This is a genomic window from Acinetobacter sp. Leaf130 (genome assembly GCF_001423205.1).
In the GTDB taxonomy this organism is placed as follows: Bacteria; Pseudomonadota; Gammaproteobacteria; order Pseudomonadales; family Moraxellaceae; genus Acinetobacter; species Acinetobacter calcoaceticus.
Window position 1 is genome coordinate 57,672 of sequence record NZ_LMOE01000008.1, and the last position, 115,343, is coordinate 173,014.

106 protein-coding genes and 2 pseudogenes (2 of these 108 cut by a window edge) are annotated in these 115,343 nt (G+C 38.5%); 75 read left to right on the top strand and 33 right to left on the bottom strand.

Annotated elements, in window-relative coordinates; translation table 11 throughout:
• On the bottom strand, positions 1-324 hold the 5' portion of the coding sequence (locus tag ASF86_RS16285) for a LysE family translocator (RefSeq protein ID WP_056483718.1). It extends 285 nt beyond the left edge of the window; only the first 324 of its 609 coding nucleotides appear in the window; the start codon lies at positions 322-324; its stop codon lies beyond the left edge, outside the window.
• A gap of 255 nt (positions 325-579) precedes the next feature.
• On the opposite strand from ASF86_RS16285, the gene ASF86_RS16290 reads away from it, so the two are divergent.
• The 7 genes from ASF86_RS16290 (at position 580) to ASF86_RS16325 (ending at position 7,335) form a co-directional block, all read left to right on the top strand.
• On the top strand, positions 580-1,452 hold the full coding sequence (locus ASF86_RS16290; protein ID WP_056483721.1) for a LysR family transcriptional regulator: 873 nt from the start codon (positions 580-582) through the stop codon (positions 1,450-1,452).
• A gap of 366 nt (positions 1,453-1,818) precedes the next feature.
• Positions 1,819-2,805, top strand: coding sequence for a DUF1852 domain-containing protein (locus ASF86_RS16295; RefSeq protein WP_005042907.1), 987 nt, complete (start codon positions 1,819-1,821; stop codon positions 2,803-2,805).
• A gap of 21 nt (positions 2,806-2,826) precedes the next feature.
• The gene (locus ASF86_RS16300; protein ID WP_005048816.1) at positions 2,827-3,870 is read left to right on the top strand and encodes a methionine synthase; all 1,044 of its coding nucleotides are present in this window, start codon (positions 2,827-2,829) and stop codon (positions 3,868-3,870) included.
• Positions 3,871-4,057: 187 nt separating this feature from the next.
• Positions 4,058-4,549 (top strand): flavin reductase, encoded by a 492-nt coding sequence (locus ASF86_RS16305; RefSeq protein WP_056483724.1) that lies wholly within the window; start codon positions 4,058-4,060, stop codon positions 4,547-4,549.
• Positions 4,550-5,485: 936 nt separating this feature from the next.
• Positions 5,486-6,040, top strand: a complete 555-nt coding sequence (locus tag ASF86_RS16315) for a TetR/AcrR family transcriptional regulator (protein ID WP_056483727.1) — start codon at positions 5,486-5,488, stop codon at positions 6,038-6,040.
• A gap of 150 nt (positions 6,041-6,190) precedes the next feature.
• Positions 6,191-6,718 carry a hypothetical protein gene (locus ASF86_RS16320; protein ID WP_003655952.1) on the top strand — a complete coding sequence of 176 codons (528 nt, stop codon included), beginning with the start codon at positions 6,191-6,193 and terminating at the stop codon, positions 6,716-6,718.
• A gap of 77 nt (positions 6,719-6,795) precedes the next feature.
• Positions 6,796-7,335 (top strand): hypothetical protein, encoded by a 540-nt coding sequence (locus ASF86_RS16325; protein ID WP_056483729.1) that lies wholly within the window; start codon positions 6,796-6,798, stop codon positions 7,333-7,335.
• A gap of 196 nt (positions 7,336-7,531) precedes the next feature.
• Here the strand turns inward: ASF86_RS16325 and ASF86_RS16330 are convergent, their stop codons facing one another.
• From ASF86_RS16330 to ASF86_RS16340, 3 genes are read right to left on the bottom strand one after another with little or no spacing between them, the layout of a single operon-like run.
• A complete protein-coding gene (locus ASF86_RS16330; protein WP_056483732.1) occupies positions 7,532-8,311 on the bottom strand; it encodes a tetratricopeptide repeat protein in 780 nt (259 codons plus the stop codon).
• A gap of 17 nt (positions 8,312-8,328) precedes the next feature.
• The gene (locus ASF86_RS16335; protein WP_013198862.1) at positions 8,329-9,108 is read right to left on the bottom strand and encodes a hypothetical protein; all 780 of its coding nucleotides are present in this window, start codon (positions 9,106-9,108) and stop codon (positions 8,329-8,331) included.
• Positions 9,109-9,141: 33 nt separating this feature from the next.
• Complete coding sequence (locus tag ASF86_RS16340; RefSeq protein WP_003655959.1) at positions 9,142-9,828, bottom strand: hypothetical protein; 687 nt, start codon at positions 9,826-9,828, stop codon at positions 9,142-9,144.
• A gap of 96 nt (positions 9,829-9,924) precedes the next feature.
• Here ASF86_RS16340 and ASF86_RS16345 point away from each other — a divergent pair, with 96 nt between their 5' ends.
• A complete protein-coding gene (locus ASF86_RS16345) occupies positions 9,925-10,626 on the top strand; it encodes a hypothetical protein (protein WP_056483735.1) in 702 nt (233 codons plus the stop codon).
• A gap of 110 nt (positions 10,627-10,736) precedes the next feature.
• On the opposite strand, the pseudogene ASF86_RS19885 reads toward ASF86_RS16345, so the two are convergent.
• The 3 genes and pseudogenes from ASF86_RS19885 to ASF86_RS16355 all read right to left on the bottom strand — a co-directional run.
• A pseudogene (locus tag ASF86_RS19885) lies at positions 10,737-10,814 on the bottom strand (Darcynin 1); the annotation flags it as partial.
• Positions 10,815-10,869: 55 nt separating this feature from the next.
• Positions 10,870-11,055: a type II toxin-antitoxin system Phd/YefM family antitoxin gene (locus ASF86_RS16350; protein ID WP_056483737.1), complete on the bottom strand. Its 186-nt coding sequence runs from the start codon at positions 11,053-11,055 to the stop codon at positions 10,870-10,872.
• Positions 11,056-11,065: 10 nt separating this feature from the next.
• Positions 11,066-12,238 (bottom strand): hypothetical protein, encoded by a 1,173-nt coding sequence (locus ASF86_RS16355; RefSeq protein ID WP_056483740.1) that lies wholly within the window; start codon positions 12,236-12,238, stop codon positions 11,066-11,068.
• Positions 12,239-12,897: 659 nt separating this feature from the next.
• Here ASF86_RS16355 and ASF86_RS16360 point away from each other — a divergent pair.
• Complete coding sequence (locus ASF86_RS16360) at positions 12,898-14,229, top strand: MFS transporter (protein ID WP_081407741.1); 1,332 nt, start codon at positions 12,898-12,900, stop codon at positions 14,227-14,229.
• A gap of 249 nt (positions 14,230-14,478) precedes the next feature.
• Complete coding sequence (locus ASF86_RS16365; RefSeq protein WP_056483746.1) at positions 14,479-15,288, top strand: IclR family transcriptional regulator; 810 nt, start codon at positions 14,479-14,481, stop codon at positions 15,286-15,288.
• 19 nt (positions 15,289-15,307) lie between these two features.
• On the opposite strand, the gene ASF86_RS16370 is transcribed toward ASF86_RS16365, so the two are convergent.
• Together ASF86_RS16370 and ASF86_RS16375 are read right to left on the bottom strand one after the other, a co-directional pair.
• Complete coding sequence (locus tag ASF86_RS16370) at positions 15,308-15,886, bottom strand: NUDIX hydrolase (protein WP_056483749.1); 579 nt, start codon at positions 15,884-15,886, stop codon at positions 15,308-15,310.
• An 84-nt stretch (positions 15,887-15,970) separates the two neighbouring features.
• Positions 15,971-17,431: an aldehyde dehydrogenase (NADP(+)) gene (locus tag ASF86_RS16375; protein WP_056483752.1), complete on the bottom strand. Its 1,461-nt coding sequence runs from the start codon at positions 17,429-17,431 to the stop codon at positions 15,971-15,973.
• A 214-nt stretch (positions 17,432-17,645) separates the two neighbouring features.
• Here ASF86_RS16375 and ASF86_RS16380 point away from each other — a divergent pair, with 214 nt between their 5' ends.
• The 3 genes from ASF86_RS16380 (at position 17,646) to ASF86_RS16390 (ending at position 20,871) form a co-directional block, all read left to right on the top strand.
• On the top strand, positions 17,646-19,019 hold the full coding sequence (locus tag ASF86_RS16380) for an LLM class flavin-dependent oxidoreductase (protein ID WP_056483754.1): 1,374 nt from the start codon (positions 17,646-17,648) through the stop codon (positions 19,017-19,019).
• Between the two features lie 36 nt (positions 19,020-19,055).
• Complete coding sequence (locus tag ASF86_RS16385) at positions 19,056-20,006, top strand: flavin reductase (protein WP_056483755.1); 951 nt, start codon at positions 19,056-19,058, stop codon at positions 20,004-20,006.
• A 76-nt stretch (positions 20,007-20,082) separates the two neighbouring features.
• Positions 20,083-20,871: a 2-keto-4-pentenoate hydratase gene (locus tag ASF86_RS16390; RefSeq protein ID WP_056483758.1), complete on the top strand. Its 789-nt coding sequence runs from the start codon at positions 20,083-20,085 to the stop codon at positions 20,869-20,871.
• Positions 20,872-20,929: 58 nt separating this feature from the next.
• Here ASF86_RS16390 and ASF86_RS16395 read toward each other — a convergent pair whose 3' ends face one another.
• Both ASF86_RS16395 and ASF86_RS16400 read right to left on the bottom strand, forming a co-directional pair.
• Positions 20,930-21,838 (bottom strand): DMT family transporter, encoded by a 909-nt coding sequence (locus ASF86_RS16395; protein WP_056483761.1) that lies wholly within the window; start codon positions 21,836-21,838, stop codon positions 20,930-20,932.
• A 262-nt stretch (positions 21,839-22,100) separates the two neighbouring features.
• A complete protein-coding gene (locus tag ASF86_RS16400; protein WP_016803340.1) occupies positions 22,101-22,430 on the bottom strand; it encodes a darcynin family protein in 330 nt (109 codons plus the stop codon).
• Between the two features lie 121 nt (positions 22,431-22,551).
• Here ASF86_RS16400 and ASF86_RS16405 point away from each other — a divergent pair, with 121 nt between their 5' ends.
• Positions 22,552-23,151, top strand: a complete 600-nt coding sequence (locus ASF86_RS16405) for a TetR/AcrR family transcriptional regulator (protein WP_056483764.1) — start codon at positions 22,552-22,554, stop codon at positions 23,149-23,151.
• A gap of 25 nt (positions 23,152-23,176) precedes the next feature.
• Here ASF86_RS16405 and ASF86_RS16410 read toward each other — a convergent pair whose 3' ends face one another.
• On the bottom strand, positions 23,177-24,040 hold the full coding sequence (locus tag ASF86_RS16410; RefSeq protein WP_056483767.1) for a LysR family transcriptional regulator: 864 nt from the start codon (positions 24,038-24,040) through the stop codon (positions 23,177-23,179).
• Positions 24,041-24,264: 224 nt separating this feature from the next.
• Here ASF86_RS16410 and ASF86_RS16415 point away from each other — a divergent pair, with 224 nt between their 5' ends.
• The 13 genes and pseudogenes from ASF86_RS16415 (at position 24,265) to fdhD (ending at position 36,994) form a co-directional block, all read left to right on the top strand.
• Entirely contained in the window at positions 24,265-25,158 is an 894-nt protein-coding gene (locus ASF86_RS16415; protein ID WP_056483770.1) for a PhzF family isomerase, read from the top strand.
• 61 nt (positions 25,159-25,219) lie between these two features.
• Positions 25,220-25,363 (top strand): annotated as a pseudogene (locus ASF86_RS19820) (TetR/AcrR family transcriptional regulator); the annotation flags it as partial.
• A gap of 708 nt (positions 25,364-26,071) precedes the next feature.
• Positions 26,072-27,508: a cytochrome ubiquinol oxidase subunit I gene (locus ASF86_RS16420; protein ID WP_017392333.1), complete on the top strand. Its 1,437-nt coding sequence runs from the start codon at positions 26,072-26,074 to the stop codon at positions 27,506-27,508.
• Entirely contained in the window at positions 27,501-28,505 is a 1,005-nt protein-coding gene (cydB, locus tag ASF86_RS16425) for a cytochrome d ubiquinol oxidase subunit II (RefSeq protein ID WP_004773072.1), read from the top strand. Before ASF86_RS16420 ends, cydB begins: the two co-directional genes overlap by 8 nt.
• A gap of 8 nt (positions 28,506-28,513) precedes the next feature.
• Positions 28,514-28,624, top strand: coding sequence for a DUF2474 family protein (locus ASF86_RS19440; RefSeq protein WP_017392332.1), 111 nt, complete (start codon positions 28,514-28,516; stop codon positions 28,622-28,624).
• A gap of 112 nt (positions 28,625-28,736) precedes the next feature.
• Positions 28,737-29,795 carry a GTP 3',8-cyclase MoaA gene (gene moaA, locus ASF86_RS16430; protein WP_056483772.1) on the top strand — a complete coding sequence of 353 codons (1,059 nt, stop codon included), beginning with the start codon at positions 28,737-28,739 and terminating at the stop codon, positions 29,793-29,795.
• Positions 29,796-29,896: 101 nt separating this feature from the next.
• Positions 29,897-30,820, top strand: a complete 924-nt coding sequence (gene moaCB / locus ASF86_RS16435) for a bifunctional molybdenum cofactor biosynthesis protein MoaC/MoaB (protein ID WP_017392330.1) — start codon at positions 29,897-29,899, stop codon at positions 30,818-30,820.
• Positions 30,817-32,034, top strand: a complete 1,218-nt coding sequence (locus ASF86_RS16440; protein ID WP_056483775.1) for a molybdopterin molybdotransferase MoeA — start codon at positions 30,817-30,819, stop codon at positions 32,032-32,034. Before moaCB ends, ASF86_RS16440 begins: the two co-directional genes overlap by 4 nt.
• A gap of 35 nt (positions 32,035-32,069) precedes the next feature.
• On the top strand, positions 32,070-32,693 hold the full coding sequence (locus ASF86_RS16445; protein WP_056483778.1) for an NTP transferase domain-containing protein: 624 nt from the start codon (positions 32,070-32,072) through the stop codon (positions 32,691-32,693).
• A 49-nt stretch (positions 32,694-32,742) separates the two neighbouring features.
• On the top strand, positions 32,743-32,994 hold the full coding sequence (locus ASF86_RS16450; RefSeq protein WP_017392327.1) for a MoaD/ThiS family protein: 252 nt from the start codon (positions 32,743-32,745) through the stop codon (positions 32,992-32,994).
• A gap of 1 nt (position 32,995) precedes the next feature.
• Positions 32,996-33,484, top strand: a complete 489-nt coding sequence (locus tag ASF86_RS16455; RefSeq protein ID WP_056483780.1) for a molybdenum cofactor biosynthesis protein MoaE — start codon at positions 32,996-32,998, stop codon at positions 33,482-33,484.
• A gap of 210 nt (positions 33,485-33,694) precedes the next feature.
• Complete coding sequence (locus tag ASF86_RS16460; RefSeq protein ID WP_017392325.1) at positions 33,695-36,124, top strand: FdhF/YdeP family oxidoreductase; 2,430 nt, start codon at positions 33,695-33,697, stop codon at positions 36,122-36,124.
• An 81-nt stretch (positions 36,125-36,205) separates the two neighbouring features.
• Entirely contained in the window at positions 36,206-36,994 is a 789-nt protein-coding gene (gene fdhD / locus ASF86_RS16465) for a formate dehydrogenase accessory sulfurtransferase FdhD (protein WP_056483781.1), read from the top strand.
• Between the two features lie 345 nt (positions 36,995-37,339).
• Here fdhD and ASF86_RS16470 read toward each other — a convergent pair whose 3' ends face one another.
• From ASF86_RS16470 to ASF86_RS16480, 4 genes are all read right to left on the bottom strand, one after another.
• Complete coding sequence (locus tag ASF86_RS16470) at positions 37,340-38,209, bottom strand: bestrophin family protein (protein WP_056483784.1); 870 nt, start codon at positions 38,207-38,209, stop codon at positions 37,340-37,342.
• A gap of 359 nt (positions 38,210-38,568) precedes the next feature.
• Positions 38,569-39,852, bottom strand: coding sequence for a ribonucleotide-diphosphate reductase subunit beta (locus ASF86_RS16475; protein WP_005042873.1), 1,284 nt, complete (start codon positions 39,850-39,852; stop codon positions 38,569-38,571).
• A 141-nt stretch (positions 39,853-39,993) separates the two neighbouring features.
• A complete protein-coding gene (locus tag ASF86_RS19445) occupies positions 39,994-40,125 on the bottom strand; it encodes a preprotein translocase subunit YajC (RefSeq protein WP_080593108.1) in 132 nt (43 codons plus the stop codon).
• A gap of 56 nt (positions 40,126-40,181) precedes the next feature.
• On the bottom strand, positions 40,182-43,013 hold the full coding sequence (locus tag ASF86_RS16480) for a ribonucleoside-diphosphate reductase subunit alpha (RefSeq protein WP_005042869.1): 2,832 nt from the start codon (positions 43,011-43,013) through the stop codon (positions 40,182-40,184).
• A gap of 353 nt (positions 43,014-43,366) precedes the next feature.
• Here ASF86_RS16480 and ASF86_RS16485 point away from each other — a divergent pair, with 353 nt between their 5' ends.
• The 3 genes from ASF86_RS16485 to bfmS are packed head-to-tail and all read left to right on the top strand — an operon-like array spanning position 43,367 to position 45,944.
• Entirely contained in the window at positions 43,367-43,549 is a 183-nt protein-coding gene (locus ASF86_RS16485; protein WP_016801725.1) for a hypothetical protein, read from the top strand.
• Entirely contained in the window at positions 43,546-44,262 is a 717-nt protein-coding gene (gene bfmR / locus ASF86_RS16490) for a response regulator transcription factor BfmR (protein ID WP_003653488.1), read from the top strand. Before ASF86_RS16485 ends, bfmR begins: the two co-directional genes overlap by 4 nt.
• A 32-nt stretch (positions 44,263-44,294) precedes the next feature.
• Positions 44,295-45,944: a sensor histidine kinase BfmS gene (gene bfmS, locus ASF86_RS16495; RefSeq protein ID WP_017392321.1), complete on the top strand. Its 1,650-nt coding sequence runs from the start codon at positions 44,295-44,297 to the stop codon at positions 45,942-45,944.
• Between the two features lie 22 nt (positions 45,945-45,966).
• Here the strand turns inward: bfmS and ASF86_RS16500 are convergent, their stop codons facing one another.
• Positions 45,967-46,320: a hypothetical protein gene (locus ASF86_RS16500; RefSeq protein ID WP_003653485.1), complete on the bottom strand. Its 354-nt coding sequence runs from the start codon at positions 46,318-46,320 to the stop codon at positions 45,967-45,969.
• Between the two features lie 91 nt (positions 46,321-46,411).
• Positions 46,412-47,830, bottom strand: coding sequence for a GGDEF domain-containing protein (locus tag ASF86_RS16505; RefSeq protein ID WP_056483787.1), 1,419 nt, complete (start codon positions 47,828-47,830; stop codon positions 46,412-46,414).
• 424 nt (positions 47,831-48,254) lie between these two features.
• Between ASF86_RS16505 and ndhC the strand changes: the two genes are divergently transcribed.
• From ndhC to ASF86_RS16580, 15 genes are all read left to right on the top strand, one after another.
• Entirely contained in the window at positions 48,255-48,806 is a 552-nt protein-coding gene (gene ndhC, locus ASF86_RS16510) for an NADH-quinone oxidoreductase subunit A (RefSeq protein ID WP_056483790.1), read from the top strand.
• A 6-nt stretch (positions 48,807-48,812) separates the two neighbouring features.
• Positions 48,813-49,490, top strand: a complete 678-nt coding sequence (locus tag ASF86_RS16515; protein WP_002050353.1) for a NuoB/complex I 20 kDa subunit family protein — start codon at positions 48,813-48,815, stop codon at positions 49,488-49,490.
• Between the two features lie 84 nt (positions 49,491-49,574).
• Positions 49,575-51,362: an NADH-quinone oxidoreductase subunit C/D gene (gene nuoC / locus ASF86_RS16520; RefSeq protein WP_016139137.1), complete on the top strand. Its 1,788-nt coding sequence runs from the start codon at positions 49,575-49,577 to the stop codon at positions 51,360-51,362.
• A 13-nt stretch (positions 51,363-51,375) separates the two neighbouring features.
• On the top strand, positions 51,376-51,885 hold the full coding sequence (nuoE, locus tag ASF86_RS16525) for an NADH-quinone oxidoreductase subunit NuoE (protein WP_056483793.1): 510 nt from the start codon (positions 51,376-51,378) through the stop codon (positions 51,883-51,885).
• Positions 51,882-53,213 carry an NADH-quinone oxidoreductase subunit NuoF gene (gene nuoF, locus ASF86_RS16530; protein ID WP_003653475.1) on the top strand — a complete coding sequence of 444 codons (1,332 nt, stop codon included), beginning with the start codon at positions 51,882-51,884 and terminating at the stop codon, positions 53,211-53,213. Before nuoE ends, nuoF begins: the two co-directional genes overlap by 4 nt.
• Positions 53,214-53,225: 12 nt before the next feature.
• Positions 53,226-55,910: an NADH-quinone oxidoreductase subunit NuoG gene (nuoG, locus tag ASF86_RS16535; protein ID WP_056483796.1), complete on the top strand. Its 2,685-nt coding sequence runs from the start codon at positions 53,226-53,228 to the stop codon at positions 55,908-55,910.
• Positions 55,911-55,913: 3 nt separating this feature from the next.
• Complete coding sequence (gene nuoH / locus ASF86_RS16540; RefSeq protein ID WP_003653472.1) at positions 55,914-56,930, top strand: NADH-quinone oxidoreductase subunit NuoH; 1,017 nt, start codon at positions 55,914-55,916, stop codon at positions 56,928-56,930.
• Between the two features lie 18 nt (positions 56,931-56,948).
• Entirely contained in the window at positions 56,949-57,491 is a 543-nt protein-coding gene (nuoI, locus tag ASF86_RS16545; protein ID WP_003653469.1) for an NADH-quinone oxidoreductase subunit NuoI, read from the top strand.
• Positions 57,491-58,009 (top strand): NADH-quinone oxidoreductase subunit J, encoded by a 519-nt coding sequence (nuoJ, locus tag ASF86_RS16550; protein ID WP_014205902.1) that lies wholly within the window; start codon positions 57,491-57,493, stop codon positions 58,007-58,009. Before nuoI ends, nuoJ begins: the two co-directional genes overlap by 1 nt.
• Positions 58,009-58,317: an NADH-quinone oxidoreductase subunit NuoK gene (gene nuoK / locus ASF86_RS16555; protein ID WP_003653467.1), complete on the top strand. Its 309-nt coding sequence runs from the start codon at positions 58,009-58,011 to the stop codon at positions 58,315-58,317. Before nuoJ ends, nuoK begins: the two co-directional genes overlap by 1 nt.
• Complete coding sequence (nuoL, locus tag ASF86_RS16560; RefSeq protein ID WP_003653465.1) at positions 58,314-60,203, top strand: NADH-quinone oxidoreductase subunit L; 1,890 nt, start codon at positions 58,314-58,316, stop codon at positions 60,201-60,203. The genes nuoK and nuoL overlap by 4 nt, the downstream gene beginning before the upstream one ends.
• Before the next feature lies 1 nt (position 60,204).
• Complete coding sequence (nuoM, locus tag ASF86_RS16565; RefSeq protein WP_003653463.1) at positions 60,205-61,803, top strand: NADH-quinone oxidoreductase subunit M; 1,599 nt, start codon at positions 60,205-60,207, stop codon at positions 61,801-61,803.
• Between the two features lie 2 nt (positions 61,804-61,805).
• On the top strand, positions 61,806-63,302 hold the full coding sequence (gene nuoN, locus ASF86_RS16570; protein WP_003653461.1) for an NADH-quinone oxidoreductase subunit NuoN: 1,497 nt from the start codon (positions 61,806-61,808) through the stop codon (positions 63,300-63,302).
• A gap of 100 nt (positions 63,303-63,402) precedes the next feature.
• The gene (gene upp / locus ASF86_RS16575; RefSeq protein ID WP_003653460.1) at positions 63,403-64,038 is read left to right on the top strand and encodes a uracil phosphoribosyltransferase; all 636 of its coding nucleotides are present in this window, start codon (positions 63,403-63,405) and stop codon (positions 64,036-64,038) included.
• 117 nt (positions 64,039-64,155) lie between these two features.
• The gene (locus tag ASF86_RS16580; RefSeq protein WP_005042841.1) at positions 64,156-64,449 is read left to right on the top strand and encodes a cold shock domain-containing protein; all 294 of its coding nucleotides are present in this window, start codon (positions 64,156-64,158) and stop codon (positions 64,447-64,449) included.
• A 206-nt stretch (positions 64,450-64,655) separates the two neighbouring features.
• Here the strand turns inward: ASF86_RS16580 and gigC are convergent, their stop codons facing one another.
• A complete protein-coding gene (gene gigC, locus ASF86_RS16585; RefSeq protein ID WP_005042839.1) occupies positions 64,656-65,540 on the bottom strand; it encodes a LysR family transcriptional regulator GigC in 885 nt (294 codons plus the stop codon).
• An 86-nt stretch (positions 65,541-65,626) separates the two neighbouring features.
• Here gigC and ASF86_RS16590 point away from each other — a divergent pair, with 86 nt between their 5' ends.
• A complete protein-coding gene (locus ASF86_RS16590) occupies positions 65,627-66,388 on the top strand; it encodes a ferredoxin--NADP reductase (RefSeq protein ID WP_056483799.1) in 762 nt (253 codons plus the stop codon).
• A 48-nt stretch (positions 66,389-66,436) separates the two neighbouring features.
• Here ASF86_RS16590 and ASF86_RS16595 read toward each other — a convergent pair whose 3' ends face one another.
• A complete protein-coding gene (locus tag ASF86_RS16595; RefSeq protein WP_171056780.1) occupies positions 66,437-66,856 on the bottom strand; it encodes a hypothetical protein in 420 nt (139 codons plus the stop codon).
• Positions 66,857-67,146: 290 nt separating this feature from the next.
• Between ASF86_RS16595 and ASF86_RS16600 the strand changes: the two genes are divergently transcribed.
• From ASF86_RS16600 to ASF86_RS19450, 3 genes are all read left to right on the top strand, one after another.
• A complete protein-coding gene (locus ASF86_RS16600; protein ID WP_056483802.1) occupies positions 67,147-67,374 on the top strand; it encodes a hypothetical protein in 228 nt (75 codons plus the stop codon).
• 230 nt (positions 67,375-67,604) lie between these two features.
• The gene (locus ASF86_RS16605; RefSeq protein WP_056483805.1) at positions 67,605-69,269 is read left to right on the top strand and encodes a mechanosensitive ion channel; all 1,665 of its coding nucleotides are present in this window, start codon (positions 67,605-67,607) and stop codon (positions 69,267-69,269) included.
• A gap of 128 nt (positions 69,270-69,397) precedes the next feature.
• The gene (locus tag ASF86_RS19450) at positions 69,398-69,568 is read left to right on the top strand and encodes a hypothetical protein (RefSeq protein WP_081407742.1); all 171 of its coding nucleotides are present in this window, start codon (positions 69,398-69,400) and stop codon (positions 69,566-69,568) included.
• Between the two features lies 1 nt (position 69,569).
• Here ASF86_RS19450 and ASF86_RS16610 read toward each other — a convergent pair whose 3' ends face one another.
• From ASF86_RS16610 to ASF86_RS16630, 5 genes are all read right to left on the bottom strand, one after another.
• On the bottom strand, positions 69,570-70,769 hold the full coding sequence (locus ASF86_RS16610) for an NAD(P)/FAD-dependent oxidoreductase (RefSeq protein ID WP_017392315.1): 1,200 nt from the start codon (positions 70,767-70,769) through the stop codon (positions 69,570-69,572).
• A gap of 117 nt (positions 70,770-70,886) precedes the next feature.
• Entirely contained in the window at positions 70,887-71,768 is an 882-nt protein-coding gene (locus tag ASF86_RS16615) for a 1-aminocyclopropane-1-carboxylate deaminase/D-cysteine desulfhydrase (protein ID WP_005042823.1), read from the bottom strand.
• A gap of 64 nt (positions 71,769-71,832) precedes the next feature.
• A complete protein-coding gene (locus tag ASF86_RS16620) occupies positions 71,833-72,948 on the bottom strand; it encodes an HlyD family secretion protein (RefSeq protein ID WP_005042821.1) in 1,116 nt (371 codons plus the stop codon).
• Between the two features lie 40 nt (positions 72,949-72,988).
• Positions 72,989-74,632, bottom strand: coding sequence for an MFS transporter (locus tag ASF86_RS16625; protein ID WP_005042818.1), 1,644 nt, complete (start codon positions 74,630-74,632; stop codon positions 72,989-72,991).
• Entirely contained in the window at positions 74,629-75,198 is a 570-nt protein-coding gene (locus ASF86_RS16630) for a TetR/AcrR family transcriptional regulator (protein WP_004641494.1), read from the bottom strand. The genes ASF86_RS16625 and ASF86_RS16630 overlap by 4 nt, the downstream gene beginning before the upstream one ends.
• A 178-nt stretch (positions 75,199-75,376) precedes the next feature.
• Between ASF86_RS16630 and ASF86_RS16635 the strand changes: the two genes are divergently transcribed.
• The 3 genes from ASF86_RS16635 (at position 75,377) to ASF86_RS16645 (ending at position 76,652) form a co-directional block, all read left to right on the top strand.
• Entirely contained in the window at positions 75,377-76,000 is a 624-nt protein-coding gene (locus ASF86_RS16635; protein WP_056483808.1) for a LysE family translocator, read from the top strand.
• Positions 76,001-76,162: 162 nt separating this feature from the next.
• Positions 76,163-76,351 carry an NF038215 family lipoprotein gene (locus tag ASF86_RS19890; protein WP_003653431.1) on the top strand — a complete coding sequence of 63 codons (189 nt, stop codon included), beginning with the start codon at positions 76,163-76,165 and terminating at the stop codon, positions 76,349-76,351.
• A complete protein-coding gene (locus ASF86_RS16645; protein ID WP_056483811.1) occupies positions 76,332-76,652 on the top strand; it encodes a hypothetical protein in 321 nt (106 codons plus the stop codon). The genes ASF86_RS19890 and ASF86_RS16645 overlap by 20 nt, the downstream gene beginning before the upstream one ends.
• A gap of 89 nt (positions 76,653-76,741) precedes the next feature.
• Here ASF86_RS16645 and metG read toward each other — a convergent pair whose 3' ends face one another.
• On the bottom strand, positions 76,742-78,808 hold the full coding sequence (gene metG, locus ASF86_RS16650; RefSeq protein ID WP_056483922.1) for a methionine--tRNA ligase: 2,067 nt from the start codon (positions 78,806-78,808) through the stop codon (positions 76,742-76,744).
• A gap of 284 nt (positions 78,809-79,092) precedes the next feature.
• Here metG and ASF86_RS16655 point away from each other — a divergent pair, with 284 nt between their 5' ends.
• From ASF86_RS16655 to ASF86_RS16665, 3 genes are all read left to right on the top strand, one after another.
• Entirely contained in the window at positions 79,093-79,593 is a 501-nt protein-coding gene (locus ASF86_RS16655; RefSeq protein ID WP_056483814.1) for a hypothetical protein, read from the top strand.
• Between the two features lie 147 nt (positions 79,594-79,740).
• The gene (gene apbC, locus ASF86_RS16660; protein ID WP_056483816.1) at positions 79,741-80,931 is read left to right on the top strand and encodes an iron-sulfur cluster carrier protein ApbC; all 1,191 of its coding nucleotides are present in this window, start codon (positions 79,741-79,743) and stop codon (positions 80,929-80,931) included.
• Between the two features lie 143 nt (positions 80,932-81,074).
• On the top strand, positions 81,075-81,947 hold the full coding sequence (locus ASF86_RS16665) for a 5'-methylthioadenosine/S-adenosylhomocysteine nucleosidase (RefSeq protein WP_056483818.1): 873 nt from the start codon (positions 81,075-81,077) through the stop codon (positions 81,945-81,947).
• A gap of 32 nt (positions 81,948-81,979) precedes the next feature.
• On the opposite strand, the gene ASF86_RS16670 is transcribed toward ASF86_RS16665, so the two are convergent.
• The gene (locus ASF86_RS16670; protein WP_003653419.1) at positions 81,980-82,549 is read right to left on the bottom strand and encodes a DUF2062 domain-containing protein; all 570 of its coding nucleotides are present in this window, start codon (positions 82,547-82,549) and stop codon (positions 81,980-81,982) included.
• 362 nt (positions 82,550-82,911) lie between these two features.
• On the opposite strand from ASF86_RS16670, the gene ASF86_RS16675 reads away from it, so the two are divergent.
• From ASF86_RS16675 to ASF86_RS16705, 7 genes are all read left to right on the top strand, one after another.
• Entirely contained in the window at positions 82,912-83,505 is a 594-nt protein-coding gene (locus ASF86_RS16675; protein WP_056483821.1) for a LysE family translocator, read from the top strand.
• 114 nt (positions 83,506-83,619) lie between these two features.
• Entirely contained in the window at positions 83,620-84,189 is a 570-nt protein-coding gene (gene dcd, locus ASF86_RS16680; RefSeq protein WP_003653416.1) for a dCTP deaminase, read from the top strand.
• Positions 84,190-84,494: 305 nt separating this feature from the next.
• Positions 84,495-85,796 carry a hypothetical protein gene (locus tag ASF86_RS16685; RefSeq protein ID WP_056483824.1) on the top strand — a complete coding sequence of 434 codons (1,302 nt, stop codon included), beginning with the start codon at positions 84,495-84,497 and terminating at the stop codon, positions 85,794-85,796.
• Positions 85,797-86,021: 225 nt separating this feature from the next.
• Positions 86,022-88,154: a hypothetical protein gene (locus ASF86_RS16690; RefSeq protein ID WP_056483831.1), complete on the top strand. Its 2,133-nt coding sequence runs from the start codon at positions 86,022-86,024 to the stop codon at positions 88,152-88,154.
• A gap of 15 nt (positions 88,155-88,169) precedes the next feature.
• A complete protein-coding gene (locus ASF86_RS16695) occupies positions 88,170-88,895 on the top strand; it encodes a DUF6160 family protein (protein ID WP_056483834.1) in 726 nt (241 codons plus the stop codon).
• A 31-nt stretch (positions 88,896-88,926) separates the two neighbouring features.
• Positions 88,927-91,338, top strand: a complete 2,412-nt coding sequence (locus tag ASF86_RS16700; RefSeq protein ID WP_056483925.1) for a DUF6160 family protein — start codon at positions 88,927-88,929, stop codon at positions 91,336-91,338.
• A 160-nt stretch (positions 91,339-91,498) separates the two neighbouring features.
• Complete coding sequence (locus tag ASF86_RS16705; RefSeq protein ID WP_056483837.1) at positions 91,499-92,452, top strand: DUF6160 family protein; 954 nt, start codon at positions 91,499-91,501, stop codon at positions 92,450-92,452.
• Between the two features lie 78 nt (positions 92,453-92,530).
• On the opposite strand, the gene ASF86_RS16710 is transcribed toward ASF86_RS16705, so the two are convergent.
• Both ASF86_RS16710 and ASF86_RS16715 read right to left on the bottom strand, forming a co-directional pair.
• Positions 92,531-93,475, bottom strand: coding sequence for a tRNA dihydrouridine synthase (locus ASF86_RS16710; protein WP_056483840.1), 945 nt, complete (start codon positions 93,473-93,475; stop codon positions 92,531-92,533).
• An 84-nt stretch (positions 93,476-93,559) separates the two neighbouring features.
• Positions 93,560-94,369 carry an inner membrane protein YpjD gene (locus ASF86_RS16715; protein WP_004641527.1) on the bottom strand — a complete coding sequence of 270 codons (810 nt, stop codon included), beginning with the start codon at positions 94,367-94,369 and terminating at the stop codon, positions 93,560-93,562.
• A gap of 140 nt (positions 94,370-94,509) precedes the next feature.
• Between ASF86_RS16715 and ffh the strand changes: the two genes are divergently transcribed.
• Positions 94,510-95,925: a signal recognition particle protein gene (gene ffh / locus ASF86_RS16720; RefSeq protein ID WP_017392298.1), complete on the top strand. Its 1,416-nt coding sequence runs from the start codon at positions 94,510-94,512 to the stop codon at positions 95,923-95,925.
• A gap of 49 nt (positions 95,926-95,974) precedes the next feature.
• Here the strand turns inward: ffh and ASF86_RS16725 are convergent, their stop codons facing one another.
• Positions 95,975-96,709 (bottom strand): pantothenate kinase, encoded by a 735-nt coding sequence (locus tag ASF86_RS16725; RefSeq protein ID WP_056483843.1) that lies wholly within the window; start codon positions 96,707-96,709, stop codon positions 95,975-95,977.
• Positions 96,710-96,723: 14 nt separating this feature from the next.
• Positions 96,724-97,476 carry a biotin--[acetyl-CoA-carboxylase] ligase gene (locus ASF86_RS16730; RefSeq protein WP_005042785.1) on the bottom strand — a complete coding sequence of 251 codons (753 nt, stop codon included), beginning with the start codon at positions 97,474-97,476 and terminating at the stop codon, positions 96,724-96,726.
• Between the two features lie 30 nt (positions 97,477-97,506).
• Here ASF86_RS16730 and ASF86_RS16735 point away from each other — a divergent pair, with 30 nt between their 5' ends.
• From ASF86_RS16735 to ASF86_RS16765, 7 genes are all read left to right on the top strand, one after another.
• Positions 97,507-98,310, top strand: coding sequence for a sulfite exporter TauE/SafE family protein (locus tag ASF86_RS16735; protein WP_056483846.1), 804 nt, complete (start codon positions 97,507-97,509; stop codon positions 98,308-98,310).
• Positions 98,311-98,566: 256 nt separating this feature from the next.
• Positions 98,567-99,262, top strand: a complete 696-nt coding sequence (locus tag ASF86_RS16740) for a GntR family transcriptional regulator (protein WP_003653383.1) — start codon at positions 98,567-98,569, stop codon at positions 99,260-99,262.
• 10 nt (positions 99,263-99,272) lie between these two features.
• On the top strand, positions 99,273-102,722 hold the full coding sequence (smc, locus tag ASF86_RS16745; protein ID WP_056483851.1) for a chromosome segregation protein SMC: 3,450 nt from the start codon (positions 99,273-99,275) through the stop codon (positions 102,720-102,722).
• Between the two features lies 1 nt (position 102,723).
• Positions 102,724-103,743, top strand: coding sequence for a cell division protein ZipA C-terminal FtsZ-binding domain-containing protein (locus ASF86_RS16750; protein ID WP_056483854.1), 1,020 nt, complete (start codon positions 102,724-102,726; stop codon positions 103,741-103,743).
• A 94-nt stretch (positions 103,744-103,837) separates the two neighbouring features.
• A complete protein-coding gene (ligA, locus tag ASF86_RS16755) occupies positions 103,838-105,877 on the top strand; it encodes an NAD-dependent DNA ligase LigA (protein WP_005042769.1) in 2,040 nt (679 codons plus the stop codon).
• 252 nt (positions 105,878-106,129) lie between these two features.
• Positions 106,130-106,594 (top strand): heteropolymeric bacterioferritin subunit Ftn, encoded by a 465-nt coding sequence (gene ftn / locus ASF86_RS16760; RefSeq protein WP_001214863.1) that lies wholly within the window; start codon positions 106,130-106,132, stop codon positions 106,592-106,594.
• 288 nt (positions 106,595-106,882) lie between these two features.
• Positions 106,883-108,073 (top strand): MFS transporter, encoded by a 1,191-nt coding sequence (locus tag ASF86_RS16765; protein WP_081407752.1) that lies wholly within the window; start codon positions 106,883-106,885, stop codon positions 108,071-108,073.
• A 68-nt stretch (positions 108,074-108,141) separates the two neighbouring features.
• On the opposite strand, the gene ASF86_RS16770 is transcribed toward ASF86_RS16765, so the two are convergent.
• The gene (locus ASF86_RS16770) at positions 108,142-109,575 is read right to left on the bottom strand and encodes an alpha,alpha-trehalose-phosphate synthase (UDP-forming) (protein ID WP_056483860.1); all 1,434 of its coding nucleotides are present in this window, start codon (positions 109,573-109,575) and stop codon (positions 108,142-108,144) included.
• Positions 109,563-110,414 (bottom strand): trehalose-phosphatase, encoded by an 852-nt coding sequence (gene otsB / locus ASF86_RS16775; RefSeq protein WP_056483863.1) that lies wholly within the window; start codon positions 110,412-110,414, stop codon positions 109,563-109,565. The genes ASF86_RS16770 and otsB overlap by 13 nt, the downstream gene beginning before the upstream one ends.
• Positions 110,415-110,769: 355 nt before the next feature.
• Between otsB and ASF86_RS16780 the strand changes: the two genes are divergently transcribed.
• From ASF86_RS16780 to bioD, 5 genes are all read left to right on the top strand, one after another.
• Positions 110,770-111,501 carry a hypothetical protein gene (locus tag ASF86_RS16780; RefSeq protein WP_056483866.1) on the top strand — a complete coding sequence of 244 codons (732 nt, stop codon included), beginning with the start codon at positions 110,770-110,772 and terminating at the stop codon, positions 111,499-111,501.
• A gap of 93 nt (positions 111,502-111,594) precedes the next feature.
• The gene (gene bioA / locus ASF86_RS16785; RefSeq protein ID WP_056483870.1) at positions 111,595-112,875 is read left to right on the top strand and encodes an adenosylmethionine--8-amino-7-oxononanoate transaminase; all 1,281 of its coding nucleotides are present in this window, start codon (positions 111,595-111,597) and stop codon (positions 112,873-112,875) included.
• A gap of 1 nt (position 112,876) precedes the next feature.
• Complete coding sequence (locus tag ASF86_RS16790; RefSeq protein ID WP_056483873.1) at positions 112,877-114,034, top strand: 8-amino-7-oxononanoate synthase; 1,158 nt, start codon at positions 112,877-112,879, stop codon at positions 114,032-114,034.
• Positions 114,031-114,780, top strand: a complete 750-nt coding sequence (gene bioC / locus ASF86_RS16795; protein WP_056483876.1) for a malonyl-ACP O-methyltransferase BioC — start codon at positions 114,031-114,033, stop codon at positions 114,778-114,780. The genes ASF86_RS16790 and bioC overlap by 4 nt, the downstream gene beginning before the upstream one ends.
• On the top strand, positions 114,781-115,343 hold the 5' portion of the coding sequence (bioD, locus tag ASF86_RS16800; RefSeq protein WP_056483879.1) for a dethiobiotin synthase. The gene runs 82 nt beyond the window's last position; the window shows 563 of its 645 coding nt (coding positions 1-563); the start codon lies at positions 114,781-114,783; its stop codon lies beyond the right edge, outside the window.

The window sequence follows — 115,343 nt, forward strand, 5'->3', positions numbered from 1 at the left end:
GGCTTGGAAAGCACCTATAGAAGTTAAGGCAGCAGTGTCTAAAACTGGTTTTTGAGTAAAAGTTTTATAGCCGATATAGATCAAATAAATCGCGCCAATATACTTAACAATATTCAAAATTTGCGGCGTATAAGTCATCACAAACGCAACAGCAATTAATGTATAGGTCACATGCACCAATACCCCAAGCGATATACCGAGTGAAGTGAAAACCCCTATTTTTCTACCGTACAAATAACTATTTTTCGTGACAATTGCGAAGTCAGCGCCGGGGCTAATAACAGCCAAAATCGTAATCAAAATAACTGCAATGAACTCTGCCATTATCTTGTACCCTCACTGAAAACGAGAGGTTTTATCTGTACTTTTTGGAATATATTTGAGAGGAGAACTGTTTTACTTAAAGCTGTTATTCTTTTCGTGAGAAAGATTGGGGTTTTACATTTGTGAAGATAGATATAGATATTCAATATGTTTTTCATCATCTAAAATAGGATTTAATAAAGATGATTTTTATTTTGAACAGAAACCTAAAAATAAAAATCGATAAAAACGACTACACATCTATGAGTTTTTGGAATGATCGAAAGAATATCGCTGAATTCGTTAAAATTTTTCTATTTTGTGGCGAAGTATGGCAGCGTCACTTTAGCTGCAAAGAAATTATTTGTGACGCAAAGTGCGGTCAGTAAACAGATTTATAACTTAGAAGAAGCTTTAAATACGACTTTGTTCGATCGAAAAAACAAAACACTTGTGATGACGGAGCAGGGCGAAATTTTATTAAGTTGTTGCCATCAGGTTTTTGGTCAACTCGATGAATGTTTAATACAGTTAAGCCAGCCTAAAACTCACAACAAACAACTGGTCTTGTCGTGTGAACCGACTATTTCCATGAAATGGCTCATTCCACGGTTATCAAAATTTAAAAAGCTCGGTCATGATTTTGAGGTGGTGTTACTCACAGCAGGTGGGGCGGTCGACTTTGAAAAAGATAATATTGATATCGCGATTCGCAGAAATGATTTTGATTGGGGCGAGCATATCTTTAGCGAGAAAATTGCCAATGAATATATCGCTCTAGTTCAAGCAACCAAGCCATCGGAAACAACCGACTTACTCATTTCGACCTCTAGACCAAATTTTTTCAAAAGCATTAGCCGCATTGTTGAATTAAAGCAGAGTTTAAAAGGGTACACCAAAGTTGAACTTGAACATTTTTATCTATGTTTAGAAGGCTGCTTAGCTGGACTCGGCGCAACAGTCATCTCAATTTATATGATTGAAAAAGAGCTAGAGTGGGACTTACTGCAAAAAAAATCACCAGTCGTACAAGACGGTTCAGCCTATTTTTTACTTTCTCATAGCGCTTTTGAGGAAGACCCGCGGAAGATTATATTTTTAGAATGGCTAAAAACAGAGATGAGCGAGAGTCAGCATAAATTACTTTAAGTCTAGGCATTTTATCTAAAGTTATATTGTTTAAATTATTGAAAGTAATAATAAATATTTGAGTTTGTAAAGGTGGTTTGCGAGCGCCGTATATTGAATTTTTGCTGTCTAAAATTCCCAAAGATGAAAAATATTTAACTTCATACTTCTTTATTAAACCCTAAACATGAATTTCACTCAGTTTTGAATGAGACTAAATCATTTTTATTCATGTTGTGATTGCGGTATAAATCTATTCACGCTCTGAAGCGTTCCAGTAATTCAGTTTTGATAAGACCATAAGGCACAAATCTGACAAGGCTGGAAAGTTTAAAAAGAGCTCGAAATATTTTTAGGTTTATCTCAGAAATTAGGGTACTGATCAAAATGAGTAAAGAATTTACATTTACGATTAAGAGTATTTGTTTCGATGAAAACTATCGTCCAGCAGACAATACGCGTATTACAACCAACTTTGCTAACTTGGCGAGAGGGATGAGCCGTCAAGAGAATCTGCGCAACACATTACAGATGATCGACAATCGTTTTAATACTTTAGCTCATTGGGACAACCCTAAAGGCGATCGCTATGCGGTTGAACTTGAAATCATTTCAGTTGAAATGAATGTTGATGCTGCAAGCCATAACAGTGCGCTTCCTTTAATCGAAATATTGAAAACCAATATTGTTGATAAAAAAACTAATGAACGCATTGAAGGCATTGTTGGCAATAACTTCTCGTCTTATGTACGTGACTATGACTTTAGTGTGCTTTTGTTAGACCACAATAAAAATCAGTCTACTTTTAGTACACCAGAGAAATTTGGCGAATTGCACGGTAACTTGTTTAAGAGCTTTATTAACTCTGAGACTTACAGAGCAAACTTTAAAAAAGCGCCAGTGATTTGCTTAAGTGTTTCAACAACTAAAGTGTATCACCGCACTGAAAATGAACATCCTGTTTTGGGTGTGGAATACAAGCAAGAAGACTATTCATTAACTGATGAATATTTCCAAAAAATGGGCTTAAAAGTTCGCTATTTCATGCCGAAAAACAGTGCTGCACCTTTGGCGTTCTATTTTACTGGTGATTTGCTGAGTGATTACACCAACCTTGAGTTGATCAGCACCATCAGCACCATGGAATCGTTCCAAAAGATTTACCGCCCTGAAATTTACAATGCAAATTCAGTTGCTGGAAAATCTTATCAGCCAAGTTTGAAGAACGAAGATTACTCACTTACTCGAATTGTGTATGACCGAGAAGAACGTAGCCGTTTGGCTATTGAGCAGGGGAAGTTTGTTGAAGAGCAATTTATCAAACCATACCAAGCGATTCTTGAGCAGTGGTCTGCTAATTACGCTCCTAATTAATCAACATACGGGTCATTGATCATGAAAAAATTATTACCGACTTCAACTGCTGGCAGCTTACCTAAACCGTCTTGGCTTGCAGAACCTGAAAAGCTTTGGTCGCCTTGGAAACTCGAAAATGAAGGCCTGATTGAAGGTAAAAAAGACGCTTTACGTTTGGCGTTGCACGAACAACAACTTGCTGGCATCGACATTGTGAGCGATGGCGAACAAACCCGCCAACACTTTGTGACCACGTTTATTGAACACTTAAATGGCGTAGATTTTGAGAAACGCGAAACCGTTCGTATTCGTGACCGTTACGATGCAAGCGTACCGTCTGTCGTGGGTGCTGTGTCTCGTCAAAAGCCTGTGTTTGTTGAAGATGCTAAGTTTTTACGTCAGCAAACCAATCAACCAATTAAGTGGGCATTACCTGGCCCAATGACGATGATTGATACGCTTTACGATGGTCACTACAAGAGCCGTGAAAAACTTGCTTGGGAATTTGCTAAAATTTTGAACCAAGAAGCGCGTGAGTTAGAAGCTGCTGGTGTAGACATCATTCAGTTTGACGAACCTGCATTTAACGTATTCTTTGACGAAGTAAATGACTGGGGTGTTGCGACTTTAGAGCGTGCAATTGAAGGTCTAAAATGTGAAACTGCGGTCCACATTTGCTACGGTTACGGCATTAAAGCCAACACTGACTGGAAAAAGACATTAGGTTCGGAATGGCGCCAGTACGAAGAAGCTTTCCCGAAACTGCAAAAATCTAACATCGATATTATCTCGTTAGAATGTCACAACTCACATGTGCCTATCGATTTGCTCGAACTCATTCGCGGTAAAAAAGTAATGGTTGGCGCGATTGATGTCGCATCTAACCAGATTGAAACTCCAGAAGAAGTAGCTAACACACTTCGTAAAGCGCTTCAGTTTGTAGATGCCGACAAACTTTACCCTTGCACAAACTGTGGCATGGCGCCTCTTTCACGTGAAGTGGCACGTGGCAAGTTAAATGCTTTAAGTGCAGGTGCAGAAATCGTTCGTAGAGAACTTACTGGTTTTGAACTCTCTGCTTAATATTTACCAATAAGTGGTATAAAGGGTTACTTTTTTGATGGCAGTTGATAATCAAACAAGTAACCCTCATTTTACTTACTACATGTCGTTCTACTCAGAACGCATGTCGATAAAGTACCTTCCTGATGGAGTTGGGCGGTATAGCAAACACTCAGGACAAGGTACGATTCAATTTAGGAATAATGTCATGGTTCAAGCAACAGACTTTAGAAATGCAATGTCTTTACTCACAAGTGCAGTTAGTGTTGTGACGACGGCAGGCATGTCTGGCCGTTTTGGATTTACTGCCTCTGCTGTTTGTAGTGTGACTGACACACCTCCGACATTATTGGTGTGTATGAACCAATCTGCGAGTTCACATGCACATTTCCTAGATAACAAAATCTTAACTGTGAATGTTTTAGGCGCGCACCACGAACATATTTCAAAAGCATTTTCATCTAAGCTCACGCCAGAAGAACGCTTTAAACATGGCGCATGGATTGAGTTAGAAACAGGTTCACCTGTGTTAGATGATGCTTTGGTAAGTTTCGATTGCGAGATTGAGCAAGTTCAACAAGTCGGCACACACACCATTCTTATTTGTCCGATTGTTGCGATCAAACAAAGCGAGCATGACCAAAGCTTGGTTTATTTTAATCGTGCTTATCACCAAGTGGGGCAGACGGAGATTGTCTAATCCCACTTTTTATAAAATTTAAAATAATAATTTAATAAATCTAAAAATTATAATAAATTTAATAACTTATGAAGTTTTTAATATTGACACAACTAGTCTCCCGAATTATTCTCGCTTGCTTACCGTTATGGTAGAACGAGAGGGAGACACCTTGTGTGTACTGGTTTCGTCTTGTCCAGTCTGTCAACTCTCTTTCGTCCTACTACCATTATTTGAGAGTGATTAGATAGAACTCCTTTATTATGGTGGAATGGAAGAATGACGCTTCGTGCGTGCTGGGGTACTTGAGGCCAGTCTGTCAACTTTCTTTCATCCCACCACCATTATTTGAAATTTATAAAATTCAATTAAATATAATATCTAAAATAATAATTAAGTTAATCTAATGAAAAATAATAATAAATTTAAATACTTGTCATAAAAGCTACATTGACACCTATCAACTCTCAGATTATCCTTTGCCTGCTGGCCTACATTGCCAGCCGGCTATGACAGGCCGGAACCTAAGCACATTGAAAAAACTCGTTTTTTTTAATGTAGACTCGTTCGTCCCCCTTTTGTTGCGGTAGGACGGAAGGGGGACACCCTCGGGTGTGCTGATTCTTAGGTTCAGTCTGTCAACCCTCTTTCGTTCTGCCACCATAATTCCAAATGAATGCTTTGGCAGAACTCCCAAAATCAGGAGTTGGCTATGCACATCCATTATTTCTTGGCACTCATTGCCAAAAGCTATAACGACACAGCTTAAAAATTTAAAGCAGCTTGAACGCCATAAGGTTTTCAGGCTTTAAGTCATTTTTACTTAAAACTTAGCAAAACAAAACTTGAGATGTGCCAAGCACCGTCTTACGGCTTTGCTGTGCCTTTTTTTCTCCCAGAAAGGGCACAGGCTTTTTATCTCATTTAGAAACAACAAGAATTTAAAACGGTAAAACTATGCCAACTTTAGAAACGACTTCAAAAAAATTAAAAGCAATACATACCGCAATAGATCTATTTAACATCTATGGCTTTCACAACACGGGCGTAGACCTGATTGCCAAAGAAACTAAAATTCCGAAAGCCACGCTTTATAACTACTTTCACTCGAAAGAATGCCTCATAGAAACGTGTATAAGCTTTCAAAAAAGCCGACTGAAAGAAGAAGTTCTGGCAATTGTCTACTCACACCGCTATTCAAAACCAAGTGATAAACTTAAAGAAATTGTCCGTTTACATGTCGATGTAAACAGCCTTTACCATCTTTTGTTTAAAGCCATTTTTGAAATAAAACTGCTTTATCCAACGGCTTACAGCATGGCGGTTGAATATCGAAGATGGTTGCTTCGAGAGCTTTTTGATCTGGTTTTTAGTCTGGAAGCTAATGTATTCAATCCCGATGCCAACATGGTTTTAAACTTAATTGATGGCTTGATGTTACAGGTTTTAAGCTCTAACAGTTTGGATGAACGGGATGTGGTGTTGGAGCGGTTTTGGGGGAGGGGGAAATAATAAAATAGTATACGGTGGCTATACTTAAGGTTATTCAATAAAATTTTATTTTCATGCTAATATTTACCAGCTAAGGGCATATGAAATATGTTTATATATTATTTTATATGTTAATTTTAGAGCCATTATTTAGGTTGGGATATATTAATAATGAAATTATTTATAAAAATTATTTTATCCTTAGTGGCTGTTTTTCTTATTCTATTAGTTTTAACCTCATCTTTTAACCTACAATTAAAAGTTTTTAAACTACTTCATCCTGATTGGGTTGAATTAAAAGATTATAAAATTTTAGATTATAACGTTTATTGTAAAAGAAAATATTGGCGACGAGGAATGGAGAGAAGTGCTCGTGGAGATATAAGGTATCAATATACATATCAAAAAAAAGTTTATAAATCAGAAGAAAAAGATTTTTTGGTTGTATATAGATTGATGATTTCGGAGAATTGTGATGAGATGAAAGAGCAAAACTTATCTATATTTAATGAGATAAAGAAAAATAATGAAATAAAAGTTTTTATTTCACCAGATACAAAAAAATCAAAAATATTAATAGAAAAAAAAGGTTTATCGTTTAGAAATTCTTGGATGATAAACCTTGTGTTAGAAATCCAATTAATAATTTTGGTCTTAAGTGGATTAATTATATATCTAGTTGTCACTTCTAAAAAATAATAGAGGACTAATTTGTATTTTAATAATATATGATTATCTGTCATTTGCTAAAAATTAATCTATTATAGTTTTGAGTTATGAATAAATTTTTCTATAGCGGTCTTTATCTTGTGTTGTTTTTATTTGTTGTAATATTTTTTTGCACGAGCATTCCTGCTGCTAAGTTAAAAGTTTTTAATGTAACTCATCCAAATTGGATACAGGTAGAAAAATTTCAGATCTTAAATTATGAAATTAAGTGCTCAAGTCCTTGGGGACGAGGCGGGGACAAAATGGCAAATCTAGCAGTTTCATATCAATATAATTATGGAAATAAAAGCTATCTTCAACAAGACCAAGTTTTTTATAGAATATATAAAACATATATTTTTGAACATTGTGATTCTTTTAAAGAAAAAAATAAACAGCTTTTTAATAGGGCTGTAAAAGATCAGACAATAAAATTATTCATAAATGAGAACTCTCCTAATAAAGCTAAGTTATTTCTTACGAATACAGAATTTAACTATAGATTATCTTGGTTAAGTATTTTTATCTCAGAAATACAAGGAATTCTATTGACTTTATTTGCAATTTTTACTCTTTATAGTATTTGTATTTTATTTTCAAGAAGATGATTTTGTAAGTGATTTGGATTTAAATAAGTTAAAAGAATTTCAAAATAAATTTTATTTTCTGAGTTTTAGAAGTGTTGTTAATAAAAATAGGTTTAATATTCAGAATATACTGACTAGTAAACCTATTTTTATATAATAGTTTAATTTTATATTAAGAATAAATTATAAAATTAAAGGAGTTAAATTTCATTGTAATTTAATGAAATTGTTCTAAGGCTTCTTTTGCTGGCTCATATCCATTGTCGGCAGCTTTTTGGAACCAAAATTTAGCTTTTTCATAATCTGAGTAAACATTAGCATACATATAGGCGAGGTTGTTTTGAGCCTCAGGTACGCCTTTTTCTGCTACTTTTGTATATAACTCTAAAGCTTTTTCATTATCTTGTTTAACCAGACTGCCATCAGAATAAATATTTGCTAAATTATATTGAGCTTCAGAAAGATTTTGCTCTGCAGCTTTCTTATATAATTCTAGTGCTAAATTAATATCTTTTTTTATTCCATTCCCTGAAATATAAGCATTTGCTAAATTATATTGAGCTTTAGCATATCCTTGATCAGAAGATAATTTATAAAATTCTAAAGCTTTTGATCTATCTTTATTTACATAATAGCCATTATCGTACATCAAACCCAAATTATATTGAGCCTCTGGAAATTTGTTTTTAGCAGCTTTCTCATACCAATAGTAAGCTTTTTCGTCATTCTTTGGGGTGCCTATTCCTTTTGAATACATTCCTGCTAAATCATTTTGCGCAATAGGTAGGCCTTTTTCAGCTGCCATTTGGAAATAAGAAAAAGCTTTTTGATAGTCTTTAGGTACATCTTTACCTAAGAAATATCTACCACCTTGTTCATATAATTGACTTGCTTCATTTTGAGTTTTATTTTGTTGTGGAATCGGTTCTGAGCAGCCTGCACTACCTAATAAAAATATACTTATGAGGCTAGAAATCATTAAATACTTTAAATTCATAATATATCTCTGTGAAATTAATCTGCTCCAACTATATGCCATTCTACCATTGGATCTTTTTTTATAGCCTCTTGTCTCTCTCTCTCAGCCGCTTTTGTCTCAACTTGATCCAATATGTCTACTGCATCGAGAACGCCTTGAGCTGCCTCTATAGCAGTCTTTGTTTTTCCAACCGTATTTCCTAACTCATCTCCTTTGTCTTTTAACCAGTATTTCACACCTATGGCTGCACCAGCACAGGTGAGACCAACAACGGTAGCTTTTCTAGGATCTAACCGTTTTATTGCTACTTTTGCACATTTTCCAGCAGCAGCAAGTCCAGCTACTTCACCCGTTTTTTCTCCAGCTTTAGATAGCACTAATGTAGAAGATTTTGTTGCAAGGGCTTCAGGGTTTCTATCGACAATAGCTAATGCTAACTCTACTCCATCTCCAAAATTACCTGCTTTTGACCCTAATTTATCAATCTTGGTTCCGAATTTTTTAGTATCGAATACTTTTGTATGCTGATTACCTTTAAAAATTCGTCCTGTCTGAGGATTTTCTTTATAAAATCGGAATTCCCTAGCTTTTTCTAACCTTTCTTTACTAAACAAAGGCGTATTTTTTGAGTGGATAAGACCCCATCTAAAATTGTAATTATCTACAACAGAAGTTCCATCTTTTAAATAACCTAATATATCTGAAGATTCTGAGGCTACATTAGCAGCTGTTTCGAGATGTTCTCTAGTAAACACTGAAACAGGCCTACCATTTTGGTTTACTTTCTGTTGTAAATCTTTCTGTTCATTTGCCATCTTTATCACTCACAATACTTTTTGAATATTCAATTATTTATGATAGTTACTTCTTAAATAATCGCCTTTCTCATCTGTTTCTTGTAATAAATCGATTTCTTTCAAAATTTTAGGGCTTACTAAAATTATCTCTCTTACTAAGTTATTTTCTATTCTTAGTATTGGTTTAAATTCATTAGTAATTAAACTTTTAACGGATAGGATTGGAAAGTCATCTTTAGGACATACAAATACGGCTTCACCATCATTATTTGTTCTACATTCCATAAGAGTTTTATTATTATCATCGCTTAAGTTAAATTCTAAATTTGGTATAGGATCTCCTATAAAATCTAGGAATTTAATATAAGTATTATCCTCAATAGTTCCACCAAAACGGCTAATATAGTAGTGCCATTCATCGCCACCAATCAGAACTTTAACTTTTTCCTGTTCCTGTGATCTGATACGTCCAGTCCTACCATACTGGTCAAGGAAGCCAGTTTTTACTTGTCCATTTGAATGTAAAACAGAATATTTAATATTTGATGTATCTGGAAATAGATTATAAACATCTAATTTATTACTAAAAGGAGATTGAACATTAGGGATTTCGGGTAAAGAATAATTAGCTTTTTCACCGCCTTTAAAAATGTGTTGTCCAGCTTTCGGCTCAAATTTTCCTGGTGTAATCAGAGTAATACCATCTTTATTAATAATAATTTGAGAACCACCAGCCATCAATAACCTCAATTTTTATAAAAAAATATTCAGAACTTTGTATAGATATAGCCTAAAATAAATGCATATCAAATGTCTCGTTATTTTACGTAAAATATGACTTTCATCTTAGCTATTCAATTAAACGATAGCATTGTCGTTGCAGCTGATAATAAAAGAGTAACTGTAAATGAAACCTTAGATATTGAACTTTCTACTACACATTGCTCGAAGTTATATGCTTGGGAGCAAGGTATTATTACGGGTACGGGCGAATCAAGAGTGGTTCAGCAATCAGTTGATATATTTAAAAATATAGCAAAATCTAAACTAATAGCTTTACCTGAATGTCTAGATATTTCTAAGAAAATACGTACCTTAGAATTAGGTCAAAATCTTGATCAGGTTCATAATGGAAAATTACTTTGCTCTAGTTATAGTCAATCTGGCGCGCAATTATATAAAATTGAAAGATTTGATAAAACATCTCAGCATACGCTGAAAAAAGTTTCTCCCATGGAGATTATTATTTGGCTATTCCATCCAAATGTAGACTTGATTGCAGATAATTTGAAGAGGCTCTATTCTGATCTCAGAGATTATTCTCTATTTTCAACACAAGTTGATTGGATAAATTATTATATCAATAGGCTGAAACCAATTTATCAAAAACAAAGTGAAGTCGATCCATTTATGAGTCAAAGCTTTGATATCTTTTTTCAAACAAAAGATGAGCATTTCTTTGGGCATATTCCTAATACACAAAATATTCCTTTAAGTTTTCAACAAGTTTTTAAAAAAAATAGCTATATTAAATAGATATAAAAAAATCGAAATAAAGCTAGATTTTACGATGGCTATTACTTTAGGCATAGCCATAAAATTACTGGCTTGAGGCATCACGGGTTTGATAAAAAGTTATACGCGTTTTACGAGAAACTTTCTTCATACTCCACATATCCATCTTCAATTGCAGGAATGATCTCTACAAACTCAACGTAGGGCACTATGTGGAATCAATAACTTCTTAAAGCTACTGATCCCAACTTTCTTATCAATTTACTATTTATGATCTGCTGGAAACTTACTATAAAAGTCAGCTTTTTTATAAGCTTCATATGCAGCTTTACTAATAATAATGACAGGTTCACGGTTCTTTCTGGTTATTTCAACTGGCTGCCCATATAAAGCCTGATCCATTAACCTAGATAGCTGTGCTTTGGCATTCGCATAATTCATACTTTCCATAACTACTCCTTTAAAAGTTATAAACCAGCATCAAATTTAAGAGCTTGTTCCACTTTCCATCATCACCTGCTGCAAGTGAGTTACCTGTACCACCAACAAATGGGTCATTTTTACTCATTAAATATTCGGTATATAAAGAGATGTTTTTATAGTCCCATGCCACGCCAACAATATTTCGTTGTGAATCATCAAAATCCTGTTCTTTTTTATTGAAGCCACTAAACACAACGTAAGGGGTTACGTTGAGGGAGTCCCGTACATTCTTAAAGGTGTAACTTGTATCAACCGTGTAGAAATAACCTTCATTGGCAATATCATATTCGCCATCGAACGAACCAAAAGTAGAGCTATTAGGATTTAAAGCATCTTTGTTGGTAATAGACTGTTTACCACCTGTTAGTACAACATTTAGATTTTTATAATTAATGCGGTTAAACAATGCCCACGTGTTTCGCTCACCATCAGCAGAAGTCTTTTTATTTTCGATGTCGGAATACCAATAGCTTCCGCCAACAGAGACTTTGAGATTATCTGTACTTAAAAATTTAAGGTCTTGATCAACACGTGCCATCCACATGTTTTTTTCATTTAAATCTGTTTTTAGTGGATCGGATGAACTTACCAGGTTAGCAGTATAGCGAGCAGAATCTTTGCTTGTACCATGGTAGTTACCACCATCGGTTGCGAAATAAGCGAGATCAATTTTAGTCGCTGATGGTGTTTCGAAATGATAGTTCACCCCCAAGTTCAGCGCATCTTGAAGCCCCATAGTATTGTTAATACCTGCATAAAAACTTGTATCCCAATAACGTCCCGGACCAAATGGAATTGGTTGTAGACCTAGAGTGATGTTATCCGTTGAGTTTAAACGGTAACCAGCGTAGGCCTGTACCAAGGTAGAGAAATCACAAAGGGTGTCGTACTGATAGCAACGATATTGAAATTTTCCAAACCAGTCGGGCGACTCATATGCCACATTTAAAATGGCTGCATCAAATTTTAGTTTTTGGTCAGATGTAGTTTCACCATAATCTTTGTCTTGATAATTGGCACGTAAAGTTCCAGAAACCGTAACTGCTCCACGTTCACTTTTAGGGTCACCGAAAGTCACACCAGCAAAAGTGGGTAATGACATTCCTACAACAACGAAACCCAATCCAACTTTAAAAAAAGCCTTGTTCATTTACATATCCTTGTTTAAATGAAAGTTTAAGAAACTTATTCCTGTTTCTTGTTTTTAATTAAGATATTGATAATTAAGGTATTAAATCTAATTTATACCTTTCGTCTCAAAATCTTACTTTAAAGATAACATATTTGTGTTCAAATATAGAGTATTGCGTTCACAATGTGGATGTTTTGTTTTTAAATGTCACTATAATTTTGGAATAATAAGCATGCAGAAAAAGAATATTTTTTAATTAATTATTTGTTTTATATATTTATTTTTAAATTTAAAGATTTTTTTATAAATGGTTTCTCCATTTTCTTCATAAGTTAAACATTTACTAAAAACATATAAAATGAACTATTAATTTAAAATGTGAACACTTTTTTTGTAACTTATATTTTAAATCTATAAGTTTTTAAGAGCTAGTATTCAAGCTTTAAAAACTTTTATAAATTTAATTTAACTATAAATTTTATAAACTTAAGTAATTTTTTCTAGATGGCGAGAATTGTAATTTAAAAATATTAAATTAAACTGATTAGAAGGAAAATCTTATTTGTAGTTTTAAAAAATGAACGTTGTATTTGAAATTTGAACGTTTTGTATTATGATCGATTTTGATCACGGTTAGATGGATTTGGGAATTAACCGAAATTACAAAGGAGATGGACATGGAACAGGCTATAAGTTCTACAGGGAAAAAGGATATTGGCGTGGCAAATCGACGGAAATTTATTACCAAACTAACTTGGCTTATTGCTGGCGGGATGTTTGTAGACGGCTTTGTTCTTGGTTATGTTGGAATGGTGATGCCAGCAATAACACAAGAGTTAAGCCTCTCTTTAACTTGGCAAGGATTAATCGGTGCAGCAGCACTTATAGGAATTTTCTTTGGTAGCCCTTTGGGTGGGTGGCTCGCTGATAGAATTGGACGTCGTCCAATGTTCACTTTAGACCTTATGCTGTTTTTGGTCTGTTCCATTGCACAATTCTTTGTTTCAGATGTGTGGTCACTCTTTATTGTTCGATTCTTAATGGGCGTCGCCATTGGGATGGAATATTCGGTAGGTTGGCCAATGTTATCTGAATTTGCACCTGCACGTAGCCGTGGGAAACTTTTAGCCTTGCAAGAAGTAGGTTGGTATGTAGGATTCTTAGCTTCTTATTCTATCGGATATGTTTTAACAGTAATCTGGCCTGTCCATTGGAATATTATTTTAGGTTTAAGCACCATCCCAACTGTTATTGTGCTTTTACTTAGAATAGGGACTCCCGAATCACCGCGTTGGTTAATGAGTAAAGGTCGCAAAGAAGAAGCTATTAAAATTGCTGCTGAATATATGGATGAAGAAGAGCAGCGTGACATTTTAAATCAAAAACCTGTTGCGGCGGATAAGCATCATGGCTTAATGGAATTATTCACACCTAAAAATATTAAAATTACCGTATTCGTTTCTGTCTTCTATTTCTGTTCAGTAACTCCATATTTTGCAATTGGCTCTTTTGTACCTATGGTATTGGAAAAGTTAGGCTTAAGTGATGGTTTTACAGGTGGCTTATTTTTAAATATTTTTGCTGTAGCAGGTGTTATTTTTACAGCGATGTTAGTTGAAAAAATGGGGCGTCGTAAACTTGGTATTCCACCATTCTTTATCTGTGCTATAGCTTTTGTTGTTATTGGTTTATACGCCGAAGGTTCACCAACGCTAGTATTAATTTGCTTCTTAGTATTTTATTTTGCAAATACAATTCCTACAGCACTTACAGGTGTATATCCGGGCGAAGTCTTCCCAACCGAGGTCCGTGGAATTGGTATTGGGTTTGTGACTGCGATATCTCGTATTGGAGCAGCAGCAGGTACATTCTTATTGCCGCTTGGAATTGCAGCTTATGGTGCCGAAATGATGGTATATATTGCTGCAATTGTATGTGTAGTCGGCGGCGTTGTGTCTTACTATCTTGCTCCAGAAACAAAGGGTAAAGCCCTGAGCGAAACCGCTTAATAAAAAAATATTTAACTTAACCTGAAACAAAAAAAGCTGCTGTGATAAGCAGCTTTTTTTATAAGAGATAAACTAAGTCGATATGGTTTTAATTTAAAATAAATACATGATATATATTGATAAAAATTTAAATCATAAAGAATGCAAGTCTTCATTAAATAAATGGACATTTATTGGTTTTGTTATATGTTATATTACGCCAACTTGTAGACTTGATGTAAATGTGTAGAAATGAAATGGTGATTCCTAATGTCTGAGCAAGCTGAGCTAAATGAAGAATTAAATGAGAATACGGTAGAAACACCAGAACTCATTAATAAATCAGTGATTAAGGCAACCGTTTTATTAAATAAGCTTGGTCAACATCCTCGAGGTATTACTGTGACTGAACTGGCACAGGAAGTACGTATGTCTAGACCAACGACTTTCCGTTTACTTTATAGTCTTGAGCAGACTGGTTTTGTCGAAAGATACGATAATAAATATATGCTTGGTTGGAAGATCGCTCGTTTAGGCCGTTTAGCCGACCCTCATAGCGGCATACTTGCTTTGATTCAACCTATATTGCAGGGCTTGGCAGATCAGTTAAATGAGTTAATTGGTTATGCAGTAGTAAATGGCGAAGCTGATTTTGACCTAATTGCTGAAGCATCAGGTGGAGGCCGCTGGTTCTCTTTACAAGGTTATATTGGTCGAGATTTCCCAATTCATGCAAGTGCAACAGGTAAGATTGTTCTTGCTGAACTCAGTGATGAGAAATTGAAGAACTTATTGCCAGCAACTTTACCTCAAATGGCAAGTCGCACTATTACTGACCGAGCTGAGCTTATTCGTAATTTACAACAAATTCGCGTACAAGAATTTGCAATTATTGATGATGAGCTAGAAGAAAGTTTATTTGCTGTTGCTGTCGGGGTTCGCGATAGTGCAGGTAAACTTGTAGGGGTACTTGCTGCTACAGGCCCTAAACAAAGAATGCTATCTCAGTCTTTAGTAAATATAGTGAGTGAACTTCAGAAAACTGCAAAAGTAATATCTGAAAAAATAGCTCAAATATAATATGAGGCTATTCCTGAAATTATGCGGGAATAGCTTTAGCTAAGTAAGCTTGAGACATTTGAGGATTTAGATTTTCTAAATGGAATTCAAGTTTTCCTTTTTTCCGATCATGAAAATAATGCTTTAAGGTTTGGCTAACACTAGAAAAAGCGAGTTCAGACCAAGGAATTTCACTTTCTGAAAATAGGCGTGATTCGATGGTTTCTGGGCCGTTACCAAAAAATCCGTTGATTAATTGAGCTTTAAATAAGACATATACGTGACCAATTTGCGGAAAGTTATACATACAAAACAGGTTCCCAATTTCGATTTCTGCTTCCGCTTCTTCCCATGTTTCTCTTATAGCACCTTGTTCCATAGTCTCACCTAGTTCCATATATCCAGCAGGTAAGGTCCAGTAACCGTAACGTGGTTCAATCGCTCGTCGGCATAAAAGAACTTTATCATCCCATGTCACTAAGGCACCGCATACAATTTTGGGATTTGTATAATGGATTTGATCGCAAGCTGAGCAAACTTGTCTCAAATTATGATCACCAGCGGGAATGATCCAAGAGGTTTTCTGTCCACAACTTCCACAAAAATTAAAATAAGACATAATTTTGCATCCTTGCAACTGACTAGAAGTACAAAAGTCTATTGACACAAAGTTGTATCAATAGACTAAAAGGAACATTAAAAATTATTGAGCTTCAATCCAGCGGCCATCAATGCGACGAATGATTTTCCATGGATTACTTTCTTGAAGTGCAGGAGGCAGCATTGCATCAGGGAAAGTTTGATAAGCTACAGCTCGCATAAAGCGACCAATTGCACCTGTTCCAACTGAGGTTTTAGCAGATGAAGTTGTAGATGGGTAAGGGCCACCATGGTGTTGAGCATAGGAAACAGTTACACCCGTTGGCCAACCATTCCATAAAACACGACCGCATTTCTCATGAATTGCTTCGATAAAATCACCCAAAGCTTCATCATTCTCAGCTTGTAATGTGCAAGTGAGCTGACCTTTAAATAGGGATACCATTTCAGTCAAATCTTTTTCAGACTGGTATTGGACGATAACACTCGCAGGTCCAAACATTTCAAGTTCAAGAATTTCAGGATTTGCTTTAATTGCTTCAGCAGTAGTCATCAAGATGGTTGGTGATGGCGCTTCAGCATCATTTCCTTCCACTAAAACTTCAACGTTGCTCAAACCGCGAACTTGAGCCAATGATGCTTCAAAGCCTTTTCTTAAGTTAGGGGTAAGTAATGGGGCAAACTTTTTCGTTGAAAATTCTTTTTGCAGAACAGGAATAATCTCAGCAACTTCGAACTGAGGTACAAACAATAAACCTGGCTTCGTACAGAACTGTCCCATACCCATTGTTGTGGCATTTGCGTAGCCAGTCAAAATGTCGTTACGACGTGTTGCCCATGCTTTTTCAGTTACGAAAACTGGATTAATACTGCCTAATTCACCAAAGAATGGTATTGGCTTTTCACGACGAGATGCACGGTCAAATAAAGCTCGGCCACCTGCGAGTGAACCTGTAAAACCAATCGCTTGTACTAAAGGATGATCAACCAAAGCTTCTGCACCTGCTCGACCATGAATGACAGAGAATAAACCCTCTGGTGCTCCAACTTTTTTCAAAGCTTCAACAACCACTTCACCTGTGCGTAACCCGAGTGATAGATGCCCATCATGTATTTTGTGTACCACAGCACAACCTGCGGCAAGAGCAGATGCACTATCGCCACCCATTACACTAAATGCAAATGGGAAGTTAGATGCACCAAATACTCCGACTACACCTAAAGGTACATTCACGCGACGTATATCTGGACGTGGACCCATTCCCCAGTTTTGATCAGCATGGTCAATCGTTGCTTCAAAATGTGGCCCGTACTGAATTTCTTTAGCAAATAATTGTAATTGAAAAATTGTTCTCTTCATTTCGCCTTGTAAGCGAGCGACATCTAAATTGGTTTCTTTTTTAGCTATTTCAATGAGTTCATCTGCATGATGGCCCAATCCTCTTGCAATAGCATCTAACCATTCTGCTCGCTTTTTTGGTGAAACTTGTCGAGTTGCTTCATATGCAGATTGTGCTGCACTGACTTTGTCAAAAACTTCTTGAGTTGTAGTAACAGGTGCCATGGTAATGAGTCCTTTTTTAGTTTCCTTTGCTGCTTTCTCTATATCTGTCTTAGAAAACAATCACATGGTGATTCCAATTTTCTCTACTTGACAGGATATTTTGGATATCATACATTACGTTCATAAGTTAAACAAGCAGTTCACAATGTGAACGTTGAGCTGTCTTGTAATGAATGAGTAATTGAGTCAAGAAACAAGGGAAGGGAGATCTCCAATGACCAAACAAATTAAATTTTTTGCTTTCGACTTTGCTGGTCCAGCACATTTATCAGCAGGAATTTGGAAACACCCACTAGATCGTGGACATGAATACAAGTCAGTTAAGTACTGGGTTGAATATGCAAAATTATTAGAGAAGGGCTGTTTTGACGGTATCTTTTTTGCAGATAACGTGGGCTATCACGATGTATACAACGGCTCTTATGAAGAAGCTTTAAAAGATGCAGCTCAGTTTCCTGCAAATGATCCTGCTTACATTATTCCGGCAATGGCAGCAGCGACTGAGCACCTTGGATTCGGTGTAACTTCATCTACAGCTTACGACCATCCATATAGTGTGGCTCGTAAATTTGCCACTTTAGATCATTTAACAGATGGTCGTGTTGGCTGGAATGTGGTGACTTCTTATTCTGATAGTGCCGCAAAAAATCTTGGCTCAGGTACGCAGCGTAGTCATGATGATCGTTATGGTCACGCAGAAGAATTTGTAGATGTTGTATTAAAACTTCTCGAAGGTTCATGGGAAGACAATGCCGCAGTCGTTGACCGTGAAAAAGGTATTTATATTGATCCAACACGTGTTCACGAAATTCATCATGAAGGTGAGCATTTCAAAGTTCCCGGTATTTTCATGTGTGAACCTTCAAAACAGCGTACCCCTGTAATTTTCCAAGCGGGTGGTTCGTCTCGCGGTGTTGCTTTGGCTGCTGCTACAGCCGAAGCTGTATTTACAAATGCCACTTCTAAAGCTGGTTTGAAAAAGCAGGTTGATAATTTACGTCAACAAGCTGCCGCTGCGGGTCGTGATCCGAATCATGTTGCTGTTGTCCAAATGATGACGGTCGTGACTGGACGAACTGATGAAGAGGCACAACAACGTTATGAAGAGTATAAAAAACTCGTAAGTTATGATGGCGCGATGGCACGTTACAGTGGTTGGGCTGGCTTAGATATGTCAACTTTCGATCCAGATGTTCCATTAAAACATGTGAAGACCAATGCTGGTCAAACAATGGTTGACCTATTCTCAAAAATGGATCCAACAAAAGAATGGACGCCTCGAGATATTGCTGAATATATCGGTATTGGTGGAACTTCACCTGTAATTGTAGGTGGTCCTGAAACTGTTGCTAAAGAATTGCAGTCTTGGGTCGATGAAACTGGAATTGATGGTTTCAATTTAGGTAATGCTATTAAGTTTCAAGATATTAAAGACTTTATTGACAATATAGTACCAGAATTGCAAAGCCGTGGCTTGATGCGTACTAGCTATGACGGCTCAACTCTACGTGAAAATATTTTTGGACAAGGTAATGCTCGTTTAGCTGATGATCATCCGGGTGCTAAATATCATAGAACTTCTGCCTAAGGACAGGCATAAAGCATAACTTTAAGGAGAAAGAAAATGACAGTAACTAGCCCAGTAATTGCCCCAGCAGACCAAAGAAAATTATTTGGTTTACTACCAACAGGTGTAGTCGCTATTACAGGTATGACTGAAGATGATAAGCCTACAGGTCTTGTAGTAGGAACTTTTCAGTCTTTATCTCTAGAGCCGGCATTAGTGACCTTCTGTGTAGATAAATCTTCAAGCACATGGCCTGTATTAAGAAATAAAGGCAAATTTACAGCGAATATTTTGTCTACTACGCAACTTGATGTATGCAAAGCATTAGGACGTAAAGGGGATGAAAAGTTCAAAGGCTTATCTTATCAAGATAGTCCGATTGGTACTCCACGTTTAGATCAATCGGTGGCTTGGATTGATTGCCAAGTATTATCTGAAGTGATTGCTGGTGACCATTTTATGATTGTTGGTGCAATCAAGGCATTCCAGTTTGGAGCAGAAAATGCCCTGATTTTTAGTGGTGGTAAGTTCGGAGAATGTCAGCCATTACCTACGCCAAACCCAGAAACTGATAACAACATAGCAGCCGCTGATTTGGTGTCCCGTATTTCAAATGCTTGGACTAAGGCATGGGGGGAAGGTGAGACTGCTGCATTTGAAAATATTGTTAGTCCTGACTATGTGCGTTATTCAAAAGGCAGCCAGAAACTAAATCTTGCAGATATGATTCAGCAAATTCAAGAATCTCATACCGCATTTAGTGATTTTAAAGTAGAAGTTCTTCATACCGTTCAAGAAGATGGCTTTATTGCTTTACATTGGAAAACGGTTGCTAAACACACAGGATTATTTATGGGTGTTCCAGCGACATACCGTAATGTAACAGTGCATGGTTCTTCTTTTATGAAACATAAGAATGGTTTGATTACTCAGGAATGGGTGGTGTGGGATCCGAGAGAGTTGTTAGCTTCAATTGATATCTGGCACTTAGGTGATAAAGCAGTTTGATGAAATAAAAAGGTGATTCAATTAAAGAGTCACCTTTTAAAAAGGATAGACGAAGAAATTTTAAAGGAAATAAATCATGTCACTAAATATTGAAGCAATTGCAGATCGATTAATCGAAGCTCGAAAAACGAATACACCAGTTGATAAAGTATTTCCAACCGAAGATGGGTTAAGTGTGGCTCTTGCTATTCAGGTCCAACAAGAAATTATTCGTAAGGAAGTTGAAGAGGGTGGTCGTATTGCTGGTTTTAAACTTGGTAATATTGCAGCCGCTATGCAAAATAAATTTGGTGTAGATCAACCTGATTTTGGTTATTTGATGGAAAGACTTTTCCATTTTGAACGTGTGCCTGTATCGCCTGATAACTTTATTTCACCTTATGTTGAGTTGGAACCTGCTTTTGTATTGAAGCATGATTTACAAGGTTCACAAGTGACTGTTGCTGATGTTATTTCTGCAACAGACTATGTACTTCCAGCTCTAGAAATTATTGATTCGCGAGTTAAAGATTGGAAAATCGGTATCTACGATACTTTGGCCGATTGTGGTTCTGTGGGTGGTGTTATTTTAGGTGCTCAGCCACGCCAAATTAGTGAGTTAGATTTAACCAATATAGCGGGTGAAATCTTGATTAATGGCAAAGTTGTTGCACAAGGCAATACAGGTGATATTTATGGTAACCCTGTGTCTGCAATTGCTTGGGTATGCCGTCGTGTTGCTGAGTTTGGAATTGGTTTTAAGAAAGGCGATATTATTCTTGCTGGTAGTTGTTTAGCAGCAGTTGAAATGACACCAGATACAGCAATTACTGGACGCTTTGCTAATTGGGGTGAAGTCTCTTTTGAATATCGCAATGGTAAATAAATTAGAGAGTTAATAAAAAAGAGTGGATTATCCACTCTTTTTTATTGAGTCAGATAAACTACTTTTTTGTTAAGACGATAATACATAAAAAGATAGAAAGTAAGCCTAGATAATTACTAAACGTTAAGCTCTCACCAACTAATACAACTGCTAGCAAAGTAGCTACAGGAAGCTCGAATAAGGCTAAAGTCATTGCCTGACTTGCTGGAATGCGTTTTAGGCCAAAACTGAAAAACAAATAACCTAAAAACATAGGTACAAAAGCAATGTAAATTCCTACGAAAATATTTTCATGAAAACGGAACAAATTGGTTGCCGTAAAAAACAGAATAGGAATAACAATAAGTGAGCAAATCCCAAAAATTGTTCCCATTGCTGCTCTGGAGTTAATATCCTTATTTATAAGACTTTTTATTGTCCAAGAGTAAGTTGCGTAACTTAAGCCAGAAATTAATCCATATATGACCCCAATCATACGGTCAGCATGAATAACTTGGTTGTCGTGATGTAAGTTTCCACTAAATGAAAGAAGAACTACGCCCATAAAGCCTAAAATAAAACTGATAAACCATGATAATGACAGAGGCCTTTTATCAAATAACCATTCAAGCATAACTGTAAATAACGGGGCAAAACCAATAGACACTACTGTACCGATCGATACACCTACGGTTGCTACTGAAGAGTAAAAAGCGACAGGACATGCTATTGATACAACAACACCTATTAAAATCTTAGACTTATATTGAAATAGGTTTTTATAGTCTTTTTTTATTGCATTTAGACTTAGTAACGTATGAATAAGCCCACCTACACCAATAGAAACTAACCCAATAATGATTGGATTTAACTCTCTAGAGAATGAAGCTGCTGTCCCAGCCGTTCCCCATAAAAAAGCAGCAAACAGTACGGATAAAAAACCTACATAATAATTGATGGATGAGGCTTGAGTAGTCTGAATGCTCATATTGAGTTAGCTCTAAATTAGATAATTAAAATGATTGATGAATCATTTTTGAGTTTTATGATTATAAAGGCTGGTGTTCACTATTTGAAGATTGTGTTCAAAAATAAATTAAATTTAAAAATAATTAAAGAAATACATGCTAAGACTCAGTTATATTTTTATGATGATTAGTTAGTCAATTTAGTAAGCTAATCTTATATCATTTTTCATCACGACCAGATTTTGACTGATCGTGCAAAACTAAAAATCTTCTTCACAACTTTTATAAAGAACTTTCATACTCCACATATCCATCTTCAATTGCAGGAATAATCTCTACAAACTCAAAGTAGGGCACTGTACAAAATTCAGAGTCTCGAATCGCATCAATCACAAAATAATAATCTTGCAAAGATGTCGTCTCAAACACAGCAATATCACTGGCTTTAGTGCTAAATGCCTCAACGTCATACCAGCGAACTTTTACAGTTGGGTATTTCTCAAAAATAGGTTCAAGCTTTTGTGTACTAAACTCAGCACGCTTTTCCCGAGCTAAAGCCAACCAAGCAGGCAAAGCTCTTAAATGAATAAAAAAAGTATAGGTTCTAGACATAACCACTCCATGACTGAGCCGAGTTGTAGTTCAACTGAAAAAACATCATTTGCTTGTCATATCAATATGACTCAGTCAGTATATGAGTGATTACTCACATTAAATACTCGCATTTCGGCTCATGTCAGAAACTCTTCCAGACCCACGTAAACGCCCGCGTCAAGCACGCTCAGTGGCTACCTTTGAAGCAATTCTAGAGGCGGCTGCTCGCATTTTAGAGTCTTTAGGCTTTGCGGGATTTAACACAAATGCCGTGGCTGAACTTGCTGGTGTAAGCATTGGTAGCCTATATCAATACTTTCCATCTAAAGATGCCTTAATCGTTGAGTTAATTCGACGTGAGCGAGCTGAGCTTTCAAATCATATTGTTGAAGCCATACAGCAAAATGCTACCGCAGACTTAAAAGAAAAACTAAAACTCATCATTCAGGCTGCTGTACAACATCAATTGAGCCGTCCACAGTTAGCACGAACACTAGAGTTTGCTTCTGAAATGATTGGAAAAGACAGTGAGGAAAGTGAGCTTCAACATGAGCTTGAGATCATAATTTCTGATCTGTTCATGCGTTCTAGCGTTTCACATGCTCAGACAGCCGCACAAGATGTGATTGCTTTAAGTAAAGGAATGATTAACGCGGCAGGCATAACAGGGGAAAGTGATTTAAACCATTTACAGCAGCGAGTTGAAAAGGCTGTATTTGGTTATTTGGATTTGACTTAAAGATCAGAGTAAAAGCCAATGTTTATCACAACAGATATTCTTGTAGTTCTTTTTCAATCGTCTCACTAATCAACGTTGAATAGTCACTTTTCTTAGTATCTAAATGACGCATTAGCCACACATCTTGTTTTAAAGTTTGCTCAGGCAGTATCGGCACTAAACCCGAAGCCTTTGCAACAAAACAAGGCAGAGCTGTAACTCCTTGTCCTTCAATGACTGCTCGTAGTTGCGAGTGCATGTTATCAAAAGACAAAGCAGGGGCTGCATCTTGGGTGAGTTCACGCATCCATTGTGCTAAGAAAGTATATTGAAGGCTTCGGTCCCAACCGATTATACGATGATTCAGTAAATCATCATCCCTTTCAGCATGCTCTGTGAAACTGGCGAGATAATCTTGACTACAATAAAGACCATACTCTAGTTGGCCAAGGCGTCGAATAATGTAACGCCCGCTTTCAGGTCGAACAAGTCGAAGAATAATGTCAGCTTCCCGTCGGGAAAAATCAACAGGAACGACACTCGTTGAGATTTCTAATTGTAAATCTGGGTGCTTCAGTTGCAATGCTGTTAGCTTTGATTGGAGCAACTGCTGCCCGATTAACTCAGGTAAAGCAATACGGAACAATGATTGTTGTCCTTGATCGTTGTAACGTTCCATCGCTATTAAATGCTCTTCTGCTTTTTCAGCCAAAGAAAAAAAATGTTTTCCAACGTGGGTAAGTGTATAGCCATCACTGTCTCGGGAAAAAAGAATCGCATTGAGACTTTTCTCTAGTTCAACAGCTCTGCGATGTACGGTAGAAACACTAATACCAAGCAATTTTGCACTGCGGCTCAACCCGCCAGTTCGTCCAATAGCTAACAAAATTTTAGTATCGTCCCAGTTCATACCTTTCCATATTTAGAAAATGCGTTTGCAATAAAAACTATAGTATCCCCGATGTTTAGATTTATACAATTCAAACTACTACTAGAGGGACTCAAAACTCATTATATGAAGCGACTATAAACCTTTTAGACCTGCGACATGTATTACTGCAATTAAATAAGATTTTCTGGTTATGGCGGGAGCTATTTCTGAGATCACAATGTTAACAACAGAGGAGTTCTGCCATGACGACCATTTATGTAGTTGATGCATTTACCACCAAACCAAATACAGGAAATCGAGCTGGAGTTGTTCTAGATGCTGACCATCTTACAACTCAAGAGATGCAAGAGATTGCTGCATTCGCAGGGTATTCAGAAACTGCCTTTGTTTTGTCACCAAAAGATCAAAGCCATGACATACATGTTCGATATTTTACGCCAACAAATGAAGTCCCGATCTGTGGACATGCGACGATCGCCACTCATTTTTTACGTGCAACTACAGGTCACCAATCAGACTATCCATTAATCGCAAAAACGGGGGCAGGTCATTTACCCGTTTCAATATTTGGTAGTCCAGAAGAGTTATTGGTGAAAATGACTCAAGGTCGCGTAGAGTTTTTACCACCTTTTAGTGTGAGTCAACGGAGTGAACTTGCAAGCGCACTGGGTGTGAGTGAAGGTGATTTTGCTGACTTACCAATACAAGTTGTCACGACTGGGCATTCCAAGGTGATGGTGCCAATGCTGAGTAGAAGTAAGCTTGATGGATTAATTCCGAACAATGAAAAACTGAAAGCTATGAGTGCTGAAATAGGTTGCAATGGTTTTTTCCCATTTGTCTTGGAAGGTAGTGAGCAAGAACCTATTACTTATGGTCGAATGTTCGCACCTGCAATCGGTATTAATGAAGATCCTGTAACTGGTAATGCAAATGGTCCAGCGGGAGCGTATCTTGTTCACTATGATTTAATCGAATGTGCCCAGAAAGTAAGTTATTGGGGATATCAAGGCCTCGCAATACAAAGACCGGGGCGAGTTCTAGTAACAGTTGAGAAAATAGATTCAATATTACATGTCAGCATTGCAGGACAAGCGGTTTTAGTTGGTTCAGTTTTGTACTCGAGAAAAGATTGATTATATTTAAAAAATTATGACATCTTGCGAGTTTTAAAGAAGTTCTTTTCTTTACCTAAGTTCATCATCTAAAACAGCCGCACAAGATGTAATTGCTTTAAGTAAAGGGATGATTAACGCGGTAGGCATGGCAAGGGAAAGTGATTTAAACGATTTGCAACATCGAGTTGAAAAGGTTGTATTTGGCTATTTAAATCTGACCTAAAGATCGTACATTTTTATGAATATGTAGATATGAAAGAGGGCAACTAATAGACCAGTTTTTTTGAAAAATAAGCATGATATAAAAGTGAGTTGTTAATTATTAATTATACATATAATGTGTATTTGTAATTTGTTTTGAGAATATTAAGACATTCTAAATAACATAGGGTGTGAGTTTAAAAAAAATAAATCTATTATATATAATGAACCTTAAAAGAATCTTAAAATAGTAAAATTTAAAAATTATAATTTTCATTGTGATTTAAAATTATTAATTTAAGGATTTACTTTAGGTTGAAAAATTAAATTTTATATAAAAATGAGTAATTGTTAATTTATATATTAAATGTTAAATTTTTAGTTTAAATAATAAACATATGGAATAAAGTCGATATAAAACTTTTTTTTATCAATTGGTAAAAAAATATTTATAAGTCAATGTCTTTGCTTTACTGAACTAAGTATAAAATTAATCATACATCAGAAATTGTACTAAAAATGAACAATTTGTATTGAAATGTGAATTCTATTGTTTTACTGTTTTATTGAAGTAAAAGTATGTTGATTTTATTTTCACTGCCAATAAAGCCAATATAATTCAATGTCTTAAGTGATTTTTTGATGTTGTTTCATATAGCCTATTAATTATTGTCAATGCAGAATGAAAACAAGATGTATCACTTAAATCATTACCCAAGAAGGTGGTAGTATGACTTTAGGACTTACTGCTCTTGAACTCGCCAGAATGCAATTTGCATTTACTGTTTCGTTTCATATAGTTTTCCCCGCAATCTCAATTGGCCTAGCAAGTTTTTTAGCTGTTTTAGAATGGCGTTGGCTAAGAACCAAAAATCCTATTTATCAAGATTTATTTAAATTTTGGATCAAAATTTTCGCTGTTGCCTTTGGCATGGGGGTTGTCTCTGGGGTAGTCATGAGCTACCAATTCGGTACAAACTGGAGTGAATTTTCGAGAATAGCAGGAGGCGTCACAGGCCCCTTGTTAGCATATGAAGTTTTAAGCGCCTTTTTCTTAGAAGCTGGCTTTTTGGGTATTATGCTTTTTGGTTGGGGACGAGTTGGTCCTCGAGCCCATTTCTTTGCAACCTTAATGGTAGCGATCGGAACATGTATTTCGATGTTCTGGATTTTAGCATCCAATAGTTGGATGCATACCCCACAAGGTTTTAGTATCGAAAATGGAATAATTGTTCCCCAAAACTGGTTTGAAATCGTATTTAACCCATCATTTCCTTATCGTTTTACACATATGGCTATTGCTGCATTTTTGGTTGCGGCGTTGTTGGTGTGTGCAACAGCAGCATGGCATTTGCTTAAAGGTCGTCGAGATGCTTTAGTCAAAACATCATTTTCAATGGCTCTTTGGCTGATTATGGTTCTTGCGCCTTTGCAAATTTTAGTGGGTGATAATCATGGTTTAAATACTTTGCATCATCAACCTGCCAAATTGGCTGCAATTGAAGGCCATTGGGAAACAAATAAAAATGAAGCTATGCCTTTATATTTATTTGGTATTCCTGATATGGAAGAAGAACGTACTAAATACGGAGTATCAATTCCTTATTTAGGCAGTTTAATCATGACGCATTCATTAAATGGTGAAGTCAAAGGTTTAAAAGAATTTGCTCCTGAAGACCGTCCGAATTCTTTGATCATCTTTTGGAGTTTCCGTGTCATGGTTGGTATGGGAATGTTAATGCTGCTATTAGCCGTATTGGGCTTATGGTTGCGTCGTTCTGACCGTTTATATGAAAGTAAATGGTTCCAACGTTTTGCATTATGTATGGGTCCATCTGGGTTTATCGCTCTTTTAGCAGGTTGGTTTACAACAGAAGTCGGTCGTCAACCTTGGGTTGTTTACAATGTACTTCGTACTAAAGATGCGTTGTCACCCGTATCCGCATCGCAAGTTGGAATTACTCTAATCATTTTTGTTCTGGTTTATTTTGTAGTCTTCGGTATTGGCATTTATTACATGTTAAAGCTCATGCATAAAGGCCCGCAATTCTTAAGTGCACATTCAGGCGAACATGCTGATATTGATCAAACACCAATGCGACCAATGAGTGCAGTTGAAGAAAGCCTAGATAAACTAGAGTCAATACGGGAGAACCGCCATGATTGATTTATCTCTTATTTGGATTGTCATTATCGGGATTGGCGTATTGATTTATGTCATTCTGGATGGGTTTGACTTAGGTATCGGAATTTTATTTCCTTTCATTAAAGGTTCCCATGAGCGGGATGTGCTAATGAACACAGTTGCTCCGGTCTGGGATGGTAATGAAACTTGGATGGTACTTGGTGGTGCGGGCCTTTTTGCAGCCTTTCCGCTAGTTTATTCAACAGTTCTCTCTGCACTCTATATGCCGATTATTTTAATGGTAATCGCATTAATATTCCGTGGTGTAGCTTTTGAATTCCGATTTAAAGCAAACCGTACTAAACACCTGTGGGATAAAGCTTTTATTGGTGGTTCAGTATTTGCAAGTTTCCTTCAAGGTGTAGTTTTAGGCGCATATATTCAGGGTATCAAAACCTTAAATGGTGTTTATGCTGGTGGACAACTGGACTGGTTGACTCCTTTCTCTGTGTTTACAGGTATTGGGGTAGTCGTTCTATATGCAACTTTAGGGTGTGGATGGTTAATTTATAAAACTGATGCTGACATTCAAGAAAAAATGTTTTCAATGATGCCTAAACTGATCATTGCAGTATTTATTATTTTCGGATTAGTCAGTATTTATACACCACTTTCACAACCACAAATTGCCGAGCGTTGGTTTAGCCAGCCCCAGTTAATGTACTTTAGTCCAGTTCCGGTATTAGTACTTATTTTTACTGGTATGGCTTTACGTGCATGTAAGCAAAAGAAAGAACTTAGCCCTTTTATTTACACACTAGGCTTAGTCTTCCTTGCTTATACAGGCTTTTTAATTAGTTTGTGGCCTTATATTATTCCACCTTCAGTAACGATCTGGCAGGCAGCAGCTCCAGCGAATAGTCAATTATTTGCTTTAATTGGTGCGTTGTTACTCATTCCTATTATTCTGACTTACACCATTTTTTCATATTGGATTTTTAAAGGTAAAGTGCGTGTTGGTGACGCAGGTTACCACTAGGAGTTTATATGAGACTTTCACAGACTGGATGGTTCATTTTGCTTTGGGTGGCTGGTGTGCTCACATTAGGAATTGTTGCAGGGTTTTTTAGATTCTTAATCCAACTTGCCTATCAATAATTTGGATAAAAAGAAGAACTGAATCTACCAGTTCTTCTTTTTAAGGGTTAATTAAGGTTTCACTTGATTTGGTTGATAAACTTAAGTTAAGTCAAAGGTGCTGAGGAATGAAATGGTTAAGTTATCAAAAGAAGATTCTGTAAGCATAACTCCTGAAATTGAACAACAGTTCGAAATTGTTTCATCAGCGCTCTTACCTGAATCAAGATTGGTGGATCAGTTCCAAAGACATAAAAGGAAATTACGAATTTCCTTGACTGATCGTTGTAATTTTAAATGTAGTTACTGCATGCCTGATCATCCAACTTGGTTGGCTAAACACGATATTTTAAGTTTTGAGGAACTTTATAAATTTTGTGAAGTCATGGTTAAGCTTGGAATAACTCAAATTCGCTTAACGGGTGGTGAACCTTTAATGCGAAAAGGTGTAGTCAATTTTATTAATACGCTAAACCAGTTAAGGGTATTAGGTTTACAGCGTATATCAATGACAACCAATGCTTATTATTTAGAGAAATATGCAGTTGAGTTAAAAAAAGCAGGGCTTGACGACCTTAATATTAGTTTAGACAGTATTAATCCTGATACTTTTTTAAAAATGACTCAAAAACCATTAGAGCCAGTTTTAAAAGGTATTAAGGCAGCAAAAGATGCCAATATTCCGATTAAATTAAACTGTGTTTTGGTTAATGGTCAAAATAATGAAGACATATTGCCTTTAACTCAGTGGGCTTATAAAAACGATTATGAGCTACGTTTTATTGAATATATGCCATTAGATCAGCCTGAGCATTGGAAAAGAGAGAAAGTGATTATTGAGGATGAAGTTATCAATGTCCTGTCATCACATTTTCAAATTCATAAACTAGCACGTAATAATGACCCAGCCACGATCTATATCCTAAATCAGCATTTTAGGATTGGCATCATTTCTACAATTAGCAAACCTTTTTGCCAAACCTGTGATCGTTTACGTTTGACAGCGACAGGTGAGTTATTCACGTGTCTATTTGCCAATACAGGCACATCAGTTCGACCTTTGTTGGAAAAGGCTAAGGAAAAAGAACTGATAGAAACGATTCTGGAAACGGTTTGGCAAAAAAAAGCAGGATATATTGCATACCAAGCTGCACCTGTTCGTAAGATTAGTATGCATTCTATTGGAGGTTGATTTTTAATCCATATAATTTAATGGAAATGTATATAAATTTTTATTTGAAATGAATGGCTTAATATAAAAGCTGTGCATTATCTAGGTTTACAGGATTTTTTATGAAAAATGTAGGTATGAAGCCTGAAAGTTATCGTATTGCAACTGCAAGTTCGGAGTTATTTGCTCCATCTGATTGTTTGCAGTTATTAGCTGATGGTAATACTGAAAAAGGTGATGCATTAAAAACAGCGCGTATCGCTGGGATTCTTGCTGCTAAGCGTACCGATGAGTTAATTCCTCTTTGTCATCCTTTACCTATTTATCGCGCAGATGTTGACTTCGATATATTGGAAGATCGGGTAAAGATTCAGGCAACAGTGGAAACCATCGGGCCAACTGGTGTTGAAATGGAAGCTTTAACTGCTGCCAGCCTTGCTGCATTAACGATCTATGATATGTTGAAACCGCATTGTGAACCCCATGAACTGATTATTGGTCAATGTAAGTTGGACTTGAAGAAGGGCGGAAAATCACACTATAAGCGTCATCTTCGACAGGCTGTATCGGCTGCCGTTATTGTTTTGTCAGACACAGTGGCTTCAGGTAAAAAACCAGATACTGCCGGGCGTTCAGTTGTTGAAACTTTAACTGAGGCTGGATTTGATCCAATTCATTACCAAATCATTCCTGATGAACCGTTACAGCTAAAACAATTGATTTCAGAATTGGTTAAATCCTATGGATGCATCATTACCGTAGGTGGCACAGGTATAGGTAAGCGAGATATTACTGTTGATACGATAGAGCCATTACTCGAACGAGAACTTAATGGCCTGATGGAAGCAGCACGCGCTTTTGGTCAAAGACGTACGCCTTATGCTGCCATGTCTCGAGGGGTTGCTGGTTTTATTGATCGATCGCTTATCATCACTTTACCTGGTAGTCGTGGTGGAGCTTCTGAATCAATGGCGGCTATTTTACCTGCACTGGTTCATATTTTTGATGTATGCCGTGATTTACCGCATCCAGGAGGTTATGAATGAGCTGTTCTGGTCAAGGACTAATAAGTTTAGATGAAGCATTTGTAGCTTACTCTACGGTTGAGCCGAGAGTGGTTCAAACTTTACCGCTAATACAGGCCCATCAACATTATCTAGCACAAGATGTTTTATCTGATATTGCGCTACCGTTATTTACTCAAAGCGCAGTAGATGGGTATGCATTAAAAAGTGAAGACATTAATGCAGGCATCACTGAATTTGAGCTGGTTGGAGAAATACGCGCAGGTATTGAAGAACATATCCAGATAGAGTCTGGACAATGTGTTCGGATTTTTACAGGCGGTAAATTACCAGATTCGGCTGATACCGTTGCCCGACAAGAAATCGTAAGTAAAACAAATAGTCGAATTAGCCTAAATCAAGCCATTAAAAAAGGCGTGGATATTCGTTATCAGGGTGAAGAATTATCAGTTGGTGCAATACTCGCAAATGAAGGCCAATATCTAAAAAGTGGTTTAGTGGCAGCCCTTGGTATGGCAGGGGTGAAAGAGGTTAAAGTCTTTAATCACCCGAGTATTGCTGTGCTTATTACAGGGGATGAAGTTAGCCAAAGTCTTGATAATGATGCAAAGGTTTTTGATGCAAATTCTCCGATGATTTTAACATGGTTGCATGAGAGAGGTTTTCATACAGTCCATATAGAACATGTAATTGATGATGAAGTTATATTGAAAAAGGCATTGGCAAATGCACTTGATCATTACGATTTGGTTGTCACTACTGGAGGAGTTTCAGTCGGTGACTATGATTTGATTCGCCCTGTTTCTCAAGCATTAGGAGCAAAAGAAATCTTTTGGCAGGTTGCTCAGAAACCTGGAAAACCGATTTATTTCGCTGAATATAAAAAACAAAAACACGCCTCGTATTTATTAGGACTTCCTGGTAATCCCGCAGCGGTTTTTGTGTGTTTAGAAATCCATTTGTCAACTTTGCTTAAAGCAATGCAAGGTCTAAAAGACTCAAAACCAGAGTGGCAGAAAGCACTCTTAAGTGATTCTGTAAAAGGTGATAGTCGAGAACAGCTGTTACGTATGAAATTAAAAGTTGATGAACAAGGGCAACTCAGTGTTTCCAAGCTCAAAAAACAACAATCTCATATGTTAAGTAACTTAAGCGAAGCTAATGTAATTGGTCGGATTCCTGTGTTTAACAACCCTGAAAATTCTCCCCAATTCATTGAGTTCATTAGTCTTTAGGACTTTGAGTTATATAAGGTGGGGTAAGAGTAAATATGTCCATATATCCCGATACTGACTTAGTCATTTTAGCCGGTGGTCAAGCAAGACGTATGCAAGGTAAAAACAAGCTTTTGCAACAGTTTGACCAAGAAATTCAACTACTTAAAATTTATCGTAAATTTTGTGATGAGGTTTCTAAGATTTGGGTTAACAGTTATCGGGATTGTACGGTCTATCAGAAAATCATACCTGAAATACAGTGTTTTTCTGATGATCAGGAGGGTTTTTTCGGGCCATTGATGGGAATGAAAAGTGCGTGGTCGCATGTACAGGCAGATTTTATACTTTTCATTCCTTGCGATATTACTTTTATCCCAGCAGGGTTGTTATCAAAAATGCACCAAACCTTATCTGAGGCAGAAAATTCTCAAGCTGTATTTATATCTATAAATGAACAAAACCTTTACCCGTTTTGTTTATTGAAAAGAGAGAGTTTGGCTACGATTGAAAAGCATTTAGCGGACAATCAACTCAGTATCCGAAAATGCTTGGATGACTTGAAGCCTCAGATCGTTAAATATGAAAATCCTATAAGTTTTCATAGCATTAATTCAGAACGGGAGTTGAAACAATACCGTGAAGAATTGCAAATACTTAGCGGGTCTAAATCAAATTAATTAAACCCGAATATTCATTGTTTCGCTAGGCTTAAGTAAAGGTATTTAAATGGCAGAGATTAAAGTTAAGATTGAAACCTATGGTGCAGTCGAAAGACATTTACCCGCAGATTTAATCCTTTCTTGTGCGGAAAATAGTTTAGTTTCAGAAATTTTGAAGCAAATTTCTGATCAATATCCTGATTCTTTGAAACCTTTGGATCGATGTGCATGTGCGATTGGTGATGAAATTATTCCACGCCGTCATGCATTAACAAACAGCTGTACATTGGTTTTATTATCCCCTGTAGCAGGAGGTTAAAATGACAGATATGTCTCGCATTAAAGAAACAGACCTGAGTTTAGATGATTTTGAAACAATTGATCATTATCCCGAATGTGGCGGTATTGGAATTTTTATTGGGACAGTACGAAACCACCATGAAGGTCGAAGTGTCAAGGCATTAAAATATACTGCATATAAACCTATTGCTGAAAAAATGATCCGTGAAATTGAGCAAGAGATTAAAAGCAAATACGGGGTTTCATATATTCAGGTTATTCACAGAATTGGTTCGTTAGATATTGGAGGAAAAGCAATTATTGCTGTGGCATATGCACCCCATCGTAAAGAGGCTTTTCTGGCATGTGAAGAAGCTGTTGAGCGTGTAAAACATGAAGTTCCAGTTTGGAAAGAAGAGTTTTACTCAGATGGGACTAGTGAGTATGTCGCTGGCTGTTGTATCCGGACAGATGAGGATGGTGTATCTCATAATCATCACCATTCTAGTTCCAAATCTCACTCTCATTAAAATGAAATAAATTTGTATAAGATTAGATGAAGATGTCTTCTCTTCTTAAATTTATTTCATTATACATAGAGTGAATAATTGCAAGTTAAATACGTTAAGTTATAACAATGAAGAATGATTGTTATGAAAAGTTGTAATGTAAGTTAATGAAATTTTTTTCATGAGCTGATTTTGGATTAAATCAGGTAACCCAATCAAGAGGGCACTCAAATGAACAATTCAGAACAAATAAAACCTGAAGCTGAAGGCGAAGAGCGTCATATTCAGGAAAATACAAATTTCGCGCGTATCGAACCTTATACGCATCCAGCTGGTGGCTGGGGAGCCTTATTGAGTGTTGCCCGAAATTTAAAAAGGCAAGAAGTCTTTGCTAAAGGCTCAATCACATTAATGAATATTAACCAGCCAACAGGTTTTGACTGTCCTGGTTGTGCTTGGCCTGAAAAAAAGAATGCTCATGCATTTAACTTTTGTGAAAATGGAGCAAAAGCTGTTGCATTTGAAGCAACAAGTAAACGAGTTACTCCAGAGTTTTTTGCGCATCATACTGTGAGTTGGCTATCTGAGCAAAATGACTTCTATCTAGAGGATTTGGGACGCTTAACAGATCCAATGCGTTATGATGCAGCTACGGACAAATATGTTCCAATTTCTTGGGATGATGCATTTCAAATCATTGCTAAGCATCTTCAGGCTTTAGATAACCCAGATCAAGCTGCATTTTATACATCAGGTCGAGCAAGTAACGAAGCAGCTTTCTTGTATCAGTTATTTGTGCGTAGTTTCGGAACGAATAACTTCCCTGATTGTTCAAATATGTGTCATGAGACAACTAGTGTTGGTTTGTTAGACTCAATAGGACTTGGAAAGGGAACCGTTACTTTAGAAGATTTTGATGAAGCTGATGCTGTATTTAGCTTTGGCCATAACCCTGGTACGAACCATCCTCGAATGCTCGGTACTTTGCGTGAAGTTTCACGTAGAGGCGGTAATATTATTGCGATTAATCCTATTAAAGAACGTGGATTAGAGCGCTTCCAAGATCCACAAGCACCACTTGAAATGATGACTAATGGCAGTACTCCGATTAGTCGTTTTTATTTCCAACCTAAAATTGGGGGGGATTATGCTCTTCTATTAGGGATGATGAAGCATCTTCGCGAGTGGGATAAACAAGCAACCCAAGCTGGTAAAAAAAGTGTATTTGATCGTCAATATATTGCCGAGAATACAGTCGGTTTTGACGAAATGATGCAAGAAGTTGATCGAACAGAATGGAGTGATATCTATAAGTATTCTGGTCTTTCTCCTGAACATCTGGAATCACTTGCTAAAATGTATATGGATGCCGAACGTTCAATTTTTTGTTGGGGAATGGGCATCACACAACACAGACATGGTACCGCCAATGTCCATATGTTAGCTAATTTAATGTTGGCAAAAGGGCAGATTGGTCGTCCAGGCGCAGGCTTATGTCCGGTTCGTGGGCATAGTAATGTGCAGGGTGACAGAACCATGGGGATTAATGAAATACCAAGTAAAAAAATGCTGGATGACATTGACCGTGTTTTTGGAATTAAATCACCTCGAAACCATGGTTTTGGTGTTGTTGATACCATTAAGGCGATGTATGAAGGCGATGTGAAAGTCTTTATTGGCTTAGGTGGAAACTTCGCGGTTGCAACTCCAGATACTCCTTATACACAAGAGGCTTTAAGACGTTGTTCATTGGTTGTCAATGTTGCAACTAAGTTAAACCGCAGTCATTTAGTTTGTGGTAAAGAAGCATTAGTTTTACCGTGTTTAGGTCGAACAGAAGTAGATAAACAACTGAAGGGTAATCAGGCTATCTCGGTTGAAGATTCAATGAGTAATGTCCATTTGTCAGCTGGGCGTAATGAGCCTGCCTCACAAAACTTACTTTCAGAACCTGATATTGTTGCACGAATGGCTGAAGCGACTTTAACTGACTCTAAAATTAAATGGCGTTGGTATATTGAGGATTATGATCGTATCCGTGATTCTATTGAAGACGTTTTTGAAGAGTTCAAAGATTTCAATGGTCGCGTATATCAACCAGGTGGTTTCCATCTTATCCATCCTGCGAATGAGAAAGTTTGGAACACCCCAGCTGGTAAAGCTCAGTTCCTCATCACACCATTAACAGAAGTCTATAAAGATCAAGAAAGTCAATATGCTGATGAGTATACAGAGAGCAAAGTCTATACGTTAATGACGACTCGTTCACACGATCAATACAACACGACTTTATACGGTCTTGATGACCGATATAGAGGTGTTTTTGGTCAACGTCGCGTATTGTTTATGAATCAAAAAGACATTGATGAAGCAGGATTTGTTGACAATCAATGGGTTGATATTGAAAGCGTATTCTCTGATGGCGTGAAACGAGTGGTCAAAAGTTTCCGAATAGTACCTTATAACATTCCACAAGGAAGTTTAGCGGCATACTATCCTGAGACGAATCCTCTTGTTGCGCTTTCAAGCCATGATAAATACGCCAAAATTCCAGCTTCGAAGAGCATTCCGGTTATTCTACATCCAGGTGATGCGCCTGAGCACTTCAATTTATTTACTGAAGTTGATCCTGAAGATGCAGATAAAAAAGTTGTAATTTAAATATTTACTACTTTAGTCCACTATGAGTGAAATTGGATGGCAATCTTTGATTGCCATCCTTAATTGTAAGGAAAGCTAAAGTTGGAATCACAATTTTTAGGTTATGAGTCAGTTCAAATCACACGATTTGAGAAAGGCCAAACAGAGACTCAGTTTGATAAGGTTGTTCAAGAGTATCCTATTGCCTTAGTTTATAATGGTATATCGCATGCTGTTATGATGGCTACACCAACTGATGTAGTAGAATTTGCAAAAGGTTTTAGTCTTTCTGAAGGGATAGTTGGAAGTTTAAAAGAAATTTATTCAATTGATATAATTCAGAATAATTTTGGCATACAGGTTGAGATGCAGATTTCATCAAAAGCTTTTATGGCATTAAAAGAACATCGCAGAATGCTCATTGGTAGAACGGGATGTGGCTTATGCGGTATAGAGAGCCTACAACAATTACATTTTTCTTTACCAAAAATTAGTCATCCAGTTAAACCAGATTGGTTAAGTGAAATCCCTAGCGCAGTGAAACAATTAAAAAGTCAGCAAAAAATTACGGCTGTTACAGGGGGGGCGCATGCTGCAGCTTGGGTTGAGAATGGAATAATTCTAGCTTTATTTGAAGATGTTGGACGTCATAATGCATTAGACAAATTGCTGGGGCATATTTCTGCACAGAACTTTGACTTATCGAAAGGCTTTGTTGTGATGACTAGTCGAGCAAGTTATGAGCTGATTCGAAAGTGTGCTGTTTTAAATATAGCTTTACTTGCAACGATTTCGGCCCCAACGAGTATGGCAATACAAATGGCACAAACAGCCGGCTTAACTTTGGCAAGCTTTTGTCGAGGCGACGGTTTTGTAGTCTATACTCAATAAATTCTGATGCTTCAGTAATTGGTCTGGCTGGACATTCAGGTGCAAAAAAATAGTATCTTGCATGTGATTGCTAGACCAATAGCTCCAATACAAGGTTGGATTTAAATCAATATTCAAGTTTGCTTTTGATAAAAAAGAGAAAATAAATTTATCTATTCAACAACGTCGTATGGGTGTTTAGTATCTCAAGATGCTCAATTATTTCCGCACAAATATGCCCGCAAAGCTTTCGGTTGGAGAAAAGTAGCGAGCAGCATTCGCACTGTTATATGTGACTAATAATAGAGAGGAAATAGAACTATTAACAGATACCATTTGGTATCTATAAGGGGCAGAATTATATTATCAATCTAATAAATCTTTATTCATTTCATATTCAATATTTGAAACCATCTTGTCTAAAGGTAAACCATTTATATTTAAGCTAAAAGGTTCTTCAAGCTGAGTACTGAGAGCATCTAATCCTAAGAATAAATAAGCAATCAGGCCGACTAAGAAAGGAGTGCCGATTCCTAAAGTTGTTTCTAAGCTAAATGGCAATATAAAACAGAAGCAATATACAGCGCGATGTAATAATACAGAATATGAGTATGGAAGAGGTGAGTCTTTTATTCTATCGCATCCTGCTTGGACATTACCTAAATCAGTAATATGCGTGTTTATTTGATTGTAAATAATGTCTGTCACAGCTTGTTCTTTCAGGGCTGTAATTAAAACATGCTGTATTTTTTCTAAAATAAATTGAGGTGGATTTTTTTGTTCTAGTAATATTTTGATATCAGAATCGCTGAGAAAACTATAATTTGAGAGTAGGTCTGCATTTAATGGGGTATTACGTAATCTATAGCGCAATATACTACTGAATAATATTAAATAATTCAGTATCAATACTCGATAAGATTTTGTGAGTAAAAGAGTTTCACGGAGAATGTGTCTTGATGAAGCGATTAATGTTCCCCAAAGTTTTCTCGCCTCCCACCACCGATCATAACAAGCAGTATTTTTGAAACCTAAAAAAATGGATAAAATAACACCAAATATTGAGAAGCTAATGGTGGGGAAAGTTGCAATTTTAATTACATTGAAGTATATCAAACTGCTAAATGCAGTTGACATTACCAACACTAGAATGAGTGCAGGAAGTATTTGAGGCAAAACCGTTTCATTCCATGCAAAAAGTAAGGATATGATGCTTTTTTTGTCTCTTTCAAACATGGTGTTTTCCTTTATATCTGATTTTATTATAATTTAGATATATTAGAATTAATAGAAGCTTAAATTTTTGCTTGGATAAATTTTTTATGTCGAATTTGTTGTTAAAATAAGTAAAATCAATATGTTATAATCAAATTGTGTGAAATTTTATAATCAAAGTGAATATGTTTTCATGTTGTATTATAAAGAGAAAAAATTAGCGAAATAGTTCAAATATCTATATTTTATTTATCCTATAAATTAAAAAGAGCCTAAGATTTAGGCTCTTTTTAACTCGATTTTTGATTAATGTAATTTTCGAAATATACATCAAAAATTTTACATTAACTGTCTGTCTTTTAATTCAGATCGAATCAAACTTACCAGCTTAACGCGCCACCAGTTTGGTAGTCAGTTACACGCGTTTCAAAGAAGTTCTTCTCTTTACGTAAGTCCATCATCTCAGACATCCATGCAAATGGGTTCGTTACACCAGCAAATTGCTCTGGTAAACCTAACTGAGATAAACGGCGGTTACAGATGAATTTCAAATATTCTTCCATCATGCTTGCGTTCATACCCAATACACCACGTGGCATCGTGTCACGTGCATATTCGATTTCAAGCATTGTACCTTCAACAATCATTTGAACCACTTCTTGTTGGAACTCTGCGCTCCAAAGGTGAGGGTTCTCAATCTTGATTTGGTTAATCATGTCGATACCAAAGTTCAAGTGCATAGATTCATCACGCAAGATGTATTGGAATTGCTCAGCAACACCGTTCATCTTGTTACGACGACCCATACTCAAAATTTGAGTAAAGCCACAGTAGAAGAAGATCCCTTCAAGAACACAGTAGAACGCGATCAAGTTACGAAGTAAACGTTGGTCGTTTTCAGGTGTGCCTGTGTGGAAATTAGGATCTGTTAAAGATTGAGTATATTTCAATCCCCACGCTGCTTTACGCGCAACAGATGGAACTTCACGGTACATGTTGAAGACTTCGCCTTCGTCCATACCTAAAGATTCGATACAGTATTGGTAAGCATGAGTGTGAATTGCTTCTTCAAATGCTTGACGCAAAATGTACTGACGACATTCAGGGTTGGTAATGTGGCGGTAAATTGCCAATACCAAGTTGTTTGCAACCAAAGAGTCAGCAGTCGAGAAGAAACCTAAAGAACGCATAACAATCGTACGCTCATCTTCAGTTAAGCCATTTTCAGACTTCCAAAGCGCGATGTCTAGGTTCATGTTTACTTCTTGCGGCATCCAGTGGTTTGCACACCCGTCAAGATACTTCTGCCAAGCCCACTCATATTTAAATGGAACAAGCTGGTTCAAGTCAGCACGACAGTTAATCATGGCTTTGTCGTCAACTTGAACACGTTGTGCGCCCATTTCTAGCTCTTCAAGGCCAGGAGCAACATCTAAATGTTCTAAGGCTGCAGAGGCTCTAGCCACCGTATCGGAGGCAACTGTTGGTCGCACGGAATGGGTTCCAGCGGATTGTGAAGTTGCCAAGCTCTGCGATGATGACTCCGCAGAAGATACATTCTGCGAATTAGTCGTTTTTTCCGATTTGACGGGCGCAGACTTGAGTTCAGGTGCAGCCGGTTTTTGCGAATCATCTTCAAAATCGTCCCAACTAAGGATAGACATTTTTGTTCTCTCTTCGTTGTGTATATCTATATTTGACATCTCTTAAACGAAGATGTCCCTACTATACGCTTTTAATGTGTAAACAAAATTAAGTTTTATTGAGGTATGACCAAATTTTGGGCCTTTGGTCTCTACTCCCTACTACTTATTTTGCTTACGCTGTTGCTTACGTATTGTGAAAAATGCGTAAATCAGCGGTATATAAAAGAAAAGAAAGGCAAAGATTAAAACTCCAACACCAAGCATATAGTTATGGCTGAGATGAGAAAGCATAATCTTTACCTCTTGTAAAATTGCTCTTTAGCGAAAAAGAGCAATTTTATTGAATGTTATTGGCAAGCTTCGCAATCAGGATTGTCGATTGAACAAGCCATTGGAACTGGAGCTGCTTGGGTAAAACCATCTTCTTCAACTGCTTCAGGCTTTTTCGCTTCTACAACAGGGGCAGCAACCGGAGCCGCTTCAACAGTCGCAGGTTTAACTGCGTTTAAAGCACCTGTGTTAATTGTAGATTTTTCAGCAGAAGTTGCACCTAAAGCTCGGAGGTAATAAGTCGTTTTAAGACCACGTAACCATGCCATCTTATAAGTGATGTCAAGTTTCTTACCATTTGCACCAGCAATGTAAAGGTTAAGCGACTGTGCTTGATCGATCCATTTTTGACGGCGTGATGCAGCATCAACGATCCAGCGTGTATCCACTTCAAACGCAGTAGCAAAGATTGCTTTTAATTCTTCAGGAATACGAGCAATTTTTTGTACTGAACCTTCGAAGTGTTTCAAGTCATTAACCATCACTGTATCCCAAAGACCACGTTCTTTTAATGCGCGAACGAGGTATGGGTTAATGACAGTGAATTCACCAGACAAGTTAGATTTCACATATAAGTTCTGGAATGTTGGCTCAATTGATTGAGAAACACCACAGATGTTAGAGATGGTTGCAGTAGGAGCAATTGCCATCACATTTGAGTTACGCATACCGTCTTTTTGAACTTTGGCACGTAAAGTGTCCCAGTCTAAACGTTGAGTACGGTCAACTTCGAACATGCGCTCTGGACGAGATTTCGCAACAATTTCTAAAGAGTCGATTGGGAGGATACCTTGATCCCACAATGAACCTTTGAATGTTGAGTAAGCACCACGTTCAACAGCCAAGTTGCTTGAAGTTTCAATTGCGTAGTAGCTAATCACTTCCATTGATTCATCAGCAAAATCAATAGCAGCGTCTGAACCGTAAGCGATGTTCATTTCATATAGAGCATCTTGGAAGCCCATGATACCCATACCCACAGGGCGGTGTTTCAAGTTCGAGTTTTTCGCTTGTGGTACAGCGTAGTAGTTAATGTCGATAACGTTATCGAGCATGCGTACTGCTGTTTTAATTGTGCGAGCTAACTTCTCACGGTCTAACACACCACCTTGAACGTGTTGTACAAGGTTGATCGAGCCCAAGTTACATACTGCAATTTCGTCTTGATTTGTGTTCAAGGTAATTTCAGTACATAAGTTAGATGAGTGAACTACACCAACATGTTGTTGTGGTGAACGTAAGTTACATACATCTTTGAATGTAATCCACGGGTGACCAGTTTCAAACAACATAGAAAGCATTTTGCGCCATAAGTCTTTAGCACGTACTTTCTTGTGTAGCATGTTTGTTTCTTTCGCTACAGACTCATAGTAAGCATAACGCTCAGCAAATTCAGCACCAGTTAAGTCGTGCAAGTCTGGAGTTTCAGAAGGCGTAAATAATGTCCATTCACCATCTTCAAATACACGTTGCATAAACAAGTCTGGAACCCAGTTCGCAGTGTTCATGTCATGTGTACGGCGACGGTCATCACCAGTGTTTTTACGAAGTTCTAAAAACTCTTCGATGTCTAAGTGCCAAGTTTCTAAGTATGCACATACTGCACCTTTACGCTTACCACCTTGGTTTACCGCAACGGCTGTATCGTTCGCAACTTTCAAGAATGGAACTACACCCTGAGACTTACCGTTTGTACCCTTAATGTAAGAGTTCAAGGCACGTACAGGTGTCCAGTCATTACCTAAACCGCCAGCCCATTTAGAAAGCATTGCGTTGTCACGCATTGCGCCATAAATGTCATAGAGGTCATCGCCAATCGTTGTTAAGTAACAACTAGAAAGCTGTGGACGTAACGTACCTGAGTTAAACAGGGTAGGCGTAGAAGCCATGTAGTCGAAGCTAGACAATAAGTTATAGAACTCGATTGCACGTTCTTCTTTATTTTGCTCATTTAACGTAAGACCCATCGACACACGCATAAAGAATAATTGCGGTAATTCGAAGCGAACGCCGTTTGAGTGAATGAAGTAACGGTCAAATAAAGTCTGTAAACCTAAATAGGTAAACTGATTAGAGCGTTCTGGTTGAATTGCTGCTGCAAGTTTCTCTAAATCGAAATCAAGCAAGTCTGGTGAAAGCAGATCAAGCTCTACACCTTTTTTCAAAAAGGCTTCGAGTGCAGTGTTTTCAGGAGTATCTGTAGGTAAGCCTAAGAACGCTAAACCGGTGCTCACTAATTCACTAGAAAGCAAACGTGCAGTCACGTAAGTATAGTTTGGTTCTTGTTCAATACGAGTACGTGTTGCCATCATCATCGTAGTGGCAATATCAGTCTCTTTTACGCCGTTATATAAGTTTTTAACGGTTTCATCGACAATAGCCTGAACGTCAATACCTTCCAAACCTTCGGCTGCTTTAGCTACAGTTGCTTGCAATGCACTTAAATCAAGTGGCTGAAGCTGACCGTTTGCATCGGTCACTTGTAACGTAGGATGGTGGTTTGAGTTCGTTTGCTGACGAGCTGTCGTACGTTGTTCGCGGTAAATTACGTAAGCGCGGGCAACTTTCTGTTCTCCGGTACGCATTAAAGCAAGCTCAACCTGATCTTGAATTTCTTCAATATGGATCGTACCGCCTGATGGTAAACGGCGAGTGAAAGTATTTAATACCATTTCCGTCAGTTGGGTAATACGGTCGTGAATACGGCTTGAATCCGAACTCTGTTGACCTTCCACAGCAAGAAAAGCTTTACCAATCGCAACAGAAATTTTCTCTGCATCAAATGCAGCAACATCTCCAGTGCGTTTGATCACCTGAATTTGACCGGGAGTCGAAGTAATTACGCTCATGCCAGCATAGCTCCATTGTCACTTTTGTTATGTTTATAGACCGTTTGAACCGAGCAAAAAGTATGCCACGATGTTTGAGGGATAAACACAAGACTTAGTAGTTAAAGTTTATTTTGAACACAAGATACGGGATTTTTCATAGCAGATCAATCTTGACTTTTTAGTAATTTTTTATCTGTATGATTTGATGAGAGATAGCATAGCAAAGCTATCAAAAAACACTTATAGATAACTTTGTGGATAACTCAAAAAACAAGCACTTAAATACAATTAAAGTAGTTAAAGAAATAATTTGTTTAATATTCATACATTGGAAATATGAATAGAATATGAAATTTAATAACAATAACTAAATGTTAAAAACACGAGAAAATTCAAAGGTTAATAAAATGCAACAAAACATGGTTGTCATGTATCAGTTTGGTGAACGCCTACTTGTTTACAATGTAAACGTGTGTATATTGCAAATGATAAACGAATGTATCTGCAAGATTTTTAAGATGCATGTAATGAGATTTATAGGGGCAATGATATGAGCCAAGAAGAAAAGTTACCAAAGATTCTGATCGTTGAAGACGACGAGCGTTTAGCACGATTAACTCAAGAGTATTTAATCCGCAACGGCTTGGAAGTTGGTGTAGAAACTGATGGTAACCGTGCAATTCGTCGTATTATTAGTGAACAACCAGATCTAGTGGTCTTGGATGTCATGTTGCCGGGTGCCGATGGCTTAACCGTTTGCCGTGAAGTTCGTCCACATTATCATCAACCGATTCTTATGTTGACTGCACGTACAGAAGATATGGATCAGGTACTTGGCCTTGAAATGGGAGCGGATGACTATGTCGCTAAACCAGTTCAGCCACGTGTACTTTTAGCCCGTATCCGTGCGTTATTACGTCGTACAGATAAAACTGTAGAAGACGAAGTTGCACAACGTATCGAGTTTGATGACCTTGTGATTGATAATGGCGGCCGTTCAGTAACGTTGCATGGTGAGCTTGTTGATTTCACTAGCGCAGAATATGACCTATTATGGTTGCTTGCATCAAATGCTGGCCGTATCTTATCGCGTGAAGATATCTTCGAACGTTTACGCGGTATTGAATACGATGGTCAGGACCGTTCAATCGATGTCCGTATCTCACGTATTCGTCCAAAAATTGGCGATGATCCTGAAAATCCAAAGCGTATTAAAACAGTACGTAGTAAAGGTTACTTGTTCGTTAAAGAAACCAATGGGTTATAAGATCTGCATAAACTTCCTATAAGGTTGGTCGAGTGTTTAAACACAGCATATTCCTGCGAATATATGCGGGACTGGTAATTCTTGTTGTTTTGGTTGCCGTTTTTGGTTATTTGCTTGTACAAATCATCAATTATCAACGGGCACAAGAATACCGAGAGTCTTTAACTGATGGTATTTCTTATGTCATTAGTGAAGGAGTCGCTCGACAACCGGGGAAGCAACAAAAAATAGACTGGGTTTCAGATGCATCGGATTTATTGGAACTTCCAATTTACTACACTGATGCGAGCAAGGTTGAGTTATCTCGTACCGAGAAAAAACGGATCGAAGCTCAAAAATCTGTTGTCCGTTACGATGCCAGTAATAGTATTGCGTATATTATTATTGGCTTGCGTGATGATCCTCAGCACTATTTATCCATAAAAGTTGACAAAATTAGTGAGCGCCAAATGAAGGCTCTCCCTATTTTTGTACTTGATTATCTAATGTTTTATCCGGGGCAAGAACAAGAATATCTTGCCAAGATTCAGAAACATTTTTCATATCCAATTAATATCTACAATATTCAAGACGTTAATCTGGATTCTGAGCAAATTGGCCGTTTACGCCAAGACCAAAGTGTCATGTTGTACAAAGATAGTGCAACAATGCGTGGTACGACCATTTCGATCGTATCTCCAATACCAAATCATCCTGCACAAGTTCTGGTTCTTGGACCGGTTCCGATGTTTAACTGGATGCCTTTACAGCTTTCAGCAGGAATTACCTTATTTAGCCTATTCCTACTAAGTTTAGGTGTTTACGGTCTTATCTTGCCGTTAGAACGTAAAATTCGCCAAGTCCGTTATGCGTTAAACCGTATGAAGTCTGGTGATTTGTCATTGCGTGTTCCTATTGAAGGAAGTGACGAAATGGCAAACTTGGCATCAAGTTATAACAACATGTCTGATCATATTCAGCGTTTAATCGAGGCTCAGCGCGAGTTGATGAGAGCAGTATCTCATGAATTGAGAACACCAGTTGCCCGTATACGCTTTGGTACAGAAATGTTGGCAGAAGAAGACGATTACAACCATCGTATGCATCAGGTTGATATGATTGATAAAGATATTGAGGCGCTCAATACCTTAATTGATGAAATCATGACTTATGCAAAACTAGAGCAGGGTACACCTTCATTAGATTTTGCTGAAATTGCTCTATTCGATGTATTGGATCAGGTTGCGGTAGAAACCGAAGCTTTAAAAACGCAAAAAGAAATTGAACTTGTTGCTCCCCCTGTTTATTTGAAAGTAGATGCAGAGCGTCGTTATTTACATCGGGTTGTTCAAAACTTGGTAGGTAACGCTGTTCGTTATTGTGATAACAAAGTTCGCATTACAGGTGGTGTTCACAGCGATGGCATGGCCTTTGTTTGTGTTGAAGATGATGGCGCCGGAATTCCGGAACAAGATCGTCAAAGAGTATTTGAAGCCTTTGCTCGCTTGGATGATAGTCGTACTCGTGCGTCGGGTGGCTATGGTTTAGGGTTGTCTATTGTAAGCCGTATTGCTTACTGGTTTGGTGGTGAAATTAAAGTAGATGAAAGTCCTACATTAGGTGGAGCTCGCTTTATCATGACATGGCCTGCAAAGCGCTTTAAACAACCTCCTTTGAAAGCCAATAAAAAAGCACCTTCATAAAGGTGCTTTTTTATTGCATTATTTATAATCGAGTTGCATCTGGTTCCAAAATAGGTTTTCCGCTTCTTAAGCTGCTCAACGCATCGGAATTAAAGTCGATCAGTAATGAATTATTTTTTGCATCAATCTGGTATTTTTGAATAAGAGGTTGATCTCCATTAAGCGTTTCTATTTTATATTCATCCGCAATATGCAAAATACCTTCTAGGTTTGTTGTAGTTGACGCAAAATCCTGCCTAAATATTTCATAGACATCTCGCAAGTCAAAAATTGCATTGTTAGCATCTGGATGTTTGTGAATATAGCTTTCTATATGTCGCACAAGTAATTGCGCAAACAAGTAGTAGTTTGGTTTATGCGTATATTCTAGAGTCATGCATTTTTCTCCTTATTATCTGTTATTAGCATACATGGCAAAATATAGGATATTGTATAAAATTCATTACACTAGATGATTAAATGAAAACCTATAAAGATATAAAGACCCGATTACGCCCTTGGCGTTTTGCTTGATATAAAGCGTCATCGGCTTCTTTAAATAAATTTTCAATCGCTCTATGAGAAGATGGTGAATATAAACTTATGCCAATACTCACTTGAATGAAAATTGGTAATTTCCCATAAATATAAATCGGTTGCTGACTAATTTTAATTCGTATTTGCTCTGCAAGGTCAAAAGCACTCTCCTTGGTTGTATCTGCAATAAAAATTGCAAATTCTTCACCGCCAAAGCGGCCCAATAAGTCATGAGGATGCAAAATATTTTGAATGGTGGTGACACAGGTCTGTAGGGCGCGGTCACCTATTTGATGGCCGTAGTTGTCATTAACTTGTTTGAAATGGTCTACATCAAGCATGAAAAATGCTGAGGTTTTATTTTCCTTGTATACCTTTTCTTGAAGTAATCTGACCGACTGCAAAAACTGGCGTCGGGTGAGGCTAGAGGTTAGCTCGTCATGTGCAATAGCATGTTGAAGCTTTTGAATTAACTCTGAATGTAAAACACTAATGCTAGAGACGGTAAGAGGTGCAATCGTCATCATGATTAATCCAATACGAATTGAAATGGTATTGCTTAAATATTCGTTCGGATAAAGCAGAAGGTAATGTCCAGAGACATGATAGATAATATAGGCACTGGTAAAGGTTGTAATGAGTGCAACGATAATAGGTTTGTAGCGAATAGCGCACCAGATGAGTGCAGCAATCGGGTAGAGGAGCGAACCAGGACCGGAATCATAATAGCTGGCGGCAATAGAAATAATGACAGCCAAAAAAGGTAATAGGTCAATCGCTTGTAAGCCACGATTTCTAGAAAAGTAGTGTTTTACCTGACTATATTGAGGCAGGTTCAAGATGATAGGTAAAAGAAGTAGGGCATTTTGTAGTTCTGAAGTGAACCAGTAACCGAATTCATCCCACAAATTACCAAGCATAAATTTAGTATTAAACATAGGCACAAAAGTTGCTGCAAATAATGCGCCTGCTATGCTACCTATCCCACATAGACCAAATAAAAAGAGGTAGGAATAGCCTCGATAGGCCGCTTTAATATGCTGATTAAAAAACATATAGAGGGCGAGGGTACTAACAACATAAATAAAATTTGACGTTGTTAAAACGAGTGTGAGAGCAAATGGAGTACCCTGAAATAGGTCAGCAATAACATAACCTATGTAGGCACCTAAAAACGTGCTGGGTCGACGTGTGCTCGAAAAGCGAATGAGTAGACCGAGCAAAACAGAATTGGCTGGCCAAAAGAACGCCAGAAAACTTAAAGGACGAGATGCGATGCCAATAAAACAACATACCGTAATAATGAAGCCAAACAGGAGAAAAAATTTTAAAGAAGAGGGAAATGAAAATTCACGAAGTGAGTCTGGCATCAGCTGCCCTTAATGATAAACACTCTTATCCAAGAGTAATAAAATATTATGTATGACTAAACATTCATCATAATTCAGAGGGGAAGTTGAATACAATAAAAAACAAACTAATATTATAAAAAAGTAAGTTATAAAAACTTAATGGTCGATGAACTATGTAATTATTCTAAAATTAAAAAATGAAAAAAATCATCATAAACAAAAAAACTATTAAATAAACCGATTATGCGTGGTGAAACCCCCCTTACAACCCATAGAAGAATAGTTTTGTTTAGAAAATCATCCGAAAGACTAAGACGCTTCAACTAGCATGCGAAATTAGAAATCAGGTACAATTGGCGGGATTAATTTTGTGTTTGGTGTATTTGAAGGCCAATACATACATTCTTTGTTAAATAATAGGCCTGCCAGGAGTTATCCCCGCATGAGTGCCATTACTCCATACGACTGGGCGATTATCGCCTTCGTGATCGGCGTTACATTTCTTTGCGTCTTTATGCTCACAGTTCCCTTACTCCTCGGGGGGAAATCGTGGGGGCGTGCTAAGCAAGAGCAGTTTGAATCGGGTGTCGTGAGTGCTGGTGGCGCTCGCATTCGCCTGTCTGCAAAGTTCTATTTAGTTGCAATTTTCTTTGTTGTCTTCGACTTAGAGGCACTTTACCTCTATGCATGGTCTACTTCTGTGCGTGAAGTAGGGTGGTTGGGATATACCACTGTCGTGATCTTTGTCGTTGATTTATTGATTGCGCTTGTTTATGCCTTCTCTGTAGGTGCTTTAAGTTGGTCACCAGCAGATCGCCGTAAATCAGCAGGTGAGGCGATTAAAATCGGTTCGCCAACAATGAACATTGCTGAAATTACATGCTTTAACTCTATTGAAGAGCTCGTAACTGACCCTACAGGCCAGATTCCAGCTCAATCATCAGGTCGTGTTAAGTCAAAAACTACACCTGCATTGTCATCTGAAAAGGAGTAAGTCGGGATGAAATATACTCTGACCCGCGCGAATCCGGATGCTGATCAATACCCATTGCAAGAACGTCAAATCGTGACAGATCCATTAGAAGAGGAAGTGAATAAAAACGTATTCATGACTCGTTTAGAGGATGTCTTGCATACAGCAGTAAACTGGGGGCGTAAAAACTCCTTGTGGCCATTTAACTTTGGTACCTCATGTTGTTACGTTGAATATGCAACGACCTTAACAGGTGTGCATGACTTGTCACGTTTCGGCGCAGAGGTTATCCGTGCTTCACCTCGTCAAGCTGACTTGATGATTGTTGCCGGAACCTGTTTCGTAAAAATGGCACCAGTTATTCAGCGTCTATATGAACAGATGTTAGAGCCTAAATGGGTCATCTCGATGGGTGCTTGTGCAAACTCTGGAGGTATGTACGACATCTATTCAGTAGTACAAGGTGTAGACAAAATTATTCCTGTTGACGTGTACGTCCCAGGTTGTCCACCTCGTCCTGAAGCGTTAATTCAAGCTTTAATGCTTTTACAAGACCAGATTCAATTAGAGCGACGCCCGCTTTCTGCCGTGATCGGTGATGATCTTCAGCCAGTGTATAAGCCAAAGATGATGCCAGAACGTGACCGTAAGAATGCGCAGCGTATTGCCGTTAAAAACTTACGCTCTATGGATGAGATTAAATAATTTTTTGACGGTGCTTTGACATATCTAACCGATATGTTCATCGAGAAAATTGACAGAATTTGTATTAAATAGGAAGCCAAGCCAATGGCTGAAACTGACATTGCTATGCCAGAGTCAACACCAGTTGATTCACGCCCAGCATTTGCAATCGTAGAAGAACTCAAAACCAAATTTGGTGAGAACTTTTACGTGCAGGCGACTTTTGAAGAGTTTCCAACAGTCTGGGTTGAGCGCGCACGCGTGCAAGAAGTCCTTATGTTCCTACGTAAAGTGGAACGTCCATATGTAATGCTGTTTGACTTATCTGCGATGGATGAGCGTTTACGTGTTCATCGTGATGGTTTGCCAGCATCTGACTTCACTGTGTTCTATCATTTATTATCGCTTGAGCGTAATAGTGACATTCGTATCAAGGTTGCCTTGAACGAAAATGATCTTAACCTTCCGACAGCGACTAATATCTGGCCAAATGCCAACTGGTATGAACGTGAAGCTTACGATATGTTCGGTATCAATTTCGAAGGGCATCCAATGCTCCGTCGTATCTTGTTGCCAACGTACTGGGAAGGTCATCCTTTACGTAAAGAATATTCAGCACGTGCGACAGAATATACGCCGTACATGCAAGACAAAGCGAAACAAGACTTTGAACAAGAGCACTTACGTTTTGTGCCAGAAGACTGGGGTCTTAAACGCGGTAACGCTGACGAAGACTTCATGTTCCTGAACTTGGGTCCTAACCATCCATCTGCACATGGTGCGTTCCGTGTTGTATTGCAGTTAGATGGCGAAGAAGTGAAGGACTGTGTTCCTGATATTGGTTATCACCACCGTGGTGTGGAAAAGATGGCTGAACGTCAAACATGGCACTCTTTCATTCCTTATACTGACCGTGTTGACTACTTAGGTGGTTGTGCTCAGAACATGCCGTATGTGATGGCTGTAGAACAAATGGCAGGAATTAAAGTTCCTGAACGTGCTCAAGTCATTCGTGTCATGTTGAACGAATTATTCCGTATTAATAACCACTTGTTGTTCTGTGGTACGGCAATTCAGGATGCCGGTGGTATGACACCAGTATTTTATATGTTCGCAGACCGTCAAAAAGTTTACGACATTGTTGAAGCAATTACGGGTTATCGTATGCATCCAGCATGGTTCCGTATTGGTGGTACAGCGCACGATCTTCCAAATAACTGGCAAAAACTTGTTAAAGAATTGCTAGAGTGGATGCCTAAGCGCTTAAACGAGTACTACACAGCAGCATTGAAAAACTCTGTGTTTATTGGCCGTACGCGTAACGTTGCACAATACGATGCCAAGTCTGCACTCGCATGGGGTGTGACAGGTACTGGTTTACGTGCGACAGGTATCGATTTTGACGTTCGTAAATATCGTCCATACAGTGGCTATGAAAACTTCGATTTTGATGTGCCAGTTGAGTATGAAGGCGATGCATATGCACGTGTACTCGTTCACTTCCGTGAAATTACTGAGTCGTTAAAAATTATTCAACAGTGTTTGGATAACATGCCTTCTGGTCCATATAAAGCGGATCATCCATTGGCTGTTCCACCACCGAAAGATAAGACATTACAAGATATTGAAACCTTGATTACGCACTTCTTGAGCGTTTCATGGGGTCCTGTCATGCCAGCGGGCGAGTCATCATTTATGACTGAAGTGGTTAAAGGTGCAAGTACGTATTACTTGACTTCAGATAAATCGACGATGAGTTATCGTACTCGTATTCGTACACCGACGTTTACTCACTTACAGCAAATGCCTGCAGTGATTAACGGCAGTTTGGTATCTGACTTAATCATTTATCTGGCGACCATTGACGTGGTTATGGCTGACGTGGATCGCTAAGAGGTAACACATAATGATGATTTTGACTGATAAAAAGCCACGTGTGAATGTTGAAGGGATTTTGACTGCGGAAGAAATTCACGACATCGAACATCACATTGGTCACTATCCATACCCTCGTGCAGCCTCTTTGGATGCATTGAAGTGTGTACAACGCCGTAATGGTTGGGTAGATGACGCTCAAATGAATGCCATCGCACAGTTATTGTCGATGAGTGTTGCTGATTTGGAAGGTGTTGCAACATTTTACAACCGTATCTATCGCTACCCGGTAGGTCGTCACGTGATTTTGCTTTGTGACTCAATTGCTTGCTTCTTAATGGGTGCAGAAACACTTGCTGAAGCATTCCAGCGCGAATTAGGAATTCAGTACGGTCAAACGACACCAGATGGTCGTTTTACACTGCTTCCAATTTGCTGCCTAGGCAACTGCGACAAAGGCCCAACTTTAATGATTGATGAAGATACTCACGGTTTAGTCGAAGTGACATCAATTAAACAGTTATTGGAGAAGTATGTATGAATACTGAACCAAAACCAATTTATGGCGACGGTAATCCAGAAACTCATCCGCTCACTTGGCGTTTAAGTAAACGTGAAGAAGTTCGTGGTGCTGATGATTACGAAGCACTTGAAGGTTATGCTGGCTTTAAAAAAGCATTAGGCATGAAACCTGCTGAAGTGTTAGACGTCATTAAAGCTGCAACTGTAAAAGGTCGTGGTGGTGCGGGTTTCCCAGCGGGTATTAAATGGTCATTAATGGCACCAAATGATGGTGGTCCACGTTATTTGATCTGTAATGCCGACGAAATGGAGCCGGGTACTTTTAAAGACCGTTTGTTGATGGAAAAACTTCCACATCAATTGATCGAAGGTATGTTGATTGCGGGTTATACATTAGAGGCAACTCAAGGTTACATCTTTATCCGTGGTGAATATATTGAGGCAGCTCAATATTTAAATGAAGCATTAGAACAGATTCGTGCTAAAGGTTATTTAGGCGAAAACATTTTAGGTTCTGGCTGGAATTTTGATCTGCATGTACATACGGGTGCAGGGCGTTATATCTGTGGTGAAGAAACTGCATTGATTAACTCGCTCGAAGGCCGTCGTGCAAACCCACGTACTAAGCCACCATTCCCGCAAGTTGCAGGTGCATGGGGCCGTCCAACAATTGTGAACAACGTTGAAACTTATAACAACTTGCCAGCAATTATGCTTCGTGGTCCAGAGTGGTATATCGGTTTATCAGCAGGTAAATCAAAAGACCCAGGCACTAAAATTTATGGTGCATCAGGTAAAGTAAAATTCCCAGGTCTTTGGGAGTTGCCATTTGGTACAACTGCACGTGAAGTGATTGAAGATCATGCTGGCGGTATGCGTGAGGGCTTAAAGCTTAAAGCATGGTTACCGGGTGGTGCTTCAACTGACTTTTTACCGGCTGATACCATTGATTTACCAATGGATGCAGACACGATTATGAAAGCAGGTTCTCGTTTGGGAACATGTTTATTGATGGTGGTTGACGAAACTCAATGTATGGTATCGCTCACTCGTAACTTAGAAGAGTTCTTTGCGCGCGAATCATGTGGTTTCTGTACACCATGTCGTGATGGTTTGCCATGGGCTGTTAAAGCGCTTAAAGCACTTGAAGTAGGCGAAGGTAAGAAAGAAGATATCGATCATTTACAAGAATTGACTCGTAAATTATGGATTGGTAAAACTTTCTGTGCCCACGCACCAGGTGCGATGGAGCCGCTTATGGGCGCACTCAAACATTTCCGTGGTGAGTTTGAAGCGAAAGTGACGACTCGTCCTGTCGTGCAAACCAGCAACGTAGAACAAGCTTAAGGAATTCGACTTATGGCTACAATTCATGTCGATGGAAAATCGTATGAAGTCAACGGCTCGGAAAACTTGCTACAAGCATGTTTGAGTCTGGGCATCGACATCCCATATTTTTGTTGGCATCCATCCTTAGGTTCGGTTGGTTCTTGCCGTCAATGTGCTGTTACGCAATATGCGAATCCAGAAGATACGCGTGGTCGTTTGGTCATGTCATGCATGACACCAGCATCTGACAATACCTATATCTCGATTGAAGACAAAGAAGCAACAGATTTCCGTGCATCTATTGTTGAATTTTTGATGACGAATCACCCACACGACTGTCCAGTCTGTGAAGAGGGTGGTCACTGTCATTTACAAGATATGACTGTGATGACTGGTCATGACCGTCGTCGCTACCGTTTTACAAAGCGTACGCATTACAACCAAGAACTCGGCTCATTCATTGCACATGAAATGAACCGCTGTATTGCTTGTTACCGTTGTGTTCGTTACTACAACGACTATGCGGGCGGTACGGACTTTGGTGTGTATGCCAATGCATCTCGTGTGTATTTCGGTCGTCCTGAATCAGGTACTTTAGAGTCTGAATTCTCGGGTAACTTGACTGAAGTATGTCCAACAGGTGTATTCACTGATAAGACACATTCAGAGCGTTATAACCGTAAATGGGACATGCAGTATGCACCAAGCGTGTGTCAAGGCTGTTCTTCTGGTTGTAACATTTCTCCGGGTGAACGTTATGGTGAAATCCGTCGTGTAGAAAACCGTTTCAATGGTTCGGTTAACCAATACTTCCTTTGTGACAAAGGTCGTTTTGGCACAGGTTATGTAAACCGTGCAGACCGTCCACGTCAGCCTCAGTTCCGTAACGGTGAAACTGTTGCAACTGTTTCTGTCGATCAAGCTTTAGATCAAACGATTGCGAAGCTTCAAGGCAAAAAAGTCTTGGGTATTGGTTCTCCGCGCGCAAGCTTGGAATCGAACTATGCATTACGTGAGCTTGTAGGTCAGGCAAATTACTCAACTGGTGTTGCACAAAAAGAGCAAAAACTTGTTGAACTTGCTGCATCTATCATGCAAACCGAGGGTATTTACAACCCGAACATGCGTGAAATCGAAAGCTATGATGCTGTCTTGATTTTAGGTGAAGACCTGACTCAAACTGCACCACGTATGGCCTTGTCAGTTCGTCAAGCTGCGAAAAACAAAGCTCGTGAAATGGCTGCAAAAACACGTACGCCAGACTGGTTAGCTGAGCCTGTACAACGTATTGGTCAAGAAGCAAAATCTCCGATCTATATCTTGGCTGCAACTCAAACTCGCCTTGCCGATGTTGCAACTGGTGAAGTTGTTGCTTCTCCAAATGACATTGCTCGTTTAGGTTTTGCAGTAGCTGCGGCAGTGAAAGGCGAAACAGTGAATGGTTTAGATGACGATGCAAAAGCATTTGCTCAAACCATTGCTGATACGTTAAAAGCAGCAAACAAGCCATTAATCATTGCGGGTACTAGCTTGCAAGATGCTTCTATTATGGAAGCTGCGGCTGAGTTGACTCAGAACTTGGGTTCTAAAGCTGGTTTAAGTCTTGTGGTTCCTGAAGTGAACTCGATGGGCTTGGGATTGTTTGGTGGCTTAAGCCTCGAACAAGCATTTGCTCAAGACTACGACACACTTGTGATTGTTGAAAATGACTTGTTCCGTCGCTTACCTGCTGTACAAGTGCAGGCTGCACTTGATAAAGCTGAAACAGTAATTGTGCTTGATCACAGTGAAACTGAAACTGTGAAACAGGCTGATATTGTACTTTCAGCAGCAAGCTTTGCCGAAGGTGACGGTACTGTTGTAAGCCAAGAAGGTCGTGCACAGCGTTTCTATCAAGTTTATGATCCAAGTTACTACAAACCTGATTATGCAATTAAAGAATCATGGCGTTGGTTACATGCCATTGAAACTGGCATTAAAGGTAAAGCTGTAGACTGGACATTGCTTGATGATGTGATTGAAAGCATCGTAAAAAATGTACCAGTACTTGAAGCTATTCAAGATGTGGCGCCTGATGCAGGTTACCGTGTACATGGTTTGAAAATTGCACGTGAACCACGTCGTTATTCAGGTCGTACAGCAATGCGTGCGCCGTTATCGGTTCATGAACCTAAACAGCCTACAGATCTAGATTCAGCATTAACATTCTCAATGGAAGGTTATGTTGGTCCTCAAAAAGCATCATCATTAGTACCATTTGCATGGGCTCCGGGCTGGAACTCTCCACAATCTTGGAACAAATACCAAGATGAAGTGGGTGGTCACTTAAAAGGTGGTGATTCAGGTATTCGTTTATTCGATCGCTTGGCAAAACGTCCTGCACGTAGCTATGTAGCTCCAGTAGCGGTAGTTGCAAACCCTGAAAGTTTCCGCTTAGTACCAATGCATCATATTTTTGGTTCTGGTGAATTCACTACTAAAACACCTGCAATGGAAACTCGTATTCCAGAAGCTATGTTTGCAGTGGGCGAACAAGATGCAAGTCGTTTGAATCTTCAAGAAGGTCAACGCATTACAGTAAAAGCAGGCGAAACCAGTGTGAGCTTGCCTGTACAAGTAATTGAATATTTACCTACAGGTTATATTGGTTACCCAGTTGGTTTAGCACCAATGGTGTCACTAGCTGAGCCTGTTTCAGTGGCTTTAGGAGTGTAATTCATGAATCAAGAAATTATACGTCAAACGCCACTTTGGGCTGAGAACTGGCCAATTGCTTATGCTGTAGTTCAAGCAGTTGTGATTTTGCTTGTGGTTGTTTTAGTTGCCGCGTTGATGTCTTTTATTGAACGTCGTTTGCTTGCCTTGTGGCAAGACCGTTATGGTCCAAACCGTGTTGGTCCTGGTGGTATGTTCCAGATCGTTGCCGACATGCTCAAGATCATGTTCAAAGAAGACTGGACACCAAAATTTGCTGACAAGCTTACATTCCGTTTAGCACCAGCTGTTGCAATGGCAACAGCGGTTCTTTCATTCATGGTTATCCCAGTGAGTCCTTCGCTGGGTGTTGCCGACATGAGTATCGGTTTGTTGTTCTTCATGGCAATGGCTGGTATTGCAGTCTATGCAGTATTGTTTGGTGGCTGGGCTTCAAATAACAAATACTCATTGCTTGGTGGTTTACGTTCAGCTGCTCAAACCATTTCTTATGAAGTGTTCTTGGGTATCTCATTGATGGGTGTGGTTGCAATTGCAGGCTCATTTAACCTTCGTGAAATTGTTGAAGCACAACGCGATGTTTGGTTCGTCATTCCACAATTCTTAGGTTTCTTGATTTTTGTGGTTGCTGGTGTTGCGGTAACTCACCGTCATCCATTTGACCAACCGGAAGCAGAACAAGAATTGGCTGAAGGTTACCATGTTGAATATGGTGGTATGAAATGGGGGATGTTCTTCGTTGCTGAATATGTCAACGTGGTACTTATTTCTGCATTGATCGTAACTTTATTCTTCGGTGGCTGGTTAGCGCCATTCAATTTAGAAATTCCATTTGTTCCGCCAGTATTCTGGTTTGTGATTAAAACAGCATTCTTTGTAATGATGTTTGTTTTGGCTCGTGGTTCTTTAATGCGTCCACGTTATGACCAAGTCATGAACTTTGGTTGGAAAATTTGTTTGCCATTGGCGTTGGTCAACTTGTTAGTGACTGGTGCTGTGATTCTGATGAATCAGGCCTAGGACAGCAGGGAGTACAAAATGTATAAATTTCTAGCTGGATTCGGATCGATTGTACGTTCGTTATTTATGGTATTTAGCCATGTAACGCGTAAACGTGACACGATTTTATATCCAGAAGTACCGGCTGAACAGATTGTGCCGCCACGCTTTCGTGGTCGTATTGTGTTGACGCGCGACCCAGATGGGGAAGAGCGTTGTGTGGCATGTAACCTATGTGCGGTTGCGTGTCCAGTTGGCTGTATCTCATTACAAAAAGCAGAAACAGAAGATGGACGTTGGTATCCGGAATTTTTCCGTATCAACTTTTCGCGCTGTATTTTCTGCGGTATGTGTGAAGAAGCTTGTCCAACAACTGCGATTCAGATGACACCAGATTTCGAACTTGGTGAATATGTACGTCAAGACTTGGTTTATGAGAAAGAAAACTTACTCATTTCAGGTCCGGGTAAATACCCAGACTACAACTTCTACCGTGTAGCTGGTATGGCGATTAACGGTAAAGAGAAAGGTCAGGCGCAAAAAGAAAGTGCACCAATCGATGTACGGAGTCTATTACCATGATGTGGCCGTTTTATTTGATGGCACTCGTGGCCATCGTTTCTACGGTTCGTGTAGTGACTAACACGAACCCTGTACACGCTTTACTTAGTCTAATTGTTTCATTGCTTGCTGTTGCTGGTATTTTCATGATCGTGGGGGCGCCTTTTGCAGGTGCTCTTGAAATCATTGTTTATGCCGGAGCAATTATGGTTCTGTTTGTCTTCGTGGTGATGATGTTGAATTTAGGTCAACACACTGTAGAACAAGAACGTAAATGGCTTTCTTCAGATGCTTGGGCATATCCAGCACTCATGAGTTTCTTACTCGGCTTGCTTTTGGTTTGGATGCTTGGTGGTGAATACACCACAATTTCAGCACCACTTGGGGCACAAGTGATTGGACCAAAAGTAGTTGGTCAAGCACTCTTTACTCACTATTTACTATTGGTTGAAGTTGCCGCGATGTTATTGCTAGCAGCCCTTGTTGCAGCATACCACTTAGGTAAACGTGAACCAGGTGCAGAAGAGGAAAAAGAATAATGGGCCAGATTCCTTTAGAACATGGTTTGATTGTTGCAACCATCCTTTTTGCACTCGGTTTTTACGGTGTAATGGTGCGACGCAACCTATTATTTATGTTAATGAGCCTTGAGGTCATGATGAATGCTGCTGCATTGGCATTTGTTCTTGCGGGTAGCGTATGGGCACAACCAGATGGACAAGTTATGTTCATTCTGATTTTGACCCTTGCAGCAGCAGAGGCATGTATCGGTCTTGCGATTGTCCTTCAGTTCTATCATCGCTTCCATCACTTGGATGTGGATGCTGCTAGTGAGATGCGCGGATGAGTTATTTATATCTAACAGTATTATTTCCGCTAATCGGTTTTATTTTATTGGCGGCAGGACGAGACAAACTCTCTGAAAATGTTGCAGCAATTATTGGTGTGGGTTCTGTAGGTTTATCTGCATTATTTGCATTGATTGCTGGAATGGCATTTACCACAAGTGGTCAGCAAGTTTTTGTTCAAAATCTGTGGACATGGTTCAATGTTGGCGGTTTTGCGCCGGGCATTAGCTTACATTTAGATGGCTTATCTTTACTCATGATGGGCATGGTTACGGGTGTTGGTTTCTTAATCCACATCTTTGCATCATGGTACATGCGTGGTGAAGAAGGTTATGCGCGCTTCTTCTCTTATTTCAACCTGTTTGTTGCCAGCATGCTTGTGCTTGTATTAGGCGACAACTTGGCGTTGTTATTCTTAGGATGGGAAGGCGTAGGTCTTTGCTCTTATTTGCTTATCGGTTTCTATTATGCAAACCCTGCAAATGGTTGGGCTGCGATCAAAGCATTTACAGTTACCCGCGTAGGTGACGTATTCTTGCTTATTGCTTTATTCTTGCTTTACCAACAATTTGGTACGTTGAATACTCAGTACATCGTTGAACACGCAGCAGAAGTAATGACGAAGAGTTCGTCACTTACGATCTGGACTGCATTAATGTTGTTCTTGGGTGCGGCTGGTAAATCTGCTCAAATTCCATTACAAACATGGTTGGCAGATGCAATGGCAGGTCCAACACCTGTTTCTGCATTAATCCACGCTGCAACAATGGTAACGGCTGGTGTGTATTTATGCTGCCGTTTATTTAGCGTATTTGAACTTGCGCCTGAAGTGATGCAATTCATTTCGGTAACAGGTGCCGTGACTTTGCTAGTTGCAGGTTTTGCTGCACTGGTTCAAACAGACATCAAACGTATCTTGGCTTACTCAACAATGAGTCAGCTTGGCTATATGTTTATGGCTGTAGGTGCGGAAGCTTATCAAGCTGGTTTGTTCCACATGTTGGCCCACGCATTCTTTAAGGCATTATTATTCTTGTCTTCTGGTGCGGTGATTCTGGCTTACCATCACGAGCAAAACATTTTCAAAATGGGTGGCTTGTTCAAACGTAACAAATTCCTGTTTGCTTGTTTCGCAATTGGTGGCGGTGCATTAGCAGCTATTCCATTCTTGACGATTGGCTTCTTCTCTAAAGATGCGATTCTTGGTGAAGTTTGGGTACAAGGCCAATCAGTTGCTTTATATCACACCTTATATTGGGTGGGTGTAGCAGGTGCATTCCTGACTTCGATTTATACATTCCGTTTAATCTGGGTTGTATTCTTTGGTCAAGAAAACACGCCTTACCATGAAATTAAAGGTGCAACGTACTGGGCTCCATTGGGCATTTTAGCTGTACTGTCTACTTTTGTTGGTGCCGTATTAAAAGCACCTGTAGCTGGTATTCTTAATACTGCAAAAATTCCTGAATTCCATGTGGCTGAACAATTTGTAGAAGGCATGCATGGGGCAGAGCATTTAGCAGTAGGCATTGCGCTAGTTGGTCTAGTTGTTGGTATAGCATTATTTACATTTGCTTATGGTGCAGTGAAATCATTCGCTCAAACAAGTTTGGGTGCAGGTCTGGCACATATTTGCCGCACTGCTTTTGGTTTTGATGCATTGTATGACATCGTTTTTGTTAAACCTTATTTATTCTTCGCCAAAATTTTTGGCCGTGACCCGATTGACAGTTTGTGGTTAGTTCTTCCTGCACTTGTGAAAGGCGGAAATAGTTTTACAAGCTCACGTCAAACCGGTTCATTGCGTGAATACGCATCAAGTATGTCACTCGGTGTAGTGGTGTTATTGATGATCTTGATCGTTATTCAGGTAGTGGGGAAATAAAATGGAAAACAATTTAATTTTACCCGCGCTGATTCTTGTTCCGTTCATTGCTGGTTTTATTTGTTGGTTAGTCGATAAGCTCGACAAAACTTTGCCACGCTGGATTGCCTTAATTGGTATGCTCATTACTTTGGGCTTAGGTCTTGCACTTTGGCAAAGTGGAACTTATAGCTATGAGTTGGGTTCAAAAATCCCAACTTGGACTGCTGAGTTCTATTTACCGTGGATTCAATCACTCGGTATCGGCATTCACCTTGCTGTGGATGGCTTATCTTTGCTCATGGTGTTATTAACAGCATTACTTGGTGTACTGGCTGTTGGTTGTTCATGGGGCGAAATTCAAAAGAACGTTGGTTTCTTCCACTTAAACCTCTTATGGAGTTTAGGTGGCGTTATCGGTGTATTCTTAGCGATTGACTTGTTCTTGTTCTTCTTCTTCTGGGAGATGATGCTTGTACCAATCTACTTCTTGATTGCGTTATGGGGTCATAAAGGTTCAAACGGTCGTTCACGTGTTTACGCAGCTACCAAGTTCTTCCTTTACACACAAATCGCTGGTTTAGTGATGTTAATCGGTATCCTTGGTCTTGTAGTTTATGGCTACATGATGACAGGCATGATCGGTTTCGATTACAACTATTTATTAGCTGTAGCCAACCACTTACCTGCGAACCTAGCTTATGGTTTCATGATCTGTTTCTTCATCGGTTTTGCCGTGAAGTTACCAGTATTCCCATTACATGGTTGGTTGCCAGATGCGCATGCTCAAGCTCCTACAGCAGGTTCTGTGGACTTAGCGGGTATCTTGATTAAAACAGCTGCGTATGGCTTGCTTCGTTTTGTAATTCCATTCTTCCCGACAGCTTCTGCTCAGTTTGCAGATATTGCGATTATTTTCGGTTTGATTGGTATTTTCTACGGCGCATGGTGTGCTTACCAGCAAACTGACATGAAACGTTTACTTGCGTATACGTCGATTTCACACATGGGCTTTATTTTACTTGCAATCTACGCAGGTAACATTTTGACCTTCCAAGGTCTAATGATCATGATGTTGGCACATGGTTTGTCATCAGCTGCATTGTTCATTATGTCTGGTCAGATCTACGAGCGTTTACATACACGTGATTTACGTTTAATGGGTGGTCTTCGTGGCCAGCTTCAGTACTTGCCATTTTTCTTGATGTTCTTCGTAGCTGCTCTTGTAGGCGTGCCAGGTTTGGGTAACTTTATTGGTGAATTCCTGATTTTGATGGGTTCATTTAATAAATATCCTGTCTTCACGATTCTTGCTTCTATCAGCCTTGTATTTGCAGGCTTATATGGCTTGATCTTGATTCACCGTGCTTTATTTGGTGAACCAAACCCTGAACAAAAGCAACACTACACTAGTCCACTAAAAGACTTATCTGCTCGTGAAGTTGGTATTTTGATGATTTGTGCGATTGGTCTCGTTTGGCTTGGTATCTACCCACAAACATTCTTGGATATGTCTCATTCAAGCATGCAGTGGTTGGTCAATAGTTATATGCCAGTTCAAGAAGTCGTTGAAACTGTTCAGCAAACAGCTACTCAACTTGACCATGTGGAGATCCAATAATCATGAACTTCACAGTATCACTCTCTACGCTTATGCCTTTAGCTCCGGTGATGATTGTTGCTTTGACAACAATCGTCGTCATGCTGTTAATTTCTATTAAGCGTAATCATAATTTAATCGCAACAACTTCTGTTGTTGGTCTAAACCTCGCTGCACTTTATATTTTATTTGCAGTATTTGGCGGTAAGTTTGTACCGGCAAATGTGATGGGCATGTTTATGGTTGATCCATTTACCATGTTCTATCAATTTATGATTTTGATTGCGGCATTGGCTTGTTGTACTTTGTCTCATGCTTACATCGAAACTTATAAAGATAACCGCGAAGAACTATATCTTTTGTTACTTGCTTCAGTAGCAGGTGCAATGTTGATGGTTGCAAGTTCTCACTATGCATCGTTCTTCATTAGCCTTGAGTTAATGTCGATTCCTGTATATGGCTTACTTGCTTATACTTATCAACGTAGTAGTTCACTTGAAGCGGGTATTAAATATCTTGTACTTTCAGCGACAGCTTCTGCAATGTTGTTAATGGGTATGGCATATATCTATGCATATACTGGTTCACTTTCATTCTATGATTCTGTACAGGCTTTATTTGGTGCAATCAAACAGCCAATGGTGTTATTAGGTTTAGCACTCATTATCTTTGCTGTTGCATTTAAATTATCGCTTGCGCCATTCCATAAATGGACACCAGATGTATATGCAGGTGCACCAGCGCCAATGGCAACTTTCTTGGCGACTGCTGCTAAAGTTGCAACCATTGGTTTGTTCGTGCGCTATATGCTTGCTTCAGGCGCAATTATGGTGGATTCGTTAGTCACTATTTTGACAATCATTGCAGTATTGTCGATTTTAGTGGGTAACTTACTCGCTGTTCGTCAAGTTAACTTAAAACGTATTCTTGGTTATTCATCTATTGCTCATTTTGGTTATTTGTTAATTGCTTTAATTAGCATGACTTATGCGAGCTTGGGTAGCGTAACTGTATATGTGGTGTCTTATGTATTAACAACTATCGGTGCTTTTGGTGCGGTAGCGTTAATGTCTAGCCCATATAACAACGTAGATGAAGCACAAAGCCTTGCAGACTACCGTGGTTTGTTCTGGCGTCGTCCAGTACTTACAGCAACTTTAACAGTCATGATGCTATCTTTGGCTGGTATTCCATTAACAGCGGGCTTCATTGGTAAGTTCTTAGTGGTAATGGCTGCTGTAACAACTCAACACTGGTTCTTGGCTGCAATGATTATTGTGGGTAGTGGTATTGGTTTGTACTATTACTTACGTGTGATGGTTGTAATGTATATGACACCACCAGAAACTCCTCGTATTGATGCAGATGCTCATTGGGGTCAAAAAGTAGGTGGTTTAATGGTATTGGCTGCTGCTGCATTAGTTATTATTTTGGGTGTTTACCCAGATCCAATGATTAATTTGGCATTAAAAGCAGAAATTTTATCTCCATTACATTTCATGCTTTCACAACAACAATAATCCTAGTGTACAAAAAAGCCTCCAAATCTGGAGGCTTTTTTTTATTGGGCATTAAAAAAAGATTATAATAAATACGTTTTTATATTTTTAGGTAACATCTGTGGCCATTCAAGAAATTCGTCACCCACTTATTCGTCATAAATTAGGTTTGTTACGTCGTTCTGACATCAGTACTAAGAATTTCCGTGAGCTTGCTCAGGAAGTGACTATGTTATTGACGTATGAAGCAACAAAAGATTTACCAGTTGTGGATTGTGAAATTAATGGATGGGCAGGAACTGTTACTACTCAGCGTATTGCTGGTAAAAAAATAACGATTGTACCGATTTTACGTGCAGGAATTGGTATGCTAGATGGTGTACTTAATCTGATTCCAAGTGCAAAAGTTAGTGTTTTAGGTCTGGAGCGTAATGAAGAAACACTAGAAGTTCGTACTTATTATAAAAAATTAGTTCCAGATGTTGCTAATCGTCTTGCAATGATTATCGATCCAATGTTGGCAACAGGTAATTCATTAGTTGCTGCTATTGATGTGTTAAAGGCGAGTGGCTGTAAAGATATACGTGTTATGGTATTAGTTGCTGCCCCAGAAGGTGTTGCTAAAGTTGAAGCAGCTCATCCAGATGTGCAGATTTATACAGCATCTATTGATAATGGCTTAAATGAACAGGGCTATATTGTTCCTGGTTTAGGCGATGCGGGCGATAAAATTTTTGGTAGTGTCCAAAAAGACTAATTTTTGAAATAATGATAAAAAGAGACTTAATCAAACCGTAAAGTTTTGAGGGCGGATTGAAAGTCTCTTTTTAATTTTCTGCTGTAATAACAGTATTGAAAAAGTAGGGTAAAGATCATGAAGCAAGAGTTTTATACCGGAAAAGTTAAACAATATGATCCTGACAAAGGATTCGGTTTTATTGGAACGGCTGAAGGAGATATTTTCTTTCATATTTCGGATTTTCCTGCATCAGAAGGGGAGCCGAAAAGAAATGAAAAAGTGAAATTTCTCGCTGTAGATAATCAGGGGAAATTTAAGGCTATAAAGATTGAACGTATCGATCCTAATCCGTCTAAAACCAAAAAAACTCAAATCACCGATCATAATAAAGCGATTACAACAGAGTTGTTATCACATTTTCGACGCTAATAGTGTTCTCAATGCTCAAAGCTATTTGGGTGCCGAGTTTAGCTAAGACCAGCAAAGAAGATTTTTGATCGTTTGTGGAACGAGTAAGTAATAAAAAATTAAGGGAGGTGTTAACTTCCCTTAATTGTTTTAAGTAATAAATAATAAAATGAAAAGAATGGTGAGTTATCTGAGAACAACTCAAGATGGCACTAGAAGATCAGGTCTTAAACCTGCTCTTCACAGAATTGTAAGAATGCTTTGAGGCCAGGGCCTTGGTATTTTTGACGGTGTACCAACATGTAAAGTGGGCGAGTAAGTTGCCAGAATGGCGTTTCTAAAATAACTAATTGTTCTTTTTCAATTAAAGGTTCAATAGCGAGTTTAGAAATACAAGACATTCCTAAACCACCAGCAACGATTTTCAAGATTGCTTCATTGTGACCTAGGGTTAGGCGAATATTAGCGTCTGGTAGATCTTGCAAAATAGCATTATCAAACACTTCACGAGTTCCCGAACCTTCTTCACGTAAAATCCATTCAACTTGATAAAAATCATGTGCTGTTAAAGGACGATTTAAACGTGCTAGAGGGTGATTAGGGGAGCAACATACTGCAAGCTCGTCATCACGCCAGTGAATGCATTGAAGTTGAGGTAGGTGACACGAGCCTTCAATTAATGCTAAATCAAGCTGAAACTGATTGACAGCTTCAATCATTTGGCGTGTATTGCCCACCTGTAATTGCAAGTGTGCTTTGGGGTGATACTGTAAAAAGTTCGCCATTAAATCTGGCATGAGGTAATCACTGATCGTTAGAGTTGCCCCAATACGTAAGTCAATACTTTGTAACTCACCCTTTGCAGCTTGCTCAAAAGCTTCACAGCGACCTAATATCTCTAGTGCTTGTGGCAATAGAAAGCGACCAAGATCATTGAGTTGTAGTCGTTTACCTAAACGATCAAATAGAGGGGCACCAAGACCATCCTCTAAATCGGCTAAAGCCATACTTGCTGCACTTTGCGTCAGTCTGACCGCATCACTGGCTTTGGTGACAGTTCCTTCTTGAGCGACTGCTACAAAAACAGCCAACTGGCGTAATGTCATGCGCATGTTTAAAAAGCCTTAACGTTTAAAAGTATTCATTATTTCGACTGTCATGCTAACATGAGCGCACTATTTCATGCCACGTTGAAATCATGTCAATTGAAAAATTTAGCGTAGAAAAAGTTTTATCTGTACACCGCTGGACTCCAACTCTTTTTAGTTTCACCATGACTCGCCCTGCACATTTTAAATTTACTGCTGGGCAATTTGCACGTATTGGACTGAAAGTTGGAGAAGAACTTGTTGTTCGTGCCTATTCGGTGGTGTCTTCTCCATTTGATGAAACGCTAGAATTTTTCTCGATTGTGGTACCTGATGGCGCATTTACTTCAAATCTTCAACATTTGAAGGTAGAAGATGAGCTTTATTTAGAAAAAATACCTTATGGTTACCTTACTTTAGCTCGCTATCAACAGCCTTTACCGCATGATTTATGGTTATTGGCAACAGGTACTGGCTTAGCTCCATTTTTATCGATGCTACAAGACTTTGATACATGGTCGAAATATCAAAAGATCAATTTGGTTTACAGTGTACGTACAGCTGCTGAATTAGCTTATGTCGATCGTATTCAAGAGATTGCTGAAACTTTTGGGGAAGGGCACGTCGGTTTTAAATTTATTTCAATTATTACTCGTGATCCATCAGCACAGTTACACGATCGTTTACCAGTTTTGATCGAAAATGGTGAATTAGAAAAAGTTGCTGGTATAGAATTGAGCCCTGAAACAAGCCATGTCATGCTTTGTGGAAACCCACAAATGGTGGATGACACTAAAGAAGCTTTAAAGCGCCGTGGTTTGACGATGAATCGTCGAGGTGAGGGAAATATTGCAGTAGAAAATTACTGGTAACAAACGACAATTAAAAGAACTTTAAAATTATTTTTATGGATATGTTTATTAATGGACAAACATATCCATAAATTCACGAATTTCGGAAATCGCACTGTCTACATCGCTTGAAAGCCAAGTAGGTTCAAAAAGGCCTGCATAATGTTCTAAACGGTCTTGGGGAACAACTAAGCGAACAGGACAGTCTTCTTCAAGTAAACGCCAAGGTAAAATCGGAACTTCATTGTCCAGAAAAATATTGATATTACGAATATCAACAATCATGGCGTTAATGCAGTCAGGAAATGGCATAACTGAAAATTCTTCAGTACGACGACGAAAATATTCCAGATCACCCCATTTGAGTTCATAACTTGGTTTATTAAATTCAATAATACCAATGAGATGTTCGTCTCTTGTCTGGTGGATATAACATTGATGTGTGACGTCAGTGTCGAGATCAAGAGTTACATTTTGCTGACGATACATCATAAAATAGGGAAGCTTTAAAACATGGGGGCTTATTATAGCCTATTTTCTAAAAAGTAAGCGCTAAAACATATTGTATTACAAATGGGACATAGATGAAGTTCGTAAATAATTAGAAATTATTTTTAATTGCTTAAATTAATGTGTGCAAATTTTATACTATTTTAATTGTTTTAAAAGTAGAGTTTTGCAATCACAGACACCTTCGCATAATGCTTTTTCACACAATGCAACAAAGCAAATTGCTATGATGAATATAAAGTTAATGATAATAGAAGAGGGGAAAGAAGATGCATGATTTTTCAAAACCACCTCATGTGACGAGTCCTGAAGAAACTGCGAAAAAAAGAAGATTACCAGTTTATATTTTAATTATTGTTGGGCTTTTTCTTCTTGCCCTTGTAGTTTATATGATAGCTGATCATAGCAAAGTGCCTAAAGAAGAAAGAGCTATGCAACATGAGCCTGTGCCACAAGTCATTTCGAATGCTTCTAATTTAAAGACCTATATAGGTTAAAAAGAGGTAATAATTTAACCAGTATATCTTGATATCAAGCCTTTAGGTGAAGACCTAAAGGCTTTTTTGCAACCTTTTGCATCAATTTGTTGTATTTATGCAGAAGTGTGTTGATTACAAAATATTCAAAACATAAGGTGAGATAGACCGCATTCATAGTCATTTTTACAACGAATGGTGTTTCCTAGAGATAACACTGAAAAGAACAGAACAATTGAGGACATAACAATATGAATGAATTTTTTGATGGGCCTCGCGGCGCTCAATTTGATGCGATGTATTACTGGGATCAGTTCCATCCTATTCTGGCTGCAATAGTGATCTTATTAGTGGGTTGGATAATTGCTTTATTGGTAGCGGCAGGTGTGAAAAAGCTACTACAAAAAGTAAATACCAATGCCAAACTATCTTCAGCCACTGGCCGAGCCCCAAATATTGAAGGCTTAATTTCCAAGGTCGTATTCTGGTTTATTTTAATCTTAGCGGTTGTCGCAGCTCTCAATGTACTTAATATTAGTGGAGTAAGTGGCCCGTTCAGCAATATGGTGAATCAGGTACTCGTCTATATTCCAAATATTATTGCTGCTGTGGTGGTGGGTTTTATTGGTTGGATCGTGGCTCGGTTGGTACGAGCAGGAGTGACCAATGTTTTATCTAGAACTCAGCTTGACGATAAGCTCAGTACAGAAGTTGGCGTAGGTGGTATTAGCCAAAATATTGGTGAGATTCTTTACTGGCTTGTATTGTTACTTTTCCTTCCGATTGTTCTTTCAATATTAGGATTAACAGGCTTACTGATTCCAGTTCAGAATATGGTAAATGAAGCGGTAGCCTTCTTACCAAATATCTTTATTGCGGGCGTTATCGTTTTTGTTGGGTATATCTTGGCAAAAATTGTACGTGGTATTGTTGAAGGTCTTGTTAATAGTTTAGGTATTCAAGCTCAAGCGGAAAAAATTGGTCTTTTCAAAAGCTCTAATGTAGGCAAATTTTTAGGTTCGTTTGTTTTTGCTATCATTATTATTACGACATTGATTGTAGCGTTCGAAGCTTTAGGTATTGAGACAATTTCTCAGCCAGCGACAGCAATGCTGAATGAAATCTTGCAAGCAATTCCAAACATTATTGCGGCTGGTTTAATTTTACTGGTTGCTTATATTGTTTCTCGTTTTGTTGGGCGTTTGGTTGCCGAATTAATTGCAGGCACAGGTGTCGATGAAATTCCTGCCAAATTAGATGTACAACGCTTTTTAGGTCAAACTAAAGTTTCTAGTGCTGTCGGTTGCCTAATCGTATTCTTCACCATGCTTTTTGCAGTATCTGAAGCGGCAGATCGTCTTGGTTTCGATCAAATTAGTGGTCTAATCGCAATGTTTATCCATTTTGGTGCAAACATTCTGTTAGGTGCTGTTATTTTGGTTATTGGCTTCTGGCTCGCAAATGTTGTGGCGAACGTGGTGCAACGTGGTGAATATAATAGCTCGCGTTGGTTAGCTAGCTTAGTTCGTGTCTTAATTATTGGTCTAGTACTTGCGCTTGGTTTAAGAGCCATGGGTATTGCAGACTCAATTGTTAATCTTGCATTCGGTTTGACTCTAGGCGCAGTTGCAGTTGCTTTCGCTCTTGCATTCGGTTTAGGTGGTCGCCAACCAGCAGAACGACTTTTAACTGATTTACTTGATAAAGCTAAAAAAGAAGCGAATCAACCAAATCCTCTTTATCAGCCACCGTCTAGCACGAGTAGTGCGGCTCCAGCCACAACTACATCTGCGCCAACGACTCCACCATCTACAGTTTCATCTGATGCAAAACCAGCTGATTCTGTACAGGTGAATCCAGCACAACCACCGGTGAATAAACCATTTGGCTCTACAGGTGAAAATGATGAAATTTAAGGGAATTAAACTGAATTTCAGATAAACAGTACAAAAAATCTTTGATTTTTGTGATAAGTTCGACCACTCTATATTGAGTGGTCGTTTTTTTTTGGCCGTTATAAAAACAAATAAGTGAGGAAAATACGATGAAGAAACCAGGTCGTTTTTTAGCACCAATTGTCATTGCCGGAATTACGGTAGGTTTTTTAGCGAGTGCTTATAAATTTGTATTTAGTAAGTCGGAAAGCTCAAAACAGACTACTGCTCAGCCACAAGATTCACAGACCACATCAAATAGTTCGAAAAACTCAAATTAGTTTATACGTATTGGGCAGCAGCATAGGCAGAAGACCATGCCCACTGGAAGTTGTAGCCACCTAAATGTCCGGTCACATCGAGTACTTCACCAACAAAAAACAATCCTTTCTGCTTTTTACTTTCCATAGTCTTGGAAGATACTTCTGTTGTATCTATTCCGCCTAAAGTAACTTCAGCGGTACGATATCCTTCTGTTCCAGACGGTTTAACTGCGAAGCCATGTAACTGCTCAGCAATATGATCTAGCTGTGCATCACTGATATTACCAATCGCTGTTTCGCTCTGCTCTGACCATATGAGTTGTTGTAACTCTTGGATGATACTTTTGGCAGTGAATTCATTAAGAAGAGTACGTAATAAAACTTTAGGCTGTGTTTTCTTTTTATCTTTTAAATAAGTCGCTAAATCTTGGCTTGGGAAAAAGTCAATTTTAAAACTTTCTCCTGAATTCCAATAGTTCGAAAGCTGTAAAGAACTTGGTCCACTCAAACCACGATGGGTAAATAATAATGCTTCAGTAAAGCTATTCTTTGAGTTGCTTAACGTCACATCCAAAGCATTACCACTTAAGCGTGTAGTGACTTCTTTAATATGATCTGAAAAAGTAAATGGAACTAAACCTGCACGAGTTGGGAAAACCTGATGTCCAAATTTTTGTGCCAGTTCATAGCCAAAACCAGAACCGCCTAATGTTGGAATCGATAAGCCCCCAGTCGCAATCACTAAAGAATCACAAGTGTAATGTCCTTGATTGGTGTTTAGTGAAAACCCACCTTTTTCCAAGGGTGTAATTTGTCCAACTTCGCAATGGGTTTGAATATCTACATTTTTAGTTTTATTACACTCACTCACAAGCATTTCTAAAATTTCTTTAGCGCCGTTTAGCGTAAATAATTGCCCGTGTTTACGTTCTTCATAGGCAATTTTATAATCACACACTAAACCGATAAAGTCCCAGTTGCTATAACGTGACAGGGCAGAAATAACGAAGTGCGGATTATGAGAAATATAGTTATCAGGTTCTACATATAGGTTAGTAAAGTTACACTTACCACCACCCGACATTAAAATCTTTTTACCAATTTTATTGGCTTTTTCTAAAATTAAAACCGAGCGCCCGCGTTTAGCAGCATGTGCAGCCAACATGAGTCCAGAAGCACCTGCACCTAAGACAATGACATCGACATGACTGTTAGACATAAGAGATTCTCGATTAATCTTGAAAATTAAAAAGGGGCATATACTATCATGCCGACACTTACTCATGCTAAAGACATTTATTGGTATGAGGAGCAATATCTCCTAAAAATTAATGAATCAGTAGCTTAGCTTGTTTCTTATATCAGCCTGTAAACCACCAGAATGAATTGCCAGAATACGAGTTCCTTCAGGGAAGTAATTATTTTTGATAAGGTCAAACAGACCGAACATCATTTTTCCCGTATAGATCGGTTCAAGAGGTACAGCGTATTGTTCTTCGAAATTTTCTATAAATGCCAATAACTCAGGTGAAGTTTTAGCATAACCACCACAACAGTAGGCATCTGTCAGTGACCAATTCTGTTTTTTAGTCCACTGCGGAATCTCTTGTAGTAGAAAGTCGCCTTTTAAAGCTGAAAATCCTAGAACCTTTTGATGTGGTGCACTTCGTTGAATCAGCCCAGAAATAGTCCCACCAGTTCCGACTGCACAGCAAATCACATCATAGTTTTGCAAATCACTTTGGCTGAGAATTTCTTGACAACCTTGTACGGCTAGCTCATTAGAACCGCCTTCAGGAATAATGAAAGTTTCAGGAAATTGATTGTGTAATTGTTGAAGATAGTTTGCATCATCTCTCAAACGATATTCAGTGCGCGAGACAAAATGTAAATGCATTCCTAAACTTTGAGCTGTTGCTAAAGTAGGGTTAAGAGGTTTGCCAGCTAACTCTTCCCCACGAATAATTCCAATACTTTTAAAGCCAAAAAGATGAGCTGCATACGCAGTTGCAGCAATGTGATTTGAATAAGCCCCACCAAAAGTCAAAACGCGTGATAATTCTTGTTGCTGTGCCTCAAGTAGATTGTATTTTAGTTTGAAAAACTTATTCCCCGAGATTTGAGGATGAATTAAGTCTAACCGCTTAATATCGAGATGCAGGGGATAGGGAAGTTGAATATGTTGATAAGGAACCGATTGAGTAATGTGATCAAACATTAGAAATTGAGAAAATAATGATTGATCACATTGTAACTTTTTAAATAGAACTTTAAAAAGCTGTTTACGAATTTGTATCGACAGAAGTAACTACTGACATACCAGGGCGTAAATGTTCCATTCCTTCCTGATTTGGATCGATGGTTATACGTACAGCAATCCGTTGAACAACTTTAGTAAAGTTTCCTGTCGCATTGTCTGGCTTTAATACACTGAACTCGGAACCCGCAGCAGGCGAGATTTGCTCAACATGTCCTGTAAATTTTTTGTGTTTCATCGCATCGACTGTGAACCATGCCTTTTGACCAATCCGCATATTGGCAATTTGGGTTTCTTTAAAGTTAGCAATCACCCAAGTTTGCTGTGGAATAAGGTAGAGTAACTGTGAGCCTGCGGCTACATATTGCCCAACACGAGGGTTAACTTCACCAAGTTGGCCATCCATCGGAGCAACAATAACGCTATAGTCTTTGGTGGTTTGTGCTTGATCTAACTGTGCTTTAGCACTTGAAACTTGTGCTTCTAAACCAGCTTCTGCGACTTGCGCTGTTTTAAGTGCTTCATTTGCAACTAATACATTGGCTTCTGCCTGTTTCAGTGCTGCAAGGTTATTTTCAGCATCTGCTGCGGCTTTATCTTGTTCAGATTTAGAGGCTGCGCCACTATTTCCTAACTGTTGATAGCGTCTAAGCTGCGCTAAAGAGAGTTCGTATTGAGCTTTTGCTTGATCCACTTTGGCTTGTGCCGCCACAATATCAGCTTGTTTCTGAGCAATGGATTGAGTTTGATTAGCTAAAGTATTTTTAGCTTGTTCAACACCCGAAGCTGCTTGTGTTACTTTTTGATCGTAAGTGGTTGCATCAATATGCATGAGCACTTGACCTTTTTTAACATGGTCAAAGTCTTTAACTAATACGTCTTTAACGTAGCCATTAATTTGTGAAGATAAAATTGTGGTTTTACCTTTGACATAACTATTGTCAGTTTGCTGAACACTGGTTGCAAACGGCCCGATTCTCCATGCCCATAAAATCACTAAAATACCGACAATAAGAACACCTAACATCCATAACAGTGTTGAGCGTTTTGTCGGAATCAGTTTACTTGCAGGTGCAGGTGTTGGCTCGTTGGCAGGTGCCTGAGCAGGCGTTTGTTCCGGTTTATTTTGATCATCTGACATATATCAATCTCAATTTCTATTTCATCAAATACGAAAGCCGTTAAGGACGGCTAATTCCTCTGCGTTGTAGATATTTACTACGTGCAATATTAAATCCACCCCATAAGAGTAGGGCGACGGCAAAAATACCGTTTAAAGCAATAACATCATTGTAGGCACGTACTTGGGCTTCACGAGTGACCACTTGATTAAGTGAGCGCATGGATTGAGCTGTTTGTAATGCTGGGTCAGTAGTCGTGATTGATGCACTGCGTTGATAGGTAGAGAGCCTTTGAGCGACTAGAGGGTCTGCTTGTTCTAAATCTTTAATGATCTCTGCCTGATAGTTCTGCGTACGATGTTGTTGATAGGTCGAGAAGAAAGAAGACCCTACAAGACCACCGAAGGTTTGGGTTGCAGAGAACAACACAATAAAAGTCACCACATACGAAGGGCCTTTAGCCAAGGTTTGTGCGAAGCCAATGAGAAGTAATGGCCCAATGAATAAACCACCAGCAAAACCCACTAAGAATTGACTTGCAAAGAAGTTCACAGGTCGGACATCACTGGTTAAGTGATAATCTAGTCCACAGGCGACCAGAATCAAAAACTCTGCAAAAAGTAAGTGGAAGATAATTCGTTCGCGTGAAAAGGTAAGTGCACTAAAAAGTGTTCCGCTTAAAATCCCTATGAATATCACAACATAGAGGGGCACAAATTGGTCAGGACCCATTCCCATTGTTTTTAAGAAATTAACAGCAGCATAGCTTTGCTCTGACATTAAAAGACGTATTGCAAAAGCACCAAAAATGAAACGTAGGGTTGAAGAGGCGCCTAGCCAACGCGTCATAATTAATGGATTGGCTCGATAGTGCTCATAGAGCAAACCTAAAACAACTAAGCTAAAACCTGCGATTAATATATAGGCAAGCCATTCGCTATTAAACCACCATAAAATTGGACCTTGCGTCAGCACGATACATAAACATGCAAAACCTGGAGCCAATAAGGCAAAGGTGAAGAAATCTTGCTTCTCAAAAACATAAATTCTTAAGCTACGTGGTAATTTCAATGAAACGACCATGGCTAAACAACACAGTGCTAAACCGAGCTCAAAGGTGTAAAGAACAGACCAACTGTCTGTACTTACAAGGAAAGGAGAGATAATCCAAGCCAAGGGTACGCCAAGTTGCTGAAAGCCGAAGGCGATATATATTCCTTTTGCCATGTCTGCTTTTTTAAAGGCCTGCATGGTGTAATACATACCTAAAGAGCTTAGTGGTGCACCCGCTAAACCAGCCACAATCCGAGCGAATAGTGCCATTTCATAGGTGTGCACAAAAATATGCAAAACAAGAACCGCAATAAAAATAACCAGCCCTATTTCTGAAAATACTCTCAGGCCATATTGTTGTCTGGCTTTAAACAAAATCAGGTTTGAGCTTACATTTGCCATGACATAGGCCGCAGGCAGCCAAGCAGCTTCGGAAGGTGTAAGACCGTATTCACCTTGGATTAAAGGTAAGTTTGCCGTAATAAAACCATTACTTAAGCTTGCCGAAAGAGCGATAAATAAACCGATAAAAAAGTAAATAAACCGCTTAGGTACAGAGTGTGCAATAGCTGCTGGTGAACCAGGTAGAGTCGGTTGCTCTTCTGGTGTCCAGTCGGGTGGTGTTTCTAAATAACGAGGCGTTTTACTCATTCTATCCCTCGAATTTTTTGTATTTGAATACCATGAAATAGTAATTCAATTGCTCGTTTTGCTAAGCGAGTCTGTTCTTCTGGCTCATGTCCTTGAAATGAAGAACCTAACATTGCAGTAACCATTGCATAGTCATCAGCAGTTAGATCAGCTCGGCACAGTTTTTGTTCTATTGCTTTTTCAATCAGTGGATTAAGTGCATTATTTCGCCGTTCATAGATTTTTAACATAATTGGGTCTTGTCGATCAATTACTCTCCAAAAATCTTGCAAAATTGCGAGCTTGGGAAGTTGCCCAATGTGTCCTTCAATTAAACGAAATAAACCGTCTCCGAATTGTTGAAAATGAGCTGCTTTTTGCTCTAGCTGTGTAATCGCGCGTTCTAAAAGTGCGCTAATTAAAGCTTTGCGATCGCAAAAGTTACGATAGAACGTTGCTCGTCCTACACCAGCGTGGTCAATCACAACTTGTAAGGGGACATTAATGCCATGAATACGAAAACATTCTTCGGCTGCATTGAGTAATTCATCCCGATTATGGGCAGCAATTTTTTGACGTTTACTCATGTCATCGATTGGGGAGTTTTAAAGGTTATATATTTAACGGACATTTTTGTCCGTTGTGAAGATATAAATTGTAAAAACATGAAAATTCAATTTTCATCATTTATATCTTCTCCATTTTTATCTGCGTCATAAAAAGCTGGTAGAATACCGCGCAATTGCGTAATGCTAGGTCAATACAATGTTTGAGTCCCTTATTCCTCTTTTTTCAATTGCGATGGCATTGATGCTTGGAGCAATAAGCCCTGGGCCAAGCTTTATTTATGTGGCACAAAATTCAATTTCTAAATCACGTAAACATGGTTTGTTCACGGCTTTAGGAACGGGTACAGGTGCGGCTCTGTTTGGCCTATTAGCTGTTATGGGATTACAAGCGGTCTTATTGGCTGTACCTTCTGCATATTTAATTTTAAAAATTGGTGGTGGGCTGTATTTGCTTTGGCTAGCTTTTAAAATTATTAAACATGCCAAAGAACCCATTGCCATGGAGAATGATGGCAAATCAAAAATGACCTATAAACAGGCATATCGATATGGTTTGATTACTCAGTTAAGTAACCCGAAAATTGCAGTCGTACTAGCAAGTGTGTTTACTGCTTTACTGCCGAAAGAAATCCCAAATTATTACTACGTCGCATTGCCAGTGATTTGTTTTATGATCGATGCGGGATGGTATTCATGTGTGGCAATGCTTCTATCTTCAGAGAAGCCTAGAAAAATGTATTTAAAGGCAAAAACTGGTGTTGACCGAGTTGCTGGAAGCATTGTTAGCCTATTGGGTTTAAAGCTAATTTTCTTCAAATGATAAATCTTTAATTAAAATATCTAAAAAATCCAAAGCCAGCGATTTATAGTCTGGCTTTATTTTTGCGTAAAATATATACAAATTGAAATATCTTTTTTAGCACTTAAACATTTAAAAAGTGGTAACTTAATAAATAAAACAAAAAGAAATGAGGATCACGTTATGAAAAAACTAATGGTGAGCATTTCTGTAGTTTTTCTCATCTTAACTACAGGATGTGAGATGAGAACGATGAGTAAGCAACCACCAGCAAATGAACGGACCATGAGTATTGTTGGCACTCCAGTTCATGAAAAGGATTATAAAATTTCCGATATCCAAGCGAATAATCATGAGCAATCCAACTATTAAGTTACTTGCGGGGTGTGCGACTTACTGTATTTTGAATATGGTCAATGCATGTGAACCTGCATCTTTAGATTGGGAGCTTTTTCAGGGAAAATATGATTTAAATCATGATGGAATGTACAGCCTAAAAGAATTTGAACGTGTTGAAGATTTCTATCCTTATAACTGGCCCAGCGATAAACGTTTTCAAGGTGAAAACAAGCATATAGGGTTATTTCATTATTTAGATGAAAATAAGAATGGCTATTTAACAAATATATATGTTTTATTTAATAACCCTTGTGAAGGGTGGCCGTGGTCGTAATTTAAATTCACTTATTTATGTTTCTTTAGAACTCGAATTTTAAAAATAAAAAAGCTTCCAATTTAGGAAGCTTTTTTTATGAAGGCAGATTAAGAAACTTTATCACCTGGTTTTGCACCGCTATCTGGAGAAATAATGAAAATACCTTCACCATTTCCAGCAGCAAGTACCATTCCGTTTGAAATACCAAAACGCATTTTACGTGGTGCAAGGTTAGCAACCATAACGACCAGTTTACCTTTTAAATCTTCTGGTGCGTATTGGCTACGAATACCACTGAATACGTTACGTGTTTCAGCTTCACCAACGTCTAAAGTAAGTTGAAGTAATTTATCTGAACCTTCAACAGTGCCTGCTTCAACGACCTGAGCAACACGTAAGTCAACCTTTAAGAAATCTTCAATACCAATGATTTCTGCTTCACCAACTGCTGGAACAGGAGCCGCTTTTTTCTCGGCAGCTTTGTCCTTTTTCGCCGCTGCTTTAGTTGCTTCTGGAGCAGGAGTACCTAAAGACTCTTTAGATGCATCCACCATTGCTGCAACAGCTTTTGGATCAACACGTTGCATAAGCGGTTGGAACTGTGCAATCTCATGGCTTACAAGAATTTGTTTACGTGATTCGAAATTGAAGCTCTCAAGTTTTAAGAAACCTTGAACTTGCTCAGCCAAAGTTGGAAGAACTGGAGCTAAGTACACAGCTAATTGACGGAACAAGTTGATACCAACTGAGCACACATCAAGAACTTGTTGTTCTTGACCTTCTTGTTTAGCAAGTGCCCATGGCTTTTTCTCGTCAATATATTGGTTTGCACGATCAGCAAGCGCCATAATTTCACGAATAGCCATTGAGAATTCACGTGCTTCATATGCGCTAGCGATTGAATCACCTGCATCAATAAAACTTTGTACCAATTCAGATTCTGCACATGCAGCAGATAAAGTATTTTTAAAGTTACTGTTGATAAATTTAGCGCAACGGCTAGCAATATTGACGACTTTACCGACTAAGTCAGAATTTACTTTTTGAATAAAATCATCAAGATTTAAATCAGAGTCTTCAACTTTATCTGAAAGTTTAGATGCAAAGTAGTAACGTAAATATTCTGGGTTTAGATGCTGTAAATAAGTCTCTGCTTTAATGAAAGTACCACGAGACTTAGACATTTTTTGTCCGTTCACAGTCAAGAAACCATTTACAAAAAGACCCGTTGGAGTGCGATAGTTTGCACCATCCAACATTGCAGGCCAGAACAATGCATGGAAATAAACAATGTCTTTACCAATGAAATGGTAAACATCGTTTTGACTGTCTTTTTTCCAGAAATCATCAAAACTTAAATCTGGGCGCTTAGTTTTGATGTAATTTTCAAAACTCGACATATAACCGATTGGTGCATCTACCCAAACATAGAAGTATTTATTTGGCGCATCAGGAATTTCAAAACCGAAATAAGGTGCATCACGGGAAATATCCCAATCGGTTAAACCCGACTCAAACCATTCATCTAGCTTGTTTGCAATCGAAACAGGTAATCGACCTTCATCACGGGTCCATTTCTGTAAATACCCAGCAAAGTTCGGTAGTTTAAAGAAATAGTGATCTGAAGATTTTTCAACTGGTGTTGCACCACTTAAAGTTGAACGTGGGTTAAGTAGTTCAGTTGCATTATAGGTTGTACCACAAACTTCACATGAGTCGCCGTATTGGTCTTCTGACTTACATTTCGGGCATGTGCCTTTAATGAAACGATCAGACAAGAACATGCCTTTTTCTGGGTCAAATAATTGAGTTACAGGGCGAACTGCAATATTTCCAGCTTCACGGTTTTTAATATAGATATCTGTTGAGCGGGCTTTGTTCGCCTCGCTATGAGTTGAATCGTAATGATCGAAATGTACACCAAAACCGTCAAAATCACGGATGTGTTCTTTTTGAACATTCGCAATTTGCTCTTCTGGGCTAATACCATTTGCTTCGGCACGTAGCATAATTGCTGTACCGTGAGCATCATCCGCACATACATAAGTCACATCATGACCCATTGCTCGCATGGCACGAACCCAGATATCTGCCTGGATGTAACCGAGTAAATGACCCATATGAATTGGACCATTAGCATAAGGGAGGGCATTAGTGACTAAAATTTTACGCACGGATTTCATTCTCTCATTCGTATTTATAAGGTGGAAGATTTTAACTGATGCAGGGAGATAAGCAAAGATTAATAATCTTTGGCTTGGTGCAAGAGGTTTCTATAAAAATGGGTTTTGGTCAGAGAGCGTTTCTCTTTAGAACAGATAAACAAATCAAAAAATATTTGAATCTTCCTGTATTGTCTTTGTTTCAAATTGCAGTTACGGTCAGAAAATAAGCCATAACGATGTATAACTAATAACTTATTCAGGTAATTTTTTAATTAACTACGAGGATAACAACGATGACTACTGAAAATAAATTAGATGAGTTAAAGGCAAAAGCGGCAGATGCAAAAGTACAAGGTGAAAAAGCTTTGGAAGATTTAAAGGAAAACGTAAAAGCTAAAGAAGCTGCTGGTAAAGAAGCTGTTGAAGATAAAGTAGATGAATTAAAGGCCAAAGTGGCAGATGCAAAAGTTCAAGGCGAAAAAGCTTTGGAAGATTTAAAGGAAAATGTAAAAGATAAACAAGCTGCTGGTAAAGAGGCAGTTGAAGATAAAGCAAATGATTTGAAAGGCAAACTTGAGGATGCTCAGCATACCTTGCAAGATAAGTTCGATCATTTACGTACGGAAGCAGGTCATAAACTTGATGACGCCAAAGCCAAAGCAGTAGAGTTAAAAGATGAGGCTGCAACAAAATTTGATGAGTTAAAAACGCAAGCAACGGCGAAATTTGATGAGTTGAAGAAAACAGCAACAGATAAGTTAAATAAATTGAAGCACCATGATTCTGATGAGTAAGTTTATTTAAACTAAAATCTGCACTCCTTACCTAAAAGATGGAAGCTTGAAAATTAGCAATTCTTCATCCTAAGGTGAGCGAGTGCGGATCAATACTGTTACACTATCTCCATTAAGCTGTAATGATCTGTTTTTGGAGTAAACAATATGTCTTGGCTTTCTTCATTAAAGTCTGTTTTTTCACCCGCACAAGAAGTGAAAGAAGATGAAATCCAAACGGTACTCCAAAATTATTTACTACCGCATTCAAAAGATGCTTTAAAAGAGCGCATTAGTCAGCTTCAAGTTCAAGGTCGAGTATTACAACTCACCATTAATACATTTCCTGATGAAAAAGAGCACTTGCAGCAAATTCATGATGATTTGGCTGGGGCTTTAGAAAAGTGTGGTATTGAAGAACTAAATCTACATGTGGTTCAACAAAAGCGTCCTGCACAAGAAAGTTCAAATCTACCTCCTGTGCTTGATGCTTCACCTAAAGCAGAACCAGATCCAAATAATCCACCTATCCAAAAAGCAGCTCCGCAACAAAGAGATGTTCCACTTCATCCTCGCATTAAGCATGTTATTTTAGTTTCGTCAGGTAAGGGTGGCGTTGGTAAATCGACAACTACTGTAAATTTAGCGCTTGCCTTGCAAAAAATGGGGCTTAAAGTTGGAGTGTTGGATGCCGATATCTATGGCCCAAGTATTCCGACTATGCTGGGAAATGCTGGCAAAACTCCTCTTATTGAAAGTGAAAGTTTTGTGCCTTTAGATGCTTATGGCATGGCGGTGTTATCGATTGGACATTTAACTGGTGATAACAACACACCTGTCGCGTGGCGTGGACCGAAGGCAACGGGTGCTTTAATGCAATTATTTAATCAGACCCTTTGGCCTGATCTAGATGTATTGATGATTGATATGCCACCTGGTACTGGTGATATTCAACTCACGCTTGCGCAGCGTATCCCAGTTACTGGTTCAATCATTGTGACTACGCCACAAAATGTTGCCTTATTAGATGCTACTAAAGGTATCGAATTATTTAATAAAGTTGGAATTCCTGTATTAGGCGTCGTTGAAAATATGTCGACCCATATTTGCTCTAACTGTGGTCATGAGGAGCAAATTTTTGGTATTGGCGGGGGTGACAAGCTCTCTGAACAGTACCATATTCCATTATTAGGCCGCTTGCCTCTAAATGCTCAGATCCGTGAGCATGCTGATCAGGGTAAACCTAGTGTTGTAGCAATGGATGATGCAGCTGATAGTTATATTGATATTGCTAAGGCGATGTGGGAACAGATTGAAAAAATTCCTCAGCGTACACGTGATGACAAACGTATCTTCTGATTTATTTAAACCCGACTTCAAGTCGGGTTTTTTATTATCTGGTTAAAATAAAAAATTAAACCACTGAATCTTAATAACAAAGCTAAACTTGAAATTGGCATATAGATTGCTACTTTACACTTTTCAAAAAGAAAGGGTAAAAAATGCAATTTAAATGTGCTTTTGGCGTAATCAGTTTATGTAGCGCCTTATTTTTAGTCGGATGCAATAATGACGACTCTTCTGTTTCACAGACACCAACAGTTCAGGAGCAAAAACAGAAATTACAGCCGATTATTATTCAGGGTGCTTTGCCTGTAGAGTCGGAAAGAATGGCTTCAAAATTAGAGAATAAGGTTGTCGAAGAAATTGGTGGGTGGACATTCTGGAAGGGTACCTATAATGGTTATCCAATGATTATTTCTAAAACCCGTATGGGTATGAGTAACTCGGCTGCGGCAACTGCTTTAGCCATTGAACGTTATAAACCGATTGCAATTATTAATCAGGGAACATCAGGCGGGCACGACCCAGATCTACACGTTTACGATATTGTCTTAGGAAAATACGCAACTAATATTGGTGCATTTAGAACACCAAAGCAGCCAGTTGATGGTGGTTCAAATTCACTCACATGGGTTGAGGCTTTTGATGTTTTGCCAACAAAGGAGTCTGACCCAGAACCTATTGCAATTCGTAAATTTGAAGGTGACCAAGAGTTATTAATGGCGGCACATAAAGTTCGTTATGATAAAGGCGAGGTGGTTGAGGGAACGATTGGTTCAGCAGATGTCTGGAATAATGAGCTTGATCGTATTCAATTCTTCCATCAACGCTATGGCACTTCAGTCGAGGAAATGGAAGCAGCATCTGTTGCACAAATTGCCAGCCAGTTTAATGTTCCTTTTCTAGGAATTCGAATCTTATCTAATAATATTACGAATAATGGGGCTTATGACCCTGGTACAGGAGAGGCTTGCCAAGAGTATGTACTCAATGTAGCTGAAGAGTATATGAAATCAAAACTACCAAAATAATAATTTAAAACTAAGCAAGAAGATTGGAGTCTTTATAAAACTTCTTCTTCTTGCTTCTTATGGCGATGTCTACTTTTCCAGTTTTTAATGACCATCCAACGCCAGAAAATTTCTGTAGATAGATATAAAATGACAGCAAATACGAAAGCTTCGACAACAAGACCTGTCATCAAAATTTTCGCAAGACTAAAATCAATGTGCCCATGGCCGAAATGAGTAATCCAGCGGGAAATTTGGTGCAATACACCCAGTAGCATTTCTTTGTTGATCATATGCACATGAAAAATATGTGCACCAAACCAAAAACCAATATATAGAATAGGAACTAAAGTAAGAGGATTACTTAGCCAAGCTAGCATTAAGCTAATTGGTAAATTTACTTCAAATAGTAAGACTGCCATCACAATAAATACGCTGTGAAAAGGGATAGGCAGTAAACCAAAAAAGGTTCCAACAAAAACAGCTCGGGTAATTGATTTTCGATTGACATACCAAAGCACAGGATTCAGGGTCTTTTTACCAAAAATCCTTAGAAATTTCATATTTGAAACTTTCTCGGGTGAGGGAAGCCAAGATTGAAAAAAGTGCTTTGCCATAATCATTAAGGTAGTAGAGCGCGGTGCTCTAAATAAAAAAATCAGAAACAATATATGAATTTAAACTTATTAAAAGCTTAAAATTTAAACTTACCATCACTATATATTTTTTATTATAAAGGCTTTTGATGGAAAAATAGACTTAAAATAAAAATACTTATGTTATTTAAGTACGAAATTATTTGAAAAGCATAACAACTGACCGTAAAGTTTTCTTTATCACTTTTTGTGGTAATTTTATAAGCATATGTTTTTAATGTTTTTATTTTAATTTTTAAAATGATTTTAAAAATTTTGTCTTACAATTACCTTTTGCCATGTGACAGGATATCTATTAATCTGAGATGACTATATTATGAGGTCATTCAATGATTTCATGGCTTTTTATTGGCTTAGTAGCCACAATTTTACTTACACCTGGTCCGACTAACACTTTACTCGCTTCTTCAGGCGTGCAAGTAGGACTACGGAAGTCAGTAAAACTTATTCCGGCAGAAGTTTTGGGTTACGTGATCTCTATTTCTGCATGGGGAATGCTGATTGGGAAAGTGTCAACCACATTGCCATTGCTACCGCCTATTCTTAAGCTGTTGAGTGCTTTCTATATTATTTTCTTAGCCATTAAGTTATGGCATACGGCAAATCAAGAAATTGAATTAAATCAGCCTACGATCCGTACTCGTGAATTATTTTGCGCAACCTTATTGAATCCTAAAGCCTTGCTCTTTGCTTCGGCAATTTTTCCGGTAGCTGCGTGGAGTGATTTTCACATTTATTTAATTCATATGATGGCTTACTTAGCGCTTATTACGCCAATTGCCTTATTCTGGATTTTCTTGGGATCACTTTTAGCTTCAAAGAAAGTTGCGTGGCTAAATCAGACTAATTTGCAAAAAACAGCTTCACTCGTTTTAGTCAGCTTTTCAATTCCTATTAGCTATTCTGCTTTACTGAGCCTTTAAAGGTACCGCTGAGCTATTCTTATTTGTTTGAGTAGCTTTGCGTTGTTTTCATAATTGCTTTTTTAAGTTAAAGTACGTCGAAATCAATGAAATTACCTTTTGGATAGAAAATACATGGCTATTAAGTCTGATCGTTGGATTCGCGAGATGAGCGAAAAACACGGCATGATTGAACCTTATGCAGAGAATCAAGTCCGTTTTGATGAAAATGGTGAAAAGTTGATTTCCTACGGGGTCTCTAGCTATGGCTATGATGTACGCTGTGCCCGTGAATTCAAGGTTTTTACTAACGTACATTCTGCAATTGTCGATCCAAAGAATTTTGATGACAAAAGTTTTATCGATATTGAGTCAGATGTTTGTATTATTCCGCCAAACTCATTTGCTCTAGCACGTACAATTGAATATTTCCGTATTCCTCGTAATGTGTTGACTGTATGTCTAGGCAAATCGACTTATGCTCGTTGCGGTATCATTGTGAATGTGACTCCATTAGAACCTGAATGGGAAGGTCACGTAACTTTAGAATTTTCAAACACCACTAATTTACCTGCACGTATTTATGCAGGGGAAGGCGTAGCACAAATGCTATTCTTTGAAAGTGATGAAGTATGTGAAACATCTTATAAAGACCGTGGTGGTAAATACCAAGGTCAAACAGGCGTTACACTTCCGAAAACATAATTTTTCTTAGATAAAGAAGAGTTTTAAAATAATGGGTCGCTTAGGTGGCCCAATTTTATGAATAAAATTTACATGAGGTGCGTTTATCGGAATAGTGATAAATGACAGTTTCCTTTTGTAAAAAATAATATAATATGATCAATAATTGATTTGTTTTTTTGTACTGCATCACAGTATTGAAAAACGAATGTATCGGATATAGGTTGTCTTTTTAGTAGTAATTACTTAGATATCTACTAAATTCAGATAGGCCAAATAAAAAGAAATTAAACAGGATTATGCCCCCACGGATACGGAGGTCGGCCATGCGACAGTTTACGTCTCTTCGAGTAGCACTTTTGACACTCGGAAGCTTATGCTTTTCTTCAGCTTATGCTGCTTCTACATTAGTGCCTATGTCAGATGCTGAACTATCTGCGACTCGCGGGCAAGCCTTAATGGGTATGTCTTATATTGCACCTACAGATTCTGCAAGCAACTCAAGTTCAAATGGAAATATGGGTTTTTATCGACTTGCGCTAGATGCTCAATTAGAAATTAATGCCAACATTAGAAGATTACAGTTGGGTTGCGGTGGTGTAAATGGAGCGGGTGCCTGTGATATTGATATTGATTATCTGAGCTTAAGTGGTGGTACTGTAGATAGTACTAGTACTGAACGTGCTTCGTCTTCTGCTGTTATTACCAATCCCTTTTTAGAGTTCGCTGTTAAAAATCCAGATTCAGCTTCTACTCGTGAGATTCAAGGTTTTCGATTAAGTGCTAAGTCCCTTTCTGGCTTACTTACTTTTGGTTTAGAAAATGGTGATGCTTCCACTGGTATTAATTCATTAAGTGGATATATGGTAACTAAACCAACAGGGGGAACTGTAACTACGAATCCTTACTATGGCATTACCCAAGATGAAACAGGAACAGCAATTACTGGACGAGCGCAAGTTCTAGGTAATCTATATACAGTTCCGTTTACATCGAATTCTTATAATCTAAACTTAGGGACTGGTACAGGGACATTATCAATGGGGCAGCAGATTATTACGGGTAAGCGTATTAATACGGCTAATTTAAATGCAACTGCAAGGGTTGGAGGAATTTCCGTTACAGGAACTTTAGATGCAACTGCATCAGTACTAGGTCTTCCAGTTGCGATTTCTGGCAACGTAACAGGAACAGTAAATAATTTAGATGTAAATGTAGCAATTAAACAAAGTCTGGGTTATTTCCATGCTGCGCAATTAAATGGATCTGCTGGTTACTTATCTGTACAAGGTGTAAATATTTTGTGGCCAGAGGCAGCATCGACTGCTCAAACAGGATGGTGGTTAGAACTTACAAATCCAATTGATATTGGTCAAATTACTCCTACGGGGAATGTTGATATTGCTTTAGCCACTATTAATGATGCTTTAGGACAAGTCAGCTCATACCTAAATAATAATCCTGTTCCATGTGGAGCACTTGCATATAATTGTCTACTTTTAGGTAATCTTCCAATTGGAACTATTGATTTAACAGGAAAAACGCCAGCTTCAATGGGATTAACTAATGTTGTATTACAAAAACAGAGTTTTTCAGCTAACTGTTACGGTTCTTTAAAATTCTGTTGATTAATTTAAGTAATTGGACAATTTTTCATTCATCGGAAAAATGCATTTTTGTTCATTTAATTTTGCATTTGTGTAAATATTCAGCATAATAGAAATGTGGAAAGGTTGGCAATTTTAAATGGTTGCACCTTGCAAGATGAAAAGGAAATAATTCTATCTTGCTTTAAGGACTGTTAAAGAAAAAGAAATATGGTGCACAGCATCGTATAAAACAGGAAGGTCACGATGACTACACTTAATTATACGGTATGTTTTCAAAAAACCGTTTTGGCAAGTTTAATTGGACTTTTTTTAAGTCAGTCTAGCTTTGCTCTTGAAGAGCTTTCAGATGCTGGTTTAAGTGAAACTACGGGTGAGGGTATTGCGATATTACCTCAAAATGCATTTATGGTGTTTCGTGGTGCTGGCCCAAATGAATCTGTAAATCAAATTATTACCGATCGTAGTAAAGATACGGGTTATATTAACTATGTCCCTGTTGGGCCTTTGAGTGTTGCTGCAGCTGATACGAGTGGTAATGGTAGTGTCGGACCAGAAGACCGTGCAGTTGGTAAAGCGGATATCTTTCTGTATGGCTTAGCATTATCTAAGTCGGATGGTGATGCAAATTCACGTATTGCTAATACCTCAGCCGCAGCAGCGATTTCGAGTTGGGGTACGGGTGCCAATCCATGGATATTCAAAGTAAAGACTGCTACCAATGTTCCTAATTTTAGTACAACAGATAGTTCTGTTTATCCTGTTACGTATTTATCTTTAGAGGCTCCTCTTTATCAACCAACAATTGATGGAGCAGAGGGAGCAGATGCATATAATTTAAAACTGGGTCTATGGGCTGATGCATTTGTACGAAATCCAAATGTTGTCGCTACAACGAATGGCTCTCTAGCCCAATTTCAATATGGCAATAGTAATGGATTGATTGGAACAAGTATTGATACAAGCCGTGCTAACAGATTACGCTTACAAGGGATTTTAAACGGTTTCAGTCTAAACGGTAGTCAGATTAGCCTGTTTCAGACCTTAGGTGGGGCAACTTCTGCTGGCGGAATGAGTCCTTTTTATAACAATACTTTAGGAATGTCTGGTTTAGTTCGTTTAAATACAGGCGATAGTAAAAACACTAGTATTGTCACTGAAAATGTTACGAGTCAAACGCAAACATATGCAACAAGCAGTAATAACGGATGGCAAACCGTACATGCAGGTGCAAATTCAACTTTAAGCACCAGTAGTACTGGAGATTGTGGTAACAGCGGAACAGGGAGTTTCAGTACGTCTCGTGGCTGCCGTTACTATGTAGAAAATCGAACTAGAACAGATACAAAAACATCGAATAAAACACGAATAGCGTTTAATGATACAAGTAAGGTATTACGATTTAGTACACGTGAAACCTCAGATTCACCAAATGCATCAAATAATTTATATACCCCTGCATTTGACTCTACTGGTGCTGTAGCACCAAAATTTGCTGATAGTGAGGGATTATATCTCTACAACCCAAATATTAATTTGGTATTAGGTAATTTATATCAACCATTGGTTTTAGGTTCAGACGGTAAAAACTTTAGTATTGAAATTGCGCGAATTGCAAATAAACCAGAAATATATAAACAGATTTATACAGATTATACTGGTACTGACACGACTTACAAAGGTTCTACGTGTAACGTTTATTCGTGCGTTAACCCTACCCATAGTAGTATTACGATTGGTACCGTCTATAGTCCTGATAATGGAAAAACCTTGTTAGCAAATACGGGGGAAGGAGCTATTGGGGTCTCTTTTGGACGCTTAATTTCAACTGGAACACAAGTTTCTGGAACTTCAGCGGGTAGCTTGGTGTCATTGACCAACTCAGTGTCTGGTACTACATCTGCGACCATGACAGAAGTACGTTTTAAACAAAGACAACAAAATACTCAAACATGGAATCAAACCTATAGTTGTGGTTTGTTTAATTCGAACTGTGATTATACCACTGTTGGGTATTTATATCAGTGGGAATATAACAAAGGAACTGGTGCTTGGGTTATTACAAATCCAACACCAAAACCAGCCGATGCTCCAAAGTGCTCTGGTGCACTAGGATGTACAAGTACATCCGGTTCAACTCCAATGTACGGAACAACCTCCAATCGTGATTGGAGCAATGCTGCTATTCCATGGCTAACTTCAAGAAATGCTGTAGTCAATGATTTAATTGGTAGTAGTAATGGCACAACTGGCTATGTGATTCCAACTGCCAATCAAGCTCCAGCATTGTCCAACATTAGTCCTTTAAATAACTTGGGTTCTGCTTCAATTGACGGTGTTTTAATTCAGCATTTAAAACTCACCACCAAAGGTCTATGAGAGGAGGGTAATGATATGAAAAAATTAAGTACTTTGATCCTCGCTCTTTTTGCAACGGTTACTCACGCAGAGCTGCAAACTTTAGATAATGATGCTTTGCAGGCGATTAATGGACAGGCCGGTGCTGATTTATCTTTGATGCTCAATTTAAACCAGACAACTAACGGTATATTTGACAATGGTAGTGGTGGTGTCTGTGAGAACGTGGAGTTCTGTCATATAGGTTTAGCAATTAATAAACGTTTTGTGCAAGCAGATGCGACTAAGCCAAGTGGTTGGGCCGAAAATAGCGATAGTGGTAATAAACTTTGGTTGGTATTTAAAGGTGTACAAGGAACTTTAAATATTCAAAAAATGGGTTTGGATGGCGCTGATTTGAAATATTTGGATCAAAACAATATAGAAATGATTAAGCCTGCTATTCAGCTTAGTTTTAGTGCAGCGCAGCCAATTTTAATTCGTAATTTTGGTTTCAATGCTTTATCGATTGAACAAGATAACTTTACGAGCTCAACAACAACGCAAGGCTCGAGTGCGAATATGTATGATTATGCATATTTCAAAAAACCGACATATGCTGCGACTGCTAATAGTGGCAACCAGCAAGTTGCTACAGCAACTCCATCGGCCTATGACTATGGACGTGAAACTGGTTTTATGGGCTTAATGATGAACGGAAACTTGGCTATTCAAGGAAAAGTCATGGTCTTTAGCTGTGATGGTAGCCATCCTCGTTGTTAAGGTTAATGTAGATTTCAAAGGAACTGAAGTGATGAAAAAAAATAAAGAAAATCACAGCTCAAAGTTTATTTTAAATACATTAACAACCAGCATGTTGTTAGTGAGTGGACAAATTTATGCTTTAGAAGCTTTAACAGATGCTGATTTGAGCGCCGTCAATGGACAAGATGGGATCTCGATTCAAACTACATTTAACGAAATTAATATTGATAATGCTTACTGGGATGACCATGCAGGCACACCAACAAGTGCTGATCAGGTATTAAGAGCTCAAGCGAGTGGTGTAAAAGTCCAAAAAAGTAATGCATCTAGTCAATCTTTAAGCACTAATTACCGTTTAGATGTTGGGAGTAACCCAACTACGGGTAAAACTGGACTAGACTTTTCTATGCAAAGTAGTCCATCACTTATTACCGTAAATAGCGTTAAAGTTTGTAATAGTTCAGCTAGCTGCTCGCCAACTTTAGGGCAGTTGGCTATTCAAACTACTTCCCCTCTAAATTTGGCGCTTACAACCCAAGATGGGCTATTTAATGCAAATAGTCAGTCAAGCATGACGCTTGGTATTAATAATGCCAATATTTATCTAGGGCAAGTGGATGCTCGTAGCCAGTTAAACCAGCTAATTTTAAGAAATTTTAACTTTAATTTTGTTGGTAAAGGGGCCATGTTGATTGACCCAACTCGTGGCTTAGTTTTACAGACAAATACAGGAACTAACGTTGCTGGTGTAGGGCAAACTCCGAATACTACCTATGGCTATGTTGATTTTAACCGTGTAGCAGATTCAGCTTCTGGTTTAACTGCGGGTACGTATGTTGATAGTAGCGGCAAAGTAACCAATTCAGGCCTGAATATTGAGGTCATGTTAAGTTCTAATGTCGATAAAACTAACTCTTATGCTTTGGATGCAACTAATAGCCCACAAAATGCGAAAGGTTTGATTCGCTTAGGTGCTAGCGGACGTATGGTAAATAGTTATTTACAAGTCCGTGGTATGGATGGTTCATCAGATACAACAATATTAGGTGCAGCAAATACCGCTTCGGGTACGGGCTCAAGTAATAGTATTTTAGGTAATTCTGGAATTGCCTTTCGTATGAAAGGTGAGTTCACTAAAGATAATGACTCAATGCTAGGTGCAGATGGCAAAGCAACCACTTTAGAAATTGGTGGGGCAGGTCTGAATGCTTACGGTTTCGAATTTGGTAATTTAACAGGTCTTAACTCAGCTACGCGTGGTTATTTTGACAGCGGAAATATTTATTTAAATCTTGCTGATACAAAAACGTTATTAATGCCAAACAACGCGACTTTAAATGCAATTCGTTTAGGATCGGGTACTTTAACAACGGCTGCTGATTATCAGCATAATATTCACCGTGATACGGTTACTAATCCGTTTAGCTTAATTCTTGCGATGCGTGGAGCAGAGTTTCAAGCATTTTCAAGACGTGGTCGTTTTACGACAAGTGCGAATGTCGCTCCTGCAAATCAGTTTGCAGACAATGGTGCAAACAACCAGTGGGGCTTAGCATTACCTTTTTATAACTTAAATGCTAATGCTGCTGTATATGGTTTAGATGCGCCGGCAAATAGTGCTTATTACTATACAAAAGATGCAAATGGTAAGCCTGTTCAGAATGTTGTTGCTACGTCTGGAACAACTTCTCGTTTAGGTTTTGGTATTGCTGCTGGAACTACAGGACGTGATGCGACTGGAACCAAAACAACCTCAATTTTATTAATTGATGGTTCTCCAAATGCTAATAATGGTGGTAGTCCTACTGATTATTACATGGGCTTACGTAATATCGATATGTTCCTCAAAGGCAATGGAAGCATTGGTTTAGAAAATGGCAGTCTTAATATTAGTTTAAAAGAAATGCTCCTTGCTTTATCAACTGAAATTGCAGCAGGATATTTACCAGGGGCAAAATATAAAACTTGTCCAGCTACCGGTTCATGTACCTCACCAATTGATAACTTTGCCAGAAATAATGATGTCTTATTTGGTCTAAAACTGCGTTTAGGTGGAGATCTTAACTTATCGATTGTGCCAAACAGTTCAATTGCAGATGGTAGTGCTCTAACTGTACTCGGTGATTTCACCATGCCTGCCACAGCAACTGGAAATACGGTTCAAATTAGTGATCCGATTGATGGTTCTGCAATTGGCTTTGATAATATTACTGGAAAACTTGCGTTTAATACTGCTTTAGTTGTTGGTAAAGACAGTGCAAGTGGTTTAGGTAAAGTTGGCGTAAATACGGCGGTTTATTTTAATCCTGATAAGAGTATCGACGGCGCATTACGTGTTAAAGATATTAACTTCTATCCGCCATCAACTGGCGCAGGTGCACGTTTAGGTGAGCTTGCCATTACTGGTGGACGTTTAAATAGTAGCTTTAGTATTGTGCCTAGAAATGGTGCTTTTAACTAACCAAAAAAGTGGCAGTCATTGCCACTTTTTATAAAAAATTTATTTTGAATATGATTGGATTTGCATTCGTCGGGTTATAGGGATAATTGCTTTGTGCTTGAATATTATTCTGATAGTCTGAACAAATAATAAGCGTTTGTCTCTTAAGGATTAGAGCGACATGAAGAATAAAAATATAGGGTGCTGGTTGTTACTTGCAAGTAGTTCAAGTGTTTTTTCAATGCAGCCTTTAGATGATCAAAGTCTTGCGGCCGCGACTGGCCAAAATGGTTTAACCTTAGGTATTCAGGCTGATAAAGTTAAATTTAATCAAATCGCTCTGATTGATACAAACGGTATTGCCTCAACTTCATATAACAGTAAGGCTGGCTTTGTCATTGCAGGGAATTCTACGAATCCGGTTCCTGGCATAGAGTTTATTAAAGCTGCGGTATCTAGTAATCCTTCTTTTAATATCGTAATGGATACTGATGCAGGTGGTGGAAATCCTTTTTTAAATTTAGCTGTATCTATGGGGAGTGATGTAAACGGTATTCGACTTTTACCTTTTTCAGTCTATATGGCTCCCAGCGCATCTTTATCTAGTCCATCCGATTACGCATTAACAAGTTATGCACCAAAATCAATTTTTAGTTCGGGAACGACAGTGAATACGGGGGTAAAAGAACTAATCCGTTCTACTGGAAATCTAGATATTAACTTTGTACAAACCAATAAACCTCGTTTAAATATCCAGCTTGGTCATGCGGCTCAATCAGTTATGGTTAAATTTGGTGGGGCAATTCAATCTATTTGTTCTGCTGCTGCGGGTTGTCCAATTACTTTAGTCTCGGATAATACGGGAGCTACATTCGGATTTAAATTTGCTGGAACAAATACCTCGACAGGTTTTGTGCTTGATGGTTTTTATGCAGGGGTTGATCCAACGGGATTAACTTTTGGGAATAACGGTGTGTCTAGTAAGTTCGATGCTTCACTTAACAATGTCACTTTAGGAAATATGGGAACCCAAAGTACAACGACATTTAATAACTTGCCTAATGGTTCTATGGGGAGTTTTGGTATTACGGGGGCGTCAGTGACTGACTTAAAAATGAAAGTAAGTGGCTTTTAGAAAAAATAATAACTTAACCTGAAATATGAAAGAGGGCGATTGTGAAAACAATCGCCCTCTTTTTATAACTATATTGAGTTAAATGTTTTCTGATCTGGTGTGTTCTAACTGTTGAACAATTTCATCCAAAGCTTTAATACGCTTAACTTGGTCCCATAAGTTTTTAGCTTGTGGGTAGGCCTTAGTCATCATCCCCAACCATTGTTTATAACGACCGACCATACCAATTTCTGTTTTTGCTTGACCGTTTAAAAAGCGAATTTGTAAGTCAACCAGCTGTTCCCAACTAAATAATGCCTCATTCATATTTTCACGAATGCATTGTGTTAAGTCTGGAGTAGTCACAGCACCACGGCCAATCATTAAATCTTTACAGCCAGATTGTTGCTGGCAAGCTCTAGCATCTGCATTGCTCCAGATTTCACCGTTGGCAATTACATTAATTTTTAAAGCTTCTTTAATGGGCAGAATTTTTTCCCAATAAGCAGGTGGAGTATAGCCGTCTGCTTTAGTTCGCGCATGAACTGTCAACCAACTTGCACCAGCGTCTTCAACAGCATGGGCATTTTCCATGGTGTGATTTTCATCTAGATAACCTAAACGCATTTTTGCTGAAACAGGAATATGCGGAGGTACCGCATCTCTTACAGCTTTAATTAGCATATGTACAACATCAGGTTCATCAAGAAGAACTGAGCCGCCTCGGTGTCGGTTTACAGTTTTTGCGGGACAACCGAAATTTAGATCAATTGCTGGTGCACCAAGCTCTACAACTTTCGCTGCATTTGCTGCCAGCATATCTGGGTTGTTACCTAAAAACTGAACATGGACAGGTGTACCAGCCGCTGTTTTACCGTCATTTTTTAATTCTGGACAAAAACTATAGTAAATATGGTCTGGCAAAATGCTGTCTGTAACTCGAATAAACTCGGTCACACACCAGTCAAAATGACCAACAGATGTGAGTGTATCCCGCATGATCGGGTCAGTTAAACCTTCCATTGGAGCGAGTATGAGTTTCACAGTCTGTGTCACCTGAGCAAAAAGAAAACAGCGTTATACGGGATATGTATAACGCTGTCTAGTATCGATGAAATTTTAATTAATTTAGAGACCCAAAATCATTTCAAGCACAAATTTACTACCAATAAAACCAATGGCTAAAAGCACAAAGCCGATTAAGGTAAAACGAATGGCCTTTTGTCCTCGCCATCCGAGTTTGTAATGGCCAATCAATAATGATCCATAGATAAACCAGGAAATAATACTAAATACGGTTTTATGAGCGAGATGTTGGGCAAAGAAGCTATCGATAGTCAAGAAACCAAAAGCGAGTGCAATTGTTAATAGAATAAAACCCGTAATGATGAGGTCAAATAACAAAGACTCCATCGCCTGAATTGATGGGAGTAAATTGACCCAAAAGCGTTTTTTTTGTTTCTTTTTGAGTTCACGATTTTGGAACCACAGCAAAATAGCGTGAATGGTTGCCATTAGTAAAACTGCATAGGCAGATAAAGACAGAATGATATGGACATCAAGGCCTAAAGAGTGTTGCTCAATAAATTGATCGGGTCGGCTGAATGCAAAACCTAAAATCAGGCCAATAGCCGCTACAGGAATGCCTAACAAGTTTAACGGTACAATGGGGCGAAAAATACTAAAAATTAAACTTAACAACAGCATAAGCCACGATGTAAAAGATACTAAATTAAAAACATCGTAGTTAATTCCGGCTGGTGTCAGCATGGCGTGGCATAAAACTGTGCCGTGCAACAGGAGTGCCAAAGTTGCAACAACAGCAAATAACCATGGGTTTGGTTCACGTTTTGACATTAAACGAATAAACAGATACCAGAAAGAAGTGGTATATGCAATGAGTGCCAAAATTGTGTAAACCAAGGGGAGGCTAATCATGTCAAACCTTTTTCAGGATTAATTCATCTATATAAGATATAAATTCGCTGCGAACTAAAGTATCCTATAGCATTCTATGCATAAATTTTCTATTTCGAGAAAGATTTTTTTGCAACTAGCCATTTTAAGCGGATTTTGCAATGTTTGATACCTTAACAGAACGACTCACACAGAGTTTAAGAAATGTTACTGGCTCAGGGCAGCTGACCGAAGACAATATTAAAGATACCTTACGTGAAGTACGTATGGCACTTCTTGAAGCCGATGTCGCGTTACCTGTAACTCGTGAATTTATCGCGAAAGTTAAGGAAGAGGCATTGGGCCAGGAAGTGATGACTCAGTTATCGCCAGGCCAGGCATTTGTAAAAATTGTCTATGATGAACTCACCAAGATGATGGGTGAGGCGAATGAAACACTTGATTTAAGTGCTAAGCCTCCCGTTGTTGTATTACTTGCTGGTTTACAAGGTGCTGGTAAAACTACAACTGCCGCTAAGTTGGCACGTTTCTTAAAAGAGCGTCAAAAGAAAAAAGTAATGACGGTTTCTGCGGACGTTTACCGTCCAGCAGCGATTAAGCAGTTAGAAACTGTCTCTAACGAAGTTGGGGCAGGTTTTATTCCTTCAGATGCTTCTGAAAAGCCAATTGATATCGTTAATCGTGCAATTGAACAGGCAAAAATCCAATTTGCTGATGTATTGATTGTCGATACCGCTGGTCGTTTACATGTCGATGCAGACATGATGGACGAAATTAAAGAATTACATGCTGCTGTTAAGCCGACTGAAACTTTGTTTGTGGTTGATGCCATGACAGGTCAGGATGCTGCAAATACAGCTAAAGCCTTTAATGATGCATTGGCACTTACAGGTGTGATTCTCACTAAAACTGATGGTGATGCACGTGGTGGTGCAGCGCTTTCTGTGCGTGCAATTACAGGTAAGCCAATCAAGTTCTTGGGTATGGGTGAGAAGCTTGATGCTTTAGAACCATTCCATCCAGATCGTGTTGCTCAACGTATTTTAGGCATGGGTGACGTACTTTCTTTAGTCGAGGAAGTTGAACGTAAAATCGACAAAGAAAAAGCCGAAAAAATGGCTAAAAAATTGCAAAAAGGAGGCAGCTTCAACTTTGAAGATATGCTGATGCAATTTGAGCAAATGAAAAGTATGGGCGGCATGATGGGCTTCTTAGATAAGTTGCCTGGCATGAGCGGTGCAGGAATTCAGCAAGCGATTGAGCAAGCGAATCCTGAAAAACAGGTCAAGAAAATGGAAGCTATTATCCAGTCAATGACCGTTAAAGAACGCCGTAATCCAGACTTGATGAACCCAAGCCGTAAAAAACGTATTGCAGCTGGTTGTGGTATGGATGTTGCTGAAGTGAATAAACTCATTAAGCAACAAGCACAAATGGCTAAAATGATGAAGAAGTTTGCGAATCCATCTGGCATGAGCAAAATGATGCGTTCATTAGGCAATATGCAAAAACAATTTGGCGGCGGCGGTGGCGGCGGAATGGGACCACTTTTTGGCAACAACGACCAAAAGAAATAAGTTCGTAAAATAAAAGGCGCATATAGCGCCTTTTATTTTATTCTGTATTTTAGTCTTTAGGATAATGAGCAATATATTGTTGTAATCCTTTGAGTAAAAGATCAGTTTCTACAACTGGATTATATTTTTGCAAGAACTTGGCAAATAGTTGTGCATCTCCACCGGTAAGGAGCAGTTTTTTCGGAGATTGCTGCATAATATTTTCGATAGTACTAATAAGGCCTAACAAAATACCGTGATGGACTGCATCTACGGTGTTGTTGCCTGGGTTTAGATTATCAAAAGCTGAGTCAGGAATTTTAATGCCTTTTGTATTTTGAATAAGTGCATCGCGTTGCAAATAAAGGTTGGGTAAAATGTACCCGCCTAAATGTTGTTTGCCTTGCGTTAAATCAATCGTTAAGGCTGTTCCACAACCAATAATACAATAGTTTTCATCTGCTTGAGCCACAGCGAGTACTTGTAACCAGCGGTCAATTCCGAGCTGACTTGGTACTTCATAGCCACACTTTAACTCAGCATATTCAGCATGAACCTTTGCAAAAACAACTGGAATTTCAAGCCATTTTAGAATTTGTTGAATGCGTTGATTATTCTCAGCATCTAAGACGGATGACACCCCAATCCGATGTAGACCTTGATGCTTAAAATGTTGAATTAACCCAAGTAATAAATCGGCAGGGGATTGCAAATGCAGTTCTGCGGCATGCTCAATAGTTTGGTGATTTTCAGTAATCCAGTATTTTAAACGAGTGTTCCCGATATCGAGCCATAAACTTTTCATGGAGAAACACCTGTTTATTGATTGATCTGTGGTCTTAAACGACCTTGATAAAACTGTTTAGGTTCTGGAGTTTCAAGTATGACGGCTCCATCATTGGAAATTCCAACAAAACGACCTTCTACTAGTCCTTGGCTATGCTCAAACTGCACGAATTGATTAATCCATGCGGCATGATGATTAAAACGACCAGCTAAGTTGTAGCAGCCATGATCGAACCAGCGAGCTGCGTTTTGAATAGCCATATACAGCTCTGAAACTAACTCAAGACGGTTGTTTTGCTCTAAACCTAAATCTTCTAAAGAGGTAATCGACTGATCACTGTCGGTTACGGGTGGCGTTTTTAAATTAATGCCCACACCTACTATAGCCTGATGTTGCGAAAGGGGTTCAACTAAAATTCCACCCCATTTTCCTTGCGCACTATATAAATCATTTGGCCATTTTACTTGTAAGCTTAGAGGCTGTAATTGTGGGATTTGCAAAATATTTAGAGCAACTTCAAGTGCTAAGCGACCATCTAAGGGTGTTCGAGTTTGCACCAATGTGCTTAAATAAATATTTCCTTCAGGTGAAATCCATTGCCGTTGATGTTGACCTCGCCCTTGAGTTTGTTGAGCACTGCAAACCAAGCCTGTTGTAATGCCTTTTTGGGCAATTTCACGAATATCATCATTGGTCGAAGTTGTGGTTGCTTTTAATAAAACCACTTCTGGAAGCTGGTTTTTTGCGCTTAAAAGTTGTTGTAGTTGGCGAGTCTCTAAATCCATGTTGAATATGAGCAGAGTGGTAAAACATTTATGGAGTTAATCATATATTTACTCATTGGCGCAATTGCTGGTTTTACTGCCGGATTGTTTGGGGTTGGTGGTGGATTAATTATTGTACCAATCCTCTATGTCGTTTTTACCCAGTTACACTATGACCCTGCGGTAATCATGCATATTGCAGTAGGAACATCACTAGCAACGATTATCGTAACGTCTTTTAGTTCGGTGTCGGCTCACCATAAAAAAGGAGCTGTACTTTGGCCAGTTTTTCGTAATTTAGCGCCTGGGCTCATTATTGGTTCATTTTTAGGTGCTGGTATTGCTGACCTGATGTCTGGTCAACATTTGCAACTTCTTATTGGTATTTTTGCCGTTTTCATGGCTTATCGCATGTTTAAAGGCGCCCATGTTGTAGTTGATCCAACACGTCAGCTTCCTTCAGCATCTATGCAAGTGATGGCAGGTGGCGGAATTGGTGTTGCCTCTGCAATTTTTGGAATTGGGGGCGGTAGCTTAACTGTTCCGTATTTAAACCGTCATGGCGTCATTATGCAAAAAGCAGTCGCAACTTCTGCTGCTTGTGGTTTACCAATTGCTGTTGCGGGTGCAATTGGCTTCATGTGGTTTGGTGCTAAAGAACACATCTCTGTACCTAACACGATTGGTTATGTGCACATCTATGCTTTTATTGGCATTAGTGTTATGAGTTTTATTACAGCCAAGTTTGGAGCAAAAGTCGCTCATGCATTGTCACCACAAATGTTAAAAAAATGCTTTGCCTGTTTGTTAGTGGTGGTAGGTAGTTATTTTATTTATAAAGGCATTATGCACTAGAGAGTAAAATATTAACCTTAAGAAGACTATGATCTAAGAGCTTGAATTTTTAGAAATTCGAGCTTTTTTTATTAAAGAATATACGAACATTCGGGGCTTTTATTCATCTGATTTTGGTGTTGTTTTTAAATGGGTTGGCTTAAAATGCAATGAAATTGTCAGACAATGACATAGTTTTTAATCGATGGGATCAGTTAAAAACAAGGATGCGAAAGAAAAGCATGGATTAATGCATATAAAAAGTAGCGGGTGATTTATGAATCTCGAAGAGACAGAAAGTCTTTCTGAGCAAATTGTCAAATATATTAGCGAACAGATCATTAGTGGTGAGCTGGTTGAAGGCGAGCGTATTCAAGAACTACGTATTGCTAAAGAGCTTGACGTGAGCCGAGGATCAGTTCGTGAAGCATTGTTATTATTAGAGCGTACTCATTTAATTGAGATATTTCCACGCCGTGGGGCAATTGTTTCAGAAATGTCTGCACAGCAGGTTAAAGCACTGTTTGACACAAATATGATGTTATTGGGGCATATTGTTCAACGAATAAGTGAAACATGGCGGGCACATGAAGCAGATCAATTACAGTTATTGTTAGAACAACTTCTTGAGCATGTAAAAGCAGGAGATATCGAGAAATTTTATGATGGTGTTTTCCAATATCTGGCTGAACAGCAAGATATGGTCGGAAATCCTTATCTAATGAAATTCTATAAAGAGTTATTGCCTTCATTACGTCGTAGTTATTTTTTGACCTTAAATACTTCTAAACGAGAACTACAAGAAGCATTTGCATTATTTAAACTCGTGATTGATGCAATTTTGATCCGAAAATCACAACAAGCCGCTTTATTTATGGAAGATTTTTGTCGACACTTACGTAACCTTGTGTTGGAATCGCTGACACGAATGAAACAGATTGAATTGGCCTGGGCAAGACGCTCACGCCGCTAGTTAGGGCATTATGCGTTTAAGCAGTTTAAAACTTTCCGGCTTTAAATCTTTTGCAGATAGTACAACTTTAAATTTTAAGGCTAACCGCACAGCAGTGGTTGGTCCAAATGGTTGTGGCAAATCAAATGTAATTGATGCCATTCGTTGGGTGATGGGTGAGTCAAATGCTCGTCAACTGCGTGGTGGTAGCATGCAAGATGTTATTTTCACAGGAACTTCCAAACGTAAGCCAGTTGGTGTGGCGAGTGTTGAGCTACGTTTTGATAATACGTATGGCAAGTTAGGTGGATCCTATAATGCTTATAATGAGCTAGCTGTTCGTCGTCAGGTCACTCGTGAAGGCAAGTCCGAATATTTCTTAAATGGCACACGTTGTCGCCGTCGTGATATTACCGATATTTTCTTGGGAACAGGGTTGGGACCACGTTCTTATGCGGTGATTGAGCAAGGAATGATTAACCGTCTGGTTGATGCCAAGCCAGAAGAAATGCGTATCTTTATTGAAGAGGCAGCAGGTGTTTCACGCTATCAAGCTCGTCGACGCGAAACTTTGCAACATCTTGAGCATACTGAGCAAAACCTTTCACGTTTAGAAGATATTGCCCTAGAGTTAAAATCGCAGCTTAAGACGCTTAAACGCCAATCAGAAGCAGCCGTTCAATATAAAACATTAGAAGGTCAGATTCGTACTCTAAAAATTGAAATTTTATCTTTTCAAGCAGATAAAAGCGTACGCTTACAAGAAGAATATACGGTTCAAATGAATGAACTGGGCGAAACTTTTAAATTGGTTCGCTCAGAGTTAAGTACGATTGAACATGATTTAGAAGCAACCAGTGCTTTATTTCAGCGACTCATTCAGCAATCTTCACCACTACAACACGAATGGCAGCAAGCTGAAAAAAAACTATCTGAACTGAAAATGACTCTGGAACAAAAACAGAGTTTATACCAGCAAAACAGTACGACTCTCGTTCAATTAGAACAGCAAAGATTCCAAACTAAAGAACGTTTACAGCTTTCTGAATTGCAACTTGAAACGTTGAATAATCAGTTAGATGAACAAACTGAGGCCTTAACTGCAATTGAGCATACTGCAACGGAAGCTGAACAAAACTTTGCTGATTTACAATCCCAGCAAAAACAAGCACAACAACAGTTTGAACAAGTAAAAGCTCAGGTTGAAAAACAACAGCAGCAAAAGATGCAAATGTCTGCCCAAATTGAGCAGTTAGGCAAAAATGTTCTAAGAATTGAGCAACAAAAAGAAACGTTGCAACATCAAGCAAGTCAAATTCAATCGCATGTTCATGAAGATGAACAGGGTGAGCTTGAGCAACTGCAACAGCAGCTTCATCGTGAAATTGCGACACTTGAGACGGAAATTGAGCAGCTCTCACAGCGTTTAGAGCAGTCTCAACAGCAACATCAGGCAAGCAGAAATCAGCAGCAAAGCTTGAAAACAGAAATACAAGTTTTATTATCAGAGCAGAAAAACTTAAGCCAGCTTGTTGCTAAGCAAAGCCCGAAGCAACATCAAGATGCACTACGTTTAATGCAAGCTTTGCAATTAACAGAGCAAGGCAAACCACATGCGCAGATTGTTGAAAAGTTTTTAGCGAAATGGTTACAAGCTCATATTCTTGAGACCGAACAAACTTTTCAAGAAGGGGTTGCTCGCCAGTTAAAACCTTCAGAGCAAACAAGTCAATTTAAAGGTAATTTAGCTTGTTTAAATGATTGGATTGCATCTCCACAGCTATCAATCTTTTCGAATGTAGCGATTGCACAAGATTTGACTCATGCTTTAAATGAGCAAAAGCAACTGCAACATGGGCAGTCTATTTTGACTTTAGATGGTTATCATGTTGGGCAGGATTGGGTCATTGCTCTTATGTATGATGACGAGAGTCAAAGTGCACAAGGTATGCTCAGTCATCGCATTCGTCTAGATGAAATTGAACAAGTTCTTGAAAAGCAACAACCCGAATTACAAGTATTAGATCAAATTGTAGTTCAGCAAAAAGATGAACTAGGGCAGTTGCAGTCTGATGTGCAACAGAAACAGCAAGTTGTTAAACAAAAACAAAAAGACTTACAACAGCTTGATGTGCAAATTGCTAAACAGCAAACTGCGGCACAGGCATTTTTACTGCAAAAACAGCAATTGAAAGATCAGTTAGCTCAGTTAGACATGCAACTTGAAGAAGATGCAATGCAAAAAGATGATCTGGAGATTGATTTACATGCGCTAGCAATCAAGCTTGAAACCATTTTACCTGACTATAAAACATTGCAATTTCGGGTAGAAGAGTTAACAGAGCAACTAGAGGACCAACAACAAGCTCTGCATCAGCAACAACAAGAACGTGAAATTTTACGTCGTAACAGTACGCAAACGACTCAACAGATAGAGTTGCTTGAAAAAGATATTTCGTTCTTGCAGAGCCAATATCAGCAAATTAATGCTCAAATGGAACAGGCGAAAAAATTTGTTGATCCTATTCAGTTAGAGTTGCCAAATCTTGAGTCCGAATTTCAGCAACAATTTGCTCAAACTGAAAAGTTGCAAAAGAACTGGAATGAATGGCAGCTTGAATTAAATAGTGTGCAGGAAAAACAACAAACCCTGACAGATCAGCGTCATCAATATCAACAAAAAGATGAGCAGCTCAGAGAACAACTTGAAGCAAAACGTTTGGCATGGCAAGCAGCTAAGTCAGATCGTGAACATTACCAAGAACAGCTTAAAGAGCTAAATGCCGAGCTCCAAAAGGGCTTACAAATCGATTTAACCCAGCACCAGCAAAAACTGGAAAAAGTACAGAAACAGTTTGAAAAAATCGGTGCGGTTAACCTTGCCGCTTCACAAGAGTTTGAAGAAGTTTCCCAGCGTTTTGATGAGTTGAGTCACCAGATTCAAGATTTGGAAAATACGGTAACTCAACTAAAAGATGCGATGAAAAGCATTGATCAGGAAACCCGTAAGTTGTTTATGACAACGTTTGATCAGATTAATCAAGAGTTGCAAAATCTGTTTCCAAAGGTCTTTAATGGTGGTGAAGCAAGTTTAAGTCTTGAAGATGACTGGCAATCTGGTGTTAAACTGATGGCTAGGCCACCGGGTAAGAAAAATAGTTCTCTAGCATTACTTTCCGGTGGAGAAAAGGCTTTAACAGCTTTAGCATTAGTATTTGCGATTTTTAGATTGAATCCGGCACCGTTTTGTGTGTTAGATGAAGTGGATGCACCACTTGATGATGCGAATGTTCAGAGATATTGTAATTTGGTAAAAGAGCTTTCTGAACATGTACAATTCATTTACATTACACATAATAAGCTGGCGATGACCATGGCAACTGATTTGTTGGGTGTGACCATGCCTGAACCGGGTACATCAAAATTAGTCACTGTCGATTTAGAACAGGCAAAAGAATACGGGTTAGTTTCGGAGTCATAGAATGGAAATCAATACGATTATTGGCATCGTTGTCGCCATTATTATTATGCTAATTGGCTTAAAAATGATTTTAAAAAAGTCAAACCATGCTGAACCCTCATTAGACAGTGATTTGCATATTAATCCTGATAGTAATCAGCCGGTTATACCTAGGCATGTGAGAGATCAGCTTGAGCAAGCTGAAGCCGAGGGTGTATCGGCGACTAGCGCAGAGCGAGTAGAACCGACTTTAAATGCGGCGTCACCAGTTAGTGAAGCAAAACAAACAGAAACTTTGGCTGTAGAACCTACTAAATCAATTTCGGCCGAACAAATTCAACCAGTTGTTGAAACTTCTCCAGATGAAATTAAATCTGAAGAAACTGTAAAAAACTCTACCATTAATGCAGATAGTTCAGTTGAGTTGGTTGATACGGTTTCTGTTAAATCAGAAGAAAGCTTGGAACCAGAAGGCGAAAAGGCTGAGCCTGAGTTGAGTTTGAATCCAAATATTGAAACTGCCGAAATTGCTGAATTTGAAGGTGAGAGTAATATTCTGGATGTGCATTTGCATGAACAGCAGCGCTATGATGATGAAAGTGCATTAGCGATGGCTGAACAGATTATTGCATTAAATGTTTATCCGAACCCGCGTCGCGCGTTGTCTGGCGATAAAGCACTTAAAGTGCTGCTGAAATACGGTTTACGTTATGGCGAAATGTCGTGTTTCCATCGCTATGAAAATACTGATGAGCCGAGCGTACTTATGTTTTCAGTATTGCGTATGACGGACAATGGACCAGCTGGGTTTGATCTTGAAACCTTATCTACTGAACAAGTCCAAGGATTGGCATTTTTCCTTGCGCTTCCAAACAGTAAAGCTGTAACTGGTTTTGACATGATGGCGAGTATTGCAGGTTTAATTGCTCGTGAAATTGACGGCAAAGTTTATGATGAGAATAATCTTGAATTTACACCACAGTTAAAAGAGCACTGGCGTCATCATGTGATTGATTATCGTCCGGCACAGGCGACTGCCTAGTTTTAATTTTTTACATTCGTTGCGATAATTGCAACATATCTAGTCGCAGTTCAGGGTGGAGAAATTTCCACCCTTTTTTATGGTGAATAACATAATGGCAACAACTTCCGTGATCGAACAGATGCGTCAGCTTATTCAACTGATTGCAAAGCATAACCATGCATATTATGTGATGGATCAGCCGACAATCTCGGACAGTGAATATGATCATTTATTTCACCAGTTAAAAGCTTTAGAAGAGCAATATCCAGAACAGGTTCAATCAGACTCCCCAACTACAAAAGTAGGTGGACAAGCACTCTCTAAATTTCAAAGTGTGACCCATGTGGTTCCTATGCTTTCTTTGGGGAATGTTTTTAATCAGGAAGACTTGTTTGCATTTGCACGCCGTGTCGAAGAGCGTTTGCCCAATCAAAAAGTACAATATGAAGTAGAACTAAAACTCGATGGTCTTGCGATTTCGCTTTGGTATGAAAACGGTGTGTTAATACGTGGGGTTACACGTGGTGACGGAGAAACTGGAGAAGACATTACCCAGAACGTTAAAACTATTCGCAACTTGCCTAAAGTGTTGCATTCGGATCATTTTGAAATTCCACGACTGCTTGAAGTACGTGGTGAAGTGCTCATGCCAAAGTCTGGCTTTGAAAAACTCAATGCCGATCAGGAAGCAAAAGGCGATAAAACGTTTGCGAACCCACGTAATGCCGCAGCTGGTAGTTTAAGACAGCTCGATCCAAATATTGCTGCTGGCAGACCTTTAGCATTTTATGCGTATGGTATTGCACAGTGCGAACCAAATCATGGCTTAACCACCATGCATGATAGCCTGCAATGGCTAACACAACTTGGATTTGAAATTGCTGAACGTCAGTATCTATGTAATTCAATTCAGGAAGTACAACAACGCTACGAGCAAATTCAGCAAGAACGTCCCGATTTACAAGTTGAAATTGATGGAATGGTCGTAAAGGTTGATGACTTAAAACAACAACAACAACTTGGTTTTTTAAGTCGTGAGCCACGTTGGGCGACTGCCTATAAATTCCCTGCACAAGCTGCATTAACTACGGTTGATCAGATTGATTGGCAAGTGGGGCGTACAGGTACTTTGACTCCTGTAGCACGCTTAAACCCTGTATTTGTGGGGGGTGTTACGGTTTCCAATGTAACTTTACACAACATTGGTGAAATCCATCGTCTTGATGTACGTGTTGGCGATACGGTTAGTGTTTATCGTACTGGCGATGTTATTCCTAAAGTAGAAAAAGTCTGGCCAGAGTTCCGCTCACCTGATGCTGAAATTGTACATTTACCTGAAAGCTGTCCTGTTTGTGCCTCACCCGTTGTAATGCCAGAAGGGGAAGCCTTAGCACGTTGTTCTGGTGGTCTTTACTGTGCTGCTCAGCGAATTGAAGCCATTCGTCATTTCGTGTCACGTAAGGCGCTTGATATTGAAGGTTTGGGCGATCGTTGGGTAGAATCTTTATTACATCTCGATTTGCTTAAAGATGTTGCCGATATCTATCATTTACATGAGCACCGAGAAACTTTACTCGGTATTGAGAAAATGGGCGAGAAGTCGGTACAAAATCTGATTGATGCCATCGAAGCCAGTAAAAAGACAACTCTTGCGCGTTTTATTTATGCTTTAGGAATTCGTGGGGTAGGTGAAACTACTGCCAGAATGTTAGCGAATACATTCCAAACTTTAGAAGCCCTAAAAGCTGCCGATGTTGAAGCTTTAAAGAAAACACCGGATGTCGGCGATATTACAGCAGAATGGATTGCTGACTTTTTCTTGGCGCCTCATAACCTTGAAGTGCTTGATCGCTTAATTGCAGCAGGAATTCATTGGGATGCGCCGACTGCACCAACACGCCAGCCATTAAATGGCGAGAGTTGGGTTTTAACAGGCACATTAGAGCAAATGACCCGTGATCAAGCGACTCAAATGCTACAAGCCTTAGGTGCGCGTGTGAGCGGTAGTGTATCGAGCAAAACCAAATGTGTTGTTGCTGGTGAAAAAGCAGGTTCAAAATTAGAAAAAGCTGCAAAGCTCGGTATTGTCGTTATGAATGAGACTGATTTCTTATCACTTATGGCGAGCTATGGGCAGACCTTAAGCGAATAAATCTACCGAAATAAGAACCATTGATTTTAGTTACAAAATAATAAATTGATGGTTTATGTCATATTTTAACGCTTGTCTGGGTGTATAAATCGGACAAGCGTTTCTTTTTGCAGAGAAAATTTAATTAACTTAAACTGCAAATGCGTATGTTTCTCATTTTAATTTGATAAAAATCATAAACTTAACTATTTTTTACTTTGCAATCATTTTTAAGATTGCCCATAATAGTTCTCATACGATAGGAGATTTATTATGCGTGGCAATCCAGAAGTCATAGACTATTTAAATATGCTCATTGGCGGAGAATTGGCTGCCCGTGATCAATATTTAATCCATTCTCGTATGTATGAAGATTGGGGTTTAAATAAAATTTATGAACGTATTGATCATGAGATGCAAGAAGAAGCTTCTCATGCTGATGCGATCATTCGCCGTGTATTGTTTTTAGGTGCTAAACCAAATATGCACCGTGAAGACATTAATGTCGGTACAGACGTTGTTTCTTGTTTAAAAGCAGATTTAGCACTTGAATATCATGTTCGTGAAAAATTAGCGACAGGTATCAAACTCTGTGAAGAGAAAGGCGATTACATTAGCCGTGATATGTTACGTCAACAACTATCTGATACTGAAGAAGACCATACCTACTGGTTAGAAAAGCAATTACGTTTAATTGAGTTGATTGGCTTACAAAACTATATTCAATCTCAAATTTAATAAAAAACCCAGCTGATGCTGGGTTTTTTATCGCCTGATTTTTAGCTTTAATAAAATAGAAATAAAAAAGTATTTTCTCAAATTTAATATATTCAAAGCCTTAGTATATAAGGCTTTGGCAGTTACAAAAAAATCAGAAAAATTGTATCACACCCCCTGTTTTTTTTATGAAATTGGATATAATTTCGCCAACAAAACCCTTGCCTAGAAACTTCATGAGGCAAGGGTTTTTCTATGGAAAATCGGTTGGTATGGATCGCCAATGATTTTATGGTGAGTTCGCGAAATATGTTATTTACCAAACCTGCTGTTTTAGATACAGCTACTCTCTTAAGCACGCAGCGTCTTGCAACACGACTAAGCTTTTTTAGCTTAGGTTTTGCGACCGCAGCTTGGGCACCCCTGATTCCTTTTGCACAGCAACGTTTAAACCTCAATCATGCTGATTTTGGTTTGCTTTTGCTTTGTATGGGTATCGGCTCAATGATTGCGATGCCTGCGACTGGTGCTTTAGTCAAGCGTTGGGGATGTCGTCCATTAATTGCGTTAGCATTGATGCTGTTAATGGTGTTATTACCTAGCCTAACGATGTGGAACAGCATTGTGATGATGGCTGTAGCATTATTTGTGTTTGGGTCGGCAGCAGGCTGTCTTGGAGTAGCTATAAATTTACAGGCAGTGGTTGTTGAAAAACATAGCCTGCGAGCTCTGATGTCTAGCTTCCATGGAATGTGCAGTCTTGGCGGCTTAACTGGGGCTATGCTGGTGACTGCATTATTGGCAGTAGGTCTTTCTCCATTAATGAGTACTTTGTCTGTTGTAATGATTTTGCTCGTCATTGGTGCAGTTGCTATTCCTCCTTGTTTAACGTCTTTTGAACAGGATGAAAAGCCACATCAAGAAGCCGATACACCTAAAAAACTCTATCGACCTAAGGGCATTATTCTGCTTATTGGCATGATGTGTTTTATTGCCTTTTTATCAGAAGGTGCGGCAATGGATTGGGGTGGTATTTATTTAACAAGTAAGTATGAACTTAATCCAGCCTTTGCTGGTCTTGCTTATACCTTTTTTGCTCTGAGCATGACGACTGGACGTTTTACGGGCCACATTTTGCTAAAACAATGGGGTGAAAAAAATGTTGTAACTTATAGTGCCATTGGTGCAGCAATTGGTATGGCTGTTATTGTGACCGCACCCGTATGGCAAGTGGTTGTATTAGGCTATGCACTTTTAGGATTAGGCTGTTCCAATATTGTGCCAGTGATGTTTTCTCGCGTAGGGCGACAAAACGATATGCCTAAAGCAGCGGCACTTTCTTTAGTATCAACAATTGCCTATACAGGTTCCTTAAGTGGGCCAGCTTTAATTGGTTTAATTGGTGAATGGACTGGTTTAAGTACAGTTTTAACAGGTGTAGCAGTATTACTATTTATTATTGCTTTACTTAATCGCTTTACACTCGCAAAGGCGAATTAATTTATAAATAATAGAAACAATCTAAAGAACATCGAGAATTTAATTTCTCGATGTTCTTTTATTTAGATTTATAAAACCTGATAGATAGATTGATAATTGTCTTGTAATAAGCGCTGAGGTTTCATCAGTAAAGTTAGTGTTTTTTCCAAATCATCTAAGAAATCGTTTCTCCAATGAGTAAGATCAGATGCTGATAAACCCTCTATCAATTGTTGATAACGATTAATACGCTCAGCTTTAGACATTTCTAAAGCCATTTTTAAAGCATCCATCATTGCTGCTCTGTCTTGCGGATCAACAATCAAGGCTTGAGACATTTGCTCAGCAGCACCAGCATATTTAGATAAAATTAGTACGCCAGGATTCTCCGGATCTTGAGCTGCAATATATTCTTTAGCGACTAGGTTCATACCATCGCGTAGTGAACTAATCCAGCAAATATCGGAGTGACGATAAATATGCATGAGATTATGGTGTTGAACTGGATCATAGCAACAATCTACAGGTCTCCAGTCTTCATGTGCAAACTCTTCATTAATCAATTCCAACTTGGTCTTAAAACGTTCGTATAAACGTTGATAAACTGCAATATCAGTACGTGACGGTGTTGCAACTTGCAGATGTCGGACTAACCCATGATATTCAGGATTAGTTTCCAAGAAGGTTGCAAATGCATTAAAACGCTCAAGTAAACCTTTTGAATAATCAATTCGGTCAACCCCAATGATTGTTTTTTGACGAGGTATTTCTTCAAAATTAAACACACAAGGGTTTGGCAAATCTTGTTGCGCTTGCTTTTGTATAATCTCTGGCTGAACGCCAATCGGGTACGATTTAATTAGTATTTGACGCTTTTTGTAGCTGATACTGTCACGGTAAATTTTCTGAGCTTCAAGTAAACTTAAACATGTTTGCATACATGCATTTTGATCAATCTGGGTTTGTAAACCAATTACATCATATTGGCTCAAGTCTTGAATTAATTCTCGAGCCACAGGAATTTTGAGCCAGATGTTCAGGCTAGCAAAAGGAATATGCAGAAAGAAACCAATTTTATTTTGCATGCCTAATTCACGGCAGTAGCGGGCTACACTAAAAAAATGATAATCATGTATCCAGATGATATCTTCAGGCTGAGCCAGCTGTTTTAACTTTTCAGCGAATAATCGATTGACCTTTTGATAGGTTTTATATTCTTGCGAATCATATTCAATAAGATCCTCTCGGTCATGCATCGCTGGCCACAGAACCTTATTTGCAAAACCACAGTAATATTGCGCGTATTGTTGATGAGTGAGAGGGCAGGTGATGTAGTCAATTCCCTGAGAATAGGCCTGCTCAAATTCTGGCGCTTCGCTATCGGTAATTTGCTGACCATTCCAGCCTAACCAAATACCATTGCTATCATTTAATGCATCTTGTACAGCTACAGCAAGGCCACCTGCTGAAGCCTTACCAGATGGCATACTTATTCGGTTCGATAATACGATTAATTTAGACATATTTTTTCTCCATTCTGATTTCGGCTATTTTTGACATATAAGTTTTTTATTCTGTTTTGAAATAAAAAAAGAAAATTAGCGACGTCATCGATATCTTTTAATCTATATTTGGCATGTGTTTCACCAGAACCTACTTTAATGGTGAGGCCAGATTGCTGATTAATACAAATAAAACCAGATTCATCTGTTAAATCATCTCCTATAAAAATAGGTAACGCTGAGGGTAAATTGAGATGATTTAATATAGTTTGAATTGCTTTACCTTTATCAGCTTGGTCAGGAATTAATTCAACCACAAATTTTCCCCTATTTATTTTTAACTGGGGATAAAAGGATTTAATCTGTTGCATTATATTAAATGCATGATTTTCTAATTTGGGATTTTCACGATAATGTAAAGCAATAGAATATCCTTTATCTTCAATTAATAATTCAGGATATTTCTCACAAGCTTTTATAATATCTTGTTTTAATTTTTTAAAATTAATACTGCTTAAATCTGGTCGAATATAATTATCTGAACCAAAATAAATATCTAAACCATGTAAACCTGCAATAGGAACCTCAATAGGGGCTAGTAGCTTGCCTGCTGTATCTATATCACGACCTGTTACAGCAATAACGGGAATATTTAATTCAATAATTTCTTTTATAATTTCTAATGTGGTTTTTGGAATAAAACTTTGCTCAGGATTAATTTGAAATGGTGCTAATGTTCCATCAATATCTAAAAATAAACAGTAATTTTTATCTAAGGATAAGGTATTTATAATATCATTGGATGTAACAAAATATGTGTTTTTCTCTCTCCCATTAGATATTGTACTTTGACTGTTCATATTAGCCTTCCCAATATTTTCTTGATCAATAATTAATCTTCTAACATTAAAATGAATTGATGAGTCATTTCTTTTAATAAAAAAACATAAGTATTAACATTAATTACATTGCATAATGGATTTATAGGCGAAGTGTGAGTATGTTGTTTTTTGATGGGCTTCAATGTTTAGATAATTAAATTTTTGTATGTTTCCTATTAATAATGCGCGTTTTATTTATCAATATATTTCAGAATATTAATAGGTTTTAATGTGTGATCTAAAATCAATATTTTTAAATTTTATGGCTGATTTTAAAAGATATTTTTTGAAATATTAATATATAATTTGCATTAAATGAGCTTTGGGTAAGAATATGAAGTTACAAAATAAAATTTTATTGATTACAGGGTGGGGAGTAGGAATTGAACCTTTGCAACCATTAAAATTGCATTTGCAGCAGAAGGGTTTTGATGTGCAACTTATTAATATATTTGATGTTTTAACTGAAAGTTTCCAGAAACAGCTTAATTTATTGAATGATGTCGATACTGTAATTGGGTGGTCTTTAGGAGGTCAATTAGCAACTCACTTAGTTGATTCTTTTTATAAGAGCACTGGTCTAACTAAAACTTTAATTACACTTGCTTCTAATCCATGTTTTGTTGCTAATACTAATTGGCAGACTGCAATGCCTGCTGATGTGTTCAGTCAATTTAAAGCTTCTTTTTTGCAAAACCAACAAGTCACTTTAAAGCGCTTTTATTATTTAATTACTCAAGGATCAGCACAAGCTAAAAAAGATTGGCTAAACATGCAAAATATAGCAAATCCGCCCCCGTATGAGTTGTTATTACAAGGGTTAGAAATGTTAGAGCATTTAAACTTGGTAGATAACTTAAAAAATTACTCAGGTCTGCAGCTTCATTTATTTGCAGAGCAAGATGGTGTCATTCCTTGCAAAATTGAGGAAAATTTTGCACATATCGCGACAGAAAAGATGAAATACAAAGTATTAAATGAAGCTACTCATGCTTTTCCATATCTACAAGTAGAACGAACAATTGAAGAAATCTGCCAATTTTTAACAATTCATCAGCAAAGTTAATCAGCTTTGATTGATATCGCAATTTTCTTTCATTCTTAACAGGTTTAACATGTGTTCAATGAAAGATTTGAACGCTGTAAAAGGGTAAATAGGATGACCGATAATTTTGATTTGGAACATATTTGGCATCCTTATACTTCAATGACCCAACCTTTACCAACATTTAAAGTTAAACGTGCTTATGGCGCGACGATTGAGTTAGATGATGGTAGGGCTTTAATTGATGGTATGTCATCTTGGTGGTGTGCTATTCACGGCTATAACCACCCTGAACTCAATCAGGCAGTGACCGATCAATTACAAAATATGTCTCACATCATGTTTGGTGGTTTAACCCATGATCCTGCAATTGAACTTGGAAAAATTCTTTTAAAAATTACCCCGCCAAGTCTCGATAAAATTTTCTATGCAGATTCAGGTTCTGTTGCCGTTGAAGTTGCTTTGAAAATGGCAGTACAGTTTTGGACCGCTCAAGATAAACCGCAAAAAACAAATTTTATTACAACGCGTTCTGGCTACCATGGGGATACATGGAATGCGATGTCGGTGTGTGATCCAGTTACAGGCATGCATCAGATTTTTGGTACAAGCTTACCAAATCGTCTTTTTGTTGCAGCACCGCAAACCAAATTTCATGAAGAATGGAATCCACAAGATATTGCAGAATTAGAACAAGCGATTCAGCAAAATCATGAGCATCTTGCAGCCTTAATTATTGAGCCGATTGTACAGGGTGCAGGCGGCATGCGTTTTTATCATCCTGAATATCTACGTCAAGCCAAAGCACTTTGTGAACAATATAATCTGTTATTAATTTTTGACGAAATTGCGACAGGCTTTGGGCGTACTGGTAAGCTCTTTGCGTGGGAACATGCACAAGTCGAGCCAGATATTATGTGCATAGGTAAAGGGCTAACAGGTGGTTATATAACATTGTCTGCTACCTTAACGACGAAGCATGTTGCCGAGACCATTAGTCGCGGTGAGGCTGGCGTATTTATGCATGGTCCAACCTTTATGGCGAACCCCCTTGCTTGTGCTGTTGCCTTAAAAAGTACTCAATTATTAATTGAGCAAGATTGGCAAGCCAATATTGAGCGAATTGAACAACAACTTACTCAATACTTAACACCACTCAATCAGCTTGATTATGTTGCTGATGTAAGAGTATTGGGGGCAATAGGGGTAGTTGAACTCACTGTGAATGTTGATATGAAAACATTGCAGCAACAGTTTGTTGATCGTGGAATTTGGATTCGTCCTTTTGGTAAATTGGTCTATGTAATGCCACCTTATGTGATTACCAGTCAGGAATTAAGCTATTTGCTTGAGCAGTTGGTTGAGGTTGTTAAAACCATGCAGGGAGTGCATTGAAATGTCGTTGCTTGATCATTTTACTATCCAATTAGATGAACTAAAACAACACGGCAATTTCAGACAGTTCACTCAAAATGTACAGCATGAGCGTTTTATTACGATTCAAAATAAAACGATGCTGAACCTAGCTTCAAACGATTATCTTGGCCTAGCTGCGGATGTAAAACTTCGTGAAGAGTTTTTAGAAAATTTTCCAGTCGAACGTAGCTATTTTAGTTCTTCGTCATCACGTTTATTAACGGGTAATTTTGAAGAATATGAAAAATTAGAAAATAGCCTAAGCCAAGCATTTGGTGGTCGGGCGGCACTATTGTTTAATAGTGGCTACCACATGAATATCGGTATTTTGCCAGCTGTTGCCGATGGGAAAACTTTAATTTTGGCTGATAAGCTGGTTCATGCGAGCATGATTGACGGTATACGTTTATCTGGTGCGCAGTATGTACGTTATCGCCATAATGATTTGCAGCACCTAGAACAACTTCTGCAAAAATATCATGATGATGAAAAGATTGAGCGAATCATTGTAGTGACTGAAAGTATTTTTAGTATGGATGGTGATGAAACTGATTTAGCTGCTTTAGTGCAGCTAAAAAAACGCTTTGCCAAAACGATGCTCTATGTTGATGAAGCACATTCAATTGGTGTGCGTGGCGAACAGGGTTTAGGGTGTGCTGAACAATACAATGTCATTCACGATATTGATTTTTTGGTGGGGACATTAGGTAAAGCACTAGCAGCAGTGGGGGGATACATTATTTGTCACCCAATTATTAAAGACTATTTAATTAATAAAATGCGTCCGCTTATTTTCAGTACGGCTCAACCGCCGATTGTGATGGCTTGGGCAGACTTTATTTTTCAAAAAGTATTAGTTGCTCAATCTCAGCGTGAACATTTAAAAAATATTAGCCAATATCTTCAACAAGCTGTTGTGCAAAAGGGTTATGTAAGTCCATCGACCAGCCATATTATTCCAGTCATTGTGGGAGAAAGTCAGGCTGCTATCGATAAGGCAAAGCAGGTTCAGCAAAGTGGTTTTTATGCCATGCCTGTGCGTCCACCAACAGTACCTAAAAATAGTTCGCGTTTGCGTATTTCTTTAACGTCAATGGTACAGCAACATGAGCTTGAAGAATTGGTGAGTTTTCTGTGAGTCTGAATAAAAACTTGGTTGCCCAACGTTTTGCTAAAGCGGGGCAAAGCTATTCAGAGCATGCAATTGTTCAAAAACAAATTTGCCAAAATTTAACGGTTTTACTCCAGCAGTTTTGCCCTACAACGATGTCACGTGTCTTTGAAATTGGTTGTGGTTCTGGCAATTTAACTCGTCTTATTGCTGCATCTTTTCAGATTGAAGAGTTAATTTTGAATGACTTGTATGCAGATGTGCAACAGCACTTTAACCATCAAGAAAATTTGAAATGGTTGATTGGTGATATTGAAGCTTTAGATTTTCCGCAGCAGCTCGACATGATCCTTTCTGGTTCGGCTTTGCAGTGGATGCAAGATTTACCTCGTGTACTTCAACATTGTCATACTGCTTTAAATGAAAAAGGCTGGTTATGTTTTTCAACTTTTGGGCCAAGAAACTTAATCGAGATTAAAGAATTAACAGGGCAAGGTTTAAGTTATTGGTCTATTGAAAATTGGAACAATGCCTTAACTTTGGCGGGTTTTGAAGTTCTGCATTTGTCTGAGTCAGAAGCCCAGCTCTATTTCGATACACCTAAAGCTGTATTGCAGCATTTAAAAGCAACAGGTGTGACAGCAACCGCACGGCATCGCTGGAATAAGCAAACTTTACAACAGTTTTATCAAGATTATGATCGGTTTAAGCATGCTGAGGGATATTTCTTAACATATCATCCGATCTATTGTATTGCCCGGAGAATTAAGTAAATGAGTGGTCAGATCTATTTTGTGAGTGGGATTGATACCGAAATTGGTAAGACCTACGCTACAGGCTTTTTAGCAAAATTATGGACTGAGCAGGGTAAAAAAGTAATTACCCAAAAACTCATTCAGACGGGTAATGCTGATATTTCTGAAGATATTGAAAAGCATCGTGAAATTATGGGGCAGGGTTGGTTTCAAGAAGATCATGACAAGCTCACCATGCCGGAAATTTTTAGTTATCCTGCTTCGCCTCATCTGGCAACACGCCTAGATAACAGAGAAATTGACTTTCAAAAAATTGAAAATGCAACACAAACACTAGCTGAGCGTTTTGAGATTGTTTTACTCGAAGGTGCTGGTGGATTAATGGTGCCATTAACTACAAGTGTACTCACCATCGATTATATTGCTCAGCACCAGTTCCCCGTTATTTTAGTAACATCGGGTCGTTTAGGAAGTATTAACCATACTTTACTTAGTCTTGAGGCGCTTAAGTCTCGTGGGTTGAAATTACAAGCATTGGTATATAACCTAAAAGATGAATCAAAAGATCCATTAATTTCTCA

What these genes read in the sequence shown, in the direction of transcription:
- ASF86_RS16365 (WP_056483746.1), top strand. Translation starts at nt 14,479, where the DNA reads ATGTCTGAGCAAGCTGAGCTAAATGAAGAATTAAATGAGAATACGGTA.
- ASF86_RS16330 (WP_056483732.1), bottom strand. Translation starts at nt 8,311, where the DNA reads ATGAATTTAAAGTATTTAATGATTTCTAGCCTCATAAGTATATTTTTA.
- ASF86_RS16770 (WP_056483860.1), bottom strand. Translation starts at nt 109,575, where the DNA reads ATGTCTAAATTAATCGTATTATCGAACCGAATAAGTATGCCATCTGGT.
- ASF86_RS16740 (WP_003653383.1), top strand. Translation starts at nt 98,567, where the DNA reads ATGAATCTCGAAGAGACAGAAAGTCTTTCTGAGCAAATTGTCAAATAT.
- ASF86_RS16415 (WP_056483770.1), top strand. Translation starts at nt 24,265, where the DNA reads ATGACGACCATTTATGTAGTTGATGCATTTACCACCAAACCAAATACA.
- ndhC (WP_056483790.1), top strand. Translation starts at nt 48,255, where the DNA reads ATGAGTGCCATTACTCCATACGACTGGGCGATTATCGCCTTCGTGATC.
- apbC (WP_056483816.1), top strand. Translation starts at nt 79,741, where the DNA reads ATGTCTTGGCTTTCTTCATTAAAGTCTGTTTTTTCACCCGCACAAGAA.
- ASF86_RS16725 (WP_056483843.1), bottom strand. Translation starts at nt 96,709, where the DNA reads ATGAAAAGTTTATGGCTCGATATCGGGAACACTCGTTTAAAATACTGG.
- ASF86_RS16615 (WP_005042823.1), bottom strand. Translation starts at nt 71,768, where the DNA reads ATGTTTGATCACATTACTCAATCGGTTCCTTATCAACATATTCAACTT.
- ASF86_RS16685 (WP_056483824.1), top strand. Translation starts at nt 84,495, where the DNA reads ATGCGACAGTTTACGTCTCTTCGAGTAGCACTTTTGACACTCGGAAGC.
- ASF86_RS16630 (WP_004641494.1), bottom strand. Translation starts at nt 75,198, where the DNA reads ATGAGTAAACGTCAAAAAATTGCTGCCCATAATCGGGATGAATTACTC.
- ASF86_RS16305 (WP_056483724.1), top strand. Translation starts at nt 4,058, where the DNA reads ATGGTTCAAGCAACAGACTTTAGAAATGCAATGTCTTTACTCACAAGT.
- ASF86_RS16700 (WP_056483925.1), top strand. Translation starts at nt 88,927, where the DNA reads ATGAAAAAAAATAAAGAAAATCACAGCTCAAAGTTTATTTTAAATACA.
- ASF86_RS16705 (WP_056483837.1), top strand. Translation starts at nt 91,499, where the DNA reads ATGAAGAATAAAAATATAGGGTGCTGGTTGTTACTTGCAAGTAGTTCA.
- ASF86_RS16410 (WP_056483767.1), bottom strand. Translation starts at nt 24,040, where the DNA reads ATGAACTGGGACGATACTAAAATTTTGTTAGCTATTGGACGAACTGGC.
- nuoM (WP_003653463.1), top strand. Translation starts at nt 60,205, where the DNA reads ATGGAAAACAATTTAATTTTACCCGCGCTGATTCTTGTTCCGTTCATT.
- ASF86_RS16375 (WP_056483752.1), bottom strand. Translation starts at nt 17,431, where the DNA reads ATGGCACCTGTTACTACAACTCAAGAAGTTTTTGACAAAGTCAGTGCA.
- ASF86_RS16475 (WP_005042873.1), bottom strand. Translation starts at nt 39,852, where the DNA reads ATGTCTATCCTTAGTTGGGACGATTTTGAAGATGATTCGCAAAAACCG.
- ASF86_RS16645 (WP_056483811.1), top strand. Translation starts at nt 76,332, where the DNA reads ATGAGCAATCCAACTATTAAGTTACTTGCGGGGTGTGCGACTTACTGT.
- ASF86_RS16360 (WP_081407741.1), top strand. Translation starts at nt 12,898, where the DNA reads ATGGAACAGGCTATAAGTTCTACAGGGAAAAAGGATATTGGCGTGGCA.
- ASF86_RS16450 (WP_017392327.1), top strand. Translation starts at nt 32,743, where the DNA reads ATGGCAGAGATTAAAGTTAAGATTGAAACCTATGGTGCAGTCGAAAGA.
- ASF86_RS16625 (WP_005042818.1), bottom strand. Translation starts at nt 74,632, where the DNA reads ATGAGTAAAACGCCTCGTTATTTAGAAACACCACCCGACTGGACACCA.
- nuoC (WP_016139137.1), top strand. Translation starts at nt 49,575, where the DNA reads ATGGCTGAAACTGACATTGCTATGCCAGAGTCAACACCAGTTGATTCA.
- ASF86_RS16470 (WP_056483784.1), bottom strand. Translation starts at nt 38,209, where the DNA reads ATGTTTGAAAGAGACAAAAAAAGCATCATATCCTTACTTTTTGCATGG.
- ASF86_RS16750 (WP_056483854.1), top strand. Translation starts at nt 102,724, where the DNA reads ATGGAAATCAATACGATTATTGGCATCGTTGTCGCCATTATTATTATG.
- ASF86_RS16605 (WP_056483805.1), top strand. Translation starts at nt 67,605, where the DNA reads ATGAATGAATTTTTTGATGGGCCTCGCGGCGCTCAATTTGATGCGATG.
- cydB (WP_004773072.1), top strand. Translation starts at nt 27,501, where the DNA reads ATGATTGATTTATCTCTTATTTGGATTGTCATTATCGGGATTGGCGTA.
- nuoG (WP_056483796.1), top strand. Translation starts at nt 53,226, where the DNA reads ATGGCTACAATTCATGTCGATGGAAAATCGTATGAAGTCAACGGCTCG.
- ligA (WP_005042769.1), top strand. Translation starts at nt 103,838, where the DNA reads ATGGCAACAACTTCCGTGATCGAACAGATGCGTCAGCTTATTCAACTG.
- nuoJ (WP_014205902.1), top strand. Translation starts at nt 57,491, where the DNA reads ATGTGGCCGTTTTATTTGATGGCACTCGTGGCCATCGTTTCTACGGTT.
- ASF86_RS16580 (WP_005042841.1), top strand. Translation starts at nt 64,156, where the DNA reads ATGAAGCAAGAGTTTTATACCGGAAAAGTTAAACAATATGATCCTGAC.
- ASF86_RS19450 (WP_081407742.1), top strand. Translation starts at nt 69,398, where the DNA reads ATGAAGAAACCAGGTCGTTTTTTAGCACCAATTGTCATTGCCGGAATT.
- ASF86_RS16735 (WP_056483846.1), top strand. Translation starts at nt 97,507, where the DNA reads ATGGAGTTAATCATATATTTACTCATTGGCGCAATTGCTGGTTTTACT.
- smc (WP_056483851.1), top strand. Translation starts at nt 99,273, where the DNA reads ATGCGTTTAAGCAGTTTAAAACTTTCCGGCTTTAAATCTTTTGCAGAT.
- ASF86_RS16515 (WP_002050353.1), top strand. Translation starts at nt 48,813, where the DNA reads ATGAAATATACTCTGACCCGCGCGAATCCGGATGCTGATCAATACCCA.
- dcd (WP_003653416.1), top strand. Translation starts at nt 83,620, where the DNA reads ATGGCTATTAAGTCTGATCGTTGGATTCGCGAGATGAGCGAAAAACAC.
- ASF86_RS16300 (WP_005048816.1), top strand. Translation starts at nt 2,827, where the DNA reads ATGAAAAAATTATTACCGACTTCAACTGCTGGCAGCTTACCTAAACCG.
- ASF86_RS16405 (WP_056483764.1), top strand. Translation starts at nt 22,552, where the DNA reads ATGTCAGAAACTCTTCCAGACCCACGTAAACGCCCGCGTCAAGCACGC.
- ASF86_RS16635 (WP_056483808.1), top strand. Translation starts at nt 75,377, where the DNA reads ATGTTTGAGTCCCTTATTCCTCTTTTTTCAATTGCGATGGCATTGATG.
- ASF86_RS16460 (WP_017392325.1), top strand. Translation starts at nt 33,695, where the DNA reads ATGAACAATTCAGAACAAATAAAACCTGAAGCTGAAGGCGAAGAGCGT.
- ASF86_RS16340 (WP_003655959.1), bottom strand. Translation starts at nt 9,828, where the DNA reads ATGGCTGGTGGTTCTCAAATTATTATTAATAAAGATGGTATTACTCTG.
- nuoN (WP_003653461.1), top strand. Translation starts at nt 61,806, where the DNA reads ATGAACTTCACAGTATCACTCTCTACGCTTATGCCTTTAGCTCCGGTG.
- nuoH (WP_003653472.1), top strand. Translation starts at nt 55,914, where the DNA reads ATGAATCAAGAAATTATACGTCAAACGCCACTTTGGGCTGAGAACTGG.
- ASF86_RS16655 (WP_056483814.1), top strand. Translation starts at nt 79,093, where the DNA reads ATGACTACTGAAAATAAATTAGATGAGTTAAAGGCAAAAGCGGCAGAT.
- ASF86_RS19440 (WP_017392332.1), top strand. Translation starts at nt 28,514, where the DNA reads ATGAGACTTTCACAGACTGGATGGTTCATTTTGCTTTGGGTGGCTGGT.
- ASF86_RS16690 (WP_056483831.1), top strand. Translation starts at nt 86,022, where the DNA reads ATGACTACACTTAATTATACGGTATGTTTTCAAAAAACCGTTTTGGCA.
- ASF86_RS16590 (WP_056483799.1), top strand. Translation starts at nt 65,627, where the DNA reads ATGTCAATTGAAAAATTTAGCGTAGAAAAAGTTTTATCTGTACACCGC.
- nuoF (WP_003653475.1), top strand. Translation starts at nt 51,882, where the DNA reads ATGAATACTGAACCAAAACCAATTTATGGCGACGGTAATCCAGAAACT.
- ASF86_RS16350 (WP_056483737.1), bottom strand. Translation starts at nt 11,055, where the DNA reads ATGGAAAGTATGAATTATGCGAATGCCAAAGCACAGCTATCTAGGTTA.
- ASF86_RS16780 (WP_056483866.1), top strand. Translation starts at nt 110,770, where the DNA reads ATGAAGTTACAAAATAAAATTTTATTGATTACAGGGTGGGGAGTAGGA.
- ASF86_RS16420 (WP_017392333.1), top strand. Translation starts at nt 26,072, where the DNA reads ATGACTTTAGGACTTACTGCTCTTGAACTCGCCAGAATGCAATTTGCA.
- ASF86_RS19445 (WP_080593108.1), bottom strand. Translation starts at nt 40,125, where the DNA reads ATGCTTTCTCATCTCAGCCATAACTATATGCTTGGTGTTGGAGTTTTA.
- otsB (WP_056483863.1), bottom strand. Translation starts at nt 110,414, where the DNA reads ATGAACAGTCAAAGTACAATATCTAATGGGAGAGAGAAAAACACATAT.
- ASF86_RS16380 (WP_056483754.1), top strand. Translation starts at nt 17,646, where the DNA reads ATGACCAAACAAATTAAATTTTTTGCTTTCGACTTTGCTGGTCCAGCA.
- ASF86_RS16385 (WP_056483755.1), top strand. Translation starts at nt 19,056, where the DNA reads ATGACAGTAACTAGCCCAGTAATTGCCCCAGCAGACCAAAGAAAATTA.
- moaA (WP_056483772.1), top strand. Translation starts at nt 28,737, where the DNA reads ATGGTTAAGTTATCAAAAGAAGATTCTGTAAGCATAACTCCTGAAATT.
- ASF86_RS16370 (WP_056483749.1), bottom strand. Translation starts at nt 15,886, where the DNA reads ATGTCTTATTTTAATTTTTGTGGAAGTTGTGGACAGAAAACCTCTTGG.
- ASF86_RS16355 (WP_056483740.1), bottom strand. Translation starts at nt 12,238, where the DNA reads ATGAACAAGGCTTTTTTTAAAGTTGGATTGGGTTTCGTTGTTGTAGGA.
- ASF86_RS16455 (WP_056483780.1), top strand. Translation starts at nt 32,996, where the DNA reads ATGACAGATATGTCTCGCATTAAAGAAACAGACCTGAGTTTAGATGAT.
- ASF86_RS16765 (WP_081407752.1), top strand. Translation starts at nt 106,883, where the DNA reads ATGTTATTTACCAAACCTGCTGTTTTAGATACAGCTACTCTCTTAAGC.
- ASF86_RS16315 (WP_056483727.1), top strand. Translation starts at nt 5,486, where the DNA reads ATGCCAACTTTAGAAACGACTTCAAAAAAATTAAAAGCAATACATACC.
- ASF86_RS16505 (WP_056483787.1), bottom strand. Translation starts at nt 47,830, where the DNA reads ATGCCAGACTCACTTCGTGAATTTTCATTTCCCTCTTCTTTAAAATTT.
- nuoK (WP_003653467.1), top strand. Translation starts at nt 58,009, where the DNA reads ATGGGCCAGATTCCTTTAGAACATGGTTTGATTGTTGCAACCATCCTT.
- ASF86_RS16485 (WP_016801725.1), top strand. Translation starts at nt 43,367, where the DNA reads ATGTTAAAAACACGAGAAAATTCAAAGGTTAATAAAATGCAACAAAAC.
- ASF86_RS16595 (WP_171056780.1), bottom strand. Translation starts at nt 66,856, where the DNA reads ATGTATCGTCAGCAAAATGTAACTCTTGATCTCGACACTGACGTCACA.
- ASF86_RS16390 (WP_056483758.1), top strand. Translation starts at nt 20,083, where the DNA reads ATGTCACTAAATATTGAAGCAATTGCAGATCGATTAATCGAAGCTCGA.
- ASF86_RS16620 (WP_005042821.1), bottom strand. Translation starts at nt 72,948, where the DNA reads ATGTCAGATGATCAAAATAAACCGGAACAAACGCCTGCTCAGGCACCT.
- ASF86_RS16345 (WP_056483735.1), top strand. Translation starts at nt 9,925, where the DNA reads ATGACTTTCATCTTAGCTATTCAATTAAACGATAGCATTGTCGTTGCA.
- ASF86_RS16395 (WP_056483761.1), bottom strand. Translation starts at nt 21,838, where the DNA reads ATGAGCATTCAGACTACTCAAGCCTCATCCATCAATTATTATGTAGGT.
- ASF86_RS16670 (WP_003653419.1), bottom strand. Translation starts at nt 82,549, where the DNA reads ATGATTATGGCAAAGCACTTTTTTCAATCTTGGCTTCCCTCACCCGAG.
- nuoE (WP_056483793.1), top strand. Translation starts at nt 51,376, where the DNA reads ATGATGATTTTGACTGATAAAAAGCCACGTGTGAATGTTGAAGGGATT.
- ftn (WP_001214863.1), top strand. Translation starts at nt 106,130, where the DNA reads ATGCGTGGCAATCCAGAAGTCATAGACTATTTAAATATGCTCATTGGC.
- bfmR (WP_003653488.1), top strand. Translation starts at nt 43,546, where the DNA reads ATGAGCCAAGAAGAAAAGTTACCAAAGATTCTGATCGTTGAAGACGAC.
- moaCB (WP_017392330.1), top strand. Translation starts at nt 29,897, where the DNA reads ATGAAAAATGTAGGTATGAAGCCTGAAAGTTATCGTATTGCAACTGCA.
- ASF86_RS16325 (WP_056483729.1), top strand. Translation starts at nt 6,796, where the DNA reads ATGAATAAATTTTTCTATAGCGGTCTTTATCTTGTGTTGTTTTTATTT.
- ASF86_RS16600 (WP_056483802.1), top strand. Translation starts at nt 67,147, where the DNA reads ATGCATGATTTTTCAAAACCACCTCATGTGACGAGTCCTGAAGAAACT.
- ASF86_RS16790 (WP_056483873.1), top strand. Translation starts at nt 112,877, where the DNA reads ATGTCGTTGCTTGATCATTTTACTATCCAATTAGATGAACTAAAACAA.
- ASF86_RS16695 (WP_056483834.1), top strand. Translation starts at nt 88,170, where the DNA reads ATGAAAAAATTAAGTACTTTGATCCTCGCTCTTTTTGCAACGGTTACT.
- ASF86_RS16610 (WP_017392315.1), bottom strand. Translation starts at nt 70,769, where the DNA reads ATGTCTAACAGTCATGTCGATGTCATTGTCTTAGGTGCAGGTGCTTCT.
- ASF86_RS16440 (WP_056483775.1), top strand. Translation starts at nt 30,817, where the DNA reads ATGAGCTGTTCTGGTCAAGGACTAATAAGTTTAGATGAAGCATTTGTA.
- nuoL (WP_003653465.1), top strand. Translation starts at nt 58,314, where the DNA reads ATGAGTTATTTATATCTAACAGTATTATTTCCGCTAATCGGTTTTATT.
- ASF86_RS16715 (WP_004641527.1), bottom strand. Translation starts at nt 94,369, where the DNA reads ATGATTAGCCTCCCCTTGGTTTACACAATTTTGGCACTCATTGCATAT.
- ASF86_RS16445 (WP_056483778.1), top strand. Translation starts at nt 32,070, where the DNA reads ATGTCCATATATCCCGATACTGACTTAGTCATTTTAGCCGGTGGTCAA.
- ASF86_RS16320 (WP_003655952.1), top strand. Translation starts at nt 6,191, where the DNA reads ATGAAATTATTTATAAAAATTATTTTATCCTTAGTGGCTGTTTTTCTT.
- ASF86_RS19890 (WP_003653431.1), top strand. Translation starts at nt 76,163, where the DNA reads ATGAAAAAACTAATGGTGAGCATTTCTGTAGTTTTTCTCATCTTAACT.
- ASF86_RS16675 (WP_056483821.1), top strand. Translation starts at nt 82,912, where the DNA reads ATGATTTCATGGCTTTTTATTGGCTTAGTAGCCACAATTTTACTTACA.
- gigC (WP_005042839.1), bottom strand. Translation starts at nt 65,540, where the DNA reads ATGCGCATGACATTACGCCAGTTGGCTGTTTTTGTAGCAGTCGCTCAA.
- ASF86_RS16665 (WP_056483818.1), top strand. Translation starts at nt 81,075, where the DNA reads ATGCAATTTAAATGTGCTTTTGGCGTAATCAGTTTATGTAGCGCCTTA.
- ASF86_RS16295 (WP_005042907.1), top strand. Translation starts at nt 1,819, where the DNA reads ATGAGTAAAGAATTTACATTTACGATTAAGAGTATTTGTTTCGATGAA.
- ASF86_RS16500 (WP_003653485.1), bottom strand. Translation starts at nt 46,320, where the DNA reads ATGACTCTAGAATATACGCATAAACCAAACTACTACTTGTTTGCGCAA.
- bioA (WP_056483870.1), top strand. Translation starts at nt 111,595, where the DNA reads ATGACCGATAATTTTGATTTGGAACATATTTGGCATCCTTATACTTCA.
- ASF86_RS16400 (WP_016803340.1), bottom strand. Translation starts at nt 22,430, where the DNA reads ATGTCTAGAACCTATACTTTTTTTATTCATTTAAGAGCTTTGCCTGCT.
- ASF86_RS16730 (WP_005042785.1), bottom strand. Translation starts at nt 97,476, where the DNA reads ATGGATTTAGAGACTCGCCAACTACAACAACTTTTAAGCGCAAAAAAC.
- ASF86_RS16335 (WP_013198862.1), bottom strand. Translation starts at nt 9,108, where the DNA reads ATGGCAAATGAACAGAAAGATTTACAACAGAAAGTAAACCAAAATGGT.
- ASF86_RS16480 (WP_005042869.1), bottom strand. Translation starts at nt 43,013, where the DNA reads ATGAGCGTAATTACTTCGACTCCCGGTCAAATTCAGGTGATCAAACGC.
- ASF86_RS16290 (WP_056483721.1), top strand. Translation starts at nt 580, where the DNA reads ATGATCGAAAGAATATCGCTGAATTCGTTAAAATTTTTCTATTTTGTG.
- ffh (WP_017392298.1), top strand. Translation starts at nt 94,510, where the DNA reads ATGTTTGATACCTTAACAGAACGACTCACACAGAGTTTAAGAAATGTT.
- nuoI (WP_003653469.1), top strand. Translation starts at nt 56,949, where the DNA reads ATGTATAAATTTCTAGCTGGATTCGGATCGATTGTACGTTCGTTATTT.